The sequence below is a fragment of the Bradyrhizobium sp. LMG 9283 genome (genome assembly GCF_045571415.1).
GTDB lineage: Bacteria > Pseudomonadota > Alphaproteobacteria > Rhizobiales > Xanthobacteraceae > Bradyrhizobium.
This window is the reverse complement of sequence record NZ_CP120691.1, coordinates 8,350,125-8,462,670: the sequence shown is the minus strand read 5'-3', so window position 1 is coordinate 8,462,670 and position 112,546 is coordinate 8,350,125. Positions and strand designations below refer to the sequence as shown.

Genomic DNA, 112,546 nt, shown 5'->3' with positions numbered 1-112,546 from the left:
CCGCCGGCTTCGACCGCGACGAGGATTTCTGGCCGCGCCAATGGGCCGAGGCTTATGTGGCGTTCGCGGCGGGCGAGAAGCGTGGCTGGCTGCGCGCCATGGGCCACCGCATCTTCCCAGTGGTCGGCTGGGCCGAGCGCGGCGGCTACGACGCGATGGGCCACGGCAATTCGGTACCGCGCTTTCACGTCACCTGGGGAACCGGGCCGGGCATCGTCGAGCCGTTCGAGCGCCGCGCGCGCGAGGCGATGAAGAGTGGCCGATTGATCTTCAAATTCCGCCATCGCGTCGATGCGCTCTCCGTGACCAACGGCGCCGTGGATGGCGTCAGCGGCGCCGTCCTCGCGCCTGACGATGTCGAGCGCGGCAAGAGCTCTTCCCGCAACCTCGTCGGTGAGTTCGCGCTGAAGGCGCAGGCCGTGATCGTCGCCTCCGGCGGCATCGGCGGCAACCACGAACTGGTGCGGCAGAATTGGCCGAAGCGGCTCGGCGATCCCCCGAAATTCATGATTTCGGGCGTGCCAGAGCATGTCGACGGCCGCATGATCGGCATCACCGAAAAGACCGGCGCGCGGCTGATCAACCGCGACCGCATGTGGCACTATGTCGAAGGCATCCAGAACTGGTCGCCGATCTGGCCGCGCCACGGCATCCGCATCCTGCCGGGTCCCTCGTCGATGTGGTTCGATGCGACCGGTACGCGATTGCCGGCGCCGCTGTTTCCGGGCTCGGACACGCTCGGCCAGCTCAAATACATCATGTCGACGGGCTATGATTATTCCTGGTTCATCCTGACCCAGAGCATCATCAAGAAGGAATTTGCGCTGTCGGGCTCGGAGCAGAACCCCGACCTGACCGGCAAGAGCTGGCGCATGACCTTGCGCCGCGCCACCAACAAGGGCGCGCCGGCGCCGGTGGAGGCTTTCAAAAGCCATGGTGTCGACTTCATCGTCCGGGACAAGCTCGATGAACTCGTTGCGACCATGAACAAGCTCGCCGGCAGCGATCTGCTCAAGCTCGAGCACATCAAGATGCAGATCGAGGCACGCGACCGCGAGATCGCCAATCCTTACGTCAAGGATGCGCAGGTCATGAACATCCACAATGCGCGGCGCTACATCGGCGACAAGTTGATCCGCACCGCCTCACCGCACCGCATCCTGGATCCTGCGCATGGGCCGCTGATCGCGGTGAAGCTCAACATCCTCATCCGCAAGACGCTGGGCGGCTTCGAGACCGATCTCGACTCCCGCGTGTTTGGGGAAGAGGGGCGCGTCATTCCTGGCCTCTACGCCGTCGGTGAAGCCGCCGGCTTCGGTGGTGGCGGCGTGCATGGCTATCGCTCGCTTGAGGGCACTTTCCTCGGCGGCTGCCTGTTCTCCGGGCGCAATGCCGGCCGCTCCGCAGCGAAGGCGGTGGGGTGACCGACCAGGCTGGCCGGTGCACGGCGGCGCACCGGCCTCAGCCGCGGCGAAGCATCTCCTGCAACAGGCGTTCGGTCAGCGAGAGCTGATCGAGCCGCAGAGACAAGAGCTCGTTCAGCTCGGTCATGTGGGCTCGAAGTCGCTCGGCCTCGACTGGTCTGTCATCGAGATTTCGGACAAGGTCGCCGAGCGCCCTGAGACATTGCTGCATCGTCACGATGCCTTGCCGCAGCGAGTCGCAGTCTCTCATGGTGCTGGCGACCAGGCTGGTTTGGCGAAGCGGCAACGCGATGACGTTATCGAGCGCGCCCGCTAGCGCTTCTTGCGTGTTTCGATCGGCCATCGCGTTCCCTCATGCATCGTAGCAGGGTACAGGTCTCTTCGGATCAGGCGGCGCGAACCGTGGTCAGGAACTGCTCGACCTCGGAGTGCAATCGCGCGCTGTCCCTCGACAGCATTTGCGCAGAGGCAAGCACCTGGGTCGAAGCCGAACCAGTCTCCGCTGCCCCGTGCTTCACATCGCTGATGTTGGCTGCGACCTGGTCGGTGCCTTGCGCCGCCTGCTGGATGTTGCGGGCAATCTCCTGCGTCGCCGCTCCCTGCTCTTCGACTGCCGATGCGATCGCCGAAGAAATCTCCGAGATCCTGCCGATTGTTCCGCTGATCTCCTTGATCGCGACCACCGACTCCTGGGTGGCGGCTTGAATGTCGGCGATCTGATGACCGATCTCTCCGGTCGCCTTCGCTGTCTGTTCGGCCAGCGCCTTGACCTCGGATGCAACCACAGCAAAGCCGCGCCCCGTTTCGCCGGCTCGCGCCGCTTCGATCGTGGCGTTCAGAGCGAGCAGATTGGTCTGCCCCGCGATCGTGTTGATGAGTTCGACGACGTCGCCGATGCGGGTGGCCGCCTGCGACAGCTTGTTGACCCGATCATTGGTCAACTGCGCCTGCTCCACTGCCGCGCGGGCAATTCTGGCGGCGTCCTGCACCTGGCGGCTGATTTCGCTCACCGACGAACTCATCTCCTCGGTGGCGGAGGCAACCGATTGAACATTGGTCGACGCTTCCTCGGAGGCGGCAGAGACGACGCTCGAGAGTTCCTGGGTGTTCTCCGCGGTCTTGCTCAGCGTCCGGGCCGCTGCTTCAAGCTCGGTCGATGAGGACGACAGCGTCTTCACAATGTCGCCGACCGCGTCCTCGAACTGACCCGCGAGCCTGTGCATGTCGGCCTTGCGCTGAGCGGCCGCGCGAGCCTCCATTTGTGCCTGCTCGGCACGCAGACGATCGGCCTCGATCATGTTGTCTTTGAACACCTGGACCGCATTGGCCATCTCGCCGACCTCGTCGGTGCGGCCCACGCAGGGAACGGTCGTGGAGGTGTCGCCGCCGGCAAGCTTGCCCATGGCAAGGGTCATCCCCCGGATCGGCGTTGCGATCGAGCGGGACGTGAACAGCGCGATTGTGCCGCCGAGGCCGACTCCCGCGGCCAGCAGAGCCCACAGCACCAGCTTCAACAGCGAGATGCTCTCCTGCACGCCCCGCGTCTCCTCGACGAGCATCAGCTTCTGATTGGATTTGATGCCTCCCGAGCGGGTGCCGTCGACGCCCTTGGGCCCGTCGAGCAGATCGAGAATCCTTGCGGCGCGCGGCGCGGCTTCGGTCACCAGCAGATGAACCGGCGCATTCCAGTCCGGGGACTCGCGAAGCGCGAAGATCCTTTCATAGAGGGGCGCGAACTCGCTTTTCGCCTTCGCGATCTTATCGAAGGATGCCTGTTGTGAGGCAATGAGCAGGTCCTTTCGCGCATTGACCCCGGCATAGCCTTTCTCAAAAGCCTCCCACGGCCTGACGAATTTTTCCTTGTCGGTCTTTTCGCCCGAGAGCAGATACATCCGGAGCTGGGCCGTGGCAGCGGCAAAATTGCCCCGCGTATCCGCCATCGCCTTGAGCAATTTCTTCCGTTCCGGTGTGGCTTCCTGTGCCTCCTCCTGATCGATCATCTTCGTGATCTCGGAGAAGATCACGTCTGCGCGCGGGCCGGCCTCGCTGACCATGAGCTTGGTCGCGGGGTAGGCATCAGGAGTGAAAGCGATCGCTTCGGCCTTGTCCTGCGCCGCGCGAAATTCGGCGAGCAACAGCTTGGCTTGCTCCCACTTCTGCCTGTTCTCGGGATTGGTGAACTGCGCCGCTTGCTCGTCGAATGCGGTTGCTGTCCTATCCATCTCCTTCCACATCGACGCGCGATCGAGCTTGCCTTGCGGATTCCCACTCAGCAAATAGCCGCGCAAGGTGGCGAGCGTGGAATAGAGATTACCGATCAGCTCGGTGCTTGCCAGCGCGACTGGCGTGCGCACGTTCGTCATGCGATTGACCGTCGTTGAAATGCGCCCGACCTCGAGCATCGTGTACCCGACGGAAAGCGCGATGATGGCGCAGACTGCAGCAAATCCTGCGATCAACCGGCCACCGATACGAAAATTGAAATAGGAAGACATTGGCAAATACTCCGCAGCTATGGCCGCTTTGGCCTAAGACGTCGCATGAAAATCCCCCGCGTGGACGATGCCGCAGCCCAATACGATCGTTTGACATGATCAGATCGGGCGATACCCCACTATTCCGATCGCGGCAGCATTGACGCACCCGGCTGGCAATGATCCCAGACAGATCGACGCGCGCGCCGCTTGAGCCATCCTGACGACGATGCAGCGCCCTTACCCCGCTACTACCGTCAGTTTTACGTCCCTCCCACTCGGACTTTGACGTGTGCAATCAAGGTGACCAAAATTGCTTATTGAGACATTAAGAAAAATTTGTTCGCGAGATCGCTCAACGCGCAAAAATTGAGCGCTGCTTGGTACTGCCGGAATCAAAAGTGATGCCTGTCACGATTTTTTGTCTCTCAATCGGCAGAGCGCGGTGCCAACACCAAAACTGGTCAGAAGCGGGCTCGATCTCACCTCGATCTCCGCAAAAATTGATTGCGGTCGCGATTGCTGCTTGACGATTATCTTGGCCTCACGCCGGGTTTTCCGGCTCCGAAGATGAACTCGATGCCCGCAGACGAGAGCGTGGCGCAAAGAGTCGTCAATGTCTCGTCGGGCAGGCGCAGTAGACCATTCTGCTCCTCAAGCCGGCGAATCACGGCAGCAGAAATCCCGGTTCGTGCGGCGAGCTGTTTCACTGACCAGTTCAGCATGCCGCGGGCCGCGCGCAATTGCGCACCCGTCAACCTCGACGTCGAGACCTGTTGGGTCGAGAGCCGCTCCTCGTGCACGTCCGTGGAGATTCCCAACCACTCCCGAATACTGCCATCCGCGTCCGGGACCGGCACAGCCCTGCAATGGTACCAGCGGTAGGAGCCGTCGGACTGGCGCAGTCGATGCTCGACATCGTAGGGCTGTCCCGTTTCGGCGGCAGCCGCCCAGATCTGCAAGGCCGTTTCGCGCTCCTCTTCGGGAAGCAGATCGAGCCAGCCTTTGCCGAAGAACCGGTGCGCGTCCGGCTTGTTCTCCGCGTTCAAGAGCGAGGTAATCCGGCCGTCCTGGCTGCCGACCCACAGCAGTCCGCCTGCGACTTGCGTGAGCGCCGCGTAGCGACCCGCATCTGTCTTGAGAGGCTGCAGCGATCTGCGTTGTTCGGTGATGTCGATGGCGACGCCGACCACGCATTCCGGCTCGCCGGCGGAGTTCAAAAAAGTCTCGGACTGGATACGGAGCCAGCGCAGTGCACGGTTCGGCCGGATGATGCGAAACTCGCCGTCGAGCAAAGACCGGTCGAACGCGAATCCGCGTGGATCGCGCTGCGGACGGCGATCCTCCGGATGAATTCGTCTCTCGATTTCCGCATAGCTGGGCGCGACGGCATTGGGATCGAGGCCCAGCAGGCCGTAGAAGCCACGCGACCACTGCATCCGGCCTTCAGCATCGCAGCGCCAGACGCCAGCCCCCAATTTTTCTTCAAAAAGACGAACTATCTCCGAAGGGTCGAGGTGGTTTTCCAGGTGGCGCAATTCAGCCCCCCGTCGTGAAAATTAAGGCTCAACTATTAATTGCAGTCTATATCAATTCGCTTGATTGCTGCAGAATATTTGTGCCATCAGGCGGTATATACATGCGGTCGAAGGTCGCGCCGAAATCTTGAACTTGGTTACGTGCGTCGAACCGGCTAAACGCCATCGATGATACCGATCATGGCCTGGATGATACGACCCGCCTTGCACGTTGCCCTGTTCTGGTTGGCGGTGATCTGCTGCTTCTCTCCTGCATGGGCCGACACTGTCGATGTTAACGGCGTGAAGCGCTCCTACATCGCGCAATTGCCGGCGAAAAAGCCCGCACCGCTGGTGATCGTGCTGCATGGCAAGACGCAGCGTGGCGCCGACATGGTCGCGCGGACGGCCTGGCCGCAGCTTGCCAGGCGCGAGGGTCTGGCCGTTGTCTTTCCGGACGGACTCAACCATGCCTGGGCCGACGCGCGAACCAAGGCGGGACCCGCGCTGCGCGGCCCACCCGAGGGCACCGATGACATCGCGTTCATCACAAAGCTCGTCGAGAAGCTGGTGGCGAACGGCACGGCCGACCCTCGCCGCCTCTATGTCGCCGGTATCTCCAACGGCGGCGCCATGGCAATGACACTCGCTTGCGCCCGCGCCGATCTGTTTGCGGCAGCTGCAAGCGTGATCATGAATCTCACCGACGAGGCCGCGGCGACCTGCCATCCGTCGCGGCCGCTGCCGATGCTGCTCATGAACGGCACGGCCGACCCGCTGGTGCCCTACGAGGGCGGACAGGGATCGAGCTATTTTGCCGCGGACGGATTCTGGTCGACCGAGGACACGCTGGCGTTCTGGCGCAGGCTTAACGGCTGCGAGATCGATGACGCCGAAGTGGCTGATCTCCCGGACAAGGCGCCCACAGACCAATCCACGGTCACGCGGATCTCGTCGCGCTGTCCCGGGGGGACACGATGTCGTGCTCGATCGCATCAATTATGGCGGCCACCGCATGCCGGGCTTCGCGCCGGATGCTCGCTTCCCGAATGTCGCAATGCGTCTGCTGGGACCGCAGAACAGCGATATCGATGGGGCCGAGACGATCTGGACGTTTTTCAGCCGGTTTCCGTAGATGCCAGCGCATGCGCTGCGGACAATGCATGCGTGGCTGGCAACGCCTGCGTGCCAGGGGTGGCTCGCCGCAAATCGCTGGGCTAGACAGGGCCGCCATTCCACCAGGAGATTCCCAATGAGCATTCAGCGTTTTGAAACTGGCCCGCGCATGAGCCAGGTCGTCGTGCACGGCAACACCGTCTATCTCGCCGGCGTTGTCGCGAACAAGGCGGCCGGCGAAAGCGTGACGAAGCAAACCCAGGACATCCTGGCGACCATCGACGGCCACCTCGCCAAGGCCGGCACCGACAAGTCGAAGCTGCTCTCGGCAACGATCTACATCACCGACATGAAGACCTTCGGCGAGATGAACGCGGTGTGGGACGCCTGGGTGTCGCCCGGCAACACCCCCGCGCGCGCCACCGTCGAAGCCAAGCTGGCGGCGCCGCAATACACCGTCGAGATCATGGTGACCGCGGCGAAGTGATTTCGCGAGAACTTCACGCGCGTTGATGACCTCAGAGGTAATCGATCGACGCGCGTGAACCTTCGATAGTCAGGTCAGCCGGACAACACGGCGCCATCGAAGGAGCACACCATGACCGATCCCAACACCATCGCCCGCCGCTATATCGAGCTCTGGAACGAGCGCATGGCCGGCCGACGCCGCGAGCTGCTCAGCGAAAGCTGGACGACGGATGCGAGCTATGTCGATCCCGTGATGAAGGGCGACGGCCAGGAAGGCATCGAGGCGCTGATCGCCGGCGTGCAGCAGCGCTTTCCCGATTTCAAATTCAAGCTGATCGGCGAGCCCGACGGCTACGGCGACCACGTCCGCTTTTCGTGGGGACTTGGTCCTGACGGCGCCGACAGCCCGATCAAAGGCACCGATTTTGCCGTGCTGAGGGACGGCCGCATCAGCAGCGTGACCGGATTTCTGGACCAGGTGCCGACCGGGGTGTGAGACCTCTTGCCCTTCTCGCCGCAGGCGGGAAGGGCCACCCCTCGACGAATCCGCTCCTGCGGCTTACCTGTCATCCCGTGCCGCCCCGTATCCTCCCAACATCGGCCGAGCCGGCCGCGCTGCTGCCGGATCGCTTCCAGGCGTGGTTCGCAGCCCGCGGCTGGTTGCCGCGCGCGCATCAATTGGCGCTGCTGGAGAAGGCGCGCGGGGACCGTTCGGCGCTCTTGATTGCGCCGACCGGCGCCGGCAAGACGCTGGCGGGATTTCTGCCGACGCTGGTGGAGCTTTCGGCGCAATCGCTCATACGAGACGCGGGCGCGAAGAAGAACCTCGTCTCCACTGGCCGCAGCGTGCAACGCGCCGGCGGCCTGCACACCCTCTACATCTCGCCGCTCAAGGCGCTCGCCGTCGACATCGCGCGCAACCTCGAGCGCCCCATCGCGGAGATGGCGCTGCCGATCAAGGTCGAGACCCGCACCGGCGACACGCCGGTGTCGCGGCGCCAGCGGCAGCGACGCTATCCGCCGGATGTGTTGCTGACGACGCCCGAGCAGCTCGCGCTGCTGCTGTCCTCCGACGACGCACCGTTCCTGTTCTCCTCCCTGAAGCGCCTCGTGCTCGACGAGCTGCATGCGCTGGTGACGTCCAAGCGCGGCGATCTGCTCTCGCTCGGGCTGGCGCGGCTGTGGCGCCTCGCGCCGCAGATGCGCACGATCGGCCTGTCGGCGACGGTGGCCGAGCCGGAGCAGCTCGCGCGATTCCTGGTGCCGCAGCCAGAAGGCCGGGAAGTCGCCGCCGATATCGTCATCGCCGGCGGCGCCGCGCCGCCCGTGGTCGAGATGCTCGATACGCGCGAGCAGCTGCCCTGGGCCGGCCACAGCGCGCGCCACGCGCTCCCCGAGATCTACGAGCTGATCAAGGCCAACAAGACCACGCTGGTTTTCGTCAACACCCGCAGCCAGGCCGAGATGCTATTCCAGAATCTCTGGAGCATGAACGATGATGGCCTTGCCATCGCGCTGCATCACGGCTCGCTCGACGTCGCACAGCGCCGCAAGGTCGAGGATGCCATGTCGGCGGGCAGGCTGCGCGGCGTGGTCTGCACCTCCTCGCTCGACCTCGGTGTCGACTGGGGCGACGTCGATCTCGTGGTCAATATCGGCGCGCCGAAGGGCGCCTCGCGTCTGATGCAGCGCATCGGCCGCGCCAATCATCGCCTCGACGAAGCCTCCCGCGCCGTGCTGGTGCCGGCCAACCGCTTCGAGGTGCTGGAGTGCCGCGTCGCCATCGATGCGATCGCCGAGAATGCGCAGGACACGCCGCCGCTGCGCATCGGCGCACTCGATGTGCTGGCCCAGCACGTGCTCGGCTGCGCCTGCGGCGAACCGTTCTTCTCGGATGAGCTCTATGGCGAAGTGCGCACCGCCACGCCTTACGCCGATCTGTCGCGGCAGGATTTCGACGACGTCGTCGATTTCGTCGCCTCCGGCGGCTACGCGCTGAAAACCTATGAGCGCTTCGCCCGTATCAAGCAGGACAAGGAAGGCCGCTGGCGCGTCGCCAATCCAAAGGTGCGGCAGAGCTATCGGCTGAATGTCGGCACCATCGTCGAGGACGATATGCTGAAGGTGCGGCTGGTGCGCTCCCGCGGCAGCGGTGCAGGATCGACCGGCGTGATCGCGCGCGGCGGCCGGTTGCTCGGCGAGATCGAGGAGGCCTTCATCGAGGGCCTTTCCCCCGGCGACACTTTTGTGTTCTCAGGCGAAGTGGTGCGCTACGAAACCCTGGTCGAGGATCAGGTCTACGTCTCGCGTGCGCACGACAAGGATCCGAAAGTGCCGTCCTATATGGGCGGCAAGTTTCCGCTCTCGACCTATCTCGCCGAGCGCGTCCGCCGCCTGCTCGACGACGGCCGCGCATGGGGCGGTTTGCCGGAGCAGGTGCGCGACTGGCTGTCGCTGCAGAAGGATGTCTCGCGCGTGCCGGCAGTGCGCGAGCTCCTGGTCGAGAGCTTTCCGCGCGCCAACAAGCATTATCTCGTCTGCTACCCGTTCGAAGGCCGCCTGGCGCACCAGACCCTCGGCATGCTGCTGACGCGGCGGCTGGAGCGCGCTCGCGCGCGGCCGCTCGGCTTCGTCGCCAATGAATATGCGGTGGCGATCTGGGGACTCGGCGATCTCTCCTTCATGATCCGCAACAATCGGATCGATCTCAACGCGCTGTTCGATCCCGACATGCTCGGTGACGATCTCGAAGCCTGGCTCGCCGAATCCGCGCTGATGAAGCGCACGTTCCGCAATTGCGCGATCATCTCCGGTCTGATCGCGCGCCGCCATACCGGTGAAGAGAAGAGCCGACGGCAGGTGCTGTTCTCGACCGACCTCGTCTATGACGTGCTGCGCAAGCACCAGGCCGATCACGTCCTGCTCCGAGCCGCGCGCGCCGATGCCGCCACGGGCCTGCTCGACCTGCGCCGCCTCGGCGACATGCTGATGCGCATCCAGGGCCGCATCACCCACCGGGAACTCGACCACGTCTCTCCGCTGGCGGTCCCCGTGATGCTGGAAATCGGCCGCGAGTCAGTTTATGGCGAGGCTGCAGACGAGCTTATGGCGGAAGCCGCCGACGAGCTCGTCAAAGAGGCGATGGGATAAGAGCAGGTTTCGACGTGACGGCAGGCGCGCTGGCTTCAGGGGATGTCGAGGACATGCGCGTTTCCAAAGTCACCATCAGCCATGTGACCTTCGCGGCCGATCTTTCCGGCGCGCTGTTCTGGGAAGAGCAGCGCCTGCTGGTCGTCTCCGACCTGCATCTGGAGAAGGGTTCGAGCTTCGCGACGCGCGGCGTGCTGCTGCCGCCTTACGATACCATCGCGACGCTCGGCCGGCTCGCTGCTGTCATCTCCCGCCATGATCCACGCATCGTCATCGCGCTCGGCGACAGTTTTCACGACCGTACCGCGCATGAGCGCCTGTCGGCGGAGGACCGCGACGCCGTCGCCGCACTCCAGACCGGCCGCGACTGGATCTGGATCTCCGGCAATCATGATCCCATGCTGCCGCGCGATCTCGGCGGCACCGTTGCCGACGAGGTTGCAGTCGGCCCCATCACCTTTCGCCACGAGCCGACCGGCGCAGCCGGCGAGATCGCCGGCCATCTGCATCCCAAGGCGCGCGTCTCCGCGCGCGGCCGTTCGATCGAGCGCCGCTGCTTCGCCAGCGACGGGATGCGTACCGTGATGCCCGCCTTCGGCGCCTATGCCGGCGGCCTCAGCATCCGCGATACTGCCTTCACCAAGATCTTTCCGGAGAACGGCTTTGTCGCCCATCTCCTCGGCGACCGCCGCGTCCACGCCATTGCGGCCTCGCGCTGCTATTGAGGCGTGGGTCGCGCCTCGGAACAAATTAAGAACACTTTAGCAAGTCTTTGATATATCATTGTGATTCGGCGCATCGCCGACACAATATCTAGCGTCTGTCCGACTTTGCGAGGACTACATGTCCACCATTGCCTTCGACCAGTTTGCCCTCACCCGGATCGCCGATTTCGCGCGCTCGCTGTCACGGCTGCATCAGGCGGCACGGCGCTACGCGGTCGATGACGACCAGTTCGATCGCGAGTTCAACGCGGTGTGCCAGTCGATCTGGGGCTACACCATCGACGATATCAGCGACGAACTGTTCTCGACCGAGGACCATCTGTTTCTCGACACGCTGGACGAGGCGCATGCGCGGATCTTCGCGGCCGAGCAGGGTTATGACCTCATAGGCGAAGCGGGCATGCTGAGCGATTGGTGGGGCTTTTGCTGGATGATCCTGGCCGAAAAGCGCGGCCTCCTGACGCCGGAAAACCGCGCCGCTGCACGGGCGGCGATCGAGGAGAAATATCTGGCAGCGCCGAACGTGATCGGGGTGATCATCGGCAGGTGACCGCCGCGCCCCGGACAAAGCGCAGCGCTCCCGGCGATGCGAAGCATCGTCCGGTGCGATGCGCTGCAGAGCCGGGGCCCATCTCGCGGCATTCTGGGTCCCGGCTCAGCGTCGCATCGCTTTCGCGCTGCGCCGCCGTCCGGGACACGAGATCAATCCAGCCCCGCCCGCTTCGCCGGCTTCTGCGCCGTCGTCTTCGGCACCGACACATCCGGCAGGGCCTCTCGCACGATCTCGGCTGGCGCCGGCGCATCTGCCGACACCGTGTCGGCCCGCACCGGCGCCACCTTCATCTCGCCGAGGCGCGCGCGGACCTGGGCGGTGAGGCCGGGATACGAGGCAACCGGGGTGAAGTCCGCAGCCTGGTCGTTGCCGACGCGGATGCCGGTATAGGCGACGAGGCCGTCGGTGGTGGCGATCACGTCGCCGGCCTTCAGCGATGAATCCAGCGCAAGATCGACCGGGGCGAGGCCAGCCGGCTCACGGCCGTTGCAGGTGCAGTCGGCGCGCAGCGCCTTGCGGTAGGCGAACGCATTCTCGCTGTCCGCGTAGCGCTCGCCGGTCTGCGAATAGGCGCCCTCGATCGACGAGCCGAAATAGACCTTGGTCGGGCTGGCGGGACAGAACGCCTGACACATCTGCGCGGGCGAGGCGAGGCCGCGCATCAGTGGAAAATATTTCCCGTCGCAACTGCGCACGCAGAAGGCCGGGCCCGAGCCGCCGGCCGCCGCCGAGCGGGTCGGCGGCACATATTGCGGGGTCGCCGCATTCTGCTGGCCGGTGAAGGGGTCGGAGTAGGAGTTCGCCTGCTGCGGCACCTCCCGCTGCGGCCGCTGCTGCTGCATTCCGCCGAAGAGGAAGTCGAACAGGCCTTCGGCCGAAACCGGGGCGGGAGCTGCAAGCAACGGGGCTGCAAACATGGCGGCCACAAGCATCGCGCGACGCCGCCGGCGCGCATGGGACGAGATTGTACGCAAACGCCTACTCCACCCGACGCTACTGAACCGGCTGGAACCCTCAGGTCTCAGCACATGATTCACCATAAAGTGGGATCGTAAATGAGCCGTTGAGCAGAGGCGGTTTCAAGTCGAGGCGGTGACCTCTTTAAGGCCGGGCACAGCTTCCGACGGATGGTTGCTTCCGAGCTACACCCGGGCAAGAAGGCGGAGAAGATTTCGCCACCTAGGCCTTCAAGAATTCCGACGCCTTGTACAGCGAGCGGAACGGCAGGCCGGCTGCACCGAACGTGTCGGTGGCGCCTTCCTCGCGGTCGACCATGGTCAGCACCAGCACGACATTGGCGCCGGTCTCGCGCACGGATTCCACCGCCTTCATCGCCGAACCGCCGGTCGTGGTGACGTCCTCGACGATCACCACGCGCTTGCCTGCCAGCGTCTCACCCTTGGGCAGGCCTTCGATGGCGAGCTTGGCGCCGTGCTCCTTCGGCTTCTTGCGCACGAAGAACGCCGCGATCGGATGCCCCTTGATCCATGAGATCTGCGCCAGCGCGCCGGCGAGCGGCACCGCACCCATCTCGAGCCCGCCGATGAAATCGAGCTGTTCGTCCTTCAGCGCCTCATAGGTGAGCTCGGCCAGCAGCGTCGCGCCCTCGGGGTCGAGCATGGTCGGCTTGAGGTTGAAGTAGAAATCGCTCTTACGGCCCGACGCGAGCGTCACCTCGCCACGGCCGAAGGAGCGCCGGCGGATGATTTCGAACAGGCGGGCGCGGGAGGCGGATTTCGACACGGCGGTCCCTCGAACAGCGTTTTTGGTGGAGGCGGAATTTATCCGCGACGGCCGCGACATTCCAGAGGGGGCGTCTCCCGTCAACAGGGATCGGCCATCCCGAGCCGCCGGTTGTGAGGGCGCAATCTTCTGGAGTAGTTGAGGGGCAAGCCTCTTGAGGAAGGAAACGGGAATGACGATCGAGCTCTACACCTGGAACACGCCGAACGGACGCAAGATCTCGGTCGCACTGGAGGAGATGGGGTTGCCCTACAAGGTGATCCCGGTGAACATCACCAAGGGCGAGCAGATGGCGCCCGAGTTCCTCAAGCTCTCTCCCAACAATAAGATCCCCGCGATCGTCGACCCCGAGGGGCCCGACGGCAAGCCGGTCAGCATCTTCGAATCCGGCGCCATCCTGCTTTATCTCGGCGAAAAGACCGGAAAATTCCTGCCGAAATCGCTCAGCCAGCGGATCCCCGTCTACGAATGGCTGATGTGGCAAATGGGCGGCTTCGGGCCGATGCCGGGACAGGTGCACCATTTCATCGCACTGGAAAATGAACAGGATCGCGCCTACGGCTTGAAACGTTTCATGGCGGAGACGCGCCGGCTTTACGGCGTCTTGGACCGGCGGCTCGAGGGGCGCGACTTCGTCGCGGGCGATCTCTCGGTTGCCGATTTTGCCATCCTGGGATGGGCCTGGCGTCATCCTCGCCACAAGGTTGATCTGGCCGACTTCCCCAACGTCAAGCGCTGGTACGACGCGCTGATGGCGCGTCCGGCGGTGAAGCGGGGCATGGAGGCGAAGCTGGATTAGTCTGAGCTCTCACGCCTCGTGCCCCGGACGCGACGCAGCGGTCCCGGCGATGCGAAGCATCGTGCGGTGCGGTGCGGTGCAGAGCCGGGGCCCATGCCTTTGCGATCTCGTTCTTGGCCTTCTGGGTCCCGGCTCTGCGCAGCAGCGCAAGAGCGCTGCAGCGCGTCCGGGACACGAGCGAGCGGCTTGTGACGTCGGCTACACCTTCTTCGCTTCGACCGCCATCCGCACCGCGAGCCCGGCCAGCACCGTCCCCATCAGCCAGCGCTGCACCAGCATCCAGCTCGGCCGGTTCGCCAGGAACAGCGCGATCGATCCGGCCACGAGCGCGATCATCGCATTGACGCTGACGCTGATCGCGATCTGGATCGCGCCCAGCACCACCGATTGCGTCAGCACGCTGCCGGCGGCGGGATCGATGAACTGCGGCAGCAATGCCAGATACAGCATCGCGATTTTCGGGTTGAGCAGGTTGGTGACGAATCCCATCGCGAACAATTTGCGCGGGCTGTCGATCGCGAGCTTTCTCACCTGGAACGGCGAACGCCCGCCCGGCTTCACCGCCTGCCAGGCGAGCCACAGCAAGTATCCGGCACCGGCAAAGCGCAGCGCGTCATAAGCGAAAGGAATGGCGAGCAGCAGCGCCGTGATACCGAACGCCGCGCACAGCATATAGAACACGAAGCCGAGCGCGACGCCGCCGAGCGAGACGATGCCGGCCGCGGCACCCTGCGTGATCGAGCGCGAAATCAGATAGATCATGTTCGGTCCCGGCGTGAGCACGAGACCGAGGCAGACGAGAGCGAAGCCGAGCAGGGCGGAGGTGTGGGGCATGGGTGAACCGGTGCGGGAGATGGCACGGTTCTAATAGGCGAGACCTTGCCGGGCCATCGCGCAATTGCTCGGAGGACAATTAGGTTCTCGCCACGCGCTCGCTGCGCTCCCTCGCCCCGCACTTGCGGGGAGAGGGTTGGGGTGAGGGGCCTCTCTCCCCAGGGCGAGGTCGACGTGAGACTTGTACCCCCTCACCCGGATCGCAAGAGCGATCCGCCCTCTCCCCGCAAGCGGGGAGAGGTGAAGAGAGAGCGCTAGTGAGCCTCGTCCCAGTTGGTCGCCGCGCGCGCATCGACGTGCAGCGGCACTGACAGCAGCACGGCCGGGAACGGCGCGTCCTGCATGACCTTCTGCACGACGGGGAGCGTCGCCTCGACCTCGTCGTCGGGCACCTCGAAGATCAATTCGTCGTGCACCTGGAGCAGCATCTGCGCCGAGAGCTTCTTTTCGGCGAGCGCATCCTCCACGCGCGTCATGGCGCGGCGGATGATGTCGGCCGCGGTGCCCTGGAGCCGGGCGTTGATCGCGGCGCGCTCGTTGAAGGCGCGCACCGAGGCGTTGGAGGCCTTGATGTCGGGGTAGTGGCACTTGCGGCCGAACAGCGTGGTGACGTAGCCGTGGTTGCGGCAGAAGTCGCGCGTCTCGTCCATGTAGGCGCGGATGCCGGGGAAACGCTCGAAATATTTCTTGATGTAGGCCGAAGCCTCCTCGCGCGCGATGCCGAGCTGGTTGGCAAGGCCGAACGCGGAGATGCCGTAGATGATGCCGAAATTGATCGCCTTGGCGCGTCGGCGGATCTCGCTGGGCATGCCCTTGATCGGCACGCCGAACATCTCCGACGCGGTCATGGCATGAATGTCGAGCCCGTCGCGAAACGCCTGCTTCAGCACGGGGATGTCGGCGATCTCGGCGAGCAGTCGCAGCTCGATCTGTGAATAATCGGCTGACACCAGCTTGTGTCCGGGTGTCGCGACGAAGGCGCGGCGGATCTTGCGGCCATCCTCGGTGCGCACCGGAATGTTCTGCAAGTTCGGCTCGTTCGACGACAATCGCCCCGTCGTGGTCGCGGCCAGCGCGTAGGTCGTGTGCACGCGATGCGTCTGCGGATTGACATAGGTCGGCAACGCGTCGGTGTAGGTCGATTTCAGTTTGGAGACCTGACGCCACTCCAAAATCTTCTTCGGGAAGTCGTGGCCCTGCTCGGCGAGCTCATCGAGCACCTGGGCGGTGGTCGACCATGCGCCGGTCTTGGTCTTGGTGCCGCCGGGCAGTCCCATCTTGCCGAACAGGATGTCGCCGATCTGCTTGGGGCTGCCGACATTGACCGGCTCGCCCGCGAGCTCCTGGATCTCGGCCTCGACGCGCGCTGCGGTCTGGGCAAAGTCGCCGGAGAGGCGCGACAAGACCTGGCGATCGATCGAGATGCCGCGCCGCTCCATGCGTGCGAGCACCGATACCAGCGGCCGCTCCAGGGTCTCGTAGACCGCGCTCATGTGCTCGGCGACGAGGCGCGGCTTCAGCACGCGCCAGACGCGCAAGGCGACGTCGGCGGCTTCCGCCGACAGTGGCGCGGCCTTGTCGATCGGCACCTGGTCGAAGGTGATCTTGCCCTTGCCGCTGCCGAGCAGCTCGTTTTCCTTCAGCATGGCATGACCGAACCAGCGCTCGGACAGCGATTCCAGGGCATGCGAGCCGCGGCCGGCGTCGAGCACGTAGGAGATCAACAGCGCATCGTCGATGTTGCGCAGGGTGATGCCGTGCTGCGCCAGCATCACGGCGGTGAACTTGACGTCGAAACCGATCTTGAGAATGCCGGCTGATTCCAGCACCGGCCGCAGCGCTTGCAGTGCGTCGTCATGCCTGACCTGGTCCGGCGCGAGGCCGGCATCGAACAGGCCGGCGCCGCCGCCGGATTGCTTGTGCGCCAGCGGCACGTAGCAGGCCTCGTTCGGTGCCAGTGCCAGCGCGATGCCGCAAAGATCGGCCTGCATCGGATCGATCGAGTTGGCTCTCGTCTCGATCGCGACATGGCCGGCATCATGGATGCGCGCGATGAAGGCGTCGAGCTCCTTGAGCGTCTTGATGGTCTGGTATTTGCTGCGATCGACCGGAAGCTTGCGTAGCGCCTCTTCGCGCGCGGTGGCGAGCGAGATCGGCGCACCCTTCGGGCTCGCAGCCTTGTCCTCCTTCCCCGCCGACTTGTTGCGCTCGACCGGCATGGTCTGCGCCGGTGTGCCGGTCCCCGGTGCGGGCACGACGTCCGAAGGCGGTAGCGGCGAGAATACGCTCGCGCCCTTTGCGTAGCCGGGATCGGCATCGACGTTGGCGGGATCGATCTGCGAATATTCGGCGACACGTCGCGTCAGCGTCGTGAACTCCATCGCCTTCAGGAAGGCGATCAGCTTGCGCGCGTCGGGCTCGTGGACGGCGAGATCGTCCAGCGGCACCTCGAGATCGACCTTGTCGTCGAGCAACACGAGCTGCCGCGAGATCCGCGCCTTCTCTGCGTTCTCGAGCAGCGCCTCGCGCCGTTTTGGCTGCTTGATCTCGCCGGCGCGGAACAGCAATTGGTCGAGGTCGCCATACTCGATGATCAGCTGCGCCGCGGTCTTGACGCCGATGCCGGGCACGCCGGGCACATTGTCGGTGGAATCGCCGGCAAGAGCCTGCACCTCGACCACCTTGTTCGGCGGCACGCCGAACTTCTCGATCACCTCGGGGATGCCGATGCGGCGGTCCTTCATGGTGTCGTACATGGTGACGCAATCGGTGACGAGCTGCATCAGATCCTTGTCGGACGACACGATGGTTGCGCTGGCGCCGCGCTCGCAGGCCTGTCGCACATAGGTCGCAATGAGATCGTCGGCCTCGAAGCCGACCTGTTCCAGGCAGGGCAGGTCGAAGGCGCGGACGGCCTCGCGGATCAGCGCGAATTGCGGAATCAGATCGTCAGGCGCAGGCGGCCGGTGCGCCTTGTAGTCCGGATAGATCTTGTTGCGGAAGGTGATCTCCGACTTGTCGAAGACGATGGCAAGATGCGTCGGCCGGTTGTCTTCGGGCATCTCGCGCAAGAGCTTCCACAGCATGTTGCAGAAGCCGAGCACGGCATTGACCTGGAGACCGTCGGACTTGCGGTTCAGCGGCGGCAGCGCGTGATAGGCGCGGAAGATGTAGGAGGAACCGTCGACCAGGAAGACGTGGTCGCCCTTGCCGGCCGCCTTCGCCGCCACCGGTTTGGCAGCAGCTGTCGCAACGGCGGGTTTGGTCTCGGCCGCAGCCTTGGGCGCGGCCTTGGTGTCGGCTTTGGCAGTGGTCTTCGGGGCTGTTTTGGGCATGGCCGCAATGTATGAATTTTTGCGGGCTTTGACAGCCTTGGGAGGCGGATTTTTGGCTTGCTGGCGCCGCTATCCCCACTGTCATTCCACGGCTTGACCGGGGAATCCAGTACGCCGCGGCCTATCGGTCGACAACGACTGCCTCTGGAACAATGGGTCGCCCGGTCCCGGCTACGCGAAGGCTTCGCCGGCTCTTCGGTGTTGGGCCGGCGAAGCTTTAGCGAAGACGGCAAGCCGGGCGACGACACACCGAGACGCGGCTACTCCGCCGCCTGCAGCCGTACGCCTGCCTTTCTCGGCGCGATCCAAAACGCATCCGGTCGCTCGAACAGGAAGCGCGCATTGAGGCGCAGGGCCATCTGCCAGATCGCCAGCGCTCCGAGCACGCCGGCGATGGTGACCACCAGCGACACCGTGCCGATGTCGGCAATGACGCCCGAGCGCAGCAGCAGCGTCCGCGTCGCCGCCATTGGCAGGAAGAAGGCGAGATAGATCACGATCGAATGCTCGCCGCAGAAGCGGAGGAAGTTGAGCCACTGTGCGCGCGCGAGCAGCGTGCCCGTCGTGATGATGGCGCAGGCGCCGGCAAAGCCGAGCACGAGCGAGACGATCGCCCATTCGCTGGCACCCCATGCGACCAGGCCGGCATTGACCAGCGCCCAGGTGGCGAGCGCTGCAAGCGCGAGAGCCGGATGATTGCGCGCGCGATCCGACAGGGCGAACACGTATGGCGCGAACAGGTAACCTGAATAGAAATAGACGAAGCGCGTGCAGAACTCGTCGATGACGGTCCAGCCGGTCGTGATCCGTGCGGTCTCCAGCGCGGCGGCGAGAAGCCAGATCGCGGGCGGCGGGACTTTGCGTGTCAGTTTCGTGACGACGAAGAAGATCGGCAACAGATAGATGAACCACAGCGTGCCGAACGGCTCGATGAAGGATTCGAGGTAAAGCAAGCCGACCGCGCGCCAACTGGTCTCCGCGGCAAAGGCCGGCGCCTTGAAGCCGAACTGGATTGTCACCCAGACGACATAAAAATAGGCGAAATGCACCACCTTGCGGTCGAGATAGGTTCGCCAGTCCCGATCAATCACCAGAGAGAGGAACAAGCCCGAGATCAGGAAGAAATCCGGCATCCGGAACGGCTTTGCGAAGGCCACGGCGACATGCATGAAGCCGGTCTGCCCGGCGGCGAGCTCGACCCCCAGCACCGAATGCATCATCACGACCATGACGATGCAGATGCCCTTGGCGTAGTCGACCCAGTCGACGCGCGCGGCCGAACGCGCCTTGGAAACCCCGGCCGCCGCGATTGTGCCTGATCGTGCCATGGTGTCCCTTTTCGAGGCGCGTTCCGCCCGTCCCTGTGTGGGTGTGGGGCAGTTTGGAGCCCAGTGGTTGCCGACTTCTTTACCGGTTCAAATCGCGGGCCGGTTTTTGCATGCGGACTGTTCCATGACCTTGAGAAAATGCTAAACCGCCTCGAATTGGGCTTCCGTTAACCAAGCTGGAACAGGATTTTTCATGCGAATTGCGATGATCGGCACGGGCTATGTGGGATTGGTGTCCGGCGCCTGTTTTGCGGATTTCGGCCACGACGTCACCTGCGTCGACAAGGATGAGAAGAAGATCGCGGCGCTCCATCGCGGCGAGATCCCGATCTACGAGCCCGGGCTGGACGAGCTGGTGGCGAACAATGTCAGGGCCAAGCGGCTGGATTTCACCACCGATCTTTCCAAGCCGGTTGCCGATGCCGATGCCGTGTTCATCGCGGTCGGTACGCCCTCGCGCCGCGGCGATGGACACGCTGACCTCTCCTACGTCTACGCCGCCGCCCGTGAGATCGCGCAGTCGCTTACCGGCTTCACCGTGGTGGTGACGAAATCGACCGTGCCGGTCGGCACCGGCGACGAGGTCGAGCGCATCATCCGCGAAGCCAATCCCAAGGCCGATGTGGTTGTCGCCTCCAACCCCGAATTCCTGCGCGAGGGCGCGGCGATCCGCGATTTCAAATTCCCCGACCGCATCGTGGTCGGCACCTCCGACGAGCGCGGCCGCAAGGTGATGGGCGACATCTACCGCCCGCTGTCTTTGAACCAGGCGCCGCTGATGTTCACCGCGCGGCGTACCGCCGAGATGATCAAATACGCCGCCAACGCGTTCCTGGCGACCAAGATCACCTTCATCAACGAGATCGCCGATCTCTCCGAAAAGGCCGGCGCCAACGTCCAGGAGGTCGCGCGCGGCATTGGCCTCGACAACCGCATCGGCACCAAGTTCCTGCATGCCGGTCCCGGCTTCGGCGGCTCGTGCTTCCCAAAGGACACCAAGGCCTTGATCAAGATCGCGCAGGATTACGACGTCAACCTGCGCATCGTCGAATCCGTGCTGGCGGTCAACGAGAACCGCAAGCGCGCAATGGCGCGGAAAGTGAGCCAGGCGCTCGGCGGGGGCTTGCGCGGCAAGACCATCGCTGTGCTCGGCCTCACCTTCAAGCCCGACACCGACGACATGCGCGATGCGCCGTCGATCCCGCTGGTGACAGGCCTGATCGACATGGGCGCGAAGGTGAAGGCGTTCGATCCGGTCGGCATGGAGCAGGCCAAGAGCGAGCTGCCCGATATCACCTATTGCGAGGACGCCTATTCCTGCGCACAAGGCGCCGACGCGCTCGTCATCGTCACCGAATGGGTGCAGTTCCGCGCGCTCGATCTCGACCGGTTGAAAGCGACCATGGCGCAGCCGGTCGTCGTCGACCTCCGCAACATCTACCGCCCCGAAGACATGGAAGCCGCCGGCTTCACCTATGAGAGCGTCGGCCGGCCGTCGGTGCAGGGCTGATAGTCACACATGATTGTCATATCTCGCGAAGGCGGGGTATCCAGTAGCCCGTGACCTTCGTAATAATTGGGATCTGAGTTACTGGATCGCCGGCCCCAGTGCGCAATTGCGCACAGGGCAGACGATGACGGACCGAGACTTTTGCCCCGCAGCTTCGACACGCCCCTCCCAATCGATGCCGTGCTCGACGATTTGTCGCGCACGCTGGAGGCGCACAACGCGGCCGTGCTGGTGGCGCCGCCGGGCGCTGGCAAGACCACACGGGTGCCGCTGGCGCTGCTGGATGCGCCCTGGGCCAGCGATAAGAAGATCATCGTGCTGGAGCCGCGCCGCATCGCCGCGCGCGCCAGTGCCGATCGCATGGCCAAATCGCTCGGCGAGCGCACTGGGGAAACCGTCGGCTACCGTGTCCGCTTCGGCTCCAAGATCTCGCGCGCGACGCGCATCGAGGTCGTGACCGAGGGCATTTTCACTCGCCAGATTCTCGACGATCCCGAACTCTCCGGCATCGCCGCCATCCTGTTCGACGAATTTCACGAGCGCTCGCTCGACGCCGATCTCGGCCTCGCACTGGCGCGTGATGCGCAAACCGGCCTGCGCGAGGACTTACGGATCCTTGTGATGTCGGCCACGCTCGATGGTGCGCGGGTCGCTAAATTGCTCGGCGAGGCGCCCGTCGTCGAGAGCGAGGGCCGCGCCTTTCCGGTCGAGACGCGCTATCTCGGCCGCAAGGCGGATGCGCCGATCGAGCGGCAGATGGTGGATGCGATTGCGTACGCGTTGCGCGCCGACAGCGGCTCGGTGCTGGCGTTCCTGCCGGGCGCCGCCGAGATCCGCCGGACCCAGAACTTTCTCGGCGAGCGCGTGCAGGACGCCTCCATCGAGATCGTGCCGCTGTTCGGCGCGCTCGATGCCGCCGTGCAGGACCGCGCCATCGCGCCGGCGCCAAAGGGCACGCGCAAGGTGGTGCTGGCGACCTCGATTGCGGAGACCTCGCTCACCATCGAAGGTGTGCGCATCGTCGTCGATTGCGGTCTTGCCCGGGTGCCGCGCTATGAGCCCGATATCGGCCTGACCAGGCTCGAGACCGTGCGCGCCTCGCGTGCGGCGGTGGACCAGCGCCGCGGCCGCGCCGGCCGCACCGAGCCCGGTGTCTGCTACCGGCTCTGGGACGAGCCGCAGACGGCCTCGCTTGCGCCTTACACGCAGCCGGAAATCCTCAGCGCCGATCTGTCCTCGCTGGTGCTCGATCTCGCGCAATGGGGCGTTGCCGATCCCGCCGCACTGTCGTTCCTCGACCCGCCGCCGCAGCCGGCCTGGAAGGAAGCGAAGAGCCTGCTGACTGAGCTCAACGCGCTCGATGACGACGGCCGCATCACGGCAGAAGGCAAGAGCCTGCGCGCGCTGGCGCTGCCGCCGCGGCTGGCTCGCATGATCGTGGATTCGCATCGTGCAGGCAGCGGCGAGGCCGCCGCCGAGATCGCCGCGATCATCACCGAGCGCGGATTAGGCGGCGACAGCGTCGATCTCGAGCACCGCCGCGACCAGTTCCGCCGTGACCGCTCGCCGCGCGCCGCCAGCGCGCGCGATCTGGCGCGCCGCTGGGCCTCGCAGGTCGCGGCAGCGGAAAAGGCAGGGCAGCAAGAGGATCTTTCGACCGGCCTGATGCTCGCTTATGCATTTCCGGATCGCGTCGCGCGCAACCGCGGCAATGGCAGCTTCGTGCTGGCTAACGGCCGTGGCGCTGCCGTCGAGCAGACCTCCTCGCTCGCCCGCGCGCCTTACATCGCGATCGGCGAGATGACGGGGACGGCGGCGAGCGGACGCATCCTGCTCGCGGCGCAAATCACGGAGGACGAGATCGAGCGGCATTTCGTCGAGCATATCGAGACAGCCGACGAGATCTCCTTTGATCGCGGCGCGATGGCGCTGCGCGCGCGGCGCAAGCGCGTGCTGCACGCGATTGCGCTGTCCGAAGCGACGCTTGCCGTCTCGCCCTCCGAGAACACGGCGCGCATCTTTGCAGATGGCCTGATCGCCGTCGGTCTCGACCGGCTGCCCTGGTCGAAGGCGGCCAAGCAATGGCGTGATCGCGTGATGTTCCTGCGCAAGGCCGAGGGCGACAGCTGGCCCGATCTGTCGGACGACGGATTGATCGCGCGGCGCGACGATTGGCTGGTGCCGGCGCTCTACGACAAGGTCGCGCTCAAGGATATCTCCGCCGGCGAGCTCTCCGACGCGCTGATGGCGCTGCTGCCATGGGAGATGCGCGCGCGGCTCGACCGCGAGGCGCCGACGCATTTCGAAGCACCGACCGGAAGCGTGCTCGCGATCGACTACGAGGCCGAGCAGGGGCCGACGATCGCGGTGCGGCTCCAGGAATTGTTCGGCCTCAACACCCATCCCTCGATCGCCGCCGGCAAGGTGCCGCTGGTGCTGGAATTGCTGTCGCCGGCGCAGCGCCCGGTGCAGGTGACGCGCGATCTCCCCGGCTTCTGGCGCGGCAGCTACACGGCGGTGCGCTCCGACCTGCGCGGCCGCTATCCGCGTCATCCCTGGCCGGATGATCCGGCCAATGCGCTGCCGACCCGGCGGGCAAAGCCGCGCGGGACGTGAAGTTGCATTAACCCTCCGCTCATCCTTTTCGTCAAAATAGCATCGTGCTGACCGCGGCGTTGCTCGCGGGCAAGTGTGCCGCGTGGTGAAATCGGGCTTTCGGCTCGGAAGTGGTGTGATGCGTAACATTATGATCATCGCGGCCGTCATGATCGGCCTCGGCACCTTCATGGCCCAGATGGCGGACAAGATGAGCTCGGCTTCAGCCACCTCGGCGCCGCGCACGACGGTCGCGGTCGCAGCCCCGGCTGGCGGCCGCAGCCTGGCCATCTCCCGCGACGGTCGCGGTCATTTCCAGGCCGAGGGCCGGATCGACGGCCAGCGCATCGGCTTCATGGTCGATACCGGCGCGTCCGTCGTGGCGCTCAACGAGACCTCGGCCGCACGCTTCGGCCTGCGTCCCTCGCGCAGCGAGTACAACGCCACCGTCTCGACCGCCAACGGCACCATCAAGGCCGCGCGCACCCGCATCGCCATGCTCGAGGTCGGCGGCCTCGTCGTGCGCGACGTCGATGCCATGGTGCTGCCGGACGAAGCTCTGTCGGAAAACCTGCTCGGCCTCTCCTTCCTGTCCCGCCTGAAGCGCTTCGAATATGCCAACGGCCAGATGGTGCTGGAGCAGTAGGGCCAGCCCGAATTGGCCCGCCGGGGTCTCCCTTAGGGCGAGCTTGGGTGCTATACTCCGCTGATGGACAGCCCCGACGCGATTGCCATCCTACGACAGTCCGAGCCCGCCCTGCGCGAGCGGGGCGTTTTGCATGCCGCGTTGTTCGGATCGGTCGCGAGGGGTGATCATCATCCCGGCAGCGATATCGACATCATGGTCGAGATCGATCCAGACGCGCGGATCACTGTCTTCGACTACGTCGAGCTCAAGGAATACATTTCCAATCTCTTTGACGGTCCAGTCGACGTGGTCAATCGCGACGGTCTGAAATCATACGTCGCTCCAGCCGCGACGGTCGATGCGGTCTATGCCTTCTGATCGCGTCGACGGGACCCTGCAAGACATCTTGCATCATATCGATTTGGCGACCGAGTTCGCGGGAGCTTTGGATCGCGAGGCCTTCGCGGCGGATCTGCGGGCAGTCTATGCTGTAACGCGGTGTCTGGAGATCATCTCAGAGGCGTCGCGCCGCCTGCCGGAGGATCTGAAGGTCAGGCACCCAGCAATCGCATGGAGGCAGATGGCAGCGGCGGGCAATGTCTATCGCCACAACTATGAAGATGTTGCAGCACGTCTTGTATGGGAAACTGTTCAGCAGGCTCTGCCAGCACTCAAGGCAGTGGTCGAAGAGGAGATTGCACGGCTGCAGAGCTAGCCCATTCCGGTCATACATTTGGTACCGCCCTCGCGGTAACGTTGCTTCGTTACCAAACTGCCGCAATTATCGGCCATAAGCCTGCATTCCCGCCTTTCGCTGCGGCCTGGCCTTCGCTAAGGCTGCAGCAAATCCTGCCCCCTTTATTCACGAGACCGTCTCAATGTTCCCGAAGCCGAAATCCGTATTGTTGCCCAACACCTACGCCTTCGAATCCGAGCCGATGGTGAAGCCGACGGGCTTTCGCGAATATGATGCGCGCTGGTTATTCCAGAAGGAAATCAACCTCATGGGTGTGCAGGCGCTCGGCATGGGGCTGGGCGCGCTGATCGCCGAGCTTGGCGTGCGCCAAGAGATCGTCACCGGCCATGATTTCCGCGGCTATTCGGCCTCGATCAAATATGCGCTGATCTCCGGCCTCATGGCTGCGGGCTGCAAGGTGCACGACATTGGCCTTGCGGTGACGCCGATGGCCTATTTCGCGCAGTTCGACTTAGATGTGCCCTGCGTCGCAATGGTCACGGCCTCGCACAACGACAATGGCTGGACCGGCGTGAAGATGGGCGCCAATCGCCCGCTGACCTTCGGCCCCGACGAGATGTCGCGGCTGAAAGAGATCGTCCTCAATGCCGAGTTCAAGAACAAGGCGGGCGGCTCCTACCAATTCCACGAGAACTATCCGGCGCGCTACATCGCCGACCTCACCAATCGCCCGAAGCTTGAGCGCAAGCTCAAGGTCGTAGCCGCCTGCGGCAACGGCACCGCCGGCGCCTTCGCACCTCAGGTGCTGGAAGCGATCGGCTGCGAGGTGATTCCGCTCGACACCGAGCTCGACCACACCTTCCCGAAATACAATCCGAACCCGGAAGACATGGAGATGCTGCACGCCATCCGCGATGCGGTGCTGCATCACAAGGCCGATGTCGGCCTCGGCTTCGACGGTGACGGCGACCGTTGCGGCGTCGTCGACAACACCGGCGAGGAGATCTTTGCCGACAAGGTCGGCGTGATGCTGGCGCGCGACATGTCGGCGATCCACAAGGAGGCCCAGTTCGTCGTCGACGTGAAGTCGACCGGCCTGTTCGTCACCGATCCTGTGCTGCAGAAGCAGGGCGCCAAGATCGCCTATTGGAAGACCGGCCACTCCTACATGAAGCGCCGCACCAACGAGATGGGCGCGCTGGCGGGCTTCGAGAAGTCTGGCCACTTCTTCTTCAACAAGCCGTTCGGCCGCGGCTATGACGACGGCCTCGTGTCGGCGATCGCGATCTGCGACATGCTCGACCGCGCGCCCGGCAAGTCGATGGCCGACCTGAAGAACGCGCTGCCAAAAACCTGGTCATCGCCGACCATGTCGCCGCACTGCGCCGATGAGGTCAAATACGGCGTCATCGACAAGGTGGTGAAGCACTTCGAAGGCTTGCAGGCCAACGGCGCCAAGATCGGCGGCCAGGCGATCCGCGATCTCGTCACCGTCAACGGTGTGCGCGTTACGGTGGAAGACGGCAGCTGGGGCCTGGTGCGCGCGTCCTCCAACAAGCCCGAGCTCGTCGTCGTCGTCGAGAGCCCGGTGTCCGGGCAGCGCATGCACGACATGTTCGAGATGGTGAACAGCGTACTGCGCACGCATCCCGAGGTTGGCGAGTACAATCAGAAGATCTGATTGGTGACTGCCCGCCGCGACGGCGGTGCGCTCCCTCGCCCCGTTCTTACGGGGAGAGGGTAGGGGTGAGGGGCTCTCTCCGCACGTGAGATCGTCCGAGATGTGTACCCCCTCACCCGGATTGCATCTTGCGATGCAATCCGATCTCTCCCCGCAAGCGGGGAGAGATGAAAGCTAAGCCGCAACCACCGCCGGGATCGGCAGCGCCGTGACCGACTTGATCTTCTCCATCGCGAAACGCGACGTGACATTCTTCAGCGGCACAGCGCTGATCAGCTTCTTGTAGAACACGTCATAGGCCTGCATGTCCGCGACCACGACGCGCAGCATGTAATCGACGTCGCCGGCCATGCGGTAGAACTCCATCACCTCGGGCATGGCGCTGACGGCTTCGGCGAACCGCTTCAGCCAAGCGTCGGAATGGTCGGAGCTTTCGACCGACACGAACACGGAGATGCCGAGCCCGATCTTGTTCTGGTCGACGAGGGCGACCCGCTTCAGGATGACGCCGTCGGCTTCCAGCCGCTGGATTCGCTTCCAGCAGGGGGTCGAGGACAGGCCAACGCGGTCGCCGATCTCGGCGACGGAGAGGGACGCATCTTCCTGGAGCACCATCAGGATCTTGCGGTCGATGGCATCGAGGCGGCGGCTGGTCTCGGGAGGCTGGACGGCGAGGTCGGTCATTTGAAGAACTTTGTTCCATTTCAGGGGCAGATTTCCCTGATATAGAGAAAATCCTTCCACGACAAGCCTATAATCTGCGCGCGGCAGTGGAATTGCTCTAGGGGTGCTCGCGTAAAAACTCTTCAACTTCAATGCGTTGTGGGGCGGCGAGGCCGCCGCCATGGCGGGTGCATTTCAGCGCTGCGGCGGCCGCGGCGAATCGCAGCGCCTCCCGCACTCCCTTACCTTCGGCGAGGCAAAGCGCGAAGGCGCCATGGAAGACGTCGCCGGCACCAAGCGTATCGACGGCCTGGACCGGGAAGGCCGGGGTCTCCTCAAGCGCGCCCGCCTCGTCCAGCCAGATCGTGCCATGCGGGCCGCGGGTGGCGGCGAGGAAGGCCGGCGTCAGGGTGGCGAGACGCTTCAGTGCTTCGCCGTCGTCGGCAATGCCGGCCGTCTCCTGCACCTGTTCGCTGGCGAACAGTAGGTGCGAGGCGGCGACGAGCAGCTCGTCCTGCAACGACATCGCGCGGTCGACGCCAACGATGATGGGAATGCCGCGCTGGCGTGCCTCGGTGCAGAGATCGATGCAGAAGGTGCCGCAGCGACTCTCGATCAGCACCGCCTGGCAATCGCCCAGCAGCTCGTCAGCGTCGGGCAGGTTCACGTTCCACAGGCCGGGATCGCGATAGATCGTGAGCGTGCGCTCGCCCGAGGGCTCGATCATGATCGCGGAGACCGGCGTGGTCAGTCCGGGCATACGCATGATGTGCGTGGTGTCGATTCCCTCCTGCGCCATCTGCGCGAGAATGAAATCGCTCGAGGTCTCCCGCGCATCGCCCATTGGGCCTGCAAACGCGACGCGGCCGCCAAGTCGTGCCATCGCGATGGCGGCGTTGAGCGCATTGCCGCCGCAGATCTCCGCGAGATGCGTGGCGTTCGCCTTGCTGCCGCGCGCGGGCACGGCCTCGACGCGAAAGGTGAGATCGCGCACGGGAATGCCGATGCAGACGACGCGCGGCGCGCTCCCGGATAGCACCATCGCCGGTCAGCTCTTGTCGTGCACCCAGCGGCCGAGCAAATGATGGGCGATGGCGAAGGGATGCGGCCCGGCGAGCCCGTCCGGATGTGTTCGCGTCAGCATCTTCGCCGCCTCCTCGCGCGAGAACCAGCGCGCGTCTTCCAGCTCCATGCGATCGACCACGATGTCCTCGTTCAGCGCCCGTGCGCTGCAACCGATCATCAGCGACGACGGATAGGGCCAGGGCTGGGTCATGTAATATTTCACGTCGGTGCAGTTGATGCCGGACTCTTCCAGGATCTCGCGGCGCACCGCGTCCTCGATGGTCTCGGCGGCCTCGACGAAGCCGGCGAGGCAGGAATACATGCCGGGCGGAAACTGCTTCTGGCGACCGAGCAGGCATTTGTCGCCGGAGGCAACCAGCATGATCACGACCGGGTCGGTCCGCGGAAAATGCTCGGCCTTGCAGGCCGGGCAGTCGCGTTTCCAGCCGCCTTCTTTCATCGCGGTACGCGTGCCGCAATTGGCACAATAGCCGTGGCGCTGATGCCAGCTCACCATCGACTTCGCCATCGCGATCGCCGACAGCTCCTGTGGCGGAAGCGCGCCCTGCATCGCCATGCCGCGCAACTCGGTCACGGTATGATCCTCGCGGCCGACCAGCTTCTCGGCGGCGGCCTGCGACAGGCCCATGCCGAACATGGCGGCGCCATCGCGCAGGCCGAGGAAGATCGTGCCGGGATTGGCGCCGCATTTCAGCGCCTCGTCGATCGAGAGCAGCGCGCGCACCCTGTCACCCTCGCGCTTCACCAGCAGCGAGTCGCGATAGACCACATAGGCGCGCGATGACGGCTTCTGTTCCATCGCGAACAGCTTCTCATCGTCGCGGCGCAGATGCGCGGCGCGGTCGAGAATGTTAGTGACGAAGGCCGGCTGCCCCAGCGGAAACGCGTCGAATGCTGACATTTCTTGTTCTTTCAACCCAACCAGATCTTGCGGCGAAGCGCGCTGATGAAATTCTGCACCTCCGCGGCATCATGCGCCAGCGGCGGCATCACGCCCCATACCGGCCGCGGCCAGGCCGCGTCACTGGTGCGGCGCGCGATGATGTGGACATGCAGCTGCGGCACGAGGTTGCCGAGCGCGGCGATGTTGAGCTTGTCGCATTTGGTGATCTCTTTCAGCGCGCGCGAGACGCGGGAGATCTCCGTCATCAGCTGCGCCTGCTGCACCTCGTCGAGATCGATGATCTCGACCGCGTCAGCGCGCCGCGGCACCAGCAGCAGCCACGGATAATGCGCGTCCTTGATGACCAGCACCTTCGACAGCGGCAGATCGCCGATGTCGATGGTGTCCTCTTTCAGGCGGGAGTGCAGCGACCAGGCGGGTTCGGGCATATGCGTTTCCGGATGGCCCGATCGAAGCGGGCTTGTTGATAAGACCATACGATAGGGATTCTGCCAGGGGAAGGATCGGGCTGCGCTCTAGCTGCATAGACGCTCGTCGTCCCGGGCAAGCGCGCCTCTAGCGCGCGCCGATCCGGGACCCATAACCACAGGGCGTGATTGCTAGGCGAGCTGGCAACTCTGAGTCTTCGCCAAACTCAACCCTTTGGCTATGGTCCCGGGTCTGCGCCGACGCTTGCCCGGGACGACAGCGAGATTGTGGCCTACGCCTCCGCCAGCACCCGCGCGTTGGCGCGGACCGAGGCTTCGCTGACGCGAATGCCGAGGCCGGGACCATCGGGCACGACCACGTGACCGGCGCGGTTGGCGACGCGCTCCTCCAGCACGTCCTCGGTCAGCACGTGATGCGGCATGTAGAATTCGCAGCCGAGCGAGATGCCCGGCGTCGCCGCGATCAGCTGGGTGCCCGCGGCTAGCCCAATGCCGCCCTCCCACAGCGTGCCGCCATAGCCGGGCAGGCCCGCGATGTCCGCGATCGCCATGATCGCCTGCGCCTCGAACAGGCCGCCGGCCTTCATCAGCTTGATCGAGACGGCGTCGGCCGCTTCGCGACGCACCACCTCCATCATGTCGCGGCGATCGAAGCAGCTCTCGTCGGCCAGCACCGGTGTTTCCAGCGCCGCGGTGAGCTGCGCCATCACGTCGAGAAACTTGCGCGGCACCGGCTGCTCGATGAAGGTCGGCGCGAACTCCTCGACATCGCGCAGAGTCTTGATAGCGCCGAACGGCGCCAACGCCTGATTGTAGTCGACGCGCAAATCGACTTTGTCGCCGAATTCCTTCCGGATCGCTTCGAGATGCGCGAGATCCTCGCGATGCGGCTTCACGCCGGTCTTGACCTTGTAGATGACGTTGCCGTCCGGAACCATCTTTCGCATGCGCTCGAGGTCGGCGGCGAAATCCGGATCAGCGATCGAGAAGGAGAGGGGAATGGTGTCACGCACGCGGCCGCCGAGCAGGTCTGCAACCGAAAGCCCGGACGATTTGCCGACGATATCGAGCAGCGCCATCTCGATGCCGACTTTTGCTTCGGCATGTCCGACCAACGCGCGGTCGAGCTCGGCCATCAGCGCACGGATGCGGCGCACGGATTTGCCGAGCAGGACGGGGCGCAGATAGATGTCGAGCGCCGAGAACGCGGCTTCCGGCGTTCCCGTGAACACTTCCCACGGTGCCGCCTCGCCCCAGCCGATCACGCCGTCGTTCGACGTCAGCTCGATCAAGACGCGCTTCACCGTGCCCTTGACGTTGCCGACGCCCTGCAGGCGCGCCATCTTGATCGGGCTTTCGATCAGGAACAGCCGGAGACGTTCGATGGTCGCTTCGGTCATGTCAGGCCTCCATTGACGTGCCAGATCTGGCCGGTGACGTAGGATGCCTTCGGGGATGCCAGGAAGGCGATGATCTCGGCGACCTCCTCGGGCCGCCCGCGCCGACGCATCGGGATCAGCGCCTCGGTCGCGGCGATCTGCTCGGGCGACAGCCGGCTCTCGCTCGGCTTGTCCTTGACGATCAGGCCCGGCGCCACCGCGTTGACGGTGATGCCGTCTTTCGCGAGCTCGATCGCGGTCAGCCGCACCAAGGCTTCGAGCGCGGAGCGACTCGCGGCGGTCGCGGCGAAGGGCGCGAATTCGGGCCGGATCGCGTGCGCGACGAAGGAAGACACGGCGACGATCCGCGCATCTTGGCCCGCGCGTAGCAGCGGCAGGGCCGTCTCGACCATTCGCGTGAAGGCAAGAGCGGATTCGTCCATCGCCTGCCGGAACTGATCCGCCGGCGTGCCGATCGCGCTGCCGCGGCGGGCGTGGCCGCCGACCAGGATCAATCCGTCGAGCCGGCCGAAGGCGGCGTTCGCGGCACCGATGGCGTCGGTGATGGCTGCTTCCTCGGCAAGATCGCCGAGACATTTTGCGACGATCGCGCCTTTCGCTTCGGCGTCCGCCGCGGTCGTGTCGAGGCCCTCTGCGTTCGCGCGCGTGTGGAGCAGCAGCGCGGTGCCCGGCGCCGCGAGCAGTTTTGCGGTGGCGCGGCCGATGCCGCTGGCGGCGCCGGTGACGAGATAGACGCGACTGATATCGGACATCACGATGCCGTTGTGGCCGGCGGCAGCGCGCCGGTGCGGTGGAAATGGCTGAGGAAGGCGCGAGTCGCGCTTTCCCTGGGATTGTCGATCACCTGTCGCGCCGGGCCTTCCTCGACCACGACACCGTCGCGCATGAAGATCAGGCGGTCGGCGACCTCGCGGGCAAACGCAATCTCGTGGGTCACGATCACCATCGTCATGCCCTCGGACGCCAGTCGCTGCATCACGCTCAAGACCTCGCCGACCAATTCAGGGTCGAGCGCCGAGGTCGCCTCGTCGAACAGCATCACGTCAGGCTCCATCGCGAGCGCCCGCGCGATCGCGACGCGCTGCTTCTGGCCGCCGGAGAGCGTTGCCGGATATTGGTCGGCCTTCTCGGCAAGACCCACCTTGGCAAGCTGTGAGCGCGCGAGCGTCTCCGCGTCCGCCCTGGCCATGCGTCGCACCGTGACCGGTCCCTCCATCACGTTCTGCAGCGTTGTCATGTGCGGGAACAGGTTGAAATGCTGGAACACCATGCCGGTGGTGGCGCGGAATTTCGCCAGCGTCTTCACGTCGGGCAGCTTTGAGCCGTCGCCGAACGCAAAGCGGGTGTCGCCGACGCGAACGCTGCCGCCGTCGGGCACGACCAGCAGATTGATGCAGCGGAGCAGCGTCGACTTGCCGGAGCCGGACGGGCCGATCAGCGCGACGACACCGCCCTTGGCGACATCGAGATTGATGTTCTTGAGAACCTCGTTGTTGCCGAAGCTCTTGCGCAAGGACCGGATCTCGATTTTTGGCGTCTCGCTCATTCGCTCACCGCCAGTCGCTTCTCGCCGCGGCGGACGATGATGGTCAGCGGAATCAGGATCGCTGCATAGGCGATCGCAACGGCGGTGTAGGTCTCCAGCGGCCGGTAGCTGTCATGGGCCGCGACCTGGCTCTGATAGACGAGGTCGGGCACCGCCAGCACCGAGACCAGCGAGGTGTTCTTGAACTGGATGATCGACTGGTTCATCAGCGCGGGGATCATGCGCTTGATCGCCTGCGGCAGCACGATGCGCCGCATGGTCTGCGCCGGCGTCATGCCGAGCGCGGCGCCGGCTTCCGACTGGCCGCGGTCGATCGAGACGATGCCGCCGCGGATGATCTCGGAATAGAACGAGCCGCCATAGAGCGAGAGCGCCAGCGCCGAGGCCGTGATCGGCGTCATCTCGACGCCGGCGAGGATCGGCAGCGCGTAATAGAACCAGATCAGCTGCACCAGGATGGGCGTGCAGCGGAACGCCTCGATGAAGGCGAGCGCGGCAAGGCGCAGCGCCTTGAGGCGCGACAGGCTGCCGAACGCGCCGAGCAGCCCGAACAGCAGCCCGCACACCACGATGACCACGGTGAAGCCCACGGTGACGCCAAGCCCGTTGAGAAAGAGCCAGCGATAGCTCCAGAGGATGCCGAAGTCCCAGTGATACATGCGTGCTTTCTTGCTTCACCTCTCCCGCTTGCGGGAGAGGTCGTGTCGCATCGCAGATGCGACGCGGGTGAGGGTTCTTTCCTCTAGGGGAGTCTTGCCAGCCGAGACACCCTCTCCCCAGCCCTCTCCCGCAAGCGGGAGAGGGGGCGCAGCGAGATCGCCGATGCAGCCGCGCCTAATCATGCCCTACAACGAAACGCCCGGCGGAATGTCCGCCTCCGTCACGCCCACCAGCTCCATGTTCGTGATGATCGCGTTGCGGATGAAGCCGAGGCCCTTGTTGAAGTCGATCCAGGTGTTGACATAGTCGCGCCACGTCTTGTCGGTCTCGCGGCGGAAGCCGGCATTGGACGTGGTGGCGAAGATCGGCGTCGGCAGCACGAGCTGGCCGAGCGACGGGTTTTTCTTCAGCACGGTGAGCGACAGCATGGTGATCAGGCACTGCGCGTCGACGCGGCCGGTCTGCAGCGCGGCGGTGGCATCGTCCGCGGTTTTCAGCCGCGTGATCTGCGCCTTCGGCGTCAGGCGGCTGACGACCTGGTCGTGCGAGGAGCCCTGGTCGACCGCGATCTTGATGTCGGGCGAGTTCAGCTCGGCCCAGCTCTTCGGCTTGAAGTCCTTCTTGCAGAGGATGGCGAAGGCGTTGTTGAAGACCGGCACCGAGAAGTCGACCACCAGCGCGCGCTTCGGAGTCGGGTTGAGGCCGAAGAAGATGTCGATCTTGTTGGCCTGCAGGTCGAGCACCGAATTGCCCCAGGTGGTCTCGGTGATCTCGAGCTCGGCCTCCATGTCGTCGGCGAGACCCTTGGCAATATCGATGTAAAAGCCCTTCCACTGGCCGGAAGCGAGGTCCTTCATGTAATAGGGCGCGCCGCCGCCGACCGCGCCGATCCGCATCTTCTTGGTCCGGCGGATGCGGGCGAAGGTCGATTCGTTGGGATCGGCGGTCTGGGCCACGGCCGGGGCGGCCAATGCGGCCGCGGTCACCGCACCAAGTCCGACAATCGATGCAACATCACGACGTGTAACCATGGGGATCAATCGCTTTCCTGGTGGATGGAGTTCCGGCAGGCGTTCTTAGCAAGGTGATCCCTGCGGCGAAAGCACAGCCTATCGGCTGGGCAGGCCGGGAATTGCTCGGGTGCTGGGCAAACTCACGCCGTTCGCCCCCGATACCCGCTTGCTTTCCGCTCCCTTTGGCCCCAAATAGGGACCGGGAGATTGGCGGTGGACGAGCCACTCGCCAACCGGGTCAGGTCCGGAAGGAAGCAGCCCTAACGAGGTCCGGATCGGGTCGCTCGTCAGTCTCCTACCTGTTTTTCGAGCGAATTGCGCCGGCGGCACCAGCCGCCAGCGCGCTCCTTTCCGCAAAAGCCGGCCAAGAGACATTTCATTGCGGATCGACCGATGACCGACGCTGGCGCCCCTCCCAATCCCGACAGCGCCGGCCAGGCCGGCAACGCGCCTTACCGGGTGCTGGCGCGCAAATACCGTCCCTCCAGTTTCGACGACCTGATCGGCCAGGAGGCCGTGGTCCGCACCGTCTCCAATGCCTTCGAGACCGGCCGTATTCCGCAGGCCTGGATTCTCACCGGCGTCCGCGGCGTCGGCAAGACCACCACGGCGCGTATTCTCGCCCGCGCGCTCAACTACGAGATGCCGGATGGATCGGTGAAGGGCCCGACCATCCACATGCCGACGTTAGGGGTGCATTGCCAGGCGATCATGGAAAGCCGGCACATGGACGTGCTGGAGATGGACGCCGCCTCCCATACCGGCGTCGACGACGTCCGCCAGATCAATGACAGCGTGCGCTATGCGCCGGCCAGCGCGCGTTACAAGGTCTACATCATCGACGAAGTCCACATGCTGTCGACGGCGGCGTTCAACGCCTTCCTGAAGACGCTGGAGGAACCGCCGGAGCACGCCAAGTTCGTGTTCGCGACCACGGAGATCCGCAAGGTTCCGGTCACCGTGCTGTCGCGCTGCCAGCGTTTTGACCTGCGCCGGGTCGAGGCCGACGTGCTGATGAAGCATCTCGCCAACATCGCGGCCAAGGAGAGCGTCGAGATCGAGCCCGAGGCGCTCGGCATCATCGCGCGCGCCGCGGAAGGCTCGGTGCGTGATTCGCTGTCGCTGCTCGACCAGGCGATCGCGCATGCGGCAGGCCAGGTGAAGGCCGATGCGGTCAGACAGATGCTGGGCCTCGCCGACCGCACCCGCGTTATCGACCTCTTCGATTCGCTGGTGCGTGGCGACATTGCCGCTGCTTTCAAGGAGTTCCGCGACCAGTACGATGTCGGCGCCGATCCGATCGTCGTGCTCTCGGACCTCGCCGAATTCGTCAATTTCGTCACCCGCGTGAAGATCGTGCCGGCGACCGCCGACAATGTCGCCTATGGCGAGACCGAGCGGGTTCGCGCGCGGGACTTCGCATCCAAAATTTCCATGCGCGTGCTGTCGCGGATGTGGCAGATGCTGCTCAAGGGCATCACCGAGGTGCAGGCCGCGACGCGCCCCGCAGCCGCAGCCGAAATGGTTTTGGTCCGCATCGCCTATGTCGCCGATCTGCCGACGCCTGACGAAGCGATCAGGATGCTGGAGCAGAACGGCGGCGGCTCACCGGTCGTGAGCGGCGGCACTGCGGCGCGCAGCGCTCCTTCCGCGCCGGTTGCGTCCGCGGCTCCTGTCCGCATGCCGACCTCCTCGCCGTCCTCGTTCGGCGGCGGCGCGGCTCGGCCGCAGATGGCGGCGCCCGCGCCGGATCCGCAAGGTGCAGCGCCGCAACTGCGCATCACCAGCTTCACCCAGCTCGTCGCGCTCGCCGGGCAGAAGCGTGACCTCCTCACCAAGGGCGCGCTCGAAGGCGACATGCGCCTCGTCCGTTTCGAGGAGGGGCGGCTGGAGGTCGCGCTCGAGCCCAACGCGTCCAAGACCATGATCTCGGAGCTCGCCAAAAAATTCGAGCTGTGGACCGGCCGGCGCTGGACCGTGATCGTCTCCAACGAGCAGGGCCAGCCGACGCTGCGCTCGGTGAACCAGGCGGCCAAGCAGGAGCATGCCCGTACCGCGGAAGCCGATCCGCGCGTGCAGGAGGTGCTGTCGCGTTTCCCCGGCGCCAAGGTCGTCGAGGTCCGCAGGCTTGCCCCCGAGACGCCGGAATCCAATATTAACGCGGAGTATGGCAGTGACGATCCGCTGGACGGTTCCGACGGCGACGATCTCTAGCGCATGATTCGGAAAAGTGCGAAGCGGTTTTCCGATAAGATCATGCGCAAACAATATGCTAAGGCGCGATGATGACTCATAGCGCCTTAGCCTCTTTCAAGGACACGCGAGCTATGGCTGATTTTCTCGGCATGATGAAGCAGGCGGCGCAGCTGCAATCCAAGATGCAGGAAATGCAGGACCAGCTCGCCAACGTCGAGGTCGAGGGCATCTCCGGCGGTGGCCTCGTCGCCGTGCGCATGACCGCCAAGATGGACGTGAAGGGCATCAAGATCGATCCCTCGCTGATGAAGGCGGAGGAACGCGAGGTGCTGGAAGACCTGCTCGTCACCGCCCTCAGTGATGCGCGCCGCAAGGCGGAGACCGCCATGCAGGAGAAGATGCAGGCCCTCACCGGCGGGCTCGGCCTGCCGCCGGGGTTGTTCGGCCAGTAAGATGGGCGCTGTTGCAGGTCCTGAGATCGAGCGGCTGGTCCAGCTGCTCGCGCGGCTGCCGGGCCTTGGTCCGCGCTCGGCGCGGCGCGCGGCGCTGCACCTGATCAAGAAGCGCGAAGCGCTGATGATGCCGTTGTCCTCGGCCCTTCAGGTCGCGCTGGACAAGGTCGAGGTGTGCAAGACCTGCGGCAATATCGACACGCAAAATCCCTGCACCGTCTGCACCGATCCGAAGCGCGATCCCTCCATCATCGTCGTCGTCGCCGACGTTGCCGACCTCTGGGCGCTGGAACGGGCCAATGCGACCCAGGGGCGCTATCATGTGCTCGGCGCGACATTGTCGCCACTCGACGGCGTCGGCCCGCAGGACCTCACCATCGACGCGCTGGTGGCGCGCGCGCATGATCCGCAGGTGCAAGAGATCATCCTGGCGCTGAATGCGACGGTCGATGGCCAGACCACGGCGCATTACATCACCGACCTGCTTCAGGACGCCAATGTGAAGGTGACGCGGCTTGCCCATGGCGTGCCTGTCGGCGGCGAGCTTGATTATCTCGATGAAGGTACGCTATCGGCTGCGATGCGGCAGCGTACCCTGTTCTAGCCATCTAGATTTTACGGAACGGACGACATGACGAAACTTTTCGCCACACGATCGGCTTTGGTCGCGACGATGATGATGCTGGTGACCCCGGCCATCTCCGCGCAGCAGGGCGACGAGGCGCCGCCGCCGTCCAAGCCCGGCAAGCCGATCAACACCGGCGACGTGCTGTCGGGCGAGTTGAACGCGATGAAGGTGCGCGACGCCAGGAACGGCAAGCGGGTTCCGATGTATCAGATCACCTCCGAGCCTCGTCGCCTGCCGGCGCCGAACGGACTGTGCAATCTCGAGACGGGGCCCGAAACCTTCCAGCTCGTCACCTCCAGCGAAGCGCAGGCCACGCAGTTGAAGTCGTTCGTCGGCAAGGAGATCTCGGTCAAGGTCGACGAGATCGCCTGCGCCAGCGATGCCGGCCAGATGAGCGAGGCCGTGATCACGAAGTGGAGCTTGATCAAGAAGCAGTAGAGGGCTGCGCGACGCGCTCTCTCTCTTCGTCTTCATTGCGAGCGAAGCGAAGCAATCCAGAAATCGTTCCGCGGAAAAAGTCTGGATTGCTTCGTCGCAAGGGCTCCTCGCAATGACGAGGAGAGATACGCGTCAAACCCGCACCGGCCCCAGCGTCCCGAAATGCCCGCGCTTCTGCAGGTACGCCAGCAGCATCAGGCTCGGGATCGCCACCAGCACGCAGATCACGAAGAACAGCGCCCAGCCCGTGGTATCGGCCACGAAGCCGGCGCCGGATGACAGATACGTCCGTCCCACCGCCGCAAGCGCGGTGAGCAGCGCATATTGCGTCGCCGTGTGCAGCGGATTCTGGCAGAGCGCCGAAAGATAGGCGACGAAGATCACGGTGCCGATGGCGCTGGTGAAGTTCTCGGCGCAGATGGCGAGCGCCAGCGCCCATTGATTGGTGCCGACCATGGCGAGCCAGGAGAAGGACAGATTGGCGAGGGCCTGCACCACGCCACCGATCCAGAGCGACGTCGCCAGGGCGTAGCGGCGCGCGACGAAACCACCGGCAAAGCCGCCGATCAGGGTCGCAGCGAGGCCGACGCCCTTCACGATCGCCGCATAGTCGTTGCGCGAGAAGCCGAGATCGATCACGAACGGCGCCGTCATCGTGCCGGAGAAGGCGTCGGTGAACTTGAACAGCACCACGAAGGCGAGCGCAGCGAGCGCGTCCTTGCGCGACAGGAATTCCGAGAAGGCGCCGATCGCCGCGTGCAGCACGCGCGTGAACGCAGTCTCGGCCTTGGTCGCGGCTTCGGCGCGCACCGATTGCTCGGGTTCGGTCGCGACCAGTGCCGTGATCGTCCCGATCAGCACCATCGCCGCCATCACCACATAGCCCCACATCCACGCTGAGGTGCGGGTGATGCCGGTGCTCTCGAAACCCGAGACGATGAACAGCGCGCCCGCGGTCGAGACCAGCATGCCGATGCGATAGGCCGCGACGTATGATGCCATGCCGGCGGCCTGCTCGCTCTCCGGCAAGCTCTCGACGCGGAAGGCGTCGACCACGATGTCCTGCGTCGAGGACGTGGTTGCGACCAGCAGCGCGCCGAGCGCGACATAGAACGGCGACCGCGCCGGATCGGTCATCGCCAGCAGCAGGATCGCGACGATCAGCAGCAGCTGCGAGAACACAAGCCAGCCGCGCCGCCGCCCGAAGACGCGGGTGAACAATGGCACATGCATCGCGTCCACCAGCGGCGCCCACAGGAACTTCAGCGTGTAGGGCGTGCCGACCAGCGCAAACAGCCCGATGGTCTTGAGATCGACCCCGGCCTCCCGCATCCATACCAGCAGCGTCGACCCCGACAGCGCCAGCGGCAGTCCCGAGGAGAAGCCGAGGAACAGCACGATCAGCACTCGGGGCTGCAGGTAAACGGCAAGACTCTCGCGCCAGGAGGTCGCAGGGGCGGAAGTCGCGGCGGGGGAGGTCGCGTCGGGTGCGGTCATGGGACGGTGTTAGCAGATTCTGGCCGTGATGCCTCGTCTCCCTCTCCCCGTTCTTACGGGGAGAGGGCGGGGTGAGGGGCCTCTCTCCGCATATGAGATCGTCGCGAGACCTGTACCCCCTCACCCGGATCACAAGAGCGATCCGAACTCTTCCCGCAAGCGGGGAGAGGTGAAGACTCTACTCCCCCGCCTGGAGCTTCCGCGGAAACAGTTCCGGCGCAGCCGTCGCGACCAGCCGCGGGCCCTCCGCCGGCGCATCGCTCTTGCTGAAATCGAGCTCCTCGATCCTTCCGGCGCGCTTCTCGATCTTTTCGGCGGAGATCAGCACCTGGCGGACGTCCTCATTGACATCGGCAAAATGCTTTTGCAGCTTCAGCACGCGGTCGCGCAGGCGGCCGAGGTCGTCACCGAGCTTGATCACCTCGGTACGGATCTGGTCGGCGGCATCGCGCATGCGCGCGTCCTTCATGATCTGCTGCATCACCTGGATCGCGAGCATCAAGAGCGACGGCGACACCAGCACGACGCGGGCGCGATAGGCCTTCTGGATCACGTCGTCGAAGCCGTCATGGATCTCGGCATAGACCGATTCCGACGGCACGAACATCAGCGCCATCTCCTGGGTCTCGCCAGTGACGAGATATTTTTCGGCGATGTCGCTGACATGCTTCATCACGTCACTGCGCAGCCGCTGCGTGGCGACGCGCCGCTCCTCGTCGCTACGGGCGTCGTGCAGCGCCGTCATCGCCTCCAGCGGGAACTTCGCGTCGATACAGAGCGGGCGCTGATCGGGCAGGAACACGACGCAGTCGGGGCGCTTGCCGGTCGAGAGCGTGAACTGGAACTCGTAGGAGCCTTTGGGAAGACCGTCCTGGACTATCGCCTCCATCCGCGCCTGGCCGAAGGCGCCGCGCGACTGCTTGTTGGCGAGCACGTCGCGCAAGGTGGTCACCTGGGTGGTGAGGTCGGTGAGATTCTTGTGTGCGTTGTCGATGATGCCGAGGCGCTCATGCAGCGCGCGCAGGCTCTCCATGGTGTTGCGGGTCGAATGTTCCATGGATTGGCCGACGCGGTGGGTGACCGAATCCAGCCGCTCGTTGACCGCGCGCGCCATCTCGGCCTGCCGGCCGGCCAACGCCTGGGTCATGGCATCGACCCGCCCCGAGGCTTCGCTCTGGGCGCGCAGCACCTGGGCGAGGCGTTCCTCAAGCTCGTCGGCCCGGATCGCGTGTGCCATAGCGAGTTCCGCGCCGCGCCGCCCCGAGCGCGCGATCACGACCGCAATCACCACCAGCAGGATGAGGACGAGCACACCGAAGCCGATCAGCGCATCGATGGTGCGCACCGGCCAGTCGCCGAGCATGACAATGATCTCGTTCATGTCAGCCCTTCTAGCCGATTCGCGGTCTGGTGCGAACGAAGAGAGAACGTCGTCGGTTAACCGCCCTCTAATTTTTATGGTTAACGAAACCTGAAGTTTTATGGTTAGTGGAGGGTTAACGAAGTTCCTGGCCGCATTGACCGCATCCGGCGCGCGGCTTAAATCGCGGCCATGGCCCTACGAGAAATCATCATCCTGCCCGACAAGCAGCTGCGCCTGGTCTCCAAGCCGATCGAGAAGGTCACGGCGGAGATCCGCAAGCTTGCCGACGACATGTTCGAGACCATGTACGACGCGCCCGGCATTGGCCTCGCGGCGATCCAGGTCGCGCAGCCCTTGCGGCTCATCACCATGGACCTCGCCAAGCGCGACGAGAGCGGCGAGACCAAGCACGAGCCGCGCGTCTTCATCAATCCTGAGATCCTGGCCTCGTCCGAGGAGTTGTCGGTGTACGAGGAAGGCTGCCTGTCGATCCCCGAATATTACGAGGAGGTCGAGCGCCCCGCGAAGGTGCGCGTGCGCTTCACCGATCTCGACGGCAAGGTGCACGAGGAGGACGCCGAAGGCCTCTACGCCACCTGCATCCAGCACGAGATCGACCATCTCAACGGCGTCCTGTTCGTCGACTACCTGTCGAAGCTCAAGCGCGACCGCGTGATGAAGAAGTTCGAGAAAGCCGCCAAGCGCGCGGCGGAGTAAGGCTCTCTCACGTCGTCATGGCCGGGCTTGACCCGGCCATCCACGCCTTGCTTGCTTTGTCGCCAAGACCGTGGATGCCCGGGACAAGCCCGGGCATGACGGAGAACCAGAGCTCTCAGCGAACGCAGCCACATGCCCCTCCGCCTCATCTTCATGGGCACACCCGATTTCTCCGTGCCGACGTTGCTCGAGCTCGTCGCGCATGGCCATGAGATCGCGGCGGTCTACACCCGCGCGCCGAAGCCGGGCGGGCGGCGTGGCCTGCAATTGCAGCCGACGCCGGTTGAAGAAGCTGCACGAAAACTCGGCGTTCCCGTGCTGACGCCGAAAACGCTGAAGACGCCGGAGGCTCTGGAAGAGTTCCGGGCCTTTGATGCCGACGCGGCCGTCGTCGTCGCCTACGGCATGATCCTGCCGCAGGCGATCCTCGATGCGCCCAAGCTCGGCTGCTACAATCTGCATGCTTCGCTGCTGCCGCGCTGGCGCGGCGCCGCGCCCATCAACCGTGCGATCATGGAAGGTGATGCCGAGAGCGGCGTGATGGTGATGAAGATGGATGTCGGCCTCGACACCGGCGACGTCGCCATGGCCGAGCGCATTGCGATCGCGGACAACATGACCGCGCTCGACCTGCACGATCGCCTGTCCCGGTTAGGCGCCGACCTGATGGTCCGCGCGATGGCCGCGCTCGAACGCGGCGGGCTTCAGCTCAAAAAGCAGAGCGAGGACGGCGTCACCTATGCCGCCAAGATCGAGAAGGCCGAGGCGCGCATCGACTGGACCCGGCCCGCGCGCGCCGTGCTGCGCCACATCCATGGCCTGTCGCCGTTTCCAGGCGCCTGGGCCGAGCACGAGAATGCGCGCGTCAAGATCCTGCGCTGCGAATTGGCGAAAGGCTCCGGCGCGCCGGGCGAGGTGCTCGACGATCAGCTCACCATCGCCTGCGGCAACGGCGCGATTCGCATCATCGAGCTACAGCGCGAAGGCAAGGCCCGCATGCAGGCCGCGGACTTCTTGCGCGGCGTGCCCGTCAAGCCGCCAATGCGGTTCGCTTGATGCCCCGCTACAAGCTCACCATCGAATATGACGGCGCGCCGTTCTTCGGCTGGCAGGTGCAGGAGACGCTACCGTCGGTGCAAGGCGCGTTGCAGGCTGCCGTGAAGGCGATGACCGGCGCGGATTTGCGGGTACATGGAGCGGGCCGCACCGATGCAGGCGTGCATGCCCGCGGCCAGGTCGCGCATGTCGACGTTGAGAAGCAGTTTCCACCGGGGCGTTTTCGCGACGGGCTCAACGCGCATCTCCGCCCGCATCCGATTGCGGTGCTCGAGGCCGAGATCGTGCCTGATACGTTCGAGGCGCGCTTCTCGGCGGTCAAACGCCACTACCGCTACCGCATCATCAACACCCGCGCCAATCTCGCGCTCGACGTCGGCCACGCCTGGCGCGTGCCGCGCAAGCTCGATGCCGACGCGATGCACGCGGCGGCGCAGCGCCTGCTCGGCAAGCATGACTTCACGACGTTCCGCGACACCGAGTGCCAGGCCAAATCGCCAGAGAAGACGCTCGACCAGCTCGACGTGCTGCGCGACGGCCGCGAGATCACAGTCATCACCTCGGCGCGCTCGTTCCTGCACAGCCAGGTGCGCTCGATGGTGGGCTCGCTGGTCTGGGTCGGCGAGGGCCGCTGGACTGCCGACGATCTCTCCGCCGCACTCGCAGCCCGCAACCGCGCTGCCTGCGGCATCGTCGCCCCGCCCGAGGGGCTGTATCTGATGAAGGTGGATTATTAGAGCCCGATACCGCCTCTGGCGTCATGGCCGGGCTTGTCCCGGCCATCCGCGATCTTTCTTGCTCGGGTAGCCGAAGAACGTGGATGCCGGGACAAGCCCGGGCATGACGGCGGAGAATTAAAGGCCGCAGCGGTGGTTAAACAAAATACCGCGTCAGTATCCCCCGATACACCTTGGTCAGGTTCTCCAGATCCTTAACCGGCACGCGCTCGTCGACCTGATGCATAGTCTGGCCCACCAGGCCGAACTCGATCACCGGGCAATAGCTGGAGATGAAGCGCGCATCGGACGTGCCGCCGGACGTCGACAGCTCCGGCTTGCGGCCTGTCACCTCCTCGATCGCGGACACTGCGAGATCGGTGAACGGCCCCGGCTTGGTCACGAACACGTTGGAGTTGGAAGGCTCCCAGACGATGCGGGCGCGGATGCGGTTGCCGCAGGCTTTGACGAGACGCTGTTCGACCAACTCGCGCAGGCTCGCCTGGGTGTGATTGTCGTTGTAGCGGATGTTGAATTTCGCGCGGGCTTGGCCGGGAATGACGTTGTAGGCGCTGTTGCCGACGTCGACCGAAGTGAATTCGAGATTGGAGGCCTGGAACTGTGCGCTGCCATGATCGAGCGGCTCGTCTGAGATCGCCACGATCAGCCGCGAAATATCAGGCACCGGGTTGGCGGCGCGGTGCGGATAGGCGACGTGGCCCTGCACGCCGTCCACGTAAAGCGTGCCGGATTGCGAGCCGCGGCGGCCGACCTTGATGGTGTCACCGAGCGTCTCGACATTTGAGGGCTCGCCCAGCACGCAATGGTCGAATTTTTCGCCGCGCTCGGCGGCCCATTTCAGCAGCTTGATGGTGCCGTTGATGGAGACGTCTTCCTCGTCACCCGTGATCAGGAAGGAAATCGAGCCCTTGCCGTCCGTGCGCGGCTTGCCGCCGTTGGCAGCGAGATGCTCCAGCACCGCAGCCACAGAGCAGGCGATTCCGCCCTTCATGTCGACCGCGCCGCGGCCGTGCAGGACGCCGTCCTTCACCTCGCCGGAGAATGCGCCGACCCTCCAGGCGCTCTCGTCGCCCGGCGGCACCACGTCGGTGTGGCCGGCAAAGGTGATGTGCGGCCCTTCAGTGCCGATCCGCGCATAGAGGTTGTCAACATCGGCGGTGCCTTCCTCGCTGAAGGTCACGCGGTGGCAGGTGAAGCCGGCGGCGGAAAGGGCTTTTTCAAGCACGCCCAGCGCGCCGGCATCGGCCGGGGTCACCGAGGGGCAGCGGATGAGATCGCGGGCAATGGAGAGAGCATCGGTCATGCTTCCGGCTTAACACGCCATTGCGGCGGTGGGCCAGCCTGCTGCACGGGCATTTCGAGCTCACGCTGCTGATCCCAACCAGGCTTGCCTGCGGGCGGTACGTGGAGCGGGTCGGCGCCGAAGCGGTTGGTCTTCCTCGAGCCGCGGAAGAACAGCAATTCAATCCCGCCCCAGGTCGCGAGGATGAAGGAGGTGAGGGCGAGCATGAAGCCAACATGATCGCTCTCGATCCGATCCAGAAACTGGTTGATGAGGCCGGGCAGGAGGAAGAACGGCAACGCCCACCAGGCGCTCTTGTCGCGATCATGCAACCGTTTGATGGACGTTGCGGCGAACACCCACACAAACAGCGGCGTGCCGATCAGCTTGGCCAGGATCAGCGGAAGGTCGGCGCGCGATATCCCTCGATAAGTGTCGGGATCGACGACTTTAAAGATGTCGTTGCCGGAGAACCCGAAGGAGCGTGCGCCGAACGCGGCCACGATCGCGGCCATGAAGATCATCCAGCAGACAATGATGAGACCGGCGAGCCAATATTTGGCGCGGTCAATGCGGCCATCGAAGCGGAAGAGATACCAGGTCCAGTCCATGCGATCGGCTCCGGGCGGGACGTTGCCGCCCGGACGTTGGTCGTGATGAAGGGAGTGGGGGGGGGTCGATGAGGTCTCGGTGCGTTCCGCGCGCGATTTGCACTGCGGAATCTATCTCGCACCACGCGGGGCGGAGCCAGAACGGCGAAGAAAATCCGGAAGCCCATGCGGCTCGGGACGCGAGGTGGCGGCAGCAGCACGAGCGGTGCGCGTCGGATCCGGCCCGAACCGGTTGAACCCGTCGGTCCCTGCCAGGAAAAACAACTCGATGACGATCCATGTCTGCAGCAGGGACAGGGCAATCGCCAACATCACGAGCAGCATCTCCCCGGCGATCGGGATGTCGACGCCGAACGAGAGTCCGAAAAAGGCGCCGTAGTAAAGGTAGGAGAGACGATTGACGACGAAAACGGCAAGTGCCCACCAGCCGCTTCTGTTGCGGTCGTGAAGCCTTTTGGCCGTCGTCGCCATGTTGATCCAGATCATTGGGATCGCGACGATCCAGCTCAAGGCTTGCGGTGACGAGACCAGAAACAAGGGCTTAAGCCAGGTCACGCCCCAGAGCGCGAGGAGAGCCAGCTCCACGACGAGGTATCGAGCGCGGTTGAGGCGGCCCTTGAAGCTGAACAATAGCCAGGCGAAGTCCATCGCAACCTCCGGACCGTGCTCTGCGGCTCGCGGTTCCGCAGGTTGGTCGTACCAGGCTGGACTTCGGTTCGACTGCCGGGCTCTAATCCCGCAGCAACTCGTTGATGCTGGTCTTCGACCGCGTGCGCTCGTCGACGCGCTTGACGATCACGGCGCAGGCAGTGCTCGGGCCGATCTGGCCGTTCTTCATCGGCTTGCCGGGCAGCGCGCCGGGCACCACGACGGAATATTCGGGCACTTCACCCATGAAGACCTCGCCGGTCTCGCGGTCAACGATCTTGGTCGAGGCGCCCAGGAATACGCCCATCGCCAGCACTGCGCCCTTGCGCACGATCACGCCTTCGGCGACTTCGGAGCGCGCGCCGATGAAGCAGTCGTCCTCGATGATAACAGGCTCGGCCTGCAGCGGCTCGAGCACGCCGCCGATGCCGGCGCCGCCGGAGATGTGCACGCGCTTGCCGATCTGCGCGCAGGAGCCGACGGTGGCCCAGGTGTCGACCATCGTGCTCTCATCGACATAGGCGCCGAGATTGACGAAGGACGGCATCAAAACGACGTTCTTGGCGATGAAGGCGGAGCGGCGCACCACCGCGCCCGGCACCGCGCGAAAACCGGCATCGCGAAAACGGTTCTCGCCCCAGCCCTCGAACTTCGAGGGCACCTTGTCCCACCAGGTCGCCTTGCCCGGGCCGCCGGGAATGACGCCCATGTCGTTGAGGCGGAAGGACAGCAGCACCGCCTTCTTCAGCCACTGATTGACCTTCCACTTGCCGTCAGTGCCGCGCTCGGCAACGCGCGCCTCGCCCTTATCCAGGATCTCCAGCGACTGGTCCACGGCTTCGCGCACCTCGCCCTTGGTCGTGATCGAGATGCCGTCGCGCGCCTCGAAGGCGCCGTTGATGGTGGATTCGAGGGCTGCAAGGGACATCGGGATTTCCTCTGGGGAAGGCGTGGTTTCGTAGGAATTGGAGCGCTTTTTCGGGATTTGGCGGAGTGGAGTCAAGGCCGCGTTCTGTGTCATCACCCGTGAAGACCAGTAGCCCGGATGGAGCGAAGCGCAATCCGGGACAGTCCCTCCGCGACTAGGCCAGCCCCGGATTACGCTGCGCTCCATCCAGGCTACGAAATTACCGTGACAGCCCCGCCAAAAACCCCGCCAGATCATCCGTGACGTGATCGACATGGGCGGCATCCCGGCCTTCCAGTTCCCAATCCTCGCGCACCACCTCCTTCGTCCCATCCGGCACCACCAGCACCGTGGTCATGCCGAGCTGGTGCGGGACGGTGAGGTTGCGGGCGAGGTCCTCGAACATGGCGGCGCGGGTCGGATCGACCGCATGCTGGCTGAGGAATCTTTGGTACGTCTGCTCCGCCGGCTTCGGTTCGAATTCGGCGGCGATGATGTCGAACACGCCGTCGAAATGGCTGGCGAAGCCGAGCCGTGCCAGCACGGCGTCGACATGGTCGACCGAACCGTTGGTGAGGATCAGCTTGCGGCCAGGCAGCTTTGCGATGGCCGCGCCGAGAGCCGGGTTCGGCTCCAGCGGCGAGTGGTCGATCTTGTGGACATAGGCGAGATAGTCGTCGGCGCGAACGCCATGCAGGGTCATCATGCCGCGCATCGTGGTGCCGAAGCGCAGGTAATAATCCTTCTGGATCTTGCGCGCTTCCTCCGGGCCGACGTTCAGCCAGTTGCACACGAACTCCCCGATCCGCGCATCGACCTGCTGCCACAAATTGACGTGATGCGGATAGAGCGTGTTGTCGAGGTCGAACACCCAAGTGTCGACGTGCGCGAAGGTGCGGGGAGATTTCATCACAACTCTCTCGCTCACGGCACGGCAAACCGCAGCGTCTTGCCGCCGCTCGACATGTCGACGGCGCCAAAGCCCGTTGGCGCAAAGCCGCGTGCGCCGCAATCGGTCTGCTCGCTGGTCTCGAACTTGGTCTCGCGGGTGCAGAGCTGCCTGTCGCCGCCCCAGTTCAGCGGCCGGTCCTTCAGCTTGACGACGCGGTTGTCGGCATCGACCGCTTCCGCGAAGCTGAAGATCTGCTTCGGCTGGCCGGTCACGTCGGGGTGCAGGCAGGTCTTGGGATCGATACGATACCAGCCGCGGCTCGTCACGGACTTGCCGTCGTCGGTCGCGACCGCCGCCATCACCTTGTGCGGCGTGTCGTTGCACCAGGTCAGCCCGGTCGCGGAGGGCGTCTGCACGGCATCGACCATGGTCTTGAAGAAGTTTTGTGAGCCCACGATGTCCGACGACAATCCTCGGCTCTTCAGGAATGCGGCGAGTGCGGTTTGCGTCTTCGGCCCGTCGACGCCATCGATCGGCGCTGCGTCGTAGCCGGCGATCACCAGCAGCCGCTGGATGCCGGCGAGGCGCGCCTGCTCGTCGTCATATTCGGAATCCTCGGCGAGGTAGGCAACGAGGTTGCCGTCCGCGCCTTGCGTCGGCGTCACTTGCGTGAACGGGACTTGCGTCTGGCCGCTGCGGCACTGTCGTGCCGCGGCGATGACGAAATTGTCCTGCGCCACGCAGAGCATGTCGCTGCCGCTTTGCGGGATCGGGGACGCGCCGTAGACACCGAGCGCGCGGGCATTGAGCAGGATGCGGTCGGCGGTCAGCGTGCCCTGCACCACCACGCGGCAGGCGGCGGGATCGATCCTGAACCAGCCGCGCGTCGCGGTCGCCGCCTTGTCGTCGATGCCGATCGCGGCCTCCACGATATAGGACATGCGGTTGCAGATCTTGAGATCGGCCAAAGCCGGCGCAGAGGAGAAGAGGAACGAGACGACCGCCGCCGGCAGTGTCATGAAGAAGCGGGTGAGGGGCGAGCGGCGTGGATGACGCTCTCTCGGCTCGTCATGGCCGGGTTTGACCCGGCCATCAACGTGCAGCAGCGCTCGCGGAGAGCCGTGGATGCCCGGGTCAAGCCCGGGCATGACGGCCTTTTTCCGCTGCTCTCGTTCGCTCATCACTTGTGGATCAGCGTGCCCGTGCCCTGGTTGGTGAAGAGCTCGAGCAGCACCGCGTGCTGCATCTTGCCGTCGATGATGACGACGCCCTGCACGCCCTGTTCGAGCGCGTAGATGCAGGTCTCGACCTTCGGGATCATGCCGCCCGAAATGGTGCCGTCGGCGATCAGCTTTCGCGCGTCCTTGATCGACAGCTCCGGAATGAGCTTCTTGGACTTGTCGAGCACGCCGGGCACGTCGGTGAGCAGCAACAGGCGCTTGGCCTTCAGCGCGCCGGCGACCGCGCCGGCAAAGGTGTCGGCGTTGATGTTCAGCGTCTGGCCGTCGTGCGACGTCGCGAGCGGCGCCAGCACCGGAATCAGCTCGTAACCGATCAGCTGGTTGAGCAGCGTGAGGTCGACCTTCTCGGGGTCGCCGACGAAGCCGAGATCGACCGCCTTCTCGATATGCGAGTCCGGATCCATGATGGTGCGCGTCGTCTTCGACGCCTTCACCATGTTGCCGTCCTTGCCGCAGAGACCGACGGCCTTGCCGCCGGCCTCGTTGATGTAGCCGACGAGCTGCTTGTTGATCGAGCCCGCCAGCACCATCTCGACGATCTCGATGGTCGCGGCATCGGTGATGCGCAGACCCGCCGCGAATTCCGAGACGATGCCGAGGCGCTTGAGCATGGTCGCGATCTGCGGTCCGCCGCCATGCACCACGACAGGATTGATCGCCGTCTGCTCCAAGAGCACGATATCCCGGGCAAAGTTCTTGGCAGTCTCCTCATCGCCCATGGCATGCCCGCCATATTTGATGACGATGGTTTCCTCGTCATACTGCTGCATGTGCGGCAGCGCTTCGGACAGGATGCGGGCCTGGTCGAGCGGGGAGATGTCGGTCATATCGCGGGTCTCGCTGGCGGGTCTAACGCGGCCTGCGTTCTATCCGATTGGCGCGCTCGGCGCAAAGTGGTCTTCGTGCCCCGGACGCAGCGCAGCGCTTCTTCAGCGGTGCGCTGCAGAGCCGGGGCCCATGTGGCTGCCGGGTCCCGGCTCTGCGGAGCGTCACTGCGTGCCGCACCGCGTCCGGGACACGAACGCTATTTCCTCGCCGCCACCACCATCGCGGCAACCGTCACCGCCAGCCAGCTCGCAATCATCACCGTCCCACCCGTCGGCGCCGCGTACGGAAACAACGAGTGCCCGGCATATTGCCGCAAGGTGAGGTCGCCCGCGAACAGCGCGGCACCGATCACGAAGCCGAACGCCGCCACGAGTCCAATTCCGCCGTGCAGAAGGCCGCGCGCGAGCAAGGCGACGGTGGCAAGCGTGGCCGTTGCGTGAAACAGCAGCATGGCGCTGGCGGAGGCCAGCCGGCTGGCGTCAGCGCCGTGCGCGGAGGCGGCAGCCAGCGCGACGCCGGCGGCGCCCATCAAACCGGCAAGCCCAAGCAACAGGCGGTGCGCGAGCATCACGAGGCCCGCTCTTCCAAGAGCTTCGCCATCGCGGCTCGCAAGTCCGCCATGCCGGTCGAGCTGCGCGACGAGGTCGCGAGCACGGTCGGGAACGCGGCCGGGTGTTTGGCCAGCGCGGCCTCGGTCTCGGCGATGCGCGCTTGCAGCTCGGCGGCTTTCACCTGGTCGGCCTTGGTCAGCACGATCTGGTAGCTGACGGCGGAGCGATCGAGCGTCTTGAGCACGTCGAGATCGACGTCCTTGAGGCCGTGCCGCGCGTCGATCAGCACGTAGACGCGCGCCAGCGACGCGCGTCCCAGCAGGAATTTGTGGATCAGCTCGGTCCAGGACGCGACCTGGCTCTTGGGCGCCTTGGCGTAGCCGTAGCCGGGCATGTCGACGAGCCGCAGGTCGGTCTTGCCGGGGACCTCGAAGAAGATCAGCTCCTGGGTGCGGCCCGGCGTATGCGAGGTGCGCGCGAGGTTGTTGCGGCCGGTGAGCGCGTTGATCAGGCTGGACTTGCCGACATTGGAGCGGCCGGCAAAGGCGATCTCCAGCCCGGCCATCGGCGGCAGCGTTTCGATCGAGGGCGAGGCCCAGATGAACTGCCAGTCGCGGGCGAACAATTTTCGCCCGGCTTCGATCAGCTTCGCATCTTTGTCGTCGGTCATGCGAAGGCTCGCTGTTTCCTCACGTCATTGCGAGCGAAGCGAAGCAATCCAGACTTTCTCCGGGGAAACAGCCTGGATTGCTTCGTCGCTTCGCTCCTCGCAATGACGACGTCTACGTCGCCTTCCTCGCGAACGTTGCCTTGAGATTGTCGAGCAGCTCCACCTTCACGCCGTTGCGGCGCATGATGTAGCTCTGCTGGACCACCGAGAGCAGGTTGTTCCAGGCCCAGTAGATCACGAGGCCCGCCGGGAAGCCCGCCAGCATGAAGGTGAAGATCAGCGGCATCCAGTTGAAGATGATCTGCTGCGTCGGATCCGGCGGCGTCGGGTTCAGCTTCATCTGGAACCACATCGTGATGCCCATGATGATCGGCCAGATGCCGAGCGCGAGGTAATGACCGAACACGGGAATCGTGGTCGGATCGAACGGGATCAGCCCGAACAGGTTGAACAGGTTGGTCGGATCCGGCGCGGAGAGGTCCTTGATCCAGCCGTAGAACTTCGCGTGCCGCATCTCGATGGTGACGAACAGCACCTTGTAGAGCGAGAAGAACACCGGGATCTGGATCACCACGGGAAGACAGCCGGCGACCGGATTGATCTTCTCCTTGCGGTAGATCTCCATCATCTCCTGCTGCTGCTTCACCTTGTCGTCGGGATAGCGCTCCTTGAGCGCCTGAAGCTGCGGCTGGATCGACTTCATCTTCGCCATCGAGGCGTAGGACTTGTTCGCCAGCGGGAAGAACAACAGCTTCACGATCACGGTGACGAGCAGGATCGAGATGCCGAAATTGCCGAAGAAGCGGTAGAAGAAGTCGAGGCCGAGGAACATCGGCTTGGTGATGAAGTAGAACCAGCCCCAGTCGATCAACAGATCGAAATGGTTGAGGCCGAGCGCTTTGTTGTAGCCGCCGAGACCGGCGAACGGAAACACGCCGACGACGCCGGCTTCCTTGGCGCCGGCGAACAGCCGCGTGTTCGCGGTCGCGGTGCCGCCGATCGCGACGGTGACGGGATCGAGCAGATAGTCGGTTTGATAGGTGTGGAGATTGCCTGATGGGTTCGACGAGAAGCGCGCCTGCAGCTTGGCGTTGGTGTCGGGCAGCAGTGCCGAGGCCCAGTACTTGTCTGTGATGCCGAGCCAGCCGTTGGTGATGTTGTTGAAGTTCACCTGCTTGGCTTCGTCGACCTTCTTGTAGGCGTATTCCTGCAAGCCCTGGTCGCCGAGATAGCCGATCAGGCCTTCATGCAGGATGTAGTAGCCCGAGACCTGCGGCGCGCCATGGCGCGAGATCAGCGCGAACGGATAGAGCGTGACGGGCGCGTTGCCGACGTTGCTGACCTCGTCCTTGATGGTGAAGAGATAGTGGTCGTCGACCGCGATGGTGCGGCGGAAGGTGAGGCCGTCGCCATTGTCCCATTTCAGCACCACCGGCGTCGTCGGCGTCAGGCTGCCGCTGCCGTCCTGCTGCCAGACGGTCTGGGCATCAGGCATCTTCGCCGTCAGGCCCGTGGCCGCCACCCAGCCGAATTCGGCGTAATAAGGCTCGGCTGTGCCCGAGGGCGAATAGAGGATGATCGGCGGCGATTTCGGGTCGACCGTTTCGCGGAATTGCACCAGCGCGATGTCGTCGATGCGGCCGCCCTTCAGGGAGATGCTGCCGGCAATCCGCGGCGTGTCGATCTTCACGCGGGGGCTGGCTGCGATCGCGGTCTCACGGGCGACGACCGGCTGGGCCTGTTGGCTGGCGGCCGGCGTTGTCGGCTGGGTCGCGCCGCCGGCTTGCGGGGGCGCGCCCGGAGTCGCGGACGCCGTCGGCTGCGGCGTGCCCTTATGCAGCTCAGCCTGCGACTGCTGAAGCGCGCGCTGCTTCTCCATCTGCGGCACGTTGTAGAAATATTGCCACGCGATCAGCACCAGGCCGGACAGAATGACGGCGAGGATGGTATTGCGATTGTCGGTCATCTCGAATGTCTCGTCATCAATCCGGTTTGCGGCTGGTCGCTACGGCGTGACCTGGCCTCTGGCCGCGCGCTTTGGGCGTATGCCGCGCGGGCTTCGTGAGCGCTATGCGCAGATCGTCGAGCATGGTGGCGAAGTCGCGCGAGAGCGCGTCCCTTCGGCCGACCAGGACATAATCATGATGGGGCTGCATCGACACCGGATCGAGCCGCTTCACCAATTCGCGAAGCCGGCGCCGGATGCGATTGCGCTCGGGGGCGTTGCCGTTCTTTTTGGTGACGGTGAAGCCGATCCGGATCGGGCCAAGATCATCGCGGCGGCGGCTCTGCAGCACGAACGCGGGACTATTCACCCGCGCGCCATTGGCAACGGCGAGGAAATCCGCCCGCTGCCTCAGCCGATCCATGATGAAATCCCAAAAAGGGGGTCCGGCTCAGGCGCTCAGACGCTTGCGGCCGCGGGCGCGGCGGGCGGCGAGAACCTTGCGGCCGCCGGCAGTGGCGAGGCGGGCGCGGAAGCCGTGACGGCGCTTGCGCACCAGTTTGCTGGGTTGATAAGTCCGCTTCACGGGTTTTTCTCCGCTGACCGGGCAATTTGCCTGTAGAATTGATGGTAAAGTCCGGAAGATGCGGCCCAAAACGGGCCCTTTCCGGCCCCAAGAGAGCCGCTCCCGGTGTCGCACCGGGTCATCGCGGACAATTCGCGCGGCTTATAAGGGAGCGCCTTCTTTTCGTCAACGCCGCACAAGCGCGCGATTTTCGTGAATATCGCTGTTTGTGCGGGGTTTTTAACCCTAGAGGTGGCGACTCGCGATATCAGCGCCTACATCCCACCTTGGTAGGTTAGCGATCCGTAATTTGACCGGAGTCCGGTCGGGTCGCATCCTCCATCAGCCAAGGCCAAGAGGGGCGAATTTCGTGGCAGCCACAGATCGCCAGCCGATCCAGGATCTGGATCCGCCGGACCAGCCGGCGATGCGGCCCCGCGGGTCGCGCGGCCTCGGGCTGTCTGGCAAGCTGCTGCTGCTCACCATTCCCCTGGTGATGATCGCCGCCGTGCTGCTCTACGTGCCCGCCATCGCCAATTTCTGGGTCAACCGGCTGAACGACCGCGTTGCGGCGGCCAACACGGCGGCGCTGGTGCTGGATGCGGCGCCGCTCGGCATGGTGCCCGATTCGCTCTCGCGTCAGATCCTGAAAAGCATCAATGCCCGCGCCGTCGCCATCAAGATGGGCCAGCAGCGCCGGTTGCTTGCCAGCGACAACATTCCATCCGCCATCGAGCATGACATCGACCTGCGCGACATGACCGCCTGGGAGGCGATCACCGGCTCGTTCCGGATGATGCTGGAGACCGGCAACCAGGCCATCCGCATCGTCGGTCCCGGGGTCGGCAATGCCCAGTTCATCGAGATCGTCACCGACGAGCTGCCGCTGCGGCAGCAGATGTACCGCTTCTCCCGCAACGTCGTGGTGGTCGCGCTGATCATCGCGGTCTTGACCGCGGGCCTCGTCTATCTCGCGCTCCACTATCTCTTCGTGCGGCCGATGCGGCGGCTGACCGCGAGCCTGGTCGGCTTCCACGAGAACCCCGAGAGTTCGGCCGGGATCATTGTGCCGAGCCAGCGCAGCGATGAGATCGGGGTGGCCGAGCGCGAATTATCGGACATGCAGCGCGATCTGATGTCGATGCTGCATCAGAAGAGCCGGCTCGCCGCACTTGGCCTCGCCGTCTCCAAGATCAACCACGATCTGCGCAATCTGCTGGCCTCGGCCCAGCTTCTGTCGGACCAGCTCGCCAGCGTGCCGGATCCGCGGGTGCAGCGCTTTGCGCCCAAGCTCGTGCGCTCGCTCGAACGCGCCATCGCCTTCTGCCAGTCGACATTGTCCTATGGCCGCGCCCAGGAGGCCGCGCCCGACCGCCGCATGATCCTGATCGAGCCCGTCGTGATGGAGGTGCGCGAGACCGCAGGCCTCACCAACGACGCCTCGATCGCCTGGGTCGCTGCGATCGAGCGCGGGCTCGCGGTCGATGCCGATCCCGACCAGCTGTTCCGCGTGTTGCTCAACCTCGTCCGCAACGCCGCCCAGGCGCTCGAAAGCCATGCGTCGGGCGAGGGCCGCGTGCAGCAGATCCGGATCACCGGAAAGCGCGAAGGCGCCGTCGCCATCATCGAGGTCTCCGACACCGGCCCCGGCGTCCCCCAGAAGACCCGGGAGCACCTGTTCGAGGCCTTCCAGACCTCCGGCCGGCCCGGCGGCAGCGGCCTTGGCCTCGCCATCGCCGCCGAGCTGGTCCGCGCCCATGGCGGCGACATCCACCTGGTCGAAGGCACCATCGGCGCCACCTTCCGCATCGTCATCCCCGACCGTCCCGTGGAACTGCTCTCGATCCGCAACGAGCGGGCGCGGGCGTAGTCGGCCAGAGGCCCACAGTCTCTCCTCATTCCGGAGCTCGCGTAGCGAGAACCCGAAATCCCGAGGTTTGGCGCGAGATTCCGGGTTCGATGCTGCGCATCGCCCCGGAATGACATTCAAACCGTCATCGCCCTGCAAAATCTCCCTATCCCGGACCTTGCCAACGCCGGCAAGAGCGGTTAGTCAGAGCGCTCTTTCGCACCCCTCCCGGCCCTCCGGGAGACGCGTCGCGGGTCATGCCCGCGCTGTTTGCGAAGCACGCGCCCGTAGCTCAGCTGGATAGAGCATCAGACTACGAATCTGAGGGTCGGACGTTCGAATCGTTCCGGGCGCGCCATTCTTCGACGGAAGGTCAGGACAAGGCAGCATCTGGTCGCCAGACCGGCTCGAGACCGGATGGCCACGCCGTGTGAGGAGCTGGATGAGGATATCGCAGGCGTTCAAGTTCGAGGCGGCGCATCGGCTGCCCAACGTGCCCGAGACCCACCGATGCCGCCGGCTGCACGGTCATTCCTATCGGGTCGAAGTCCAGCTGGACGGACCTGTGGACCCGCACACCGGCTTCGTCGCCGACTTCTTCGATATCGAAAAAAGCTTCGCCGACATTATGGGCGCGCTGGATCACCACTGCCTGAACGAGGTCGAAGGACTCGAGAACCCGACCGCCGAGAATATCGCGATCTGGATCTGGGACCGCTTGAAGCCGAGCCTTCGGCAGCTGTGGGCGGTCCGGGTCTATGAGACGGCAGACTGCTGGGCCGAATATCAGGGGCAGTGACGGCCCCTGCGCTGACCCCACGGATTTGAGGGGCCGCCGTTCGAATCGTTCCCGGCGCGCCACTTCGATAGTAAGTTCGTCCGATGCTTACTGTCGCTCGCCCGTGCTCCTCCCTCGCTTTATTCCTGGCAATCGCAGCCGTCCCGGCGCCTCCCGTGCGCGCGGCCGAAACCTGCCCGTTCATCGGCGCCCAGGAGCTCGCCCGCGCGATGCCGGCGCTCAAATGGTCGCTGATTTCAAATCAGGACGGCCGCGGCTGCATCTACCAGGCCGGGCGCGGCGACACGATGATGCTCTCCGTGTTTCGCAACCCCGACAGGGACCGTGCCAGGGAGTTGTACGCGACCTTCGTCAAGACGCTCGGCGAGCGCATGCCGCTCAACGCAGTCGCCGGAATCGGCGACGAAGGCCAGGGCGGAACGAGCGCGGCCGCCGCGGAGCGCCAGGAGGCCTCGGTCGTCGCCTTGTCCGGCGATTACATTCTGCAGATCAGCGTCTATCCGATCGGCCGGCGCGCCGACGATGCGCTGCTCGGGCCGGTCACCAAAGCCGCGCGTGTTGCCGTCGCCAACGTGAGCAGGAGTAGCGAGCGGTTCGGCAATTGCGAGTGGCTCACGGCCGCCAATGCCGACGGTTTTCTCGACAAAAATACGCTGACGGTGCAGCGGACCGGCGCAGGCAGCTGCATGATGTTCGATCGCGAAGCCAACACCATGACGGTCGCGTTGATCGCGACCTCGCGCGACACCGCCGTCAACATGATGAAACGCACGGGCCCGTGCCGGCACGTGCCGATACCCGAGTTCGGCAGGGAAGCGTTTGGCGAGCATTCCTGCACCAAGGGCAACGGCAACGCCGTCACGATCTATGTCTGGAAGAACGGCCGGCAGGCCTCGATCCTGTTCGCGCCAGTCAAGCCGCATCCAGAGTCCGGCTCGGTCGAGCGCCTGAAGGCGGTCGCCGCGCGAGTCTTTGGAAAGCTGTAACGGCGCATCAGGGCGATGCGTGCACTAGTCGGTTGATGAGCTGAACCAGGGCTTCCTCCAACTCTTCCGGAGAGCTGATGGTGATGCCCTGCCTGTAGTACTGCTCGACCGGATGACTGATGCCTATCGCCGCAAGCCGGATATCGCCGGCCTGCTCGATCTCGCTGGTGACATGGCGCAAATGGTGGTCCAGATACCTGTCGCCATTCGCGAGCAATGTGGAATCGTCAACTGGCGCACCGTCGGACAGCACGATCAGATATTTCTGTCTTTCTGCCCGTCGGCGCAAACGCGACGCGGCCCATTGAATAGCCTCGCCGTCGATATTCTCCTTCATGAGATCTGGACGTAGCATGTCGGCGCAGCGTTGCGCGCTCAGCTTCTCGCCGGCGCTGCAATATATGATGTGCAGCAGATCGTTCAGTCGCCCGGGATGGGAAGGTTGACCGTCCGCCAGCCATTTTTCCCGGCTCTGGCCACCCTTCCAGCGCGCGGTTGTGAAGCCAAGCACTTCCTGCTTTGCTCCGAGACTGTCGAGCAGGTCCGAGGCGACCAGCGCAGCCCTGGCCGCGAAGAGCATCGGTTGTCCGCGCATTGATCCGGAATGGTCGATGAGCAATGCCACGATCGTATCAGCAGCATCAAAAGCTGTGCTGTCTTCGGCCTGCGAAGACCTCATGCGCGTACGCCGTGCCGCAAGATCCTTTTCGAGGTCGTACAGCTGTCCAGGGTCGACCTCCGGAAAGCGATCGGCCCAGCGGCGGTCAGGGAGCGTCGCCAGGACAGCATCCAAATCGCTGGCCTTGATCTCAAGGTCATAGTCTGGGGTATAGACCTGATAAGGCCGATCGGGATCGAATCGAACCGGGCGACGCCGCGACCTCCGGAGCGATGGCACAAAGCTCAACGTCATGAGCGCGACAAGCACCGCCAAGAAAGCGTCACGCCAAAGCAAGACCGGGCTCCCGAAACAACCTGATAGATAATGCTATTCTAGCCAAGATTGATCGAGAAACCGAGTACGATGGAGTGCGCAGGTCATCGTGCCACTGTGATGCGATAGGGCCCAATTCCAGCAATGGTGGCGTGCTTTTCGGCCCCGCTGATGCCGCACTCTGTCACCAGACATTGTGGCCTTGAACGCATGTCCGCCACCGCAGATCAGCGTCGACGCTCCCCCCAGCACCTCCTTGCATTTGGGCTCGAAGGCGATGAGATACGAACGGTCGCTCGCCAGCACATCGGACCGACCGACGTTTTGCAGACTCTCAGCGGTCCCGGATGCCGTCCGACTACACCGTCAGCCCGCAAGCCCGCCGGATCGCGATCTGAACCGGCGAAGGTCGCAGCGCCGGATCGAACTCGCCCTTCGGCAGCAGCGGAGGCTGTGCCATGAAGCGCGGCCGTTTCCCTCGGTGGGGTTGCGCCGCGTGAACCAGGAACGGATGGCACAGATAGACGCTGCCTGCCGCACCGGTCGCCAGTTCGATCTCGCAATCCTTCGTCGAGGCCCAGTCGTCGGCAGCGAGCTGCCGCAGTGTCGCGCCCGCCTCGCCATAGGGCAGCAGCTCCCGCGCGATTGTCGCATGCGAGCCTTTCCGGATTCGCGTTGGCGCATCATCCGGCCAACATCCGAGAACAGGAAGAGCATCAGCAACGCACGCCCGCTGCTCTTCACATTGGCCCGCCATTCCATGAAATCCGCATCGGCGGTGCCAAAGCTCATGTCTACATGCCATCCATCATCACCAGGGGATTCCGTCGAGGGAAAGCGGATCGGAAACGTCCCGAGGCCCATGGGCACAAGCCAGCGCCCCTCGCCGACGAGCTGATCGTAGGCCTTGTGCAGGGGCGCCGCGTTCGCGGCTTCAATGAAGGGAGACGAAGCCTTGAACGCTATCCGGACAACGGGACGAATCCAGTGTTCGGGTTGGTCCGGCGCCAGGCCGATATCCGCCCACAGCTCGTCCCTGCATTGCCTTGCAAGCTGTGTGCTGAAGGCATTTTCGATCTTGAGGAAACCGTCGTCGATGAAGTTCTGGACCTGACGAGGCGTCAGGCCGACCTGTGCGGTCTTGGGCATTGCACATTCTCCGTTCGGCCAGCGCATCGAGTGCAGCCGGTTGATCTGATTGGCGCGGATGCGCCGGAACGACTTCTGCCGTTCAGATCAGCGGGAAGAATGTGGAGATGAACATCATGATGGAAACCTATAGCGCGGAGGAGCGCGGAATCAAGACACGCTGGCCGCTTGGCGAGCGGACGTCGCGTGTCGGCAGCCTCTCGCGGAACGAGACGGCTGCCGCAGGCTATGCGTGCGTCACGGCAAGGGTGACGTAGCCCATCCCGCCCCAAATAGGTCCCCGAGCCGGGATCGTAGGACCGGTAGCGCTGCGCACAATAGGCGGCGTTGGATTGAGCCTGGCTGTTGGCGAGCTGGCCGCCGCATGGTTCTTCTGAGTCCGCACGGGGAACGCGTCCGAGGGCGCGCTCCTGTCGCCGCAGACCTGTGCTCAGTCGGATTGCCGTACAGCCATTTATTGGGAGACGGCGAGAACGGTCAGTCCCCTCGTCCGCTTGTCCGGCGTCTGGAACTCGATTCGCTGTCCTTCCGAGAGGCCGATCAGCGCCGCTCCGACGGGCGTCAGGATCGAGATCCGGTTGAGCTCGATGTTCGCTTCGTGCGGATAGACCAGCACGATCTCTCGACGCGTCCCGGTCTCGTCATCTCGATAGGTCACTTTCGAACCCATCCTGACCACGCCGCGCAAATCGTTCTCTTCTGTGATCGTCGCGCGTTCCAGCTCGCGAGCCAGAAACTGGGCGACAAGGGGAAACAGATTCATGGTCGAATTCGCCAGCGAGCTGAGGCGCCGCGATTCGTCTTCTGTGATCTTGATCGGCGGCAACGCCGGCTGTTCTCGCCGGACCTCGGCTTCGATGTTGCGCATTTGATTTCTCCTATGCTGCAGTTGGTCCGGGATCGTCATCGAACGGCTTGCTTCGACGAGGCGGCCGGAAGAGAGGGACGACGTTTGGGCTTGATTGGGTGACGTTCTGAACCCGGACGACGTTCAGACTGCCGGCGACGAAGTATGGCATTTGGTCGCCAGCCTTCAGCCCGATCAAAGCCGCGCCCAAGGACGTCAGGACCGAAATGCGGGCGGGATCCGGCCAACACTCCTCGGGCCAGACCAATTGCACCGTGCGGCGCGGAACGCCCCAATTCGTGCAATAGGTGACCCATGATCCCATCGTCACGAGCGAATGGACATCGCCCGAGTCGTCCGGCACGATCTCGGCGCGGTTGATCTCACCCATGAGAAAGATCCCGTCCAGGTCGCCTGTTTGGGCAGCCAACCGGGCAACCTGTTCGAGCCGCGGATAGTCCGATGCGGTGAGCGCGATTTTTGGAAGAGGCAGCACGGCACACTCCTTCTGCTTCAATACGACCTCTCGGGTGGAGGTCACGAAAGCTGGAAAAGAGCCCGGACGGTGCGCAGCACCGTCCGGCTAATCGCCTGCTTGGAGGCGGCCGGCGTGAAGACCAAAACGCGCGGTGCGCGCATCTATGTCGACGACATATGCCATGACACAGCAACTATAGTGATTCACTCCGCTCTAAACATTGCGGCGAAACCGCACAGTCGCGAGCGGAGTGTCATCTGCACGTGCTTCTCTACGTCACCGCAAGCCTTGTTCGTCGATCAGAATGCGGTGGATTTCGACTCGCTCCGGCAGCTCAATGAGAAATTCCGCGTCGCGCGCGAGATGATGGACCTTGGTCGGCTCGCCCTTGGTGAAGGCCGTCATGGCCGCGATGTCCGCCCAGTACGAGATGGTCGTGAACCAAGTTTCCTCATCACGATCCTCGCGCAACTGCTGCACGCCGAGTGCCGTCTTGAGCAGCGGTGGAATGCCCTCGGCTTGCAGATAGGCCTGGTAGGCGTCGGCGAGCTCGCGGCGGGTGCGGCCGCGCCAGATGCGGGCGATGGTCGGTTTGGTTGACATGGTGGACTCCCTTGCGGCGAACGCCGAGCCCCGCATTCCCGTTCCATGCGTCTTGGCGTCGCTGCAGAATCCGATCCGGCTGTCGACAGCGCCGGCGCACGATAGGGACGCATCCTTCTGAACATCAGCTGAGTCGTCACCTCTCCCGGAGGGGGAGGTCGGATCGCATCATAAGATGCGATCCGGGTGAGGGGTTCCGGCCTCACCCATTGCGCGATTCTCATGCAATCCGACCTCCTGAGACGGCAGGGCGGCACTGGTCGCCGGCTTAATCGGCCGCGATGGCTGCGCGCGGCCGTAACCGGCGGTTAACCATGGATATTTACGGTGCAACAAGTCTCTGAGCTATGACAGTCAAGTTGATTTCGAGTCCAATCCCATGGCGTTCGGTAGCCGCGCATCTCCGCGAAGCATCGCCCCGACGGAGCAAGCGGCTTCGTGGGAAGCACCGCGGGCTGCGAAGGCGAAGCCTGACGGCACCGGGCCGGGACTGATCAAGGGATCGCTGACCGTCTCCGGCACGCTCGCCTTTCTGCGCGAGAACGGCCGGCGCATTCTGACGCTGGCCCTGGCGCTGTTCGCCCTCGGCGTCGTCGTTCTGATGGTCCTTCCGGTCCGCTACGCCGCGACGGCCCTGGTCGTGCTCGATCCCCGCGAGTTGCGCGTGACCTCGGATCAGGACGTGCTGCCCGGCATCGGCCAGGATGCCGCGGCGCTTCAGAGCCAGATCGAGATCGCCAAATCCGACGGCTTTCTCCGCCCCTTGATCGAGCAGCTCAAGATCGCGGACGACGAGGACGTTGCGGGCGGCTATACCGACATGACGCGCCTGCTCGAAAAATTCCGCAACCGCCTCGAGATCACCCGGCGCGGGCTCACCTACGTCATTGCGATTTCCTTCACCTCGAACCGCCCGGACCGGGCCGCTTACTACGCCAATGCCATCGCCGAGGCCTTCGTTGCCAGCCAGGGCCGCGTCCGCACCGAGGCGACGGACGAGGCCGCCGACTGGCTAAAGGACCGGCTGAAGACGCTGAGCGAGCGCCTGCGCGCGTCGGAAGACGCCGTCGCCGCCTTCCGCCTCGAGCACAACATCGTCAATGCCGGCAAGGAATCCACCACGCAGCAATTGCGGGTGACCGATCTCACGCAGCAGGTCTCCGCCGCGCGCGCGCGCACCGAGGAGGCCAAGGCGCGCTACGAGCAGGTGCAGCGCGACGTCAAGGCCAATGTCGAAGGGCCAGTGAAGCAGGACCTCCTCAGCATGCTGCGCGCGCAGCGCTCGGCCCTGAATGACCAGATTGCGCAGAAGAAGGCGGTGTATGGCGACCGCCATCCCGACCTCGCGATCTCCTACAGCCAGCTGGCGGATATCAACCGGCAGATCGAGATCGAGCGGAAGAAGAACATCGACACGGCCAAATCCGAGTATGAGGCCCAGCTGGAGCAGCAGAACGCGCTGGAAAAGCAGCTCAAGGCGGTCGAGACCAAGATGCTGGTCGACGGCCAGGCGCTGGTGAAGCTGCAGGAGCTGCAGCGCGATGCCGATGCCAACAGGAACATCTACGAGCAGTTCCTGTCGCGGTTCAAGACCACCAATGAGCAGCGTCAGCTACAGGCGTCCCAGACCAAGATCGCCTCGATTGCCATTCCGCCACTGCGCTCGACGCGTCCGCCGCTCGCCTTGCTGCTCGCGGCATTGGCGATCGGCTCGCTGTTGACGTCGACCGCCGCCGTTGCGGTGACGACGAGCGTGTCCGCCGATAAGCCCGAATCCGTTCAGGCGCCTGCATCTGTGGAAGCGGAGGAGGCGCCCGGCCGGGAAGTCCAGCCTGCGGCCGCCGCCGCGCGCCGAGCCGAGGCGATGCCCAGCCTCCCGCTCTGGGCCCGCATCCCCGAGCTGGCGCGAGGGACCGGGACCAACTCGGTCTGGCAAAGACCGATCACCGCGGCCGCCGAGCTCGATCTCGGCCAGCATCTGCGGCCGCTGCTCGAACGCATCGACCGGGTGCCGGTGCACGGCTGCAAAGTTGCGCTGGTGTTGTCGGTCGGCAAGAGCGCAGGCGGCAACACGGTCGCGCGCTCCCTCAATCGCGCCGCGGTGAATCGGGGCATGATGAGCGTGCTGATCCGGCTCCAGCCGGAATTCGCAGGCCACCAGCCGCCGGTGACCGAATGGCACGACGGCTCGACCACGGCGGGACTTCAGTCGATCGACGAGCTCCTGAGCGCCGGCCGAAAACCCGATGCGAGGCCCGAGGACGATATTCGTGCGGAGTTCGACCTGATCGTCGTCCACGCCAGCAATCTCGCCTTGCAGCCCGACGCCATTGCCCTGGCCGCGCACGCGGACCTGATCGTCCTGGTGGCGCGCGCCGGCGAGCTCGGCTCGTCCGCAATGCGCAGGGTGACCACGGCGCTGTCGAAATATGCGGCGGTGTCGACCGGCCTCGTCGTCAATCATGTGCCCCCAGGTTCGGTGGCGCCTCACCCCGAGGGGGGCGCATTGGGTCTTGCGGTTTGACGATGCCGGCGTCGCGCCGCCGTCTGCTGATCGCGGCGATGCTGCTGTCGATCTCATTCGGCTCGCCGGTCTTCGCCGACAATTGCGTGTCCTTGCCGTCGACGGTTGCGCCGGAGAGGCTTGCCGCACTGTCTCGCGGCTTCAATGCCGACGGCTGGATCAACGGTGCGCCGCCCAGCCGCGCGCTGCTGCAGCAGCTGCGCAGGGCGGGCATGAGTCATGTCCGCTTGCCGGTGCCGGCGGAACGGGTGATGCCGCGCTTTGCCGCGAAGGCCGAGCGCGAGGCGACGCTGCGCGTGCTCGGCAACGCGTTGAAGCAGCTCACCTCGCTCGGCTATTCCACGTCCGTCGATCTTCATCCGGGCGAGCGCTTCAATCGCCTGCACAAGGATGATCCGGACGCGGCGCTGCGCGAGATGCAGGAGGCCTGGCGCGCCCTTGCAGATGTCATGCGATCCTATCCTGACGACCGCGTCTTTGCCGAGCTGCTCAACGAGCCCGATATCGAGGCCGACCGGTGGCAAAGGGAGGTCGAGGCGCTCGCCGCCTTCGTTCGCGGATTGCTGCCCGCCACCACCCTGATCGTCGGTCCGGTCAACTGGCAGCGCGCGGACTCGCTGCCGGGGTTTCGTCCGCTGGCAGACCCTGACGTCGTCTACGCCATCCACTTCTATGATCCGATGGTGTTCACCCATCAGGGCCACTGGGACGAACAGGATCCGCTGCACCACATCCGCGGGTTGCCTTACCCGATCAGTGCCGGCGATCCGGCCGTGCAGGCGCTTCGCCAGGACTTGCAGGACAGAAATGCGGTCAAGGCGCTCGGCATGCTCGACACCGCGATTGCCGCTGCCAAGGACAAGCCCGCGGTCGATCGCTGGCTCGCGCCCGGCTTCGCCTGGCAGCAGCAATTTTCACGGCCGATCATCGTGAATGAATTCGGCGTGTTGAAAGCCGGTGCGCCCAGGGAGAGCCGGTTGCGCTGGCTGGCGGAGGTCACGGCCTATGCTCGCGAGCATTGCTGGGGTTGGACGCATTGGGAGCTGGCGCAGGGTTTCGGCCTGGTCGACGCCGCCACCGGCAGGGCCGATCCCGACGTGATGCGGGCGCTGCTCGGCGCGATCCGAGCTCCCGCCGCGCGCCGCGATCGTTAACGAAACTTTACGCATCGCCCGGCTACCGTGATCCTGCGCGATGATGCCAAAGGACAATCGATGAGTGCCGGGTACTCACCGCACGGGCAGAGCGTGCAGGCCGGACCATCCCCGCCGGCCTGGCGCGAGCTGGTCCCGATCTTCTGCATCGCCATGGCAACGATCGGCTTTGCGCCGGTTCTGCACCTTGCCAATCCGGCGCTGGCCATCACCGTCGAGGTCCTCATCGGCATCGCCATTGTCGTTGCGGTCCCGACCTATGCGCCGGCCGTCGCGATCTTCGTCCTGTTCTTCCAGAATCTGTTCGTCTCGATCCTGTCGCCCCTGATCCCGCTCCCATCCGATCTCGACTTCATCAAGGGCTACAATTTCCTTGTCTGCTCCGTCATGTGGCTGGCGACGTTCGCTCTGTACGTGCTGGGCCAGAGGAAGCAGTCGAACGACGTGAACAGGATCATGCGCTGGGGTGTCGCCACCCTCGCCGTGGTGTCGCTGTATTTCGCGATCGGCTTCGGCCAGAACGGACAGGCCGCCGCGGTCTATCTGCGCAACATCGTGCTTCCTTTATTTCTGTTTCAGGTGTCACTGCTGACGGCCGCGACCTATGAGGTGCGCATCACGCCGTTCCTGGTGACCCTCGCGGTCATCCTCATGCTGTGCGGTTACGTCGAGCTCGCGTTCCGGGACCTCTGGCTGGCCATCACCAACGGCTATACGTTCTGGGGCTTCGACGAGCTCAAGGCGACCCATTCGGGCGTCTGGGAAGCCGAGATGCGCGCCACCGGAAACGTGCCCGTCAACCTGAAGGACCGTTTCAGCTTCGACTTCCTGAACACGCCCCTGCTCGAAGGATTCGGCCTGTCGAAGATGCTGCGCATCCACGGCCCGAACATGCATCCGATCAGCTTCGCCTACGGGATCGGCTTTCTCGCCCTGTTCCTGTTCTCGGTGGGGCGTCCGTTCCTGGCGCTCGCGGCCTTGCCGCTCCTGGTCTTTTGCAGTGTGAAGGGAGCGCTCATCGTGGTGATCTTCGTGGCTGCGGCCTGGATATCGACCCGTCTGCTCGGCGCCGTGGTGACGCTGTTGCTTGGCATCCTAGGCCTCATCGCGTTCGCGATTCTCGCGATCCGCGTCGGCCTGCAGATCGGCGACTATCACGTCATCGGCCTGATGGGCGGGTTGAACGGATTTTTGGAGAGACCGTTCGGCCGGGGTCTCGGCGTCGGCGGCAATTTGTCGGAGAGCTATTTCTCGATCGACTGGAGTGCTGCGCAGGCCGCCGGAACGATCGACGGCGCGGTCGAAAGCGCGATCGGCGTCCTCCTGTACCAGATGGGCATCGCGGCCTTCGTGCCGCTCGCCTTCTATTGTGCGATGGCCCTCAAAGCCTGGCGCCTGTACGCCTCGTCAGGATATCTGACACAAGGGCTCGCCGGCTTCGGCGTCATGGTCGTGCTGCTCAACGGATTGTTTCAGGAAGAGGCCTTGTTCGCGCCGCTCGCGCTGGGCCTGATGCTCTCGCTTGCTGGCCTCGTCATCGGCAGCCATGTGAGGATGCAGACCGTCGCCAACGAGGAAGCCGGGCTCGAGCAGATCTCGCGCTACCAGCCCGTGACGTAGCCCGGCGCTCCTAGTGAAGCCCGACATTGGCTGAGATCATCGCATTGTCATGCTCCGGTCATCTTAGCTGCATCGTCCGTTGCTCTTTTCCCCCGCGCGCCAGGGCCTCTTCCATTTCGATGACATCGAAGCGGAGCTCTGGATGATTGCTTGACGCGTTTTCTTGATGCGAGCCGGACATCACTTCGCTCGAAAACGCTCTGGGGAGAGCTGACATGCAACTGATCAAGACGATTTCGGCTGACCGCCGCTCGATGCTCAAGGGCCTCGCGGCGGCAGCGGTGGCGCCGCTTGCCGCGCCGGCTTTTGCCGCCGAGAGCCTTCCGGCGCAGCCGACCGGTCCGGCGGCCGCTGTCGCTACCGACAAGGCCTATTGGACGGATGTGAAGGGGCTCTATGCCGTCACGCCTGATGTCGTCAATTTGGAGAACGGCTATTGGGGCATCATGGCCGAGCCCGTGAGGCGCGAGTTCATCCGCCAGTCCGACATGGTCAACTATCAGAACACCTATTACGCGCGGCTGCGTGCGGGTACGGATTTCGAGGCCGTGCGCGCCAAGGTGGCGGAGGCGGTCGGCGCGACACTTGAGGAGATCGCGCTCACCCGCGGGGCGACCGAAGCGCTGCAGCTCCTCATCGGCGGTTACAACAGGCTGAAGCCGGGCGATGCCGTGCTCTATGCCGATCTCGACTACGATTCGATGCAGTATGCGATGAACGCGCTGAGGGCGCGTCGCGGCGTCGACGTCGTCAAGTTCGACGTGCCGGAGCCCGCCACCCGCCAGGCGGTGCTCGACGCCTACGCCCGCGCCATCGAGGCGAACCCGAAGACGAGACTTCTCCTTCTGACCCATGTCAGCCATCGCACCGGCTTCGTCATGCCGGTCGCCGAGATCGCCCGCATGGCGAAGGCCAAGGGCATCGACACCATCGTCGATGCCGCTCATTCCTGGGGACAGATCGACTTCCGGGTGAGTGAGCTCGAGGCCGATTTCGTCGGATTCAATCTGCACAAATGGATCGGCGCGCCGCTCGGCGTCGGCTTCCTCTACATCAGGAAGGACCGCCTCGCGGCCATCGATCGCGACATGGGCGACGAGGATTTTCCGGAGAGCGATATCCGCTCGCGGGTGCATACCGGCACGGTCAATTTCGCGACGGTGCTGACGGTGCCCACGGCCGTGGCGCTGCATCAGCAGATCGGCGCGGCGGCGAAGCAAGCCCGCTTGCGCCATTTGCGCGACTATTGGGTGAGCCGCGTCCGCGGATTTAGGGACATCGAGATCCTGACGCCGGATGAAGCCGGCTCATATGGCGCGATCACGTCCTTCCGCCTCGCCGGCAAGACTGGCAAGGCCGACAACGAGGCGATCGTTGCGAAACTCCGGGACAGCCACAAGATCATGACGGTGCGCCGGGCCGGCGTCGCCAGGGGCCAGTGCATCCGTGTGACTCCAGCGCTCTTCACCGATGAGATCGATCTCGACCGCCTGATCGAGGCGCTGGCCGTCATCACGGGGACGAAGACGGGATGAATCTGCGCGAGGCGGGAAGCGGCGGCGCGTGCCTCAACTGCGCTTGACCGATTCGATCAGGTCCCAGCGATTGCCACAGAGATCCTCGAAAACCGCCACCACGCCATAAGCCTCGTGCCGTGGCGTCTCGACGAAACGCACGCCGGCAGCGGTCATGCGCGCATGATCGCGCTCGAAATCATCCGTTTCCAGGAACAGGAGGACGCGCCCACCGGTCTGGTCGCCGATGCGCGCGGTCTGCGCCGGACCGTCCGCCCGCGCCAGCAGCAGGCCGGAGCCAACATCGCCCCGCGGCCGCACCACCACCCAGCGCTTGCCCCCATCGAGCGGCGTGTCCTCGCAAAGCTCGAAATTCAGGGTGCGCGTGAAGAAGGCGATCGCTTCATCATAGTCCGCGACCAGAAGGCTGACGAGGGACAGGTGCTGATTCATAGCGCAACCCGGCGAATGGCGACAAGCTCGCTGTCAGGAAGACCAGGATAGCATGACATCGATCGGGTCGCGCGACAGCGCGGCCTCTCCATCAAGAATATTTATGATCGGATGCAGCTTGCGTCACCGCCACTCCAGCGCAGGCGCGACATGTGTGAGGATCGCCTCGATCGCATGCGCGCAGTAGTCCACACCAAGCTGGTTCGGAATGGTCAGCAGCAGCGTATCGGCCTCGGCAATCGCCTCGTCCTGCCGCAGCTGCTCGATCAGCACATCCGGCTCCGCCGCATAGCTCCGGCCGAAGATCGCGCGCGTGCGCGGGTCGATGAAGCCGATCTGGTCTTCGCTTCCGCGCTCGCCGCCGAAATAGGTGCGGTCGCGATCGTCCACCAGCGCGAAAATGCTGCGGCTGACGGAGACGCGCGGCTCACGGGCGTGGCCGGCGTCTTTCCACGCCGCGCGAAAGCTGCGGATCTGCGCGGCCTGCTGCACGTGAAAAGCCTCGCCGGTCTCGTCGTTCTTCAGCGTCGAGCTCTGCAAATTCATGCCGAGCTTCGCCGCCCACACCGCGGTCGCGTTCGAGCCGGCGCCCCACCAGATCCGTTCGCGCAGACCCTGCGCATGCGGCTCGAGGCGCAGCAGCCCGGGCGGATTGGGAAACATCGGCTGCGGATTGGGCTCGGCAAAACCTTCGCCGCGCAGGAGGTCGAGGAAGACCTCCGCGTGGCGCCGCCCCATGTCGGCATCGCTCTGGCCCTCGGCCGGCCGATAGCCGAAATAGCGCCAGCCGTCGATCACCTGCTCGGGCGAGCCGCGGCTGATGCCGAGCTGGAGTCGGCCGCCGGAGATGAGGTCCGCGCTTCCGGCGTCCTCCACCATGTAGAGCGGGTTCTCGTAGCGCATGTCGATGACGGCCGTGCCGATCTCGATCCTGCTGGTCTTGGCGCCGACGGCCGCAAGCAGCGGAAAAGGAGAGGCCAGCTGCCGCGCGAAATGATGCACGCGGAAATAGGCTCCGTCGGCACCCAGTTGCTCCGCCGCGACGGCGAGCTCGACCGATTGCAGCAGCGTGTCGCTGGCAGAGCGGGTCTGCGATTGCGGGGAGGGGGTCCAGTGCCCGAAGGAGAGGAATCCGATCTTTTTCATCAAGCCAAGGTAAGCATCACCACGAGCGTTTGCGATACGTCGGCTGGAGGAAAGTTGGGGCGCCCGCTGATGAAAAGCGACGAGGATCACCCCTGTTCCGAAGGCAGATTAAACAGAAACACGGCCCCCCGTGGTTCATTCGCACGAGTCCAAAGTCGTCCTCCGTGCGCCTCGATGATCGATTGGCAGATCGACAAGCCCATGCCGGTGCCGTCCGGCTTGGTGGTGTAGAAGGGCTCGAACAAGCGGTCAATTATTGCTACGTCAAGTCCGGGACCATTGTCCCGCACGGCGACAACGACGAGACTCGAGGCATCTGCAGCCGTGCTGATCCGCAGCTCCCGTCTGCCAACGTCGAGGCAGTTCATTGCCTCGATCGCGTTGAGGATCAAATTGAGAACGACCTGTTGCAGCTGGACGCGATAGCCCTTCACGAGCGGTAAGCCCGGTGCGAGGTCGGTCTGGACCAAGACGTCATGCTTGAGCAGCTCGCTCCGGGCTATGGTGATCACGTCCAGGATTGCACCATTGAGGTCGACGCTCTCCTTCGGCGCCGGAGTTTTCTTGATTAGGGAACGGATCCAACCGATGATCTCGCCGCCTCGCTTGGCTTCTGCGACGATGGATGCGAGCGCCTGCCGTGCCTTTTCGAGATCCGGAGATTGCCTGTCTAGCCAGGTCAGTGCGGCCTCTGCGTTGCAGAGCATCGCGGTGATCGGTTGGCTCAGTTCGTGTGTCACCGAAGCCGTGACCTGGCCCATTGCCGCCGCGCGATTGGCGTGGGTTAGTTCAGCCTGCATCTCGCGGAACGTCTCGGCGGTTCGCTTGCGTTCGGTTATGTCGCGGCTCAGACAAATGATCTGCGACCGGCCGCCCTCGCAGAATTCCCGCATACGGACTTCGACGGGAAACAAAGTGCCGTCCTTTCGGCAATAGCGACTCTCGAGCGTGGCGATGCCGCCGGCCTTGAGGCGCTCGCGGTTGATACGCCAGGCCGCCTGATCCATCTGCAGATCGAAGAAGGAGGCAGTTGCACCAACCAGTTCGCCCCGGCTGTAGCCGAGGCTTTCGCAGGCATTTCGATTCACATCGAGAACGCGACCGTCTTCGCTGTAGAGCATGAACATGTCGGTCGCGTGATCCACGAAGGTACGGAAGCGGGCCTCGCTCTCGATCAGCGCCTGTTCGGCGCGCTTGCGCTCCGTGATGTGGCGCCCCACACCGCGGTAGCCCATGAAGTGCCCGGTGTCGTCAAAGATGGGCAGCCCAGAGACGGACACATAGCGCTTGCCGCCGTCGGGCGTCGGCCGCGCGAGCTCGAAATCGCGAAACGGAAGGTGGGCATCGAGCATCTCCCGGTGCTTGCGCCAGCCCTCTGCATCAGGCTCCAGATGAGGGACCTCCCATCGTGTCCTGCCGATTTCGGAGACGGGCGGTTCGAGAAGTGTCTCAGCGAACTCCTGGCGGATGAAGCGATGCTGCGCGTCAGTTTCCCAGTACACATCAAAGGAGAATTGCACCAGCGTGCGAAAGCGCTCCTCGCTCTCGCGCAGTGCCTCCTCGGGGCGCTTGCGCTCATTCGAATCGAGCGCGCCCGACGGCACTTGAATCGGATGTTGCATGATCACCTCTTGCTCACGAGCGATGGATCAATCGAGGCATTCTTCTACCGGATGGTGGGCCTGTCTCTCGCCCGGAGTGGCAAACAGCATCGGCGATCGCTAACGATGCACGGCGGGTCGAACCTGGCCTCGCAGCGGCCAATGATCGACCAGGAATATGCCTCGTGACGACTATACTCACGTATACAGGCCGTCTCTATCGCCATACTGCTGTGACGACTCCGCCCCGACAACGCGAGCTGAACTCCGGTTCCATCAACGCATGCGTGCGAGGCGGAGTCCGTTTCTTGTGCCGCGGGCATCAACCAATGTCCGCCGATAGTGGCCGATCCAGTAAGGTCGGCTGTGCCCCTTTCCGATTCGCAGGGGCGAACTCGCCACGCCCGGTTTTGAGCGCAGAACGAACGTCGACTAATTGAGGGTCATGAACGCGCGCCCGGGCGCATCCGGTTTGCATGAATGCCCGGTCGTGTTGACGAAGCCGCGACGCTTCAAGCGTAGGCCACCCAGCCGCGGAAGGTGAAGCCGGTGTAGAACAGGGCCGGCTCGGAGAAGCCGGCCTCATGCAAAACCGTCTCATCCTGCGCAGGCGTGAGAATGTCCAGATGGTTGCTGACCGCGTCGCGCGCCGCCGTCGCCTTGTCGGGCTCGACGCCCGACGCGGCCAGGAACGCGGAGTATCGCGACAGCCATAGCGGGCGCTCCTCATCGCCGTCAGGCGCACTGAGATGGGCGACCACGAAGGGCGCGCGCGGCTTGAGGCGGCGGCGGATCTCCGCGGCGATGCGGCGGCGCTCCGCGACGTCGACGAAGTGCAGGGTCAGGAGGCAACTGGCGCCGTCGAACGGTCCTTCCGGCGCATCGTCGATATAGCCCTGGTGCAGCCGCGCGCGCGTCGCGAGCGGTCCCAGGGTTTGCCTCATAGGCGTTAAGTTTATTCTTGAGTGTTGGAATCACACGTGATTCCAAGGCGGGATGGCAGACGAATCGCTTCTGAACGAGGACTGGACGAGAGTGGTTGCGCAGCTCGGCGGGGCTGCGCAGCTTGAAATAAGTGCGCGCCAGACGAAGGCTTTCGTGCGGCGGCGCCAAATTCCAGATGCGGTGTCGTTACTTCGGCTGATGCTGGCCTATTGTCTGGGTGAAAGAGGGTTGAGATCGACAGCCGCATGGGCCGCTTCTGTTGGCCTTGCCGACCTCAGCAGCGTGGCGTTGTTCTATCGCCTGCGTCAATGTGGCGATTGGTTTGCAGTGCTGGTGGAGGGCTTGCTCGCTGCGGCAGCCCCGAAGGCGAGCCGAGGCCGCCTGATCCGCATTATCGATGCGACGACAGTGCCTCAGGCAGGACCGGCTGCGCGCAGGAACAGTGAGCTTTGGCGCGTTCATAGTGCATTCGATCTGCCATATGAGCGCTTTGGTCACTTCGAGCTGACAGATCAGCAAGAGGGCGAAACGTTTGACCGGATACCGGTGGTCAAGAACGAGATCCGCATTGCTGACCGCGCTTATCTGCAACCTGACCGCATCGCCGCTGTCCGCGACGCCGGGGCAGACGTTTTGATCCGAGCGGGCTGGAAGAACGCACGTTGGCTTGATGCCAAAGGCCTTCCGTTCGATCTGATGGCCCAATTGCGTGCGGCGAAGGCGCACGGACTGATCGATCGGAGGATTTGGATCAAACGCAAGGACGGTGCGCCTCTGGCTATGCGTCTGGTCGCAGTCAAGAAGCCCGCCGGTGCAGTCGCGGCTTCGCGTCGTAAAGCCCGGCGCGACGCACAAGACGAAAACCGCGTCATCTCCAAAGAAACTCTGGAAGCCGCGGATTGGGTCATTCTGGTCACGTCGCTCGCACGGGACGAGTTCTCCACCAAGGATGTACTCGCGCTCTATCGACTGCGATGGCGCATCGAACTTGGCTTCAAGCGACTGAAGAGTCTGATTGGTCTCAAGACGCCACCTGGAACCGATCCGCGCTCCGCCAAGCCCTACTTGCTGGCACACCTCTTGATCATCCTGCTGCTCGAGCCGCTTGCCCGCGACTTCGAGGACTCTCCCCGCTGGATGCAGGCCGCCTGACGGCACCCGGCGCTTGGCGTGTTTTGCAACAACTCGTTGCATCCTTGCTACAAGCGATCATTCCACAACCAACCATCCGTTGCTTCCGCCGCAGAAAGCGAGCGCTTGGGCGGCACCTGCGCGAGCCTCCTCGAAAACGTCCGTATCAATCGATGCTCGCGCTACCTTAACGCCTATGGGGTTTGCCTGGCGAGCGCCAGCATTGCCGCGGACGGGTCTACACCGTCGAAGCTCCAGCCCCGCTGCGCTTGCGCAAACGTCTTCAACTCCAGGCCGCCGCCGGCGCCGAGGACGAGGATCCGCGCATCGTCGCGCGCGCGCTCGGCCAGGAGGATCGCCGCCATCGACAGCATCGCATTGTAACCGGGAACGAACCGCGGCGGTCCGTCGGTGTAATTCGCCACGGCTTGCGGATCGGAAAACATGTCTTGAATATTGGCCATGACGTCGTCCTTGCTGAATCGGCTCGTCACGCGTGATGCGCGCGCATGCCTTGATGCTTGCGAGCCCCGAGGCGCTTGCGAAAGTCGTCGCCGAGCATCGCCAGCGTCACCTCGCCGAGGCGCGACAGCAGCAGCGCCTCCGCATCGTGAAAGGCCAGATCGAGCGCGGCATTCACCGCCTGCTCGACTAGGCAACCCGGCGCCTCGGTCCGGTTGCCCATCGCCAGCAGCGCGGGACTGCCGAGCGCGGCGTAGATGTCGCGCAGCGTCACCTTCGAAAGATCGCACGCGAGCGTCCAACCGCCACCATGCCCCTTCTCGGAGCGGACGTAACCAAGCTCGCGCAGGCCCGCCATGACGCGCCGGATCACCACCGGGTTGGTATCCATGGCTTTGGCCAGGGTCTCGGACGTGAACGGCCCCGGCTGCTGCGCCATGTGCAGCAGGACGTGCAGCACGCCGGATAGTCGGGAGTCACGTTTCATGTAACTTTATATGTTACATAACAGGGCGAGTCAATTGCTTGAGCGCTCTCCGCCGCCGTGACCGTCCCCTTCCTGACGGGATCGATCATCACGGCCAATCTGCCGACGGTCTATCAGCGGATCGGGCATGCCGCCCCAGGCCTCATTGCCACAACTTCCGGGAACGACTGCCCCCACGGCGGCAAATTCGTGCTCGTGCTGCACAACTTGTCACAGATGAGCTGCAGCACGGAGATCGGGGATATTCCGAAGGGACGGAAGCTGACCGATATATTCGGTAACGAATTGACGATTCGAAGCCCGGCGCCGACGCCACCGCTATCGAGCTTGATGGCTATGGCTATCGGTGATTTCGCCTCGACTGAGCAATGAACGGCAATGAGGGCCGGCCGATCAATTCAGCCGGCACTCACGATTGGAAGTTTCTGATGCGCCGCCTGGCGTTATAGGCCGCCACGTCCTTCCCAGTAGGTGGGCGTCCCATAATACCGGTGGGTTTGCGTTTCCCAGTCTCGATCCTGCCAGGAATCATCGCTGAACTCAGGCGCGTCCCTCAGCTGTTGCTCGGTGATGTTGGTTCGAAAACCGTTAAGCGACGTATCATATTTCAGAGCGCCCCAAGGAATGGGGTAGTGGCTGTGACCCAAGCCGACAAATCCGCCGAAGCTCATGACGGCATAAGCGACGCGGCCTGACACCTTGTCGATGATGAGGTGATCAATCTCACCGATGTTCTTTCCATCGGCTCCATAAACCTCGGTTCCCTGGATGTCCTCGCTTGAGATGCAGTGATGATCCGGATGGGCTGTTGCGCGGGCCATGACTTACCTCCTCCAATAGGTGATTTTGCCGGCTTAACTCGGCTGCCACGGGGGCGTTCCTGCCTTAGGAGAACATGTCGCAGCTCGACCACCAACCTACCATCGCCGACATCGACCGTCGCAACCTCACCCTGGCCGCCCCCGAGGAGGCAGCCGGCGCGCGCGATGCGTACGGCATCTTCTGGACTCTTCTCCGATGTGAGCCGGCCGAGAATGCCAAGTACGATCCTGGCTCGTAATAGGGCGGAAACAAGCGCCGCGCGAGAGAGGCACGGCGCGTTCAACTGGTTCGCCTCTTCCGGGTCACCGGCAATGGCCCTCGGCGAATTCTCGCGCGTGAATCATCTGGACATGGTCAACGTGCCTTACAAGGAAGCGCTGTTGCGGGTTGGCGAGCAAATCGCCGAGGTGATCGTCGAGCATCGTGGCGTGTCCGAGGCGGATGCGCGGCGGCAGGTGATCGGGCTGCTCGATCTCGTCCGCATTCCCGATGCGCGACGGAGGGCCTTCGAGTATCCGCACCAGCTCTCCGGTGGCATGCGGCAGCGGGTGATGATTGCGATGGCGCTCGCTCTGCGCCCCGCATTGCTGATTGCCGACGAGCCGACCACCGCACTCGACGTCACCATCCAGGCTCAGGTCCTGACCTTGATCGACGATCTGCGTCGCGAGTTCGGCACGTCGGTGCTGCTGATCACGCACGATCTCGGGGTGGTCGCTGAAATGGCCGACCGTGTCGTTGTGCTCTATGCCGGCAGCATCGTCGAGCAGGCCGCTGTCAACGACATTTTCGATGCCGCGGCCCATCCCTATACGCGCGGCCTGCTTGGTGCGATCGGCCAACTCAATAGCGGCACGCGCGGTCGTCTCGCCGAGATCCCTGGTAGCGTGCCGAGCCCGGCTTCGCTCGGCACCGGCTGCGCCTTTCGCCAGCGCTGCTGCGAGGCAATGCCGGTGTGTCAGTCCGAGCTGCCGTTGCTATCGGGCGCGAGCGAGCACCTGACGGCATGTTGGCTGGGCAGGGCCGGCGCGGAGCGGCCCGCATGAGTGCTGTCCTCGAAGTCTCCGGTCTGACCCGGATCTTCACCTCACGGAAGGGGCCGTTCGGCCTGTTTGGCCGGCGCGAACTTCGCGCGGTCGACGACGTCAGCTTCGCCGTCGCGCGCGGACGCACCTTCTGCCTCGTTGGCGAAAGCGGCTGCGGCAAAACCACGATCGGCCGCATGATCGTGCGCCTGTTGCAGCCGACGGCCGGCTCCGTCCGCATCAATGGCGAGGATTTTGGCAGTCTCTCCGGCGAGACGCTGCGGAAGAAGCGCCGGCAGGTGCAGATGGTGTTCCAGGATCCCTACGCCTGCCTCAACTCGCGCATGACGGCGGCGGAGATCGTCGAAGAGCCGTTGCTGAATTTTGGCATCGGCGACGCCAATCGCGACGGCGTAAGGTCGCGCGGCTGTTCGATCAGGTCGGCCTGCCCCAACATTTTCGCTCACGCCTGCCGCATCATCTGTCGGGCGGGCAGCGGCAGCGCCTCGGCATCGCGCGGGCGCTCGCCGCAGATCCTGCGCTGATCGTCGCAGACGAGGCGGTCGCCGCGCTCGACGTGTCGATCCGCTCTCAAATCCTGAACCTCCTGAAGGAGGTGCAGCGGGAGATCGGAATCTCCTATCTCTTCATCTCGCATGATCTCGCCGTGGTGCGTTATCTCGCGGACGACGTGGCGGTGATGTATCTCGGCGCCATCGTCGAGCAGGGGCCGGCGCAGGCCGTGTTCGCTGCACCGGCGCATACCTATACGCGCGCGTTGATCAATTCGGTTCCCGCGATCCACCCGCGCAACCGGCGCCGCCGCGCGGCTCTCGAAGGCGAGGTGCCGAGCGCCGCTTCGCTGCCGTCCGGATGCCGCTTCCAGACGCGATGTCCGTTCGCGACGGACATTTGCGCGAAAGAAGCGCCGGTGATGACCGAGATCGCGCCCGGCCATGCCGTCGCCTGTCACCACGCACAGTCGCTGCCGCGCTGCGATGCTTCGCGTCCGGGCTGGGCCGTAGCCGCCGATGCAGTCAACTAGAAACGGTCAACGGGAGGAGTAGCAAAATGAATTGGCCGAACAGAACATTTGCCGTGATGATCGCGGCAAGTTTGCTAGGTGCAATATCGCCTGCGGCTGCGGAGACGGTGCTCAAGATCCGCCCCTTCGGCGACCTCAAGCAGATCGATCCCGTGATCACGTCCGACTATATGGTTCGCAATCACGGCTATATGGTCTACGATACGCTGTTCTCGCTGGATGAGAAGCTCGTCGCGCAGCCGCAGATGCTGGAATCCTTTGCGGTCAGCGGCGATCAACTCACCTATACCTTCACGCTGCGCGGCGGCCTGACCTTCAGCAACGGCCAGCCGGTCACCGCGGAGGATGCGGTCGTATCGCTGAAGCGCTGGTGGCAGCGCGATGGCCTTGGCCAACAGCTTGCCTCCGTCGGCGACAGCCTGACGGTCAAGGACGAAAAATCCTTCGAACTGAAGCTCAAGCGCCCGTGGGGGCTGGTGATCGAGGCTCTCTCCAAGCCAAGCTCCAACGTGCCCTTCATCATGCCGAAGGCGATCGCGGCGACGCCGGTGGATACCGCCATCACGGATGCGACCGGCTCCGGTCCCTTCATCATGAAGAAGGACGAATGGGTGCCGGGCTCCAAGGTCGTCTATGTCAAGAACCCGTCCTACAAACCACGCTCGGAGCCGGCGAGCGGGCTCGCCGGCGGCAAGCTCGCCAAGGTCGACCGCGTCGAATGGCATTACATTCCGGACGCGCAGACCGCGCTGAATGCGCTGCAGGCTGGTGAGATCGACATTTTTGAGGAGGTGCCGCCGGATTTCCTGCCGACACTTGCCGGCAACTCCGACATCAAGACCATGCCTCAGGACACGCTCGGCATGCAAATGGTGTTCCGCATGAACACGACGGTCCCGCCGTTCAACAATCCAAAGGTCCGGCAGGCGATCAGCTACATGATCGACCAGGAGAAATTCGCGCGAGCCTATGTCAGCGATCCCAAGCTCTACAAGAACTGCCCGAGCTTTTATATGTGCTCGTCGCCCTATTTCACCGCCGCCGGCTGGACCAAGCCTGATATCGAAAAAGCCAAGAAGCTGATCGCCGAGAGTGGTTATGACGGCACGCCGGTTGTGGTGCTGCACGCGACCGAAAGCGGGCCGACCAATACGTTCAGCCTCGTCGCCGAGCAGCTGATGCGGCAGATCGGTCTCAAGATCGAGCCGCAGGCGATGGACTGGGGCACGCTGGTCGGACGCCGCGCGTCCAGGGAAACCGTCGACAAGGGCGGCTGGTCGCTGTTCATGTCGGGACCGACAGGTGCCGACATGTTCGAGCCGGTCGGCCACCTTGGGCTGCGCGCAAATTGTGACAAGGCGTGGTTTGGCTGGCCTTGCGACGAGCAGATCGAGAAGTTGCGCAATGAATTCGCGTTTGCGACAGATCCCGAGCAGAAAAGGAAGATCGCAGCCGACCTCCAGCTCCGCGCTGTCGACTATGTGCCGTATTGGCCGGCTGCACAGCTTTACCTGGTGCGGGCCGTGCGCGGCAATGTCGACGGCATCGTGAAAGGCGCCGTCCCAGTCTACTGGAATATCACCAAGAAATAGTGCGATCGGGCCAGGCGGCGCAATCTGCGATCGCCTGGCAGCCTACCATCAGCCGCCCCCGAGTTGTGGAGAGCTCGCGGGCATCGCCCGACGCGGTGAGACGAGAGTTCCATCCGTGTGACGGACTGACTGTCGGCAGCAGGAACCAACTGCTCGCAGAGACATTCTGATTGAGGGTTCGACACGAGCCCGGCTTGTGCGTGCCTTCACGATCGTGGCGCTCGTGCTTGCAACGAGATTCGCCGGGGCGCCAGTCTCGGCCGATGGGGGAACCGTGGGTACGGTCATAGAGAACTTGCTGATGCGGAAGCAGAGGCTCGTTGAGGAACTCGAGAAGGCGCAAGCCGTCGAGGACCGCGACAGGATCGAGCATCAACTCGAACAGATCAACACCGCGCTGGATTTCCTGGACAGGCCGGGACCGAAGGATGGGACGTAGTGGCGCTTAGCCGACCTTCAGCGCCTCTACTTTCAGCGCCTTGGCATAGACCACGCCCGAATTGGTGATGTGCGTCGTCATCAGGTCTTCGAAGGCGGCGAATTCGCCGCGTGCGAACAAATCGAGCAGCTTGCGATGCTCGTCGAAGGACGTGCGGGTGCGCACGTCGATCGGTGAGGTCAAATTGGTGCGGAGCGCGGCGACGCGGCCAGAGACGAGCTGATAGGATTCGGCGAGATAGCGGTTGCCGCAATGGGCGAACAGCGCCTCGTGGAAGGCGGCATCGGCGCGGCCATAGGCGATGTTGTCCTTCGCCGTGACCGCGGGCTCCATCGCCGCGATCGCTGCGCTCATCGCCGCAATCGTACCGTCGCGGTCGTGGCGGAAGGCGAGCTCGGCCGCCTTGGGCTCCAGCGCGATGCGGAAGGTGCAGAGCGCATTGATGTCCTCGGCGCTCGGCGTGAACACGAAGCTGCCGACCTGCGGCCGGATCACGACGAGGCCTTGCGCCTGCAACTGTCCCATCGCCTCGCGCACCGGCGTGCGGCTGACGCCGAAGGAAGTCGCCACCATCTCCTCGGAGATGGCGGCACCCAGCGCGAACTCGCCGTCGATGATGGCCTGGCGCAGGCGCTGCATCACGCGCAGCGCCAGCGATTTCGGCGGATCGAGCTTGAGCGATCGCATGGTGCTCTCAGATCACCTTGCCGGGATTGAGCAGGTGATCGGGATCGAGCGCGGCCTTCAGGGTGCGCATCAGCGCGATCTCGGCCTCGCTCCTGGCATGGCCCAGCCATTGCTTCTTCAGCGTGCCGATGCCGTGCTCGGCGGAGACGCTGCCGCCCATCTCGCGCACCAGACCGTAGATGATCGCATCCATCTCCCCCTTGGGCTGCTGCGCGACGGAGAGGCCGGTGACCCAGGAGATGAGATGCAGGTTGCCATCGCCAATATGGCCGTAATAGACGCTCTCGCAGCCCTTGATGCCGTCCGCGAGCGCGGCCTTGCAGCGCGTGACGAACTCGTCCATTCGCGCCACCGCAAGACCGATGTCGTAGGAGATGTGCGGGCCCAGCACCTGGCCGAACTCGGCGCAGATGTCGCGCACGCGCCAGAAGGCTTGCGTCTGCGCCAGCGATTGCGCGACAGCGGCGTCGGCGAGCAGCCCGCCCTCCATCAGTTCTTCGAGCCAGCTCTGGAAGCGCGGCGCATCAATGCTCTCGTCGGTGCCCTGCGCTTCCACCAGCACGTAAAGGCCGTGACCTGCTGCGACCGGCGGCTTCACGCCGGCGCGCAGCGTGATCACGTCCCAATAGTCCGGCCACATCACCTCGAACGCCGACAGCAGCGGGCCAAGCCCGCTGCGCGCGGCATCCAGCAGCGCGATCACCGCAGCATAATCCTTCAGCGCACAGAGCGCCGCCATGGTCGAGCGCGGCTTCGGAAACAGCTTGAGCACCACGCGGGTGATGATGCCGAGCGTGCCTTCCGAGCCGATGAAGAGATGCTTCAAATCGTAGCCGGCGTTGTTCTTCATCAGCTTGTTGAGGCTGGTGATGATGGTGCCGTCAGGCAGCACCACTTCCAGGCCAAGCACCAGCTCGCGCGTCATGCCGTAGCGGATCACGCGGTTGCCGCCGGCATTGGTCGAGAGATTGCCACCGATCGCACAGGAGCCGCGCGAGCCGAGATCAAGCGGAAAGAAGAGGCCGGCCTCGTCCGCAGCCTTTTGGATCGTCTCCAGCGGCGTGCCTGCCTTCACCGTCATCGTCGCGGAGGCGCGATCGATCTCCTCGATGCCGGTCATGCGCTCCAGCGAGATCGCGACCCAGCCCGCTTCGGGCGAAGCGCCACGGCATAGCCCGGTCAATCCGCCCTGCGGCACGAACGGCAATCGCGCCTGCCGGCAGGTCGCGATCGCATCGGCGACGCCTTGCGCATCGAGCGGCCGGATCACAGCAAGTGGGGTTTGCGGCAGGCTCGCGCTCCAGTCGTTGCGATTGCGCGCCGGCACCTCGCTGCCGGTCAGTACCGCAGCCGCGCCGAGCCTGTCGCGCAACGCGCCGAACACTTGGTCGGGGCCTTCAATGGGGGTCACCATGTCCATGCGAGACCTCCTCTGGTTTCGGCTGCGCCTCATGCGCGCCGGACGGTGGAAAGGGTTTGCGCCCATCTTGTATGTAAGGTACAAGACCCAAAGTAAAGCAAAAACGGCCTCGGTAAGCGCGGAAGATCGTTTGGAGATCAGCGGCTTAGTTCGGGCCGGCAGCAAAGGGCGGTGTAATGACGGAGGCAATTCGCGGGTTCTGGGTGGCGTCGGCGACGCCGCTGGCGGCCGATGGCAGTGTGGATCACGCCCGGCTCGCCGGCCATGCCAAGCACCTCTTCAGCAAGGGCGTCGACGGCGTCGTCCTGTTCGGCACCACCGGTGAAGGCACCTCATTCAACGCCAGCGAACGCGTCGCAACCATCGAAGCGATGCTCAAGGCCGGCATCGCGCCGGAGCGCATCGGAATCGGCGGCGGCTTTCCTGCCATCACCGACAGCATCGCGCTGACGCGCGCCGTGCTTGGCCTCGGCCTGCGTCACGTGCTGCTGCTGCCGCCCTATTTCGACCGCAACGTCACGCCTGAAGGCATTGAGGATGCCTTTGCCGCGATCATCGATGGTGTCGCCGACGACCGGCTGCGCGCCTCGCTCTATCACATCCCGCAGGTCTCGGGCGTCGCGATCCCGACGACAGTCGTAGCAAGCCTGCGCCAGCGCTACGGCAAGATTGTCGCCGGCTTGAAAGACTCCAGCGGCGATTTCAAGCAGTTCCAGGCGTTCCGCAATGCCGCGCCCGAGCTCGCCATCACCGTCGGCAACGAAGCCGACATCACCCGCGCGATCGCGGCGGGCGGCGCCGGCACCATTTGCGGCATGGCCAATGTCGTGCCCGAGCTGGTCAGGGGCATGCTCGACGGCAAGGATGTCGAGGCGCGCATGCAGGCTGCGATCGACGTCGTGGTGAAGACGCCGTCTCTGGTCGCGACGTTGAAGGCGATCCTCGCGGCGCAGAGCGGCGATACTGGCTGGTTGCGCGTGCGCCCGCCGCTCCGCGCGTTGTCCGACGGCACTGCTTTCAAGCGGAAGCTCGACGCGTTGATCGCCCCTGCGCTCGCGTGAACCTGCACAAGATCGCGACGCGCGGCAGCGAATTCGCGTGCTGCGTGCCGCGCGCGCCATGACAGCAATTGGAGATTGCCATTCGGCGCCGGTCCGTTCTTAGAACGATTCAACACTAGAGCGATTCAAGTCCGGTTGCGGTTCTCTTCACGCATGGCGGCTGTTAGACGCGCGAGCTTCAATGCCGTGTCTGACCTGGAAGTGAATCGAACGTGCGTGCTCATCTGGATGGCCAATGCGCCAGCGGCCATCATCATGCCGGCAAGAGCCGTGCCGGTCTTCTCATTGGAGCGGCGGTGCTGCTCGCCGAATGTCCCCCCAACACGACAGGCGCGCAGGCGCAATCGGCCTTGCCGCCGGTGACGGTGGAGGCACCGGCGCAGCGGCCGAAGCCGGCGCACGCATCGGACCAGTCTTCCCGCCGCACGCAAACCGCCGCGCGCCAGCGTAATCGCAATACGGCACCCGCAGCGCCGACGCTCTCGGAGCGTGCCGCCGCGGAAGCCGCCGCACAGCAAGCCGCAAAGCTCGGCTACGGCGCGATGCCGAGCGCGACCACGCTGCGCAGTGGCGCCTCGCCGCTCGACACCTCGCAGGCCGTCAACGTCGTGCCCGAGCAGGTGCTGAAGGATCAGCTGCCGCGCAACATCGACGACGCGCTCGGCAATGTCTCAGGCATCACCCAGACCAACACGCTCGCCGGCACCCAGGACGCAGTGATCCGCCGCGGCTTTGGCGACAATCGCGACGGCTCGATCATGCGCAACGGCATGCCGCTGGTGCAGGGCCGCAGTCTCAATCCCGCAGTCGAGAGCGTCGAAGTGCTGAAGGGGCCTGCCTCTCTGCTCTACGGCATCATGGACCCCGGCGGCATCGTCAACACCATCAGCAAGCGCCCCGAGCTCTATCAGCATGGCTCGGTTACTCTTCTCGGTTCCGCCTTCAGTGCCTCCAAGACCGGCGCCGACGGCCTGCTCGACGTCACCGGCCCGATCGGCGACCACGGGCTTGCCTATCGCTTCATCGGCTATGGCGTCAGCGAGGATTACTGGCGCAATTTCGGCCGCCATCGCGAGATGCTGGTGGCGCCGTCGCTCGCCTGGTACGGTCAGGACACCACGGTCCAGCTCAACTACGAACACCGCGAGTTCATCACTCCGTTCGACCGCGGCACGGCCTTCGTCAATGGCGCGCCGCTGGCGATCCCGGCGACGCGCCGGCTCGACGAGCCCTACAACAACATGTGGGGGACATCCGACCTGATCCAGACGTCGGTCGAGCATCGCCTCAATCAGGACTGGAAGCTGTTTGCCGGCTACAGCTACAATACCGAGACCTTCAGCGCCAACCAGCTCCGCATCACCGGCGTCAACGCGAAGACCGGCGTTGAAACGCGCAGCAATGACGGCACGCAGGGTTCGCTGAGCAATTCGAGCTACGGGACCTCCTACATCTCGGGCGGGTTCTGGCTCGGCGACATGCGCAACGAGGTGCTGTTCGGCGGCGACGGCCAGTATCGCACGATCTACCGCGACAACCTGATCCGGCAGGCGGCCCCGTCCTTCAATGTCTACAACCCGGTCTACGGTCTGAGCGGGCCGGGCACGACGGTTTCGAATAGCGACAGCGCCCAGACCGACAAGCTCGGCCAGTGGTCGTTGTTCTTCCAGGACACGCTGCATCTGACCGAGCGGTTCGCGCTGGTCGGCGGCGTACGCTACATGGATTATGATCAGCTCGCCGGGCGCGGAAAGCCGTTCAAAACCAACACCAACGTTTCGGCGGATGCGGTGCTTCCGCTCGGCGGCGCGATCTTCAAGCTCACCGACCAGATCTCGCTTTACGCGAGCTACACCCAGTCGCTGAAGCCGAACTCGACCATTGCTCCGTTGAGCAATGGCGGCGGCGTCGTGCTCGGATCGAACATCGCGCCCGAAGAGGGCACGCAGTACGAGACTGGACTCAAGTTCGATCTCAACAAGCGCCTCTCAGGTACGCTCGCGGTTTATGACATCGAGAAGCAGAACGTGCTGGTCAGCCAGCTCAACACAGCAACCGGTCTCAACGTGTACACCGCGGCGGGCAAGGTCCGCTCGCGCGGCGTCGAGCTCGACGTCACCGGCCGGCTCTCCGACAATTGGAGCATGATCGGAAGCTATGGTTACACCGATGCGCGTGTGACCGCGGATCCGACCTAGCCGGCAAGCAGTTGCAGAACGTTGCGATGAACACCGCTTCGCTCTATCTGGTCTACGATTTTGGCACGGCGCTTCCCGGCCAGCTCAGGCTCGGCGGCGGTGCGCGCTATGTCGGCGACCGGCCTGGCGATGCGTTGAACACGTTCGTGCTGCCGTCCTATGTCGTCGCGGATATCTTCGCCACCTATGAGACGAAGCACCAGGCACTGCCGGTCATCTATCAGCTCAACGTCAAGAACCTCTTCGACACCGTCTACTATGCCTCCGCTCAGAACAATCTCGGTGTCGCCATCGGCGACGCGCGACGGGTGTCTCTGTCGGCAACGGTGAAGTTCTAGCGATGGCCGCGCGGCTGGGGCAAACGATCAAGTCTGTCCTGCTTCAGGTTCATTCCATCGTGGGCCTGGTGCTCGCGCTGCTGCTCGCTTTGATCGCGCTGACCGGCGCGATCATGAGTTTCGAGGACGAGATCGTCGATCATCTCAACGCCGACATCATGCGCGTCGCACCGCGCGAGATGCCGGCGCTGATGCCGGACGAGTTGGTCGCCCGGCTGAAGGCGGCGCAAGACGTCGGCAAGGTCTCGGCCGTCACGCTGTCGAGCGATCCGGCGGCGGCGGTCCACATCCGCTTGGCGCGCGACGAGCAGGGCGCGCGGCCGACATCGCTCTATGTCGATCCCTACGACGCGCGCGTGCTGGGGTCGCCGCGGGGCGAAGCGTTCTTCGCGACCGTGCGCAGGCTGCATCGCTGGCTGCTGATCCCCGGTGATGGCAAGGGCTGGGGACGCCCGATCACCGGCACCGTCGCGCTCGGTCTGATCCTGATGCTGATTTCGGGCCTCGTGCTGCGCTGGCCGCGTCGGGCCGGCAGCGTCAAGATGTGGCTGAAGCCAAATCTCGCCCTCAGCGGCCGCGGACTGCACCGCTCGCTGCACACGGTGATCGGCACCTGGGTGCTTCCGGTTTATCTGGTGATGACGCTCACCGGGCTGTGGTTCTCGTTCGAATGGTACAGGGATGGAGTCGCCTGGCTGTTGTCGCGCCCGCAGGTCGCTGCTGCGAAGATGCCGCCAAAGCCGCCGCGGGCGGCCGACCGTTCCGAGCCCGCGCAGCCGCTCGGATTCGACCAGGCATGGACGACGTTCCGGCGCGAGGAGGGGGACCGCTTCTCCAGGGCCTTGCTGACGCTGCCGGCCGCCCCAGGCACGGTGATGCGGATCCGGTCGTGGGGGAAGGATCGCACGCTCGAGGCCACGCGTGACGAATTTCGCATCGATGCGGCTGGCGGGCAGCTGGTCTCCGCCGAGCGCTATGACGGCAAGACGTTCGGTGAGAAGATCATCGCGGCGATCTACGACATCCATCGCGGCGCGATCCTGGGCTGGCCGGGCAAGCTCGTCTTCATGATTGCCGCGGTCTCGATGCCGCTGTTCTCGGTCACGGGAATCCTGCTCTATCTGTCGCGCCGCAAGCTGCGGCGCCCGGCGCAGCCGCCGCTCAGGCAACTCATTCCCGGCGAGTGAGTCGAGAAGGCTAGCCAAGGCGCTTTCAATCGTTCAAAAGCCCATGGCCTGTCCTTCCTAGGGTCCACGCCATGAAGCTTCCGACCGTCACTCCCGCCGATATCCGCCGCGCACTGCTCCTGCGCGAAGAGATCGCGCTGCTCGATCTCAGATACGAGGCGGCCTTCGCGACCGGCCATCCGCTGTTCGCCGCCAACATGGCCGCCGACCGGATTGCGGTCGAGGCCGAGGTCAGGCTGCCGCGCAAGGCTGTGCCGATCGTGCTCTATGATGACGGGGAGGGGCTGGTCGGGACCGGAGCCGAGCGTCTGGCTGCGCTCGGCTACACCAATATCAGCGCACTCGACGGCGGGCTGACGGCCTGGCGCGCTGCGGGCTTTGAGCTGTTCGAGGACGTCAATTCCTACTCGAAGGCGTTCGGCGAACTGGTGGAGTCGCGCCGCCACACGCCCTCGCTGAGCGCCGATGAAGTGGCAAAGCTGATCGCCGACAAGGCCAACATTGCCATCCTCGACGTCCGCCGCTTCGACGAATATGCGACCATGAACATCCCGGGCTCGGTCAGCGTGCCCGGCGCGGAGCTGGTGCTGCGGGCAGGACGAGCCGCGCCAGATCCCGAGACGACGATCATCGTCAACTGCGCCGGCCGCACCCGCTCGATCATCGGCACTCAGTCGCTGATCAATGCCGGCGTGCCCAACAGGGTCCGCGCGCTGCGCAACGGCACCATCGGCTGGACGCTGGCGCATCATGCGCTCGATCATGGCGCTGACAGGCGCGGCGCAATCGGCCCATTCGAGGGCGGTCCGGCCAATGCCCGCGATGTCGCCTATCGCGCCGGTGTTCGCCATATCGGAGCGATCGAGATGTCGGCGCTTGCCGCGCAGACCCATCGTACGCTGTATCGCTTCGACGTGCGCGATGCCGAGGAATATGCGGCCGGCCATCTCCCCGGCTTCCGCCATTATCCCGGCGGCCAGCTCGTCCAGGAAACCGACATGGCGGCACCCGTGCGCGGTGCGCGCATCCTCCTCACCGACGACAGATGCGTCCGCGCCGACATGACGGCATCCTGGCTGGCGCAGATGGGCTGGGAGGTCTATGTGCTCGAGGGCGGCTATAATGGAGCGCTCGAGGTCGGCCCGCCGAAAATCTTGCCGAAGCCGGATCCGGCGCACCGCTACCGCCGTCCTTATGAAGGCACTGATGTGGCCGAAGCTGCGATGCAGGCCTATCTCGACTGGGAATACGGCCTCGTCGAGCAGCTCCGCCGCGACGGCACGCACGGGTTCTACGTGATTTGACGGAGCTGGTGGGATGCCAAGCCCGCCCATCGCCTCGCCATCTTCTTCCCCGATCCGAGCCCTATTGTGCTGCGCATCGCCCGCGGTCTATGAGCTGCGGCAAAGCTGCGACTTACGGAGATTCCATGTCAGCCCCAGGCCAAAGCCCTGAGCGAAGCGCCAAGGCGCTGTTGCTCGAAGGCGTCAATGACAGTGCCGTGGACCTGTTCAGGAGCGCGGGTTTCACCAATGTCGAGCGGCTGACCAAGGCGCTGGACGGCGAGGACCTGCGGCGCGCGCTCAAGGGCGTGTCGCTGCTCGGCATCCGCTCGCGCACCCAGATCACCGATGAGATGCTCGGGGCGGCCGACCAGCTTCTCTCGGTCGGCTGCTTCAGCGTCGGCACCAACCAGGTCGACTTATTGGCCGCGCGCAAGCGCGGTATTCCGGTCTTCAACGCGCCGTTCTCCAACACGCGCAGCGTCGCCGAACTCGTGATCGGCGAGATCGTGATGCTGCTGCGGCGGATCTTTCCGCGCTCGGTGTCGGCCCATGCGGGGGGCTGGGACAAGTCGGCGACCGGCAGCCGCGAGGTGCGCGGCCGCACGCTCGGCATTGTCGGCTACGGCAATATCGGCTCGCAGCTCTCGACCTTGGCCGAAGCCATGGGCATGCGCGTGATCTATTTCGACCGCACCGACAAGCTCCGTCACGGCAACACCGAGCCGGTCGAGAGGCTGGAGGAGCTGCTGGCGCAGAGCGACATCGTCAGCCTGCACGTGCCGGAGACGCCGGAGACTGCGGGCATGATCGGCGAGAAGGAGCTGCGGGCGATGAAGCCGGGCTCGTTCCTGATCAACAACAGCCGCGGCACCGTGGTCGATCTCGACGCGCTCGCGCGCGCCTTGCGCGACGGCCATCTTGCCGGGGCGGCCATCGACGTGTTTCCGGTCGAGCCTTCGTCGAACGCCGAGCGCTTCAACAGCCCGGTGCAGGGCCTCGAGAACGTCATCCTCACGCCGCATATCGGCGGCTCGACCGAAGAGGCGCAGGAGCGGATCGGCGGCGAGGTGGCGCGCAAGCTGGTCGACTATTTCATCACCGGCTCGACCATGGGCGCGGTGAACTTCCCCGAAGTGCAGTTGCATCTTCGCCCCTCCGGCGCGCGCTTCAGCCATGTCCATCGCAACGTGCCGGGCATGCTGCGGCGGCTGAACGAGGTCTTCCTCCAGCGCGACATCAACATCGCCGCGCAATATCTGGAGACCGCCGGCGACCTCGGCTATGTCGTGCTCGACGCCGATCTCGGTGGTCAGGATTCCGGCGAGCTGCTCCAGCAGATCCGCGCCCTCGACGGCACCGTCGGCGCGCGGCTGGTGTTCGAGCACTAGAGGCTTGTTGACGGCCCTCAGGAGGTCGCATTCAATGCGGTCTCCTGACAGATCGAACAAACAGCTGGGGGGAAACGATGACTCTGACAAAGGCGAAGCTGTGCGCATGGCTCGTGGGGACGGCAGCTGCGCTGGGCGCGAACGCCGCGCTCGCCGCGACCCTGGCGGAGGATGCGGAGACCGTCTGCAAGGGGCTCGTTGGCGGCACTGAGGCCGTGAAGATCGATTCCGCAACGTTGCAGGCACCCTCGCAACTCGCCGTCGCCGAACGTGGGCCGACCCCGTCCGGGCGCATCACACCGGCCAATCCGCGCTTCTGCAAGGTGCTCGGCCATATCGACCCCGTTGATCCCAAGGCGCCGCCGATCAAATTCCAGGTCAACCTGCCGATCGAATGGAACGGCCGCTCGCTGCAATATGGCGGCGGCGGCTTCAACGGTGTGCTGATCACGGGGCTTGCGCTGCCGCCGGCCTATCCCTTCGACAAGCCGTCGCCGCTCGCGCGCGGCTTCGTCACCTACGGCACCGACTCCGGGCACGAGACCAAGCAAGGCGAGCCGCCGCAGGTCTTCGCTCTGAATGACGAGGCGTTCGAGAATTTCGCCCATCGCGCCTACAAGAAGGTGCGCGATGCTGCCGTCGCGCTGATGCAGCGCGCCTACGGCAGGAAGCCGGAGAAGATGTACTTCATGGGCTCGTCCGAAGGCGGCCGCGAAGGCCTCACCATGGCGCAGCGTTATCCCGACGATTTCGACGGCATCTTCGCCCGCGTGCCCGTGATCAACTGGGTCGGCCTGCAGCATGCCGGCACGCGCTCGGGCCTCGTCACCATGGGCGAGGGCTGGATCAACCCGGCGCAAGTCAAGCTCGTCGGCGAGGCCGTGCGCGCGGCTTGCGACAAGTCCGATGGCTCCGACGATGCGCTGGTGCAGGATCCCGTCGCCTGCAAGGCCGCCTTCAAGGTCGAGACGCTGCGCTGCGCGGCCGGGCAGAGCGGCGACCAATGTCTCACCGATGCGCAGATCAAGGCGATGAACACGCTGCATGCCACCTACAAATTCCCCTTCGCGCTCGCCAATGGTCTCGACGATTATCCGGGTTGGGGCGTCTCCGGCGAGGACATTCCCGCGGTCGGGCCGACCGGCGGCTGGGTCTCTTGGTGGCTCGGCACCGCGCCGCCGGCGCAGCCGCCAGCGCCGAACAACGGCATCGCCTGGATCTACGGCGCCGGCGGCATCCAATATGTGTTCGCCCGCGACCCCAAACTTGATGTGACCACCTACAAGCCTGAAGAGCACAAGGCGCGGCTGCTCGAGGTCTCCAGCCTGATGGATTCGACCGATCCCGACCTCAGCCGTTTCCGCGCGCGCGGTGGGCGGCTGATCATGCTCGAGCACATGGCCGACTATGCGCAGAGCCCCTATGCCGGCATCCGCTATTTCGAAAGCGTCGAGCGCAAGATGGGCAAGACAGAGACGGCCGAGTTCGCCCGCCTCTACACAGCGCCCGGTGTCGACCACGTCGGCTCCGGCGCGCCGGCCAACGTCGACATGCTGAGCGTGCTGGTCGATTGGGTCGAGAAGGGCAAGGCGCCCGGCAATCTCGAAGTCAGCGAGCAGAAGGTCGAGGCACCGTCATTCGTGACACAGCGTGCGCTGCCATTGTGCCGCTGGCCGGCCTGGCCGCACTACAAGAGCGGCCCGGTGACGGAGGCGTCGAGCTTTACCTGCGCGCCGTGAGGCGCGACAGGCCAATGGATGATAGCGAACGTCATTCCGCTGCCATGGCCTGCGCCGCGCCGAGCAGACGCGCATTGAGCCGACCGCCGGAGAACAGCATGTCGTCGAGAGCTTCGTCGATATCGGCCGAGACGATTGACTTGCCGCCGTCGCGCGCCAAGCTCGCTTGCGCCAGCCGCCGCATTAGTTCCTTGATGAAGGCGCAACTCGTCCCCTCGCTGCGACGGGCAGCCTCGATGACGATCGCGTCGTCGAGCGGCAATCCCTTGCCATAGAGGCGCACCAGCTTGCTGCGGCCACTCTCGTCGGGGAGTGGCACTTCGATGGCCTGGTCGATGCGGCCGGGGCGACCGGCAAGCGCGGCTTCGAGGTCCTGCGGCCGATTGGTGGTGAGAACGAAAAGGATGTCGGCATCCTGCTTCAGTCCGTCCATCTCGTTGAGCAGTCTGTTGAGCATGGATTCTTCGCACGGCCCCATGTTGCGGCGGTCGCGCGCGATCAGGTCGACGTCCTCAATCACCACCATCGCGGGCTGCAGCAACCGTGCCAGGCTCATATAGGCGCTGAGAAGGCCCATCTGCTCGGCCGTGATAATCAGGGTCGTGTGTCCAGCCAGATGCGTTGCGAGATAGCGGATCGTATGGGTCTTGCCTGTGCCGGGCGGTCCATAGAGCAGGATGCCCTTGCGCGTCGACAGCCCGAGCCGCCGCAACTGCTCGCGGGTGCCGACGAACGTCAGCACGTTGCGATCGAGCAGCCGCAGAGTCCGTTCCGGCAGGATCACCTCCTCGCGTCCGACGGTCGGCAGCCGGTGCACATTGATGCCGCGAGACTGGCCGCGGTAGTCGGAGGACGCCTCGAGCGACAGGATTTTGCCGCGATAGGTGCGCGCGGCCTGCACGGCGTCTTCGAGCTCTCCGAAGCAACGCTGCACCACGGCCGCCCCCGCGCTTCCGGCGGACACCATGATTTCGATCCGGATGCCGGACTCGCGACCGGCTTCGCGGTTGGAGCACAGCAGGACCGCATGGCGCAAGCCGTCCTGCTCGCAGAGCCACAAACCGTTATCAAGGCACCGGGACGGACTGCTCTCGCCGACATCGACGTCGGAATATTGCAGCGGTGCGATCGCCACGGCGCTTCGATCGTCGCGGAGCAGGCGCGCAAACGACAGCGTGTCATAGCGTTCCTCGGCAAGCCCGAACAAGTCGACGTGCGCTCCCAGCAGCCTGTCGAGCGCGGCCTGGACGTCCACCCGCATGTGGCCGGGAAACTGCCGGGTGGTGGTCACCAGCTTGCTGAGCGGAATGCCTTCGAAGTACGCGTCCAGAACTTCGAACGCATAGGCGAGCTCACCTTCCGTTGCTTGCTCTGTCGCTTGCTCCTGCCTCTGCTCCACGGGGTGCCCCTTTTTTGCAACTGAAACGAGTACAGAACAAATAAGGAACATGAGAGCGAGAGTACGTCAAGCGCTTTGACAAGGAAATCGGCAAGCGCTATTTACTTCGCATGCGAAATAAGGACGCCGGCGCGAGGCACCATCGGCTGATCTACCTGCTGAGCGTCGCGCACCGCCGGTTGCAGCGCTGGATGGCAGCGCAGCCCGAGAGCGAGGTGACGCCGGCGCAAGCGGGGTTGCTGTTCATCCTCGGCAAGCAGGATGGTGTGCTGATGGGCGAGGCGGGCGCGGCGCTCGATCTTGGCCCTGCCGGCATCTCCGGCCTGGTCGACCGCACGGCGGCGGCCAAGCTGATCGAGCGGCGGGCCGACCCCGCGGACGGGCGCGCCTTTCGCATCTGGCTGACGCCGAAGGGGCGCACCGCGCTGGCGCAGGCGAAGGCCAGTGCGGCCGAGGTCAATGCGGCGCTGACGGAAGGATTTACAGCTGCGGAGATCGACGTCGTCGCGCGCTGGCTGATGAGCATTCAGGACAAGTTTCCAAGAAGTTCAGACGAATAACACGGAGCAGACGAATGACCGAATACGTCCGGATCGAGAACAACGGTGGAATTCTGAACCTGACATTGGCGCGTCCCGACAAGAAGAACGCGCTGACCGATGCGATGTACGGAAAGCTGGCGGACGCCATCGAATCCGCCGAGTTCGATCCGTCCGCTCGCGTGATCCTGATCCGCGGCGAGGGCGACATGTTCACTGCCGGCAACGACGTCGGCGAGTTCGCCGCCGTCGCGGCGGGTAAGTCGGAAGGCAGCCGCAACGTCGTGCGCTTCATCCAGTCGCTGGCGCGCTGCACCCGGCCGCTGGTCGCGGCCGTGCAGGGCCGTGCCGTCGGCATCGGCACCACGATGCTGCTGCATTGCGATCTCGTCCTGCTCGCCGACGACGCGCAATTATCGACGCCGTTCGTCAGCCTCGCGCTGGTGCCGGAGGCCGCCTCCAGCCTGCTGATGCCGGCGCGCATCGGCTACGCCCGCGCCTACGAGATGTTCGCGCTCGGTGAGACCGTAGCGGCCAAATCGGCGCTGGAATGGGGCCTCGCCAACCGCGTGGTGCCGCTGGACAAGCTCGAAGCCGAGGCACTGGCCCTCGCGCAGCGTCTCGCCCGCCAGCCGGCCGGTGCCCTCATCGCGACCAAGCGGCTGATGCGCAACGGCGAGGCGCTGGTCGCGCAGATGCAGGCCGAGGGCGAGCAGTTCGCGCAGCGCCTGCGTACCGCCGAGGCGCGCGAGGCGTTCACCGCCTTCGCCGAGCGTCGCCCGCCGGATTTCACGAAGATGGCGTGACGTCTCCCATTCCGTCACTGCATCAGATCGGGAGTTGTCCTCAATTCGATTAAAACCTTAACGGAACATTGGCATGTGCCGGTGCAAGGTGGCGTGCTTTGACGCATAGGCGTTCCGCTCCCATGGCAATGTTTAAGAAATCGGTAAGCACGCTTCTCCTGGTCTTGATGGCTCTGCTGGCGGCTGGCGCGCTCACCAGCACGGCGATCCAGATGGCCGGAGCATTCGGCCGCTATAGCGACAGTCTCGAGACGGCCCGGCTTGCCGCCGCCGACAAGGCGATCTTCCATGGCGTGGTCGCGCTGCGCAGCAATCGCGGCGACGCCCAGAGCGCGTTGCTCGGCGAGGACGATCCACGCGCCAAGCTCGATGCCGCCGATAGGGCCGAACAGGCCGGCTATGACGCGATTGTCGCTGCGCTCGCGACGGTCGAATTCGCCCGGCGCGACGAGCTCGCCAGCACGCTGAAGCAGCGCTGGAGCGAGGCTGCACCGAAATTCCAACTGTTCTACGACGAGGCTAAGCAGCCGCGCGCCGAGCGCAAGCTGGAGCGTACCAGCATCTGGTACGATTCCGTCACCAAGGTGATCGATACCGCCAATCTGGCCTCCACCGCGGTGTCGAACCGCGCCTGGATGGAGGATCCGTTCATCGCCCGCATGATTCAGGTCCGTCGGCTCGCCTGGCAGGTACGCGACCGCTACGGCATCCAGTGCTCGACGCTGCGGTCGAACGTCAACACCAGCAAGCCGCTCGACGAAAACCAGAAGCAGACAGTGGCCGGCTGGAACGGAACCGTCGCCGCCGGCTGGACCGGCATGGACGAACTGCTGGCCGCGCCCGACGTGACCGCAGATCTGGTCAACGCGGCCAAGGAAGCGCGGGCAAAGACCGACGGCGCGCTCAAGAAGATGGGAGAGCTCACCAGGAATTTCGACGGCAGCGGCAAACCCGGGATGCCCGCTGCGGAGTGGAACGCGCTGTGCCAGTCGCCCTTCGCATCCATCGTCGCGATCGCCAACAAAGCGCTCGACTTGTCGATCGCGCGCGCCGAGATCGTGCAGGCGAAGGCCCTAACCAATCTCATCGTGCAGTCCTTCGCGTTCCTGCTCGCGTTGGCCGTGACCCTGGCCGGTGTGTTCGTGGTGCGCAATCGCCTCATGCGGCCGGTGCGCGCCATCCTCGACGCGATCGCGCGCATCGGCGCACGCGACTATGCAACACCGGTTCCGCAATCCCGGCATCCCGACGAGTTCGGCACCATGGCTGCTGCGCTCGAGAGCTTGCGCGAGAGCGCGGCGACCGCGGAACGGCTGGGCCAGGAACGCGCATCGCAGCAGGCGCTTCAGCTCGCCCGCTCCGGCACCGTCGATGCGGCCTGCCGCAGCTTCGACGATACCGTGCAGGCGGTCATCCAGAGCGTCGTGGCCTCGACGCGGGAGCTCGACGCCACCGCGACCGGCGTACGCTCGCTGGTTCTGGAATCGAGCAGCCAGACCGCCGCGGTCTCCTCCGCGGCCGAGCAAGCCACCAACAATCTCGAAACCATCGCGGCCGCGACCGAGGAGCTATCCGCCTCCGTCGGCGAGATCTCCGCACAGGTGCAGTCGAGCGCGCGCGAGGCCCGCGAGGCCGTAGCACAGGCCGAGCAGACCAATGCGACCGTCGAGATCCTCGATCAGACCGCGAGCCGGATCGGCGAGGTCGTGAAGATGATCAACGCCATCGCAAGCCAGACCAACCTGCTTGCCCTGAACGCCACCATCGAGGCCGCGCGTGCGGGCGAGGCCGGCCGCGGCTTCGCCGTGGTCGCCGGCGAGGTCAAGAGCCTCGCCGCGCAGACGGCCACAGCGACGGAAGAGATCTCGCGCCAGGTCGAGGAAATTCAGGGGGCCACAGGCCAGGCCGTGGCCGCGATCCGCTCCATCGGCGGCGCCATCAGCGGCATCGACGAGAAGATGACGGCGATTGCCGCCGCCGTCGAGCAGCAGCGCGCGGCCACCACCGAGATCTCGCGCAATTTCCAGCAGGCAGCCCAAGGCACCCGCGAGGTCACCGACACCATCGGAAGCGTCGCCAGGCTCAACCAGGAGACCGGCAACGCCGGCACGGTGCTGTCGGAGTCGGTTAAGAAGATGTCGGCCGATGCTGATCGTCTCCGCGTCGCGGTCGAAGGCTTCTTGGGAGCCGTGAAGACCGCATAATCTCGTCGTCTCTTCATCAGATGTCGCGCGGGGCATTGCCGCCGGTCCGCGCGACAGGTAGATGTGTCAGCCACGCCGCGCGAGCGCGGCGACAAACGTAAGACGCATCAGGGATGGAGAGTTCGATGCCGGTCACCCCACACAAGGCCCAGCGCCCCTATCGCGGCGTGTTCCCGGTCGCGCCCACCATTTTCGACGAGCGCGGCGAGCTCGACCTCGAGGGCCAGCGCCGCTGCATCGACTTCATGATCGATGCCGGCTCACACGGTCTCTGCATCCTCGCCAACTTCTCCGAGCAGTTCGTGCTCACCGATGCCGAGCGCGAGACCGTGATGCATACGGTGCTGGAACATGTCGCTGGCCGGGTTCCCGTGATCGTGACCACCACCCATTTCAGCTCGGCCGTCTGCGCCGCGCGCAGCAAGCAGGCCGAAGCGGCGGGGGCCGCCATGGTGATGGTGATGCCGCCCTACCACGGCGCGACCTTCCGCGTGCCGGAGAAGGGCATCGTCGAGTTCTTCAAGGTGCTCTCGGGCGCGATCGACATTCCCATCATGATTCAGGATGCGCCGGTGGCGGGCACGCCGCTGTCGGTCGAGCTGCTGGCGCGGCTGTCGCGCGAATTCTCCAACATCCGCTATTTCAAGATCGAGGTGCCGGGCGCGGCCTCGAAGCTCCGCAGCCTGATCGAGGCCGGCGGCAAGGACATCGAAGGTCCCTGGGACGGCGAGGAGGCGATCACGCTGCTGGCCGATCTCGACGCCGGCGCCACCGGCGCCATGACCGGCGGCGGCTATCCCGACGGCATCCGACAGATCATCGATCCCTATTTCGCCGGCGATCGCGAGAAGGCGAAGGCCGCCTATGAACGCTGGCTGCCGCTGATCAACTACGAAAACCGCCAATGTGGCCTGATCGCCTGCAAGGTCATGATGCAGGCCGGTGGCGTGATCAGGTCGGAGACGGTGCGGCATCCGCTCCAGCCGCTGCACCCGGCAACGCGCGCCGGCCTGCTGGAGCTCGCCAAGGAACGCGACGCGCTGGCGCTGCGGTGGGGCAGGTAGGTCCCTCCATCGTCATCGCGAGCGAAGCGAAGCAATCCAGGAATGTGTCCGCGAGGACAGTCTGGATCGCTTCGCTTCGCTCGCGATGGACGGCGTTTCCTGCAGCAATCCCGGCCCCCGTGCGCAATTGCGCACCAGGCCGGGACGATACCGAGCCGCATCCCGTCGGCTTCCATTCGGGTGAAGGCGTCGAATTAGCGCGGTCCGGACCGTTTCGCGCGACCCGGCGATGACATATTGTACGCCGGTCAACCGGGCCCTGCGGAGCAATCTCGAGACAGCGCGTAACACCTCTTCATTATGCCGTTATCCCGAGCCAGGTTGGCGCGAACCGACAGAACAGGGAGGCAGTGCCATGACGATGAGGCCGGATCCCACCTTTCACGCATCGCCCAAGCTTGCGATGGAAGCACCTGCGGAGAACTTTGCCTACACCTTGCTGCTCAGTCCGGATTTCTCAAAGCCGGATGCTCTCGCGGTCATCGACGCCAAGCCGGGATCGCCGACCTATAGCCAGATCGTCCACACCGTGACGATGCCCAACAAGGGCGATGAGTTTCATCATTTCGGCTGGAATGCGTGCTCCTCGGCCTTGTCGCCGCTCGCCGGACATGCCTTCATCGAGCGGCGCTATCTCATCATCCCCGGGCTGCGCTCGTCGCGGATCTACATCATCGATACCAAGCCCGATCCGACCAAAGCCAAGATCCACAAGATCATCGAACCGGAGGAAGTCTTCAAAAAGACCGGTTACTCGCGGCCGCACACCATCCATTGCGGGCCGGACGGCATTTACGTGAGCACGCTGGGCGGTGCCGGCGAGGACGGCACCAACGGTCCTCCCGGTGTCTTCATCATGGATTGCGAGACCTTCGAGGTCCTGGGACGATGGGAGATCGACCGCGGTCCGCAGACGCTGCATTATGATTTCTGGTGGAATCTGCCGCGCGACTACATGGTGTCGAGCGAATGGGCATTGCCGCCACAGTTCGAGAACGGGATCGTCCCGGAAGATCTGCTTGCGAACAAATATGGCCATCGTCTCCACTTCTGGGATCTTCGCGCCCGTCGCAATGTCCAGACCATCGACCTTGGCGCCAATCATCAGATGGCGCTGGAGGTACGACCGGCGCACGATCCGGTTCGCGAGTATGGTTTCGTCGGCGTCGTGGTCGACACCACCAACCTCGAAGCATCGATCTGGACCTGGTGGCGCGAAGGCGGGAAATTCCATGCGGAGAAGACGGCGACGATCCCGCCCGAGCCCGCGCCAAAGGATAAGCTCCCGCCGCTGCTGCAGGGATTTGGCGCCGTGCCGCCGCTGGTGACCGACATCGACCTGTCGATGGACGACCGGTTCCTCTATGTCTCGTGCTGGGGCACGGGTGAGATGCGCCAGTACGACGTCAGTGATCCGCACAAGCCGAAGCTTGCGGGCTCCGCCTACATCGGCGGCATCGCGCGCCGCACGCCTCATCCAAGCGGCAAGGCCTTTGCGGCAGGGCCGCAGATGGTCGAGATCAGCCGCGACGGCAAGCGCGTGTACTGGACCAATTCGCTCTATTCCACCTGGGACGACCAGTTCTATCCCGATGGGGTTCCGGGCGTGGAGGTCATGGCCAATGTCGGTCCCAACGGCGGCCTCGAGCTCGACAAGGACTATTTCGTGAGCTTCCCCGACGGATATCGTGCGCACCAGATCAGGCTCGAGGGCGGCGATTGTTCGACGGACTCCTTTTGCTATCCGTCGGTCTAGATTGGGGGCACGCGAGCCCGGCACTCGGCTGGCTGTGGCTCGCGCTTGTTGCGAGCGGTCTCTACCACGGGGTCAATCCGGGCATGGGATGGCCGCTCGCTGTTTCGGCCGGGCTCATGGACAAGAGCCCACGCGCGCTCTTTCGCGCGTTGTGGGCGCTGTCGGCCGGGCATCTCCTGGCAACATTCCTCGTGCTGCTGCCATTCGCGTTCCTGCTCGCGCTGGCGGAGTGGCAGCGTCCGGTCCAGCTTGTCGCGAGCCTTCTCGTCATTGGTTTCGGGGTCTATCGGTTGATTGTGCGGCGCCATCCCCGCGCGCTGGCACGAATTCCGCCGACGCAGTTGGTGCTGTGGTCGTTTGCGGTCGCCATTGCTCACGGCGCCGCCTTGATGCTCGTGCCGATCTATCTCGGGCTCTGCCAGGCCTTCGAGCTCGATGCCGGCCATCAGGCGGCGGGCACGCTGATGAAGGCAAGTGTCGGGATGGCGGTGCTGGTGTCCCTGGTGCACGTTGCCGCCATGGTCAGCGCCGGCGGATGTCTGGCCTGGCTGGTCTACCGTTATCTGGGATTGAGGTTCGTCTCGCGAAGCTGGTTCAATCTGGATGCCGTTTGGGCGACCAGTCTCGTTCTGGTCGGTGCGGTGGCGCTCGCCTTCAATCTTGCGAGCTGGCGCTGAGGTCTACCGTGCCAAAGTCCATTCGCCGATGATGCGGAATCTCACCTTTGCATCATCCTGCTTGAACAGCGCGATGCGATCGATCTCAAGCGCATCGAGCTTCAACGCCGCAAACCGCTCCCGCAGCATCTGCAGAATCGGCCCGCGCCGCTCCGCATCCAGCCGTCCCGTCAGCGTCATGTGGAAGCGGAATTCTTCCATCACGTAAGGATAGCCCCAGCGGTCGAGATAGTCGCGCTGTCGCTCACTGAGCTTTTCGGGCTTGCGCCGTGCGCGATCTTCCGCCGTCAGCGGCGCACGGAAAGCGTCGAAATCGCGGACGCTGTCGGCGGCTAGCCCCTGAAGCGCTTCGACCGGCTCGGCCGGAATGACGGCGATGAAGCCGCTGATGGCATCGACGACGGGGCGGATCACTGGAAGCGGCCGCGCCCTGCCGGCGAAGGCCGCACAGGTGGCCATCAGCTCGGCTTCGGTCTTGTCTGATGCCAGCGCCATGGGCGCCTTCAGCGTGGCGTGAAAGCCGTATTTGCGGGGATCGGCGCTGATATCGCGCCAATCCGGCGCAATTTGCAGCGCCTCTCGCGGAAACGGCACCTCGTCGCCGGTGTGGGCGTCGTAGCCGAGCAGCGCGGCGCCGAAGCGGGAGAGAACGCTGTCGGCGCCGGCGGCAAAATAGATCGCGTAGCGGGGAAAACCTGTCATTGCCTCAGCATAGCCGATTCACGCTGCGGCGACAGCTTCGCGCGGCGCGGCCATCGTTGCGAGCAGCCGCGTCGCATCGGTGAGATGCACGAGCTTTCCACCTGATATCACCGCGATGAGCCGCGGCCGCAATGGCACGCTGTCGTCGACCAGCAGAATATCGGCGCGGCGTCCTTGCGCGAGCTGGCCGCGATCGGAAAGGCCAGTCGCGCGTGCCGGGCCGGCCGAGACCAGATCCCAGGCCTTGGTCAGCGGCAGCACGCCGTCGACGGCGAGGCGGAATGCAGCGAGCAGCTGTGCGGGATAGTAGTAATCCGACGCCAGCACCGAGCAGAGGCCCTTGGCGATCATGTCGGATGCTTTGGTCCAGCCAGTGTGGCTGCCGCCGCGCACGACGTTCGGCGCGCCATAGACGATGGCATCGCCGTGGCTGGCTGCCGCCCGCGCCGTCTCCTCGTTGATCGGAAACTCCGCGATGTCAGCGCCGAGCGCGCGAAACGCCTGCCGCATCGCCGGCGTTGCGTCATCGTGCGAGAGCATCCGCACCCCGGCCGTGCGGGCAGAAGCGGCCAGGCGCGACACCGAAGCCGGCACCTTGTCGGCGCGCGAGATCACGCGCTCGACCAGCCGGTCGAATTCTTCGCTCGAAAGCCCCGTGCGTTCCACCATACGGTTGCGCTTGCGCGGCTTGGCCATATCGGCGACAGTGCCGTCCATGTGGTCGTTGAAGGCGAACAGGTCGACGCGGCCTTCCGCGAGCCACTGGCTGATCTCGGCCTCGGCGTCGAGATTGTAGGTCTCGTGGCGCAGATGGAAGCGCGTGTCGGCGGCGAATTGCGGACGCTGCCGCTCGATCGCTTCCATCAGGCCGCGCGCATTGTCGGCGCTGCGCAGGCCCGGCTCCCACGAGCAGGTCGTGGCGTGAAACACGGTGGTGATGCCGTTGCTGATCGCCTGGCGGTCGCTGTCGGCGAGCGCGACGTCGATCGGGAAATCGACGCCGGCACGCGGCATCATCTGCCGCTCGAAGGCATCGCCATGCAGATCGACGATGCCGGGCAGCACCAGCAGGTCGCGGGCATCGAGCGCCAGCCGCGCACGGCCGCGAGAGGCATCGACCTCTGCAATGTCCGTACCGGACACGAGAAGAGAGGTTTCGACGAGCTCGGCGCCGATCAGGGCCCGGCCGCCTTCAAGGAATATGTCTGTCACGCGACTGCGCTTCGTTTGCTGGCAGGAGAATTGGTGAGAGAGCTCGCCCGTGCTTCGTACGTCGAAAGAAAATCTTCAATCCCGAGCTTGCGGAAATCGGGCAGCGCCTCGCGCAATTTGTCGTGATCCCAGTCCCACCAGGCGAGCTTCGCGAGGCGCCCGGCGATCTCCTCCGAGAACCGCCGCCGCACGATCCGGGCCGGATTGCCGGCGACGATGGTGTAGGCCGGCACGTCCTTGGTGACGATGGCGCCGGCAGCGATCACCGCGCCGGTGCCGATGTTGCGGCCCGGCAGCACGATCGCGCCATGACCGATCCAGACATCGTGCCCGATATGGACATGATGCTGGCGCCGCCAGTCGAAGAACGCGGCATCGTCGCTCTCGCCTTCAAAGTAGGCGCTGGAGCGGTAGGTGAAATGCGCCTGCGTCGCGCGATGCATCGGATGATTGCCCGGATTGATGCGCGTCATCGCGGCGATCGAGCAGAATTTTCCGATCGTGGTGTAGGTGATCTGCGAATCGTTCACGACATAGGAGTAATCGCCCATCGCCACTTCATGCAGGATCGTGCGCGCGCCGACCTCGGTATAGGCACCGAGCCGGGTCTCGTGCAGTTCGGCCGAGGGATCGATGGTCGGCTGAACCGAAAGGGCTTTGGCGGCCATGTTGCATCCGATGTGCGAGGGCGGGCGTTTCTCTTCGAGTGGCTTGATGACGATGTCATGACGCCGAGATGACAGGGGATGAGGTGTGTAGGATCGCCGCACCGCAATGCGCGTGTCACACAAGTGTTAAGCGTGAGCGTTAGCGGTTGGCTCCAGCTACTCTGGAGCCCTGCATGCTGGTGGTGGATGGTCTGACGTGCCGCTTCGGCGCAAAAGCCGCGGTCGACGACGCTTCGTTCCAAGTTTCGCCCGGCGGCTTCGTCGGTGTGATCGGGCGATCCGGCGCCGGCAAGTCGACATTGCTGCGGACCATCAACCGCCTTGTGACGCCGACCGGGGGCCGCATCCTGTTCGACGGCGTCGACGTCACCTTGCTGCGCGGCAATGAGCTGCGGCAGTGGCGCGCCCGCTCGGCGATGATCTTCCAGCAGTTTAACCTGGTCGGCCGGCTCGACGTGCTCACCAACGTCCTGATGGGGCGGCTTGCGACGATGCCCGCCTGGCGCTCGCTGTCGCAAGTGTGGCCCGAGCAGGACAAGGCGCTGGCGATGTCGGCGCTCGAGCAGTTCGACATCGCTTCGCTCGCCGCCCAGCGCGCCGATCAGCTCTCCGGCGGTCAGCAGCAGCGCGTCGCGATCGCCCGCGCGCTGGTGCAGCAGCCCGACATCATCCTCGCCGACGAGCCGATCGCCTCGCTCGATCCGCGCAACACCAAGATCGTCATGGATGCGCTGCTGCGCATCAACAAGCATTTCGGCATCACCGTGCTCTGCAATCTGCATTCGCTCGATCTGGCGCGGACCTATTGCGACCGCCTGATCGGCATGGCCGCGGGCCGCGTGGTGTTCGACGGCGCGCCGTCCGCGCTGACCGACCACGTCGCGCGCGAGCTTTATGATCTCGAAGCCACCGACGTCATGGGCGGCATGCCCGTGCCGGCGCCCGAGGGCGTTCCGGCGCTCGGGACGGCCGCGGCGGCCTGAGCCTCGCCTGTTTAGTTCAAGTCTTTGCGTCAACCGACCTCAACCGATGAAGAGGGTACCATGATCACTCGCAGATTAATCCTCGCCGGCGCCGCCGCGCTCGCGTTCACGGCCTCCGCCTCGGCGGACGACTGGAAGGCCAAATATCCCGAGCTGACCTTCGCCGTCGTGCCGGCCGAGAACGCCTCCGGTGTCACCGAGCGTTGGTCCCCGTTCGTGGACTATCTCTCGAAGCAGCTCGGCGTGAAGGTCACGCTGCGCATCGCCAATGACTACGCCGCCGTCATCGAAGGCCAGCGCGCCGGCAACATCCACATCGCCAGCTACGGCTCGGCCTCGTTCGCTCGGGCCCGCCTGACCGGCGTCAAGACCGACGCCTTCGCCAACGACATCAACGCCGACGGTTCGACCGGCTATTACTCGGTGTTCTTCGTCAAGGCGAGCAGCCCCTACAAGAAGGTCGATGATCTCAAGGGCAAGAACCTCGGCCTGGTCGACCCGAACTCGACCTCCGGCAACAATGTGCCGCGCTTCGAGCTCGACAAGATGGGCATCCCGGATGCCGACGGCTATTTCGGCAAGGTCGTCTTCACCGGCAGCCATGAGAACGCGATGCTGGCGCTGGCGCAGGGCACGGTCGACGTCGCGGCCAACCAGTGGACCAGCGACGACGATTCCACGCTGGCGCAGATGCTGACCAAGGGCATGCTGAAGAACGCCGACGGCTCGGCGATGAAGAAGGACGATTTCCGCATCATTCACAAGTCGGCGCCGATCATCAACGGTCCCTATGCCTACAATTCCGACCTGCCTGATGACGCCAAGGCGGCCATCGCAAAGGCGTTTTTCGATGCGCCGGCCAAGGACAAGGCCGCGTTCGATCGCCTGTCGGACGGTCAGAAGAAGGGCTTTCATCCCGCCACCACCAAGGATTGGGATGGCACGATCGAGCTGATCAAGTTCGTCGATGCGCTGCGTAAAAAGAAGGCGTCCTGAGTTTTCGGGACGATGCACTCGAGCCGGGTCCTCAGGACCCGGCTCTTTCTTTGACGGGACCTGTTTCGACCGATGACGACAGCGGTTTCGATCCTCCCCGAGCAGCAGCTGGCCGCGCTCAACGCCGCCTATCGCCAGGCGGTCTCGCGCAGGCGGCTCCGTCTCCTGTTGGGAGCTGCGATCTTTGCCGCAGCGCTGGTGCTCGCCGCGATCGGCGCCGAAGTGAATTTGCGCACGCTGTTCACCTATTTCGGCAACTTCGTCAGCTATTTCGACCGCATCCTCACGCTCGACAGCGGCCAGCGGGTCTGGACCGACGTCGGCGAGTGGCTCTGGGGCTGGCGTAAATGGCTGAAGATGCTGGGCGAGACGCTGCTGATCAGCTATGTCGGCACGTTGATCGGCGCGACCTTCGCTTTCGCCCTCAACTTCTTCGCGGCCGAGAACACCTCGCCCGCGCCCTGGCTGCGCTTCGTCGTGCGGCGGCTGCTCGAATTCGCCCGCACCGTCCCCGGCATCGTGTTCGCGCTGGTCTTCGTCATCGCCTTCGGGCTCGGACCGATGGCCGGTGTGCTCGCGATTGCGATTCACTCCACCGGCGCGCTCGGCAAGCTGTTCTCGGAAATCGTCGAGAACGCCGACATGAAGCCGGTCGAGGGCATCCGCTCGACCGGCGCGAGCTGGCTCTCCTGCATGCGTTTTGCGATCGTGCCGCAGGTGACCGCGGGCTATGCCAGCTATGCGCTGCTGCGCTTCGAGATCAATGTCCGCGAAGCTTCCGTGATGGGCTTTGTCGGCGCTGGCGGCATCGGCCAGGAGCTCGTCGTCGCCATCCGCAAGTTCTACTATTCGGACGTCAGCGCCATCCTGCTCACCATCGTCGTCACCATCTTCATCATCGACATCACCACCGGCTGGCTGCGCGGCCACCTGTTCGGAAAGGAGGCGCGGACGTGACGAGGCCGCAGGAAGTCAACACGCGAGAGATCCGCGCGCGCTATCCCGAAATGTTCGACCGGCCGGCCTCGGCGCGGCTCGCGACGCCCGCGATGATCGTCGCGGCTTTCGCGATCCTCACTTACGGCCTCGTCGATCTCGATTTCTCGCCATCGCGCTTCTTCGCCGGGCTCAGCCAGCTCGGCTGGATCAGCCTAATGATGATCCCGCCGGATCCCGGCTCCTCGCTGCCGGTCTATCTGAAGGCACTGGGCGAGACGCTGTCGATCGCGCTGCTCGGTACTACGCTGGCCGCTGTCTTCGCGCTTCCAATAAGTCTGCTCGCGGCGCGCAACATCGTGCCGTCGAACATCCTGCGCTTTCCCGTCCGCCGCTTCCTCGATTCGATCCGCGGCGTCGACACACTGATCTGGGCGCTGGTGTGGATCAACGTGGTCGGGCTCGGCCCGTTCGCCGGCGTGCTCGCGATCGCCGTGTCGGATTTCGGTGCCTTCGGCAAACTGTTTTCGGAGGCGATCGAGGGCGCTGACCAGAAGCAGGTCGAAGGCATCCGCGCTTCCGGCGGCAGCGCGCTGCACGAGATTCGCTTCGGCCTGTTGCCGCAGGTCCTGCCCGTGATCGCCGGCCAGGTGCTCTATTTCATCGAATCCAACACCCGCTCGGCCACCATCATCGGCATCGTCGGCGCCGGCGGCATCGGCCTCCAGCTCGCCGAGCAGATTCGCGTGCTGGAGTGGCAGAAAGTGTCGTTCCTGATCCTGATGATCCTGGTTGCCGTCGCCGCGATCGATTTCATCTCGGGCAAGCTGCGCTTTGCGATTATTGGAAGGCGTGCCGTCGCCTGAGCAACGGTGCCGTAGGGTGGGCAAAGCGCAGCGTGCCCACCACTTCTGATGATCGAGAAAGATCGTGGGCACGGCGCAAGTGCGCCTTTGCCCACCCTACGGCACCGGCTTTGTGGAGGGAGGCTCTACGACTCCACCAGAAACTCCACCCGCTCCGCCGCAAAGCGCGAGTGCTTGGTCACCAGCGGCTTGCCGTCGAGATCCTGGTCGGTCGCATCCACCACCAGGATCGGCCGCCCCAGCGCGAGATCGAGCCGTGCGGCGTCGGTCGCGTCGACAATGCCTGCGGTGATTCGGGTCGCGCCACGGCGATAATCGCGCACGCCATAATGCGCGAGCAGTTTCGTCATCGAGCGCGTCGCCGCGAACACGGCGCCCGCATCCGGAAACAGGTCCGCCGAGAGCCAGGTCGTGGAGACGCAGATCGGCGTGCGGTCGGCGAGGCGGATCGCCTCGATCCGCACCAACGGCGCGCCGGTCTTCAATCCCAGCTCCCGCGCGAGCTCGCGCGTCGCGACATCATCGGTCGCCTCGATCAGCCGGCCATACGGCTCGCGACCGCCCGCGCCGACGATCTCGGAGAAGCGCGTGCGCGAGCGCAAGGGATAGGCGAGCTTCTGTGCCTCGACATAGGTACCGCTGCCGCGCTCGGCGCGAACCAGGCCGCGCTCGGCAAGGGCCGCCAGCGCGCGACGCACGGTGTGACGGTTGACGCGATAGGTTTCTGCGATCTCCATCTCGCCCGGCAGCTTGTCGCCGGCGGCAAAGCGGCCGTCGGCAATGCCGCGCTCGATGCCGTCGGCAACGAGGCGCCACAGTGCGACGCCCGAGGAGGCTGTGTCCTGCATGCTCATGTCGCGGGAAACCTACTCCAGAAATCACATCATTGTCACGAAACAGTCATGGCGCTTCCGTATGAAGTTGTCTATTACCATAGACAACTTCGATGCGGCAAGTTCGGTGAACCAGGTGACGCAGCACAACAACCAGCAAGCCCAGCGCAAGGCCGCGATGGCCGTGCTGGCGCACGCGGAGGCGGGCGAGATCGCCGCTCGCCTCCGCGATCTTACTCTGCCGGCTCATCAAGATTTGCGCGCGCCGGAGAACGGCCTGGTGATGCTGCGCGGCCGGGTCGGCGGCGACGGCGCGCCGTTCAATCTCGGCGAAGCCACGGTGTCGCGCGCGGCGGTGCGGCTTGCGAGCGGCGAGGTCGGGTTGGGATACACGCTTGGCCGTGACGGCGAGAAGGCGCGGCTGATCGCGCTATGCGATGCGCTGGTCCAGTCTCGCGATTTCGGCGGGCTCGTCGAGCGTAGCGTTATCGCGCCCTTGCGCGAGCAGCTGATGATCAAGCGCAAGCGGGCGGCGGAAGAGACCGCCGCGACGAAGGTTGATTTCTACACCATGGTGCGCGGTGAGGGATGAGATCATGACCACAATTGCGGAACTGCCGCCGGGTTTCGCCGACAAGGTGCTGTCGGCGCAATCGACCTTTCGCTCGGTCATGGACGCGATGGCGCGTCCGGGCTCGGTCCAGCAAATCGTGCCGATGGTCGGCGCGCCGGGGCCGATGATGCGCGGCACCGCCGCGATCGCGCTGACGCTGTTCGACCACGATACGCCCCTCTGGCTCGACGCGCCCTTTGCGGAAAGTTCCGATGTGGTGAAATGGCTCAAGTTTCATACCGGTGCGCCGGTCGTGCAGGACTGCTCGATCGCGAGTTTTGCGCTGATCTGTGACGGCAATGCGCTGCCTTCGCTCGAGCGCTTCGCGCTTGGCACGAGCGAATATCCCGATCGTTCGACCACAGTGATCATTCAGACCGACAGCCTGACTTCCGGGCGCAGCTTCGAGCTGCGCGGCCCCGGCATCGACGGGGTCGCGACGCTGCAGGCGTCGATCAAGCCTTTTGACCTGTTCGAGCGGTTGCATATGAACGAAGCGCTGTTTCCGCGCGGCATCGATGTGGTGCTGGTCGCCGACGACGCCGTGGTCGCGATCCCCCGCACCACGCGGGTCGTGAGCAAGGGAAGCTAGAAGCATGTATGTCGCAGTCAAAGGCGGCGAACGCGCCATCGAGAATGCCCATCGTCTGCTCGCACATAAGCGGCGCGGCGATCAAAGTGTTACGGAAATCTCGCTCGACCAGATCTCGGAGCAGCTTGGCCTTGCCGTCGACCGTGTCATGAGCGAAGGCTCGCTCTATGACCGCGAGCTCGCGGCGCTCGCGATCAAGCAGGCGCGCGGCGATTTGATCGAGGCGATCTTCCTGGTCCGCGCCTTCCGCGCCACCTTGCCGCGCTTCGGCGCCAGCGAGCCGGTCGACACCGGCGCGATGCGGGTGCAGCGGCGGGTGTCCGCGACCTTCAAGGACATTCCAGGCGGACAGATCCTCGGGCCGACCTTCGACTATACGCACCGCCTGCTCGATCCCTCGCTTGCGGAAGGCGTCGTGCCGGAGGTTCCGTCGACGGCCGAAACGTCCACGGCGCCAACGCCGCGCGTGACCGATATTCTGGGACGCGACGGGCTGATCGAATCATCGCCGCAGGCCGAGGATGGCGCCAGCGTCGGCGATCTCACCCGCGAGCCGCTGAATTTTCCGGCCGATCGCGACCTGCGCCTGCAAAACCTCGCGCGCGGTGACGAAGGCTTTCTCCTCGCGATGGGCTATTCCACCCAGCGCGGCTACGGCCGCAACCATCCCTTCGTCGGCGAGATCCGCTTTGGCGAGGTCGAGGTCGAATTTTTCGCCGAAGACGTCGGCTTCGCCGTGCCGCTCGGCGCGATCGAGCTCACCGAGTGCCAGATGGTCAACCAGTTCAAGGGCTCGGCGACGGAAGCGCCGTGCTTCACCCGCGGCTACGGCCTCGCCTTCGGCCAGAGCGAGCGCAAGACCATGTCGATGGCGCTGGTCGATCGTGCGTTGCGTGCCCGCGAGCTCGGCGAGGAGGCACTCGCCCCGGCGCAGGACGAGGAATTCGTGATGTCGCATTCGGACAACGTCCAGGCCACCGGATTCGTCGAGCATCTGAAGCTGCCGCACTATGTCGACTTCCAGTCCGAGCTCGGCCTCTTGCGCAAGCTGCGCCAGGAGCTCGCCGAGACGCCCGATGCCATGAAGGAGGCCGCGGAATGAACGCGCCCGCCTACAATTTCGCCTATCTCGACGAGCAGACCAAGCGGATGATCCGCCGCGCGATCCTGAAAGCCATTGCCATTCCTGGCTACCAGGTGCCGTTCGCCAGCCGCGAAATGCCGATGCCCTATGGCTGGGGCACCGGCGGCGTGCAGGTCACGGCCGCGATCCTTGGACCCCAGGACGTGCTGAAGGTGATCGACCAGGGCTCCGACGACACCACCAACGCGATCTCGATCCGAAAGTTCTTCGCCAAGACCGCCGGCGTTGCGACGACGACGGCAACGGACGAAGCAACAGTGATCCAGACCCGTCACCGCATCCCGGAGACGGCGCTGCACGAGAATCAGGTGCTGGTCTATCAGGTCCCGATCCCAGAGCCCCTACGTTTCCTTGAACCGCGCGAGACCGAGACGCGGCGCATGCATGCGCTCGCCGAATACGGCCTGATGCATGTGAAGCTCTACGAGGACATCGCCCGCTTCGGCCACATCGCGACCGCCTACGCCTATCCGGTAAAGGTGAACGCGCGCTACGTGATGGACCCGTCGCCGACGCCGAAATTCGACAATCCCAAGATGGACAATTGCCCGGCGCTGCAATTGTTCGGCGCCGGCCGCGAGAAGCGCATCTATGCGATTCCACCCTACACCCAGGTGGTCTCGCTCGATTTCGAGGATCACCCGTTCGAGCCCTATCGCTTCAACGCGCCCTGCGCGCTCTGTGGCGCGGAAAATTCCTACCTCGACGAGATCGTCACCGACGACAAGGGCGGGCGCATGTTCGTCTGCTCGGACACCGACTATTGCGAGGGACGTCAGGCCGCCGGCCATCACGGCAGCCTCAGTGCCGCGCCGTACAAGGAGAAGGCGCAGGAGGCCTCGAATGGCTGATCAAAATCTGGTCGAGAACGACGAGCCGCTGCTGATCGCAAGATCCCTCAGTAAGTCCTTTGGCCGCATCACCGCCTGCCGCGATGTATCGTTCTCGCTCTATCCCGGCGAGGTGCTGGCGATCGTCGGCGAATCCGGCTCGGGCAAGTCGACGCTGCTGCAAATGCTGTCAGGCCAGCTCGCGCCGAGTGCCGGTCATGTGTCCTACCGGATGCGCGACGGCGTCACCCGCGATCTCGCCACCCTTGGCGAAGCCGAGCGCCGCTTCCTGTTCCGCACCGACTGGGGTTTCGTGCATCAGGATCCCGCGCAGGGCCTGCGCATGGCGGTCTCGGCCGGCGCCAATGTCGGCGAGCGGCTGATGGCGGTGGGCCGGAATCACTACGGCCGCATCCGCGACACCGCGTCAGACTGGCTCACCCGCGTCGAGATCGACGTCGCGCGCATCGACGATGCACCGCGCACCTTTTCCGGCGGCATGCGCCAGCGGCTCCAGATCGCCCGCAACCTCGTCACCGAGCCGCGGCTGGTGTTCATGGACGAGCCGACCGGCGGACTTGACGTATCGGTACAGGCGCGCCTGCTCGATCTCTTGCGCGGCCTCGTCGCCGAGCTGAACCTCGCCGTTATCATCGTCACCCACGATCTCGCGGTGGCGCGCCTCTTGTCGCACCGCGTGATGGTGATGAAAGGCGGCCGCGTCATCGAGACCGGTCTCACCGACCAGGTGCTCGACGACCCGCGCGAGCCCTATACCCAGCTACTCGTCTCCTCGATCCTGCCGCCATGAACTTTGCAATATGAGTTTTCCAATGACCGCCATGATCGACATCACTGACGCCGGCAAGACCTTTACGATGCACCTGCAGGGCGGCATCGAGCTGCCGGTCGTGCGCGGGGTGACCTTCCAGGTCAATCCAGGCGAGTGCGTCGTGCTGTCGGGGCCATCGGGCGCCGGCAAGTCGTCGATCCTGAAGATGATCTTCGGCAATTATCGCTGCGATAGCGGCCGGATCGGCATCCGCCATCGCGGCGCTGTGGTCGATCTCGCCACCGCCGAGCCGCGGCAGGTCCTCAACATCCGCCGCTCCACCATCGGCTATGTCAGCCAGTTCCTGCGCGCCGTGCCGCGGGTTGCGACCATCGACGTCGTCGCCGAGCCGCTGATCGTGAACGGCATGAGCCGGGCCGATGCGCAGGCGCGCGCCGGCGCGCTGCTGCATCATCTCAACATCCCCGAGCGTCTCTGGCAGCTGCCGCCCGCGACCTTCTCCGGCGGCGAGCAGCAGCGCGTGAACATCGCGCGCGGCTTCATCTCGGATCTGCCGATCCTGCTGCTGGACGAGCCGACCGCCTCGCTCGATGCGGCCAATCGCGCCGTGGTGGTCGAGCTGGTCGCTGAAAAGAAACGTCAGGGCGTCGCCATGGTCGCCATTGTCCATGACGACGAAATCCGTCATCTGATTGCCGACCGCATCGTCGACGTCACCAGCTTTGCCGCCGCGGCCTGAAGGAATGGGGAAATGAAGAAGGAATCCGTGATCGCCAATGCCAGGATCGTGCTGGCTGACCGGGTGATCGAGCAGGGCTGGCTCGCGCTTGCCGACGGACGCATTGCGGAGATCGGCGAGGGCAGGGCGCCCGCGGGCGCCGAGGATGCCGGCGGCGATTTGATCATGCCCGGCCTCATCGAGCTCCACACCGACCATCTCGAAGCGCATTACGTGCCGCGGCCAAAAGTGTTCTGGAACCCGGTCGCCGCCGTCATCTCCTATGACGGCCAGCTCGCCACCTCGGGCATCACCACCGTGTTCGATTCACTCCGGGTCTGGCGCGAGGACGGCGCCGAGGAAGTCGATGGCCGCGCCGGCGTGCTCGCCGCCGCGATCACTACCGCGCGCGAGGCCAGCCTGCTGCGCGCCGATCACTTCCTGCATCTGCGCTGCGAGATCCCGATGCCGAGCGTCGTCGAGGAAGCCAAGGAGCTGATCGACCGTCCCGACGTCAAGCTGATGTCGCTGATGGACCACACGCCCGGCCAACGCCAGTTCCGCGACGAGGTCAAGCTGCGCGACTATTACCGCGGCAAGGGCGGCGGCAAGACCGATGCCGAGCTCGACGAATTGTTCGCAAAGCGCTTCGAATATCAGAGGCTCTATGCCGCGGCGAACATGCGTGAGATCGTGGCGCTGGCGCATCAGTACAACATTCCGCTGGCGAGCCACGACGACACCACCGAGGAGAATGTCGCGGACGCCGTGCGGGATCGCGTCTCGGTCGCGGAATTCCCGACCACGCTGGAGGCCGCGCGCGGCCTGCACCAGGCCGGCATCGACATCCTCATGGGCGCGCCCAACGTGGTGCGCGGCGGCTCGCACTCCGGCAACATCGCCGCGGTCGATCTCGCGCGCGAGGGCTTGCTCGACATCCTGTCGTCGGACTACATCCCGTCGAGCCTTTTGATGGCCGCGCTGCAATTGCCCGAGCATGTGCCCGCAATCAGCCTTCCGGCCGCGGTTCGCACCGTGACCAAGGCGCCGGCAGAGGCGGTCGGCCTCGCCGACCGCGGCGAGGTCGCGCCCGGCAAGCGTGCCGATTTGATCCGCGTGCATGTCGCAGGCCACGTTCCCGTCGTCCGCAGCGTCTGGCGCGAAGGAAAACGCGTCGCATGAGCGAGATGGTCACCACGGCGCATGACGAGGCGGGTGCGATCGGCCCCGGCCGGCTCGTGCTCGTGGTCGGCCCCAGCGGCGCCGGTAAGGATACGCTGCTGCGGCTGGCGCAAGCGGCCTGCATAGACGATCCCGAGATCGTCTTCCCGCGCCGTATCGTGACGCGCGCATCCTCCGCCGATGAGGACAACATCGCGGTGAGCCAAGACGAGTTCCAACGCGCGCGAGAGCATGGCGACTTCGCCGTGCATTGGGAGGCGCATGGACATTCCTATGCGCTGCCGCTCGAAATCAACGACGACATCCGCGCGGGCCGCGCGGTCGTCGTCAACGTCTCACGCACCGTGATCGCCGCGTTACGTCAAGCCTATGCCAATGTCGTGGCGGTCACGATCACGGCGCCGCCTGATGTGCTGGCGCAGCGGCTTGCCGCGCGCGCCCGGCACAGCGACGGCAACATCACGGAACGACTGTCGCGCAGCGTCGACGATTCGTCGGCGCAGGCCGATGTCACCATCCTCAACGCGGGCAGCGCGGAGTATCACAGCCGCCAGCTCGTGCGGGTGATCAGGAATGAAGGCTGGCACGAATAGCTGGCGTAACAAGGAGAGTGTGGAATGACG

General features: G+C 64.7%; 107 protein-coding genes, 1 tRNA gene, 1 other RNA gene and 6 pseudogenes (2 of these 115 only partly in view). 64 read left to right on the top strand and 51 right to left on the bottom strand.

The features are described from left to right. Positions 1–1,424: the 3' portion of an FAD-binding dehydrogenase gene (locus tag P6U29_RS39465; protein WP_407115472.1), read on the top strand. 235 nt of this gene lie to the left of the window's left edge; the window shows 1,424 of its 1,659 coding nt (coding positions 236–1,659); its start codon lies beyond the left edge, outside the window; it ends in the stop codon at positions 1,422–1,424. A gap of 37 nt (positions 1,425–1,461) precedes the next feature. Here P6U29_RS39465 and P6U29_RS39460 read toward each other — a convergent pair whose 3' ends face one another. The 3 genes from P6U29_RS39460 to P6U29_RS39450 form a co-directional block, all read right to left on the bottom strand. Then, positions 1,462–1,767 (bottom strand): hypothetical protein, encoded by a 306-nt coding sequence (locus tag P6U29_RS39460; RefSeq protein WP_407115471.1) that lies wholly within the window; start codon positions 1,765–1,767, stop codon positions 1,462–1,464. A 43-nt stretch (positions 1,768–1,810) separates the two neighbouring features. After that, positions 1,811–3,919, bottom strand: a complete 2,109-nt coding sequence (locus tag P6U29_RS39455) for a methyl-accepting chemotaxis protein (RefSeq protein WP_407115470.1) — start codon at positions 3,917–3,919, stop codon at positions 1,811–1,813. A 512-nt stretch (positions 3,920–4,431) separates the two neighbouring features. Continuing rightward, a complete protein-coding gene (locus P6U29_RS39450; protein WP_407115469.1) occupies positions 4,432–5,436 on the bottom strand; it encodes a PAS domain-containing protein in 1,005 nt (334 codons plus the stop codon). A gap of 189 nt (positions 5,437–5,625) precedes the next feature. On the opposite strand from P6U29_RS39450, the pseudogene P6U29_RS39445 reads away from it, so the two are divergent. From P6U29_RS39445 to P6U29_RS39420, 6 genes and pseudogenes are all read left to right on the top strand, one after another. Next, positions 5,626–6,550: pseudogene (locus tag P6U29_RS39445) on the top strand (alpha/beta hydrolase family esterase). Between the two features lie 117 nt (positions 6,551–6,667). Next, positions 6,668–7,018: a RidA family protein gene (locus P6U29_RS39440; protein ID WP_027575148.1), complete on the top strand. Its 351-nt coding sequence runs from the start codon at positions 6,668–6,670 to the stop codon at positions 7,016–7,018. Between the two features lie 111 nt (positions 7,019–7,129). Then, the gene (locus P6U29_RS39435) at positions 7,130–7,495 is read left to right on the top strand and encodes a nuclear transport factor 2 family protein (RefSeq protein WP_407115468.1); all 366 of its coding nucleotides are present in this window, start codon (positions 7,130–7,132) and stop codon (positions 7,493–7,495) included. Positions 7,496–7,572: 77 nt separating this feature from the next. Beyond that, a complete protein-coding gene (locus P6U29_RS39430) occupies positions 7,573–10,149 on the top strand; it encodes a ligase-associated DNA damage response DEXH box helicase (protein WP_407119559.1) in 2,577 nt (858 codons plus the stop codon). Positions 10,150–10,202: 53 nt separating this feature from the next. Then, on the top strand, positions 10,203–10,874 hold the full coding sequence (pdeM, locus tag P6U29_RS39425) for a ligase-associated DNA damage response endonuclease PdeM (protein WP_407115467.1): 672 nt from the start codon (positions 10,203–10,205) through the stop codon (positions 10,872–10,874). Between the two features lie 118 nt (positions 10,875–10,992). After that, positions 10,993–11,424: a hypothetical protein gene (locus P6U29_RS39420; protein WP_407115466.1), complete on the top strand. Its 432-nt coding sequence runs from the start codon at positions 10,993–10,995 to the stop codon at positions 11,422–11,424. Between the two features lie 152 nt (positions 11,425–11,576). On the opposite strand, the gene P6U29_RS39415 is transcribed toward P6U29_RS39420, so the two are convergent. Beyond that, positions 11,577–12,359, bottom strand: a complete 783-nt coding sequence (locus tag P6U29_RS39415) for a DUF2865 domain-containing protein (protein WP_407115465.1) — start codon at positions 12,357–12,359, stop codon at positions 11,577–11,579. 247 nt (positions 12,360–12,606) lie between these two features. Continuing rightward, positions 12,607–13,170: an orotate phosphoribosyltransferase gene (gene pyrE, locus P6U29_RS39410; protein ID WP_407115464.1), complete on the bottom strand. Its 564-nt coding sequence runs from the start codon at positions 13,168–13,170 to the stop codon at positions 12,607–12,609. Between the two features lie 172 nt (positions 13,171–13,342). Between pyrE and P6U29_RS39405 the strand changes: the two genes are divergently transcribed. Next, positions 13,343–13,969, top strand: coding sequence for a glutathione S-transferase family protein (locus P6U29_RS39405; RefSeq protein ID WP_407115463.1), 627 nt, complete (start codon positions 13,343–13,345; stop codon positions 13,967–13,969). Between the two features lie 198 nt (positions 13,970–14,167). Here P6U29_RS39405 and P6U29_RS39400 read toward each other — a convergent pair whose 3' ends face one another. The 3 genes from P6U29_RS39400 to P6U29_RS39390 form a co-directional block, all read right to left on the bottom strand. After that, complete coding sequence (locus P6U29_RS39400; protein ID WP_407115462.1) at positions 14,168–14,803, bottom strand: LysE family translocator; 636 nt, start codon at positions 14,801–14,803, stop codon at positions 14,168–14,170. A gap of 254 nt (positions 14,804–15,057) precedes the next feature. Next, positions 15,058–18,138, bottom strand: coding sequence for a DNA polymerase I (gene polA / locus P6U29_RS39395; RefSeq protein WP_407115461.1), 3,081 nt, complete (start codon positions 18,136–18,138; stop codon positions 15,058–15,060). 260 nt (positions 18,139–18,398) lie between these two features. Continuing rightward, entirely contained in the window at positions 18,399–19,466 is a 1,068-nt protein-coding gene (locus P6U29_RS39390; protein ID WP_407115460.1) for an acyltransferase family protein, read from the bottom strand. Positions 19,467–19,659: 193 nt separating this feature from the next. Here P6U29_RS39390 and P6U29_RS39385 point away from each other — a divergent pair, with 193 nt between their 5' ends. From P6U29_RS39385 to P6U29_RS39360, 6 genes are all read left to right on the top strand, one after another. Beyond that, complete coding sequence (locus tag P6U29_RS39385; protein WP_407115459.1) at positions 19,660–20,976, top strand: UDP-glucose dehydrogenase family protein; 1,317 nt, start codon at positions 19,660–19,662, stop codon at positions 20,974–20,976. A gap of 141 nt (positions 20,977–21,117) precedes the next feature. After that, positions 21,118–23,592, top strand: coding sequence for an ATP-dependent helicase HrpB (gene hrpB / locus P6U29_RS39380; protein ID WP_407115458.1), 2,475 nt, complete (start codon positions 21,118–21,120; stop codon positions 23,590–23,592). A gap of 118 nt (positions 23,593–23,710) precedes the next feature. Then, positions 23,711–24,217 carry a TIGR02281 family clan AA aspartic protease gene (locus P6U29_RS39375; protein WP_407115457.1) on the top strand — a complete coding sequence of 169 codons (507 nt, stop codon included), beginning with the start codon at positions 23,711–23,713 and terminating at the stop codon, positions 24,215–24,217. 63 nt (positions 24,218–24,280) lie between these two features. Next, entirely contained in the window at positions 24,281–24,577 is a 297-nt protein-coding gene (locus tag P6U29_RS39370; protein ID WP_407115456.1) for a nucleotidyltransferase family protein, read from the top strand. Continuing rightward, positions 24,567–24,914, top strand: coding sequence for a DUF86 domain-containing protein (locus P6U29_RS39365; RefSeq protein ID WP_407115455.1), 348 nt, complete (start codon positions 24,567–24,569; stop codon positions 24,912–24,914). The genes P6U29_RS39370 and P6U29_RS39365 overlap by 11 nt, the downstream gene beginning before the upstream one ends. A gap of 163 nt (positions 24,915–25,077) precedes the next feature. Beyond that, positions 25,078–26,577, top strand: coding sequence for a phosphomannomutase/phosphoglucomutase (locus tag P6U29_RS39360; RefSeq protein WP_407115454.1), 1,500 nt, complete (start codon positions 25,078–25,080; stop codon positions 26,575–26,577). Positions 26,578–26,751: 174 nt separating this feature from the next. On the opposite strand, the gene P6U29_RS39355 is transcribed toward P6U29_RS39360, so the two are convergent. The 9 genes from P6U29_RS39355 to P6U29_RS39315 all read right to left on the bottom strand — a co-directional run bounded on the left by P6U29_RS39355 (position 26,752) and on the right by P6U29_RS39315 (position 34,295). Beyond that, positions 26,752–27,261 (bottom strand): Lrp/AsnC family transcriptional regulator, encoded by a 510-nt coding sequence (locus P6U29_RS39355; RefSeq protein ID WP_407115453.1) that lies wholly within the window; start codon positions 27,259–27,261, stop codon positions 26,752–26,754. Positions 27,262–27,358: 97 nt separating this feature from the next. Further along, positions 27,359–28,282 carry a sugar kinase gene (locus P6U29_RS39350; protein WP_407115452.1) on the bottom strand — a complete coding sequence of 308 codons (924 nt, stop codon included), beginning with the start codon at positions 28,280–28,282 and terminating at the stop codon, positions 27,359–27,361. Between the two features lie 6 nt (positions 28,283–28,288). Further along, on the bottom strand, positions 28,289–29,227 hold the full coding sequence (gene nudC, locus P6U29_RS39345; protein ID WP_407115451.1) for an NAD(+) diphosphatase: 939 nt from the start codon (positions 29,225–29,227) through the stop codon (positions 28,289–28,291). 11 nt (positions 29,228–29,238) lie between these two features. Next, positions 29,239–29,658 (bottom strand): HIT domain-containing protein, encoded by a 420-nt coding sequence (locus tag P6U29_RS39340; protein ID WP_162500491.1) that lies wholly within the window; start codon positions 29,656–29,658, stop codon positions 29,239–29,241. 272 nt (positions 29,659–29,930) lie between these two features. Beyond that, positions 29,931–31,058, bottom strand: a complete 1,128-nt coding sequence (locus P6U29_RS39335; protein WP_407115450.1) for a muconate cycloisomerase family protein — start codon at positions 31,056–31,058, stop codon at positions 29,931–29,933. Continuing rightward, positions 31,055–31,810: an SDR family NAD(P)-dependent oxidoreductase gene (locus tag P6U29_RS39330; RefSeq protein ID WP_407115449.1), complete on the bottom strand. Its 756-nt coding sequence runs from the start codon at positions 31,808–31,810 to the stop codon at positions 31,055–31,057. Before P6U29_RS39330 ends, P6U29_RS39335 begins: the two co-directional genes overlap by 4 nt. Further along, positions 31,810–32,604, bottom strand: a complete 795-nt coding sequence (locus P6U29_RS39325) for an amino acid ABC transporter ATP-binding protein (RefSeq protein ID WP_407115448.1) — start codon at positions 32,602–32,604, stop codon at positions 31,810–31,812. Before P6U29_RS39325 ends, P6U29_RS39330 begins: the two co-directional genes overlap by 1 nt. Further along, positions 32,601–33,263 carry an amino acid ABC transporter permease gene (locus tag P6U29_RS39320; protein ID WP_407115447.1) on the bottom strand — a complete coding sequence of 221 codons (663 nt, stop codon included), beginning with the start codon at positions 33,261–33,263 and terminating at the stop codon, positions 32,601–32,603. The genes P6U29_RS39325 and P6U29_RS39320 overlap by 4 nt, the downstream gene beginning before the upstream one ends. Positions 33,264–33,449: 186 nt before the next feature. Continuing rightward, the gene (locus tag P6U29_RS39315; protein ID WP_407115446.1) at positions 33,450–34,295 is read right to left on the bottom strand and encodes a transporter substrate-binding domain-containing protein; all 846 of its coding nucleotides are present in this window, start codon (positions 34,293–34,295) and stop codon (positions 33,450–33,452) included. A gap of 184 nt (positions 34,296–34,479) precedes the next feature. On the opposite strand from P6U29_RS39315, the gene ffs reads away from it, so the two are divergent. From ffs to P6U29_RS39290, 5 genes are all read left to right on the top strand, one after another. Then, positions 34,480–34,576: signal recognition particle sRNA small type (gene ffs, locus P6U29_RS39310), an RNA gene on the top strand. Positions 34,577–34,670: 94 nt separating this feature from the next. Beyond that, positions 34,671–36,491 (top strand): DNA polymerase III subunit gamma/tau, encoded by a 1,821-nt coding sequence (locus P6U29_RS39305; protein ID WP_407115445.1) that lies wholly within the window; start codon positions 34,671–34,673, stop codon positions 36,489–36,491. A 113-nt stretch (positions 36,492–36,604) separates the two neighbouring features. After that, positions 36,605–36,925 carry a YbaB/EbfC family nucleoid-associated protein gene (locus P6U29_RS39300; protein WP_061879603.1) on the top strand — a complete coding sequence of 107 codons (321 nt, stop codon included), beginning with the start codon at positions 36,605–36,607 and terminating at the stop codon, positions 36,923–36,925. A gap of 1 nt (position 36,926) precedes the next feature. Further along, positions 36,927–37,529 (top strand): recombination mediator RecR, encoded by a 603-nt coding sequence (recR, locus tag P6U29_RS39295; RefSeq protein WP_407115444.1) that lies wholly within the window; start codon positions 36,927–36,929, stop codon positions 37,527–37,529. A 27-nt stretch (positions 37,530–37,556) separates the two neighbouring features. Then, positions 37,557–37,991, top strand: coding sequence for a hypothetical protein (locus P6U29_RS39290; RefSeq protein ID WP_407115443.1), 435 nt, complete (start codon positions 37,557–37,559; stop codon positions 37,989–37,991). A gap of 132 nt (positions 37,992–38,123) precedes the next feature. Here P6U29_RS39290 and P6U29_RS39285 read toward each other — a convergent pair whose 3' ends face one another. Together P6U29_RS39285 and P6U29_RS39280 are read right to left on the bottom strand one after the other, a co-directional pair. Next, a complete protein-coding gene (locus tag P6U29_RS39285; protein ID WP_407115442.1) occupies positions 38,124–39,488 on the bottom strand; it encodes an AmpG family muropeptide MFS transporter in 1,365 nt (454 codons plus the stop codon). Positions 39,489–39,666: 178 nt separating this feature from the next. Beyond that, a complete protein-coding gene (locus P6U29_RS39280) occupies positions 39,667–40,869 on the bottom strand; it encodes a DNA recombination protein RmuC (RefSeq protein ID WP_407115441.1) in 1,203 nt (400 codons plus the stop codon). A gap of 171 nt (positions 40,870–41,040) precedes the next feature. Between P6U29_RS39280 and def the strand changes: the two genes are divergently transcribed. The 3 genes from def (at position 41,041) to truA (ending at position 43,361) form a co-directional block, all read left to right on the top strand. Next, positions 41,041–41,568, top strand: a complete 528-nt coding sequence (gene def / locus P6U29_RS39275) for a peptide deformylase (RefSeq protein WP_407115440.1) — start codon at positions 41,041–41,043, stop codon at positions 41,566–41,568. Positions 41,569–41,700: 132 nt separating this feature from the next. Then, complete coding sequence (fmt, locus tag P6U29_RS39270) at positions 41,701–42,624, top strand: methionyl-tRNA formyltransferase (RefSeq protein ID WP_407115439.1); 924 nt, start codon at positions 41,701–41,703, stop codon at positions 42,622–42,624. Continuing rightward, the gene (truA, locus tag P6U29_RS39265; RefSeq protein ID WP_407115438.1) at positions 42,624–43,361 is read left to right on the top strand and encodes a tRNA pseudouridine(38-40) synthase TruA; all 738 of its coding nucleotides are present in this window, start codon (positions 42,624–42,626) and stop codon (positions 43,359–43,361) included. The genes fmt and truA overlap by 1 nt, the downstream gene beginning before the upstream one ends. 136 nt (positions 43,362–43,497) lie before the next feature. On the opposite strand, the gene dapE is transcribed toward truA, so the two are convergent. From dapE to rpmH, 12 genes are all read right to left on the bottom strand, one after another. Continuing rightward, entirely contained in the window at positions 43,498–44,664 is a 1,167-nt protein-coding gene (gene dapE, locus P6U29_RS39260; protein WP_407115437.1) for a succinyl-diaminopimelate desuccinylase, read from the bottom strand. Continuing rightward, positions 44,661–45,254 carry a DUF805 domain-containing protein gene (locus P6U29_RS39255; protein ID WP_407115436.1) on the bottom strand — a complete coding sequence of 198 codons (594 nt, stop codon included), beginning with the start codon at positions 45,252–45,254 and terminating at the stop codon, positions 44,661–44,663. Before P6U29_RS39255 ends, dapE begins: the two co-directional genes overlap by 4 nt. A 111-nt stretch (positions 45,255–45,365) precedes the next feature. Next, positions 45,366–45,902, bottom strand: a complete 537-nt coding sequence (locus tag P6U29_RS39250) for a DUF805 domain-containing protein (RefSeq protein WP_407115435.1) — start codon at positions 45,900–45,902, stop codon at positions 45,366–45,368. Between the two features lie 82 nt (positions 45,903–45,984). Then, positions 45,985–46,830, bottom strand: coding sequence for a 2,3,4,5-tetrahydropyridine-2,6-dicarboxylate N-succinyltransferase (dapD, locus tag P6U29_RS39245; protein ID WP_407115434.1), 846 nt, complete (start codon positions 46,828–46,830; stop codon positions 45,985–45,987). A gap of 199 nt (positions 46,831–47,029) precedes the next feature. Then, complete coding sequence (locus tag P6U29_RS39240) at positions 47,030–47,719, bottom strand: pyrimidine 5'-nucleotidase (RefSeq protein WP_407115433.1); 690 nt, start codon at positions 47,717–47,719, stop codon at positions 47,030–47,032. A 14-nt stretch (positions 47,720–47,733) separates the two neighbouring features. Further along, positions 47,734–48,720 carry a DUF1036 domain-containing protein gene (locus P6U29_RS39235; protein ID WP_407119558.1) on the bottom strand — a complete coding sequence of 329 codons (987 nt, stop codon included), beginning with the start codon at positions 48,718–48,720 and terminating at the stop codon, positions 47,734–47,736. A 161-nt stretch (positions 48,721–48,881) separates the two neighbouring features. Continuing rightward, entirely contained in the window at positions 48,882–49,769 is an 888-nt protein-coding gene (argB, locus tag P6U29_RS39230; protein WP_122406003.1) for an acetylglutamate kinase, read from the bottom strand. A gap of 197 nt (positions 49,770–49,966) precedes the next feature. Continuing rightward, positions 49,967–50,338 carry a DUF423 domain-containing protein gene (locus P6U29_RS39225; RefSeq protein WP_407119557.1) on the bottom strand — a complete coding sequence of 124 codons (372 nt, stop codon included), beginning with the start codon at positions 50,336–50,338 and terminating at the stop codon, positions 49,967–49,969. After that, positions 50,338–50,991 carry a ribosome biogenesis GTP-binding protein YihA/YsxC gene (gene yihA / locus P6U29_RS39220; protein ID WP_407115432.1) on the bottom strand — a complete coding sequence of 218 codons (654 nt, stop codon included), beginning with the start codon at positions 50,989–50,991 and terminating at the stop codon, positions 50,338–50,340. Before yihA ends, P6U29_RS39225 begins: the two co-directional genes overlap by 1 nt. A gap of 112 nt (positions 50,992–51,103) precedes the next feature. After that, the gene (gene yidC / locus P6U29_RS39215; protein ID WP_407115431.1) at positions 51,104–52,957 is read right to left on the bottom strand and encodes a membrane protein insertase YidC; all 1,854 of its coding nucleotides are present in this window, start codon (positions 52,955–52,957) and stop codon (positions 51,104–51,106) included. Between the two features lie 16 nt (positions 52,958–52,973). Then, a complete protein-coding gene (gene rnpA, locus P6U29_RS39210) occupies positions 52,974–53,360 on the bottom strand; it encodes a ribonuclease P protein component (RefSeq protein ID WP_407115430.1) in 387 nt (128 codons plus the stop codon). 27 nt (positions 53,361–53,387) lie between these two features. Continuing rightward, positions 53,388–53,522 carry a 50S ribosomal protein L34 gene (gene rpmH / locus P6U29_RS39205; RefSeq protein ID WP_008542748.1) on the bottom strand — a complete coding sequence of 45 codons (135 nt, stop codon included), beginning with the start codon at positions 53,520–53,522 and terminating at the stop codon, positions 53,388–53,390. Between the two features lie 349 nt (positions 53,523–53,871). Between rpmH and P6U29_RS39200 the strand changes: the two genes are divergently transcribed. From P6U29_RS39200 to P6U29_RS39185, 4 genes are all read left to right on the top strand, one after another. After that, positions 53,872–55,371, top strand: coding sequence for an ATP-binding protein (locus tag P6U29_RS39200; protein WP_407115429.1), 1,500 nt, complete (start codon positions 53,872–53,874; stop codon positions 55,369–55,371). A 260-nt stretch (positions 55,372–55,631) separates the two neighbouring features. Continuing rightward, positions 55,632–55,708 (top strand) — tRNA-Arg (locus P6U29_RS39195). An 84-nt stretch (positions 55,709–55,792) separates the two neighbouring features. After that, positions 55,793–56,149, top strand: coding sequence for a 6-carboxytetrahydropterin synthase QueD (gene queD / locus P6U29_RS39190; protein WP_407115428.1), 357 nt, complete (start codon positions 55,793–55,795; stop codon positions 56,147–56,149). A 155-nt stretch (positions 56,150–56,304) separates the two neighbouring features. Then, positions 56,305–57,135 (top strand): hypothetical protein, encoded by an 831-nt coding sequence (locus P6U29_RS39185; RefSeq protein ID WP_407115427.1) that lies wholly within the window; start codon positions 56,305–56,307, stop codon positions 57,133–57,135. A gap of 7 nt (positions 57,136–57,142) precedes the next feature. Here the strand turns inward: P6U29_RS39185 and P6U29_RS39180 are convergent, their stop codons facing one another. Beyond that, positions 57,143–58,063, bottom strand: a complete 921-nt coding sequence (locus P6U29_RS39180) for a cobaltochelatase CobT-related protein (protein WP_407119556.1) — start codon at positions 58,061–58,063, stop codon at positions 57,143–57,145. A gap of 364 nt (positions 58,064–58,427) precedes the next feature. Continuing rightward, a pseudogene (locus tag P6U29_RS39175) lies at positions 58,428–59,218 on the bottom strand (phytanoyl-CoA dioxygenase family protein). Between the two features lie 107 nt (positions 59,219–59,325). Here P6U29_RS39175 and P6U29_RS39170 point away from each other — a divergent pair. Next, on the top strand, positions 59,326–59,475 hold the full coding sequence (locus P6U29_RS39170; protein WP_407115426.1) for a hypothetical protein: 150 nt from the start codon (positions 59,326–59,328) through the stop codon (positions 59,473–59,475). Here the strand turns inward: P6U29_RS39170 and P6U29_RS39165 are convergent. From P6U29_RS39165 to P6U29_RS39150, 4 genes and pseudogenes are all read right to left on the bottom strand, one after another. Then, positions 59,461–59,580 (bottom strand): annotated as a pseudogene (locus P6U29_RS39165) (BA14K family protein); the annotation flags it as partial. The gene P6U29_RS39170 and the pseudogene P6U29_RS39165 overlap by 15 nt on opposite strands. A 92-nt stretch (positions 59,581–59,672) precedes the next feature. Further along, entirely contained in the window at positions 59,673–60,086 is a 414-nt protein-coding gene (gene rnk / locus P6U29_RS39160; RefSeq protein ID WP_407119555.1) for a nucleoside diphosphate kinase regulator, read from the bottom strand. Between the two features lie 10 nt (positions 60,087–60,096). Continuing rightward, positions 60,097–60,582, bottom strand: coding sequence for a GreA/GreB family elongation factor (locus P6U29_RS39155; protein ID WP_407115425.1), 486 nt, complete (start codon positions 60,580–60,582; stop codon positions 60,097–60,099). 237 nt (positions 60,583–60,819) lie between these two features. After that, positions 60,820–61,146, bottom strand: a complete 327-nt coding sequence (locus P6U29_RS39150; RefSeq protein WP_407115424.1) for a hypothetical protein — start codon at positions 61,144–61,146, stop codon at positions 60,820–60,822. Positions 61,147–61,525: 379 nt separating this feature from the next. Here P6U29_RS39150 and P6U29_RS39145 point away from each other — a divergent pair, with 379 nt between their 5' ends. From P6U29_RS39145 to P6U29_RS39130, 4 genes are all read left to right on the top strand, one after another. Beyond that, entirely contained in the window at positions 61,526–63,670 is a 2,145-nt protein-coding gene (locus tag P6U29_RS39145; RefSeq protein ID WP_407115423.1) for a GumC family protein, read from the top strand. A gap of 2 nt (positions 63,671–63,672) precedes the next feature. Further along, entirely contained in the window at positions 63,673–64,824 is a 1,152-nt protein-coding gene (locus P6U29_RS39140; RefSeq protein WP_407115422.1) for a glycoside hydrolase family 5 protein, read from the top strand. Between the two features lie 60 nt (positions 64,825–64,884). Further along, the gene (locus P6U29_RS39135; protein WP_407115421.1) at positions 64,885–66,444 is read left to right on the top strand and encodes a hypothetical protein; all 1,560 of its coding nucleotides are present in this window, start codon (positions 64,885–64,887) and stop codon (positions 66,442–66,444) included. 215 nt (positions 66,445–66,659) lie between these two features. Continuing rightward, on the top strand, positions 66,660–67,979 hold the full coding sequence (locus tag P6U29_RS39130) for an aminotransferase class V-fold PLP-dependent enzyme (protein ID WP_407115420.1): 1,320 nt from the start codon (positions 66,660–66,662) through the stop codon (positions 67,977–67,979). Between the two features lie 33 nt (positions 67,980–68,012). On the opposite strand, the gene P6U29_RS39125 is transcribed toward P6U29_RS39130, so the two are convergent. The 4 genes and pseudogenes from P6U29_RS39125 to P6U29_RS39110 all read right to left on the bottom strand — a co-directional run. After that, complete coding sequence (locus tag P6U29_RS39125; RefSeq protein ID WP_407115419.1) at positions 68,013–68,411, bottom strand: VOC family protein; 399 nt, start codon at positions 68,409–68,411, stop codon at positions 68,013–68,015. Between the two features lie 123 nt (positions 68,412–68,534). Next, positions 68,535–69,557: an LLM class flavin-dependent oxidoreductase gene (locus tag P6U29_RS39120; protein WP_407115418.1), complete on the bottom strand. Its 1,023-nt coding sequence runs from the start codon at positions 69,555–69,557 to the stop codon at positions 68,535–68,537. An 86-nt stretch (positions 69,558–69,643) separates the two neighbouring features. Beyond that, a complete protein-coding gene (locus P6U29_RS39115; protein WP_407115417.1) occupies positions 69,644–71,179 on the bottom strand; it encodes a PAS domain S-box protein in 1,536 nt (511 codons plus the stop codon). Between the two features lie 491 nt (positions 71,180–71,670). After that, a pseudogene (locus P6U29_RS39110) lies at positions 71,671–72,096 on the bottom strand (methyltransferase); the annotation flags it as partial. Between the two features lie 58 nt (positions 72,097–72,154). Between P6U29_RS39110 and P6U29_RS39105 the strand changes: the two are divergent. Further along, positions 72,155–73,255, top strand: coding sequence for an IS4 family transposase (locus P6U29_RS39105; protein ID WP_407112594.1), 1,101 nt, complete (start codon positions 72,155–72,157; stop codon positions 73,253–73,255). A gap of 179 nt (positions 73,256–73,434) precedes the next feature. Here P6U29_RS39105 and P6U29_RS39100 read toward each other — a convergent pair. Further along, positions 73,435–73,698 (bottom strand): annotated as a pseudogene (locus tag P6U29_RS39100) (methyltransferase); the annotation flags it as partial. Positions 73,699–73,724: 26 nt separating this feature from the next. Further along, positions 73,725–74,183: an Rrf2 family transcriptional regulator gene (locus P6U29_RS39095; RefSeq protein ID WP_407115416.1), complete on the bottom strand. Its 459-nt coding sequence runs from the start codon at positions 74,181–74,183 to the stop codon at positions 73,725–73,727. 57 nt (positions 74,184–74,240) lie between these two features. Here P6U29_RS39095 and P6U29_RS39090 point away from each other — a divergent pair, with 57 nt between their 5' ends. After that, on the top strand, positions 74,241–74,555 hold the full coding sequence (locus P6U29_RS39090) for a hypothetical protein (protein ID WP_407115415.1): 315 nt from the start codon (positions 74,241–74,243) through the stop codon (positions 74,553–74,555). A gap of 71 nt (positions 74,556–74,626) precedes the next feature. Here the strand turns inward: P6U29_RS39090 and P6U29_RS39085 are convergent, their stop codons facing one another. After that, positions 74,627–75,004: a PRC-barrel domain-containing protein gene (locus tag P6U29_RS39085; protein ID WP_027575501.1), complete on the bottom strand. Its 378-nt coding sequence runs from the start codon at positions 75,002–75,004 to the stop codon at positions 74,627–74,629. Positions 75,005–75,078: 74 nt separating this feature from the next. Between P6U29_RS39085 and P6U29_RS39080 the strand changes: the two genes are divergently transcribed. The 6 genes from P6U29_RS39080 (at position 75,079) to P6U29_RS39055 (ending at position 79,106) form a co-directional block, all read left to right on the top strand. Continuing rightward, positions 75,079–75,243: a hypothetical protein gene (locus P6U29_RS39080; RefSeq protein ID WP_407115414.1), complete on the top strand. Its 165-nt coding sequence runs from the start codon at positions 75,079–75,081 to the stop codon at positions 75,241–75,243. Between the two features lie 97 nt (positions 75,244–75,340). Further along, on the top strand, positions 75,341–76,051 hold the full coding sequence (locus P6U29_RS39075; protein WP_407115413.1) for an ABC transporter ATP-binding protein: 711 nt from the start codon (positions 75,341–75,343) through the stop codon (positions 76,049–76,051). Then, a complete protein-coding gene (locus tag P6U29_RS39070; protein ID WP_407115412.1) occupies positions 76,048–76,575 on the top strand; it encodes an ATP-binding cassette domain-containing protein in 528 nt (175 codons plus the stop codon). The genes P6U29_RS39075 and P6U29_RS39070 overlap by 4 nt, the downstream gene beginning before the upstream one ends. Beyond that, positions 76,458–77,075, top strand: coding sequence for an oligopeptide/dipeptide ABC transporter ATP-binding protein (locus P6U29_RS39065; protein WP_407119554.1), 618 nt, complete (start codon positions 76,458–76,460; stop codon positions 77,073–77,075). Before P6U29_RS39070 ends, P6U29_RS39065 begins: the two co-directional genes overlap by 118 nt. 26 nt (positions 77,076–77,101) lie before the next feature. Then, positions 77,102–78,667 (top strand): ABC transporter substrate-binding protein, encoded by a 1,566-nt coding sequence (locus P6U29_RS39060; protein WP_407115411.1) that lies wholly within the window; start codon positions 77,102–77,104, stop codon positions 78,665–78,667. Between the two features lie 196 nt (positions 78,668–78,863). Next, positions 78,864–79,106, top strand: coding sequence for a hypothetical protein (locus tag P6U29_RS39055; RefSeq protein ID WP_407115410.1), 243 nt, complete (start codon positions 78,864–78,866; stop codon positions 79,104–79,106). Between the two features lie 6 nt (positions 79,107–79,112). On the opposite strand, the gene P6U29_RS39050 is transcribed toward P6U29_RS39055, so the two are convergent. Continuing rightward, complete coding sequence (locus P6U29_RS39050; protein ID WP_407115409.1) at positions 79,113–79,793, bottom strand: GntR family transcriptional regulator; 681 nt, start codon at positions 79,791–79,793, stop codon at positions 79,113–79,115. 7 nt (positions 79,794–79,800) lie between these two features. Continuing rightward, positions 79,801–81,213: an FAD-binding oxidoreductase gene (locus P6U29_RS39045; protein ID WP_407115408.1), complete on the bottom strand. Its 1,413-nt coding sequence runs from the start codon at positions 81,211–81,213 to the stop codon at positions 79,801–79,803. A gap of 176 nt (positions 81,214–81,389) precedes the next feature. On the opposite strand from P6U29_RS39045, the gene P6U29_RS39040 reads away from it, so the two are divergent. The 6 genes and pseudogenes from P6U29_RS39040 to P6U29_RS39015 all read left to right on the top strand — a co-directional run bounded on the left by P6U29_RS39040 (position 81,390) and on the right by P6U29_RS39015 (position 90,410). Further along, positions 81,390–82,274 (top strand): dihydrodipicolinate synthase family protein, encoded by an 885-nt coding sequence (locus P6U29_RS39040; RefSeq protein ID WP_407115407.1) that lies wholly within the window; start codon positions 81,390–81,392, stop codon positions 82,272–82,274. 212 nt (positions 82,275–82,486) lie between these two features. Next, positions 82,487–84,810: pseudogene (locus P6U29_RS39035) on the top strand (TonB-dependent siderophore receptor). Positions 84,811–84,812: 2 nt separating this feature from the next. Further along, entirely contained in the window at positions 84,813–85,997 is a 1,185-nt protein-coding gene (locus P6U29_RS39030) for a PepSY-associated TM helix domain-containing protein (RefSeq protein WP_407115406.1), read from the top strand. A 71-nt stretch (positions 85,998–86,068) separates the two neighbouring features. Further along, positions 86,069–87,301, top strand: coding sequence for a rhodanese-like domain-containing protein (locus P6U29_RS39025; protein ID WP_407115405.1), 1,233 nt, complete (start codon positions 86,069–86,071; stop codon positions 87,299–87,301). A gap of 125 nt (positions 87,302–87,426) precedes the next feature. Continuing rightward, positions 87,427–88,671: a phosphoglycerate dehydrogenase gene (serA, locus tag P6U29_RS39020; RefSeq protein WP_407115404.1), complete on the top strand. Its 1,245-nt coding sequence runs from the start codon at positions 87,427–87,429 to the stop codon at positions 88,669–88,671. A 77-nt stretch (positions 88,672–88,748) separates the two neighbouring features. Continuing rightward, a complete protein-coding gene (locus P6U29_RS39015) occupies positions 88,749–90,410 on the top strand; it encodes a tannase/feruloyl esterase family alpha/beta hydrolase (protein ID WP_407115403.1) in 1,662 nt (553 codons plus the stop codon). A 31-nt stretch (positions 90,411–90,441) separates the two neighbouring features. Here the strand turns inward: P6U29_RS39015 and P6U29_RS39010 are convergent, their stop codons facing one another. Further along, positions 90,442–91,809: an AAA family ATPase gene (locus P6U29_RS39010; RefSeq protein WP_407115402.1), complete on the bottom strand. Its 1,368-nt coding sequence runs from the start codon at positions 91,807–91,809 to the stop codon at positions 90,442–90,444. A 110-nt stretch (positions 91,810–91,919) separates the two neighbouring features. On the opposite strand from P6U29_RS39010, the gene P6U29_RS39005 reads away from it, so the two are divergent. The 6 genes from P6U29_RS39005 (at position 91,920) to P6U29_RS38980 (ending at position 98,855) form a co-directional block, all read left to right on the top strand. Beyond that, a complete protein-coding gene (locus tag P6U29_RS39005; protein WP_407115401.1) occupies positions 91,920–92,369 on the top strand; it encodes a MarR family winged helix-turn-helix transcriptional regulator in 450 nt (149 codons plus the stop codon). Positions 92,370–92,383: 14 nt separating this feature from the next. Beyond that, a complete protein-coding gene (locus P6U29_RS39000; protein WP_407115400.1) occupies positions 92,384–93,154 on the top strand; it encodes an enoyl-CoA hydratase in 771 nt (256 codons plus the stop codon). Positions 93,155–93,276: 122 nt separating this feature from the next. Beyond that, positions 93,277–95,358: a methyl-accepting chemotaxis protein gene (locus tag P6U29_RS38995; RefSeq protein ID WP_407115399.1), complete on the top strand. Its 2,082-nt coding sequence runs from the start codon at positions 93,277–93,279 to the stop codon at positions 95,356–95,358. A 125-nt stretch (positions 95,359–95,483) separates the two neighbouring features. Further along, positions 95,484–96,422 (top strand): dihydrodipicolinate synthase family protein, encoded by a 939-nt coding sequence (locus P6U29_RS38990; protein ID WP_407115398.1) that lies wholly within the window; start codon positions 95,484–95,486, stop codon positions 96,420–96,422. A gap of 355 nt (positions 96,423–96,777) precedes the next feature. Next, positions 96,778–98,178, top strand: coding sequence for a selenium-binding protein SBP56-related protein (locus P6U29_RS38985; protein ID WP_407115397.1), 1,401 nt, complete (start codon positions 96,778–96,780; stop codon positions 98,176–98,178). An 83-nt stretch (positions 98,179–98,261) separates the two neighbouring features. Further along, positions 98,262–98,855 carry a hypothetical protein gene (locus tag P6U29_RS38980; protein WP_407119553.1) on the top strand — a complete coding sequence of 198 codons (594 nt, stop codon included), beginning with the start codon at positions 98,262–98,264 and terminating at the stop codon, positions 98,853–98,855. A gap of 3 nt (positions 98,856–98,858) precedes the next feature. Here the strand turns inward: P6U29_RS38980 and P6U29_RS38975 are convergent, their stop codons facing one another. From P6U29_RS38975 to P6U29_RS38965, 3 genes are read right to left on the bottom strand one after another with little or no spacing between them, the layout of a single operon-like run. Further along, entirely contained in the window at positions 98,859–99,557 is a 699-nt protein-coding gene (locus P6U29_RS38975) for a DUF1045 domain-containing protein (RefSeq protein WP_407115396.1), read from the bottom strand. Between the two features lie 18 nt (positions 99,558–99,575). Next, a complete protein-coding gene (locus P6U29_RS38970) occupies positions 99,576–100,769 on the bottom strand; it encodes an alpha-D-ribose 1-methylphosphonate 5-triphosphate diphosphatase (RefSeq protein WP_407115395.1) in 1,194 nt (397 codons plus the stop codon). Then, positions 100,766–101,437: a chloramphenicol acetyltransferase gene (locus P6U29_RS38965; protein WP_407115394.1), complete on the bottom strand. Its 672-nt coding sequence runs from the start codon at positions 101,435–101,437 to the stop codon at positions 100,766–100,768. Before P6U29_RS38965 ends, P6U29_RS38970 begins: the two co-directional genes overlap by 4 nt. A gap of 173 nt (positions 101,438–101,610) precedes the next feature. On the opposite strand from P6U29_RS38965, the gene phnC reads away from it, so the two are divergent. The 4 genes from phnC (at position 101,611) to phnE (P6U29_RS38945) (ending at position 105,218) form a co-directional block, all read left to right on the top strand. Then, on the top strand, positions 101,611–102,420 hold the full coding sequence (gene phnC, locus P6U29_RS38960) for a phosphonate ABC transporter ATP-binding protein (RefSeq protein WP_407115393.1): 810 nt from the start codon (positions 101,611–101,613) through the stop codon (positions 102,418–102,420). 60 nt (positions 102,421–102,480) lie between these two features. Beyond that, positions 102,481–103,416 carry a phosphonate ABC transporter substrate-binding protein gene (phnD, locus tag P6U29_RS38955; RefSeq protein WP_407115392.1) on the top strand — a complete coding sequence of 312 codons (936 nt, stop codon included), beginning with the start codon at positions 102,481–102,483 and terminating at the stop codon, positions 103,414–103,416. A gap of 72 nt (positions 103,417–103,488) precedes the next feature. Continuing rightward, positions 103,489–104,373: a phosphonate ABC transporter, permease protein PhnE gene (gene phnE, locus P6U29_RS38950; RefSeq protein WP_407115391.1), complete on the top strand. Its 885-nt coding sequence runs from the start codon at positions 103,489–103,491 to the stop codon at positions 104,371–104,373. Next, positions 104,370–105,218: a phosphonate ABC transporter, permease protein PhnE gene (gene phnE / locus P6U29_RS38945; protein ID WP_407115390.1), complete on the top strand. Its 849-nt coding sequence runs from the start codon at positions 104,370–104,372 to the stop codon at positions 105,216–105,218. Before phnE (P6U29_RS38950) ends, phnE (P6U29_RS38945) begins: the two co-directional genes overlap by 4 nt. A 125-nt stretch (positions 105,219–105,343) precedes the next feature. Here phnE (P6U29_RS38945) and phnF read toward each other — a convergent pair whose 3' ends face one another. Continuing rightward, on the bottom strand, positions 105,344–106,072 hold the full coding sequence (gene phnF, locus P6U29_RS38940) for a phosphonate metabolism transcriptional regulator PhnF (RefSeq protein WP_407115389.1): 729 nt from the start codon (positions 106,070–106,072) through the stop codon (positions 105,344–105,346). Between the two features lie 106 nt (positions 106,073–106,178). On the opposite strand from phnF, the gene phnG reads away from it, so the two are divergent. The 9 genes in view from phnG to P6U29_RS38895 are tightly spaced (at most 24 nt apart) and all read left to right on the top strand, a layout consistent with a single transcriptional unit that may run on beyond the window. Then, positions 106,179–106,643 carry a phosphonate C-P lyase system protein PhnG gene (gene phnG, locus P6U29_RS38935; RefSeq protein ID WP_407119552.1) on the top strand — a complete coding sequence of 155 codons (465 nt, stop codon included), beginning with the start codon at positions 106,179–106,181 and terminating at the stop codon, positions 106,641–106,643. Between the two features lie 4 nt (positions 106,644–106,647). Further along, entirely contained in the window at positions 106,648–107,256 is a 609-nt protein-coding gene (gene phnH, locus P6U29_RS38930) for a phosphonate C-P lyase system protein PhnH (protein WP_407115388.1), read from the top strand. 4 nt (positions 107,257–107,260) lie between these two features. Next, positions 107,261–108,358 (top strand): carbon-phosphorus lyase complex subunit PhnI, encoded by a 1,098-nt coding sequence (locus tag P6U29_RS38925; RefSeq protein WP_407115387.1) that lies wholly within the window; start codon positions 107,261–107,263, stop codon positions 108,356–108,358. Further along, entirely contained in the window at positions 108,355–109,251 is an 897-nt protein-coding gene (locus tag P6U29_RS38920) for an alpha-D-ribose 1-methylphosphonate 5-phosphate C-P-lyase PhnJ (RefSeq protein WP_407115386.1), read from the top strand. Before P6U29_RS38925 ends, P6U29_RS38920 begins: the two co-directional genes overlap by 4 nt. Next, positions 109,244–110,041, top strand: a complete 798-nt coding sequence (gene phnK / locus P6U29_RS38915; RefSeq protein ID WP_407115385.1) for a phosphonate C-P lyase system protein PhnK — start codon at positions 109,244–109,246, stop codon at positions 110,039–110,041. Before P6U29_RS38920 ends, phnK begins: the two co-directional genes overlap by 8 nt. Before the next feature lie 22 nt (positions 110,042–110,063). Continuing rightward, entirely contained in the window at positions 110,064–110,762 is a 699-nt protein-coding gene (phnL, locus tag P6U29_RS38910) for a phosphonate C-P lyase system protein PhnL (RefSeq protein ID WP_407115384.1), read from the top strand. A gap of 12 nt (positions 110,763–110,774) precedes the next feature. After that, positions 110,775–111,923, top strand: coding sequence for an alpha-D-ribose 1-methylphosphonate 5-triphosphate diphosphatase (locus P6U29_RS38905; protein WP_407115383.1), 1,149 nt, complete (start codon positions 110,775–110,777; stop codon positions 111,921–111,923). Then, complete coding sequence (gene phnN / locus P6U29_RS38900) at positions 111,920–112,516, top strand: phosphonate metabolism protein/1,5-bisphosphokinase (PRPP-forming) PhnN (RefSeq protein ID WP_407115382.1); 597 nt, start codon at positions 111,920–111,922, stop codon at positions 112,514–112,516. The genes P6U29_RS38905 and phnN overlap by 4 nt, the downstream gene beginning before the upstream one ends. A gap of 24 nt (positions 112,517–112,540) precedes the next feature. Then, positions 112,541–112,546 carry the beginning of a pyridoxamine 5'-phosphate oxidase family protein gene (locus tag P6U29_RS38895; protein ID WP_407115381.1) on the top strand. Its footprint extends 606 nt past the window's final position, so only the first 6 of its 612 coding nucleotides appear in the window; its start codon is at positions 112,541–112,543; its stop codon lies off the right edge, out of view.

Bases quoted from the DNA above. Each gene is read 5' to 3' on its own strand.
- P6U29_RS39460 (WP_407115471.1), bottom strand. From the start codon at position 1,767: ATGGCCGATCGAAACACGCAAGAAGCGCTAGCGGGCGCGCTCGATAAC.
- P6U29_RS39455 (WP_407115470.1), bottom strand. From the start codon at position 3,919: ATGTCTTCCTATTTCAATTTTCGTATCGGTGGCCGGTTGATCGCAGGA.
- P6U29_RS39440 (WP_027575148.1), top strand. From the start codon at position 6,668: ATGAGCATTCAGCGTTTTGAAACTGGCCCGCGCATGAGCCAGGTCGTC.
- P6U29_RS39435 (WP_407115468.1), top strand. From the start codon at position 7,130: ATGACCGATCCCAACACCATCGCCCGCCGCTATATCGAGCTCTGGAAC.
- pdeM (WP_407115467.1), top strand. From the start codon at position 10,203: ATGCGCGTTTCCAAAGTCACCATCAGCCATGTGACCTTCGCGGCCGAT.
- P6U29_RS39420 (WP_407115466.1), top strand. From the start codon at position 10,993: ATGTCCACCATTGCCTTCGACCAGTTTGCCCTCACCCGGATCGCCGAT.
- P6U29_RS39415 (WP_407115465.1), bottom strand. From the start codon at position 12,359: ATGCTTGTGGCCGCCATGTTTGCAGCCCCGTTGCTTGCAGCTCCCGCC.
- P6U29_RS39405 (WP_407115463.1), top strand. From the start codon at position 13,343: ATGACGATCGAGCTCTACACCTGGAACACGCCGAACGGACGCAAGATC.
- P6U29_RS39400 (WP_407115462.1), bottom strand. From the start codon at position 14,803: ATGCCCCACACCTCCGCCCTGCTCGGCTTCGCTCTCGTCTGCCTCGGT.
- polA (WP_407115461.1), bottom strand. From the start codon at position 18,138: ATGCCCAAAACAGCCCCGAAGACCACTGCCAAAGCCGACACCAAGGCC.
- P6U29_RS39390 (WP_407115460.1), bottom strand. From the start codon at position 19,466: ATGGCACGATCAGGCACAATCGCGGCGGCCGGGGTTTCCAAGGCGCGT.
- P6U29_RS39385 (WP_407115459.1), top strand. From the start codon at position 19,660: ATGCGAATTGCGATGATCGGCACGGGCTATGTGGGATTGGTGTCCGGC.
- P6U29_RS39375 (WP_407115457.1), top strand. From the start codon at position 23,711: ATGCGTAACATTATGATCATCGCGGCCGTCATGATCGGCCTCGGCACC.
- P6U29_RS39370 (WP_407115456.1), top strand. From the start codon at position 24,281: ATGGACAGCCCCGACGCGATTGCCATCCTACGACAGTCCGAGCCCGCC.
- P6U29_RS39365 (WP_407115455.1), top strand. From the start codon at position 24,567: ATGCCTTCTGATCGCGTCGACGGGACCCTGCAAGACATCTTGCATCAT.
- P6U29_RS39360 (WP_407115454.1), top strand. From the start codon at position 25,078: ATGTTCCCGAAGCCGAAATCCGTATTGTTGCCCAACACCTACGCCTTC.
- P6U29_RS39355 (WP_407115453.1), bottom strand. From the start codon at position 27,261: ATGACCGACCTCGCCGTCCAGCCTCCCGAGACCAGCCGCCGCCTCGAT.
- P6U29_RS39350 (WP_407115452.1), bottom strand. From the start codon at position 28,282: ATGGTGCTATCCGGGAGCGCGCCGCGCGTCGTCTGCATCGGCATTCCC.
- nudC (WP_407115451.1), bottom strand. From the start codon at position 29,227: ATGTCAGCATTCGACGCGTTTCCGCTGGGGCAGCCGGCCTTCGTCACT.
- P6U29_RS39340 (WP_162500491.1), bottom strand. From the start codon at position 29,658: ATGCCCGAACCCGCCTGGTCGCTGCACTCCCGCCTGAAAGAGGACACC.
- P6U29_RS39335 (WP_407115450.1), bottom strand. From the start codon at position 31,058: ATGACCGAAGCGACCATCGAACGTCTCCGGCTGTTCCTGATCGAAAGC.
- P6U29_RS39330 (WP_407115449.1), bottom strand. From the start codon at position 31,810: ATGTCCGATATCAGTCGCGTCTATCTCGTCACCGGCGCCGCCAGCGGC.
- P6U29_RS39325 (WP_407115448.1), bottom strand. From the start codon at position 32,604: ATGAGCGAGACGCCAAAAATCGAGATCCGGTCCTTGCGCAAGAGCTTC.
- P6U29_RS39320 (WP_407115447.1), bottom strand. From the start codon at position 33,263: ATGTATCACTGGGACTTCGGCATCCTCTGGAGCTATCGCTGGCTCTTT.
- P6U29_RS39315 (WP_407115446.1), bottom strand. From the start codon at position 34,295: ATGGTTACACGTCGTGATGTTGCATCGATTGTCGGACTTGGTGCGGTG.
- P6U29_RS39305 (WP_407115445.1), top strand. From the start codon at position 34,671: ATGACCGACGCTGGCGCCCCTCCCAATCCCGACAGCGCCGGCCAGGCC.
- P6U29_RS39300 (WP_061879603.1), top strand. From the start codon at position 36,605: ATGGCTGATTTTCTCGGCATGATGAAGCAGGCGGCGCAGCTGCAATCC.
- recR (WP_407115444.1), top strand. From the start codon at position 36,927: ATGGGCGCTGTTGCAGGTCCTGAGATCGAGCGGCTGGTCCAGCTGCTC.
- P6U29_RS39290 (WP_407115443.1), top strand. From the start codon at position 37,557: ATGACGAAACTTTTCGCCACACGATCGGCTTTGGTCGCGACGATGATG.
- P6U29_RS39285 (WP_407115442.1), bottom strand. From the start codon at position 39,488: ATGACCGCACCCGACGCGACCTCCCCCGCCGCGACTTCCGCCCCTGCG.
- P6U29_RS39280 (WP_407115441.1), bottom strand. From the start codon at position 40,869: ATGAACGAGATCATTGTCATGCTCGGCGACTGGCCGGTGCGCACCATC.
- def (WP_407115440.1), top strand. From the start codon at position 41,041: ATGGCCCTACGAGAAATCATCATCCTGCCCGACAAGCAGCTGCGCCTG.
- fmt (WP_407115439.1), top strand. From the start codon at position 41,701: ATGCCCCTCCGCCTCATCTTCATGGGCACACCCGATTTCTCCGTGCCG.
- truA (WP_407115438.1), top strand. From the start codon at position 42,624: ATGCCCCGCTACAAGCTCACCATCGAATATGACGGCGCGCCGTTCTTC.
- dapE (WP_407115437.1), bottom strand. From the start codon at position 44,664: ATGACCGATGCTCTCTCCATTGCCCGCGATCTCATCCGCTGCCCCTCG.
- P6U29_RS39255 (WP_407115436.1), bottom strand. From the start codon at position 45,254: ATGGACTGGACCTGGTATCTCTTCCGCTTCGATGGCCGCATTGACCGC.
- P6U29_RS39250 (WP_407115435.1), bottom strand. From the start codon at position 45,902: ATGGACTTCGCCTGGCTATTGTTCAGCTTCAAGGGCCGCCTCAACCGC.
- dapD (WP_407115434.1), bottom strand. From the start codon at position 46,830: ATGTCCCTTGCAGCCCTCGAATCCACCATCAACGGCGCCTTCGAGGCG.
- P6U29_RS39240 (WP_407115433.1), bottom strand. From the start codon at position 47,719: ATGAAATCTCCCCGCACCTTCGCGCACGTCGACACTTGGGTGTTCGAC.
- P6U29_RS39235 (WP_407119558.1), bottom strand. From the start codon at position 48,720: ATGACACTGCCGGCGGCGGTCGTCTCGTTCCTCTTCTCCTCTGCGCCG.
- argB (WP_122406003.1), bottom strand. From the start codon at position 49,769: ATGACCGACATCTCCCCGCTCGACCAGGCCCGCATCCTGTCCGAAGCG.
- P6U29_RS39225 (WP_407119557.1), bottom strand. From the start codon at position 50,338: ATGCTCGCGCACCGCCTGTTGCTTGGGCTTGCCGGTTTGATGGGCGCC.
- yihA (WP_407115432.1), bottom strand. From the start codon at position 50,991: ATGACCGACGACAAAGATGCGAAGCTGATCGAAGCCGGGCGAAAATTG.
- yidC (WP_407115431.1), bottom strand. From the start codon at position 52,957: ATGACCGACAATCGCAATACCATCCTCGCCGTCATTCTGTCCGGCCTG.
- rnpA (WP_407115430.1), bottom strand. From the start codon at position 53,360: ATGGATCGGCTGAGGCAGCGGGCGGATTTCCTCGCCGTTGCCAATGGC.
- queD (WP_407115428.1), top strand. From the start codon at position 55,793: ATGAGGATATCGCAGGCGTTCAAGTTCGAGGCGGCGCATCGGCTGCCC.
- P6U29_RS39170 (WP_407115426.1), top strand. From the start codon at position 59,326: ATGAACATCATGATGGAAACCTATAGCGCGGAGGAGCGCGGAATCAAG.
- rnk (WP_407119555.1), bottom strand. From the start codon at position 60,086: ATGCGCAACATCGAAGCCGAGGTCCGGCGAGAACAGCCGGCGTTGCCG.
- P6U29_RS39150 (WP_407115424.1), bottom strand. From the start codon at position 61,146: ATGTCAACCAAACCGACCATCGCCCGCATCTGGCGCGGCCGCACCCGC.
- P6U29_RS39145 (WP_407115423.1), top strand. From the start codon at position 61,526: ATGGCGTTCGGTAGCCGCGCATCTCCGCGAAGCATCGCCCCGACGGAG.
- P6U29_RS39140 (WP_407115422.1), top strand. From the start codon at position 63,673: ATGCCGGCGTCGCGCCGCCGTCTGCTGATCGCGGCGATGCTGCTGTCG.
- P6U29_RS39135 (WP_407115421.1), top strand. From the start codon at position 64,885: ATGAGTGCCGGGTACTCACCGCACGGGCAGAGCGTGCAGGCCGGACCA.
- P6U29_RS39130 (WP_407115420.1), top strand. From the start codon at position 66,660: ATGCAACTGATCAAGACGATTTCGGCTGACCGCCGCTCGATGCTCAAG.
- P6U29_RS39125 (WP_407115419.1), bottom strand. From the start codon at position 68,411: ATGAATCAGCACCTGTCCCTCGTCAGCCTTCTGGTCGCGGACTATGAT.
- P6U29_RS39120 (WP_407115418.1), bottom strand. From the start codon at position 69,557: ATGAAAAAGATCGGATTCCTCTCCTTCGGGCACTGGACCCCCTCCCCG.
- P6U29_RS39115 (WP_407115417.1), bottom strand. From the start codon at position 71,179: ATGCAACATCCGATTCAAGTGCCGTCGGGCGCGCTCGATTCGAATGAG.
- P6U29_RS39105 (WP_407112594.1), top strand. From the start codon at position 72,155: ATGGCAGACGAATCGCTTCTGAACGAGGACTGGACGAGAGTGGTTGCG.
- P6U29_RS39095 (WP_407115416.1), bottom strand. From the start codon at position 74,183: ATGAAACGTGACTCCCGACTATCCGGCGTGCTGCACGTCCTGCTGCAC.
- P6U29_RS39085 (WP_027575501.1), bottom strand. From the start codon at position 75,004: ATGGCCCGCGCAACAGCCCATCCGGATCATCACTGCATCTCAAGCGAG.
- P6U29_RS39080 (WP_407115414.1), top strand. From the start codon at position 75,079: ATGTCGCAGCTCGACCACCAACCTACCATCGCCGACATCGACCGTCGC.
- P6U29_RS39070 (WP_407115412.1), top strand. From the start codon at position 76,048: ATGAGTGCTGTCCTCGAAGTCTCCGGTCTGACCCGGATCTTCACCTCA.
- P6U29_RS39060 (WP_407115411.1), top strand. From the start codon at position 77,102: ATGAATTGGCCGAACAGAACATTTGCCGTGATGATCGCGGCAAGTTTG.
- P6U29_RS39050 (WP_407115409.1), bottom strand. From the start codon at position 79,793: ATGCGATCGCTCAAGCTCGATCCGCCGAAATCGCTGGCGCTGCGCGTG.
- P6U29_RS39045 (WP_407115408.1), bottom strand. From the start codon at position 81,213: ATGGACATGGTGACCCCCATTGAAGGCCCCGACCAAGTGTTCGGCGCG.
- P6U29_RS39040 (WP_407115407.1), top strand. From the start codon at position 81,390: ATGACGGAGGCAATTCGCGGGTTCTGGGTGGCGTCGGCGACGCCGCTG.
- P6U29_RS39030 (WP_407115406.1), top strand. From the start codon at position 84,813: ATGGCCGCGCGGCTGGGGCAAACGATCAAGTCTGTCCTGCTTCAGGTT.
- P6U29_RS39025 (WP_407115405.1), top strand. From the start codon at position 86,069: ATGAAGCTTCCGACCGTCACTCCCGCCGATATCCGCCGCGCACTGCTC.
- serA (WP_407115404.1), top strand. From the start codon at position 87,427: ATGTCAGCCCCAGGCCAAAGCCCTGAGCGAAGCGCCAAGGCGCTGTTG.
- P6U29_RS39015 (WP_407115403.1), top strand. From the start codon at position 88,749: ATGACTCTGACAAAGGCGAAGCTGTGCGCATGGCTCGTGGGGACGGCA.
- P6U29_RS39005 (WP_407115401.1), top strand. From the start codon at position 91,920: ATGCGAAATAAGGACGCCGGCGCGAGGCACCATCGGCTGATCTACCTG.
- P6U29_RS39000 (WP_407115400.1), top strand. From the start codon at position 92,384: ATGACCGAATACGTCCGGATCGAGAACAACGGTGGAATTCTGAACCTG.
- P6U29_RS38995 (WP_407115399.1), top strand. From the start codon at position 93,277: ATGGCAATGTTTAAGAAATCGGTAAGCACGCTTCTCCTGGTCTTGATG.
- P6U29_RS38990 (WP_407115398.1), top strand. From the start codon at position 95,484: ATGCCGGTCACCCCACACAAGGCCCAGCGCCCCTATCGCGGCGTGTTC.
- P6U29_RS38985 (WP_407115397.1), top strand. From the start codon at position 96,778: ATGACGATGAGGCCGGATCCCACCTTTCACGCATCGCCCAAGCTTGCG.
- P6U29_RS38980 (WP_407119553.1), top strand. From the start codon at position 98,262: ATGGGATGGCCGCTCGCTGTTTCGGCCGGGCTCATGGACAAGAGCCCA.
- P6U29_RS38975 (WP_407115396.1), bottom strand. From the start codon at position 99,557: ATGACAGGTTTTCCCCGCTACGCGATCTATTTTGCCGCCGGCGCCGAC.
- P6U29_RS38965 (WP_407115394.1), bottom strand. From the start codon at position 101,437: ATGGCCGCCAAAGCCCTTTCGGTTCAGCCGACCATCGATCCCTCGGCC.
- phnC (WP_407115393.1), top strand. From the start codon at position 101,611: ATGCTGGTGGTGGATGGTCTGACGTGCCGCTTCGGCGCAAAAGCCGCG.
- phnD (WP_407115392.1), top strand. From the start codon at position 102,481: ATGATCACTCGCAGATTAATCCTCGCCGGCGCCGCCGCGCTCGCGTTC.
- phnE (WP_407115391.1), top strand. From the start codon at position 103,489: ATGACGACAGCGGTTTCGATCCTCCCCGAGCAGCAGCTGGCCGCGCTC.
- phnF (WP_407115389.1), bottom strand. From the start codon at position 106,072: ATGAGCATGCAGGACACAGCCTCCTCGGGCGTCGCACTGTGGCGCCTC.
- phnH (WP_407115388.1), top strand. From the start codon at position 106,648: ATGACCACAATTGCGGAACTGCCGCCGGGTTTCGCCGACAAGGTGCTG.
- P6U29_RS38925 (WP_407115387.1), top strand. From the start codon at position 107,261: ATGTATGTCGCAGTCAAAGGCGGCGAACGCGCCATCGAGAATGCCCAT.
- P6U29_RS38920 (WP_407115386.1), top strand. From the start codon at position 108,355: ATGAACGCGCCCGCCTACAATTTCGCCTATCTCGACGAGCAGACCAAG.
- phnK (WP_407115385.1), top strand. From the start codon at position 109,244: ATGGCTGATCAAAATCTGGTCGAGAACGACGAGCCGCTGCTGATCGCA.
- phnL (WP_407115384.1), top strand. From the start codon at position 110,064: ATGACCGCCATGATCGACATCACTGACGCCGGCAAGACCTTTACGATG.
- P6U29_RS38905 (WP_407115383.1), top strand. From the start codon at position 110,775: ATGAAGAAGGAATCCGTGATCGCCAATGCCAGGATCGTGCTGGCTGAC.
- phnN (WP_407115382.1), top strand. From the start codon at position 111,920: ATGAGCGAGATGGTCACCACGGCGCATGACGAGGCGGGTGCGATCGGC.